99 protein-coding genes and 3 pseudogenes (1 of these 102 running past the window's edge) are annotated in these 115,343 nt (G+C 62.2%); 47 read left to right on the top strand and 55 right to left on the bottom strand.

The window, feature by feature from the left end:
• Positions 1–966, bottom strand: the 5' portion of a protein-coding gene (locus ACLFKU_RS19440) for a DHA2 family efflux MFS transporter permease subunit (RefSeq protein ID WP_410850165.1). The gene continues 675 nt to the left of window position 1, outside the view; only the first 966 of its 1,641 coding nucleotides appear in the window; the start codon lies at positions 964–966; its stop codon lies beyond the left edge, outside the window.
• Between the two features lie 203 nt (positions 967–1,169).
• On the opposite strand from ACLFKU_RS19440, the gene ACLFKU_RS19435 reads away from it, so the two are divergent.
• Positions 1,170–2,411 (top strand): cystathionine gamma-synthase family protein, encoded by a 1,242-nt coding sequence (locus ACLFKU_RS19435; protein WP_368583130.1) that lies wholly within the window; start codon positions 1,170–1,172, stop codon positions 2,409–2,411.
• 66 nt (positions 2,412–2,477) lie between these two features.
• On the opposite strand, the gene ACLFKU_RS19430 is transcribed toward ACLFKU_RS19435, so the two are convergent.
• The gene (locus ACLFKU_RS19430) at positions 2,478–2,846 is read right to left on the bottom strand and encodes an NUDIX hydrolase (protein ID WP_368583131.1); all 369 of its coding nucleotides are present in this window, start codon (positions 2,844–2,846) and stop codon (positions 2,478–2,480) included.
• Between the two features lie 241 nt (positions 2,847–3,087).
• Between ACLFKU_RS19430 and ACLFKU_RS19425 the strand changes: the two genes are divergently transcribed.
• On the top strand, positions 3,088–3,999 hold the full coding sequence (locus tag ACLFKU_RS19425; protein WP_410850164.1) for a CHAD domain-containing protein: 912 nt from the start codon (positions 3,088–3,090) through the stop codon (positions 3,997–3,999).
• A 36-nt stretch (positions 4,000–4,035) separates the two neighbouring features.
• On the opposite strand, the gene ACLFKU_RS19420 is transcribed toward ACLFKU_RS19425, so the two are convergent.
• Together ACLFKU_RS19420 and ACLFKU_RS19415 are read right to left on the bottom strand one after the other, a co-directional pair.
• Positions 4,036–4,389 carry a hypothetical protein gene (locus ACLFKU_RS19420; RefSeq protein ID WP_410850163.1) on the bottom strand — a complete coding sequence of 118 codons (354 nt, stop codon included), beginning with the start codon at positions 4,387–4,389 and terminating at the stop codon, positions 4,036–4,038.
• A 350-nt stretch (positions 4,390–4,739) separates the two neighbouring features.
• Positions 4,740–5,381, bottom strand: coding sequence for a glutathione S-transferase family protein (locus ACLFKU_RS19415; RefSeq protein ID WP_410850162.1), 642 nt, complete (start codon positions 5,379–5,381; stop codon positions 4,740–4,742).
• Positions 5,382–5,611: 230 nt separating this feature from the next.
• Here ACLFKU_RS19415 and ACLFKU_RS19410 point away from each other — a divergent pair, with 230 nt between their 5' ends.
• On the top strand, positions 5,612–5,878 hold the full coding sequence (locus ACLFKU_RS19410) for a hypothetical protein (RefSeq protein ID WP_410850161.1): 267 nt from the start codon (positions 5,612–5,614) through the stop codon (positions 5,876–5,878).
• A gap of 218 nt (positions 5,879–6,096) precedes the next feature.
• Here the strand turns inward: ACLFKU_RS19410 and ACLFKU_RS19405 are convergent, their stop codons facing one another.
• Positions 6,097–7,701 (bottom strand): hypothetical protein, encoded by a 1,605-nt coding sequence (locus ACLFKU_RS19405; RefSeq protein ID WP_410850160.1) that lies wholly within the window; start codon positions 7,699–7,701, stop codon positions 6,097–6,099.
• An 843-nt stretch (positions 7,702–8,544) separates the two neighbouring features.
• Between ACLFKU_RS19405 and ACLFKU_RS19400 the strand changes: the two genes are divergently transcribed.
• Complete coding sequence (locus ACLFKU_RS19400) at positions 8,545–9,963, top strand: UbiA family prenyltransferase (RefSeq protein ID WP_410850159.1); 1,419 nt, start codon at positions 8,545–8,547, stop codon at positions 9,961–9,963.
• A gap of 120 nt (positions 9,964–10,083) precedes the next feature.
• Here the strand turns inward: ACLFKU_RS19400 and ACLFKU_RS19395 are convergent, their stop codons facing one another.
• The 5 genes from ACLFKU_RS19395 to ACLFKU_RS19375 all read right to left on the bottom strand — a co-directional run bounded on the left by ACLFKU_RS19395 (position 10,084) and on the right by ACLFKU_RS19375 (position 12,725).
• A complete protein-coding gene (locus ACLFKU_RS19395) occupies positions 10,084–10,500 on the bottom strand; it encodes a plastocyanin/azurin family copper-binding protein (RefSeq protein ID WP_410850158.1) in 417 nt (138 codons plus the stop codon).
• 284 nt (positions 10,501–10,784) lie between these two features.
• Positions 10,785–11,501, bottom strand: coding sequence for an O-methyltransferase (locus ACLFKU_RS19390; protein WP_410850157.1), 717 nt, complete (start codon positions 11,499–11,501; stop codon positions 10,785–10,787).
• Positions 11,502–11,523: 22 nt separating this feature from the next.
• Positions 11,524–11,820: a 4Fe-4S dicluster domain-containing protein gene (locus ACLFKU_RS19385; RefSeq protein WP_410850156.1), complete on the bottom strand. Its 297-nt coding sequence runs from the start codon at positions 11,818–11,820 to the stop codon at positions 11,524–11,526.
• 2 nt (positions 11,821–11,822) lie between these two features.
• Entirely contained in the window at positions 11,823–12,131 is a 309-nt protein-coding gene (locus ACLFKU_RS19380) for a hypothetical protein (protein ID WP_176120997.1), read from the bottom strand.
• Between the two features lie 12 nt (positions 12,132–12,143).
• Complete coding sequence (locus ACLFKU_RS19375; protein ID WP_410850155.1) at positions 12,144–12,725, bottom strand: RNA polymerase sigma factor; 582 nt, start codon at positions 12,723–12,725, stop codon at positions 12,144–12,146.
• A 138-nt stretch (positions 12,726–12,863) separates the two neighbouring features.
• On the opposite strand from ACLFKU_RS19375, the gene ACLFKU_RS19370 reads away from it, so the two are divergent.
• Complete coding sequence (locus ACLFKU_RS19370; protein ID WP_410850154.1) at positions 12,864–13,601, top strand: transporter substrate-binding domain-containing protein; 738 nt, start codon at positions 12,864–12,866, stop codon at positions 13,599–13,601.
• A 54-nt stretch (positions 13,602–13,655) separates the two neighbouring features.
• Here ACLFKU_RS19370 and ACLFKU_RS19365 read toward each other — a convergent pair whose 3' ends face one another.
• The gene (locus tag ACLFKU_RS19365) at positions 13,656–14,843 is read right to left on the bottom strand and encodes a TIGR03118 family protein (RefSeq protein ID WP_410850153.1); all 1,188 of its coding nucleotides are present in this window, start codon (positions 14,841–14,843) and stop codon (positions 13,656–13,658) included.
• 40 nt (positions 14,844–14,883) lie between these two features.
• Between ACLFKU_RS19365 and ACLFKU_RS19360 the strand changes: the two genes are divergently transcribed.
• Both ACLFKU_RS19360 and ACLFKU_RS19355 read left to right on the top strand, forming a co-directional pair.
• A complete protein-coding gene (locus tag ACLFKU_RS19360; RefSeq protein WP_410850152.1) occupies positions 14,884–15,057 on the top strand; it encodes a hypothetical protein in 174 nt (57 codons plus the stop codon).
• Positions 15,058–15,175: 118 nt separating this feature from the next.
• Positions 15,176–15,508: a hypothetical protein gene (locus ACLFKU_RS19355; protein ID WP_368583145.1), complete on the top strand. Its 333-nt coding sequence runs from the start codon at positions 15,176–15,178 to the stop codon at positions 15,506–15,508.
• Between the two features lie 219 nt (positions 15,509–15,727).
• Here the strand turns inward: ACLFKU_RS19355 and ACLFKU_RS19350 are convergent, their stop codons facing one another.
• Positions 15,728–16,945 carry an FAD-dependent monooxygenase gene (locus ACLFKU_RS19350; protein ID WP_410850151.1) on the bottom strand — a complete coding sequence of 406 codons (1,218 nt, stop codon included), beginning with the start codon at positions 16,943–16,945 and terminating at the stop codon, positions 15,728–15,730.
• Positions 16,946–17,116: 171 nt separating this feature from the next.
• Between ACLFKU_RS19350 and ACLFKU_RS19345 the strand changes: the two genes are divergently transcribed.
• Positions 17,117–18,061 (top strand): LysR family transcriptional regulator, encoded by a 945-nt coding sequence (locus ACLFKU_RS19345; RefSeq protein WP_410850150.1) that lies wholly within the window; start codon positions 17,117–17,119, stop codon positions 18,059–18,061.
• A gap of 511 nt (positions 18,062–18,572) precedes the next feature.
• On the top strand, positions 18,573–19,577 hold the full coding sequence (locus ACLFKU_RS19340; RefSeq protein ID WP_410850201.1) for a DMT family transporter: 1,005 nt from the start codon (positions 18,573–18,575) through the stop codon (positions 19,575–19,577).
• A 31-nt stretch (positions 19,578–19,608) separates the two neighbouring features.
• Here ACLFKU_RS19340 and ACLFKU_RS19335 read toward each other — a convergent pair whose 3' ends face one another.
• The 6 genes from ACLFKU_RS19335 to murJ form a co-directional block, all read right to left on the bottom strand.
• Complete coding sequence (locus ACLFKU_RS19335) at positions 19,609–20,676, bottom strand: rhodanese-like domain-containing protein (RefSeq protein ID WP_410850149.1); 1,068 nt, start codon at positions 20,674–20,676, stop codon at positions 19,609–19,611.
• 57 nt (positions 20,677–20,733) lie between these two features.
• Entirely contained in the window at positions 20,734–21,390 is a 657-nt protein-coding gene (locus tag ACLFKU_RS19330) for a peroxiredoxin (RefSeq protein WP_410850148.1), read from the bottom strand.
• A 377-nt stretch (positions 21,391–21,767) separates the two neighbouring features.
• Positions 21,768–22,667: a UTP--glucose-1-phosphate uridylyltransferase GalU gene (gene galU / locus ACLFKU_RS19325; protein ID WP_368583150.1), complete on the bottom strand. Its 900-nt coding sequence runs from the start codon at positions 22,665–22,667 to the stop codon at positions 21,768–21,770.
• 718 nt (positions 22,668–23,385) lie between these two features.
• Complete coding sequence (locus ACLFKU_RS19320; RefSeq protein WP_410850147.1) at positions 23,386–24,564, bottom strand: glycosyltransferase family 2 protein; 1,179 nt, start codon at positions 24,562–24,564, stop codon at positions 23,386–23,388.
• A gap of 82 nt (positions 24,565–24,646) precedes the next feature.
• Positions 24,647–25,756, bottom strand: a complete 1,110-nt coding sequence (locus ACLFKU_RS19315) for a glycosyltransferase family 4 protein (protein ID WP_410850146.1) — start codon at positions 25,754–25,756, stop codon at positions 24,647–24,649.
• Between the two features lie 29 nt (positions 25,757–25,785).
• Positions 25,786–27,150, bottom strand: a complete 1,365-nt coding sequence (murJ, locus tag ACLFKU_RS19310; RefSeq protein ID WP_410850145.1) for a murein biosynthesis integral membrane protein MurJ — start codon at positions 27,148–27,150, stop codon at positions 25,786–25,788.
• Between the two features lie 353 nt (positions 27,151–27,503).
• Here murJ and ACLFKU_RS19305 point away from each other — a divergent pair, with 353 nt between their 5' ends.
• Positions 27,504–28,781: a hypothetical protein gene (locus ACLFKU_RS19305; protein WP_368583154.1), complete on the top strand. Its 1,278-nt coding sequence runs from the start codon at positions 27,504–27,506 to the stop codon at positions 28,779–28,781.
• A gap of 62 nt (positions 28,782–28,843) precedes the next feature.
• On the opposite strand, the gene ACLFKU_RS19300 is transcribed toward ACLFKU_RS19305, so the two are convergent.
• The 4 genes from ACLFKU_RS19300 to ACLFKU_RS19285 form a co-directional block, all read right to left on the bottom strand.
• Positions 28,844–30,031: a glycosyltransferase family 4 protein gene (locus ACLFKU_RS19300; protein ID WP_410850144.1), complete on the bottom strand. Its 1,188-nt coding sequence runs from the start codon at positions 30,029–30,031 to the stop codon at positions 28,844–28,846.
• Positions 30,028–31,248 (bottom strand): glycosyltransferase family 4 protein, encoded by a 1,221-nt coding sequence (locus tag ACLFKU_RS19295; RefSeq protein WP_368583156.1) that lies wholly within the window; start codon positions 31,246–31,248, stop codon positions 30,028–30,030. Before ACLFKU_RS19295 ends, ACLFKU_RS19300 begins: the two co-directional genes overlap by 4 nt.
• Positions 31,249–31,269: 21 nt before the next feature.
• Positions 31,270–32,379 (bottom strand): glycosyltransferase family 4 protein, encoded by a 1,110-nt coding sequence (locus ACLFKU_RS19290; RefSeq protein WP_368583157.1) that lies wholly within the window; start codon positions 32,377–32,379, stop codon positions 31,270–31,272.
• A 225-nt stretch (positions 32,380–32,604) separates the two neighbouring features.
• The gene (locus tag ACLFKU_RS19285) at positions 32,605–34,842 is read right to left on the bottom strand and encodes a polysaccharide biosynthesis tyrosine autokinase (RefSeq protein WP_368583158.1); all 2,238 of its coding nucleotides are present in this window, start codon (positions 34,840–34,842) and stop codon (positions 32,605–32,607) included.
• 278 nt (positions 34,843–35,120) lie between these two features.
• On the opposite strand from ACLFKU_RS19285, the gene ACLFKU_RS19280 reads away from it, so the two are divergent.
• The 5 genes from ACLFKU_RS19280 to ACLFKU_RS19260 all read left to right on the top strand — a co-directional run bounded on the left by ACLFKU_RS19280 (position 35,121) and on the right by ACLFKU_RS19260 (position 40,996).
• Positions 35,121–36,326: an MraY family glycosyltransferase gene (locus ACLFKU_RS19280; RefSeq protein ID WP_410850143.1), complete on the top strand. Its 1,206-nt coding sequence runs from the start codon at positions 35,121–35,123 to the stop codon at positions 36,324–36,326.
• A gap of 144 nt (positions 36,327–36,470) precedes the next feature.
• Complete coding sequence (locus ACLFKU_RS19275) at positions 36,471–37,673, top strand: carboxylate--amine ligase (RefSeq protein WP_410850142.1); 1,203 nt, start codon at positions 36,471–36,473, stop codon at positions 37,671–37,673.
• Positions 37,673–38,935: a SidA/IucD/PvdA family monooxygenase gene (locus ACLFKU_RS19270; protein ID WP_368583161.1), complete on the top strand. Its 1,263-nt coding sequence runs from the start codon at positions 37,673–37,675 to the stop codon at positions 38,933–38,935. The genes ACLFKU_RS19275 and ACLFKU_RS19270 overlap by 1 nt, the downstream gene beginning before the upstream one ends.
• A 75-nt stretch (positions 38,936–39,010) precedes the next feature.
• The gene (locus tag ACLFKU_RS19265) at positions 39,011–39,895 is read left to right on the top strand and encodes a polysaccharide deacetylase family protein (protein ID WP_368583212.1); all 885 of its coding nucleotides are present in this window, start codon (positions 39,011–39,013) and stop codon (positions 39,893–39,895) included.
• On the top strand, positions 39,896–40,996 hold the full coding sequence (locus ACLFKU_RS19260) for a hypothetical protein (RefSeq protein WP_410850141.1): 1,101 nt from the start codon (positions 39,896–39,898) through the stop codon (positions 40,994–40,996).
• Between the two features lie 456 nt (positions 40,997–41,452).
• Here ACLFKU_RS19260 and katG read toward each other — a convergent pair whose 3' ends face one another.
• The 5 genes from katG to ACLFKU_RS19235 all read right to left on the bottom strand — a co-directional run bounded on the left by katG (position 41,453) and on the right by ACLFKU_RS19235 (position 50,165).
• Positions 41,453–43,711 carry a catalase/peroxidase HPI gene (gene katG, locus ACLFKU_RS19255; protein ID WP_410850140.1) on the bottom strand — a complete coding sequence of 753 codons (2,259 nt, stop codon included), beginning with the start codon at positions 43,709–43,711 and terminating at the stop codon, positions 41,453–41,455.
• Between the two features lie 48 nt (positions 43,712–43,759).
• Complete coding sequence (locus ACLFKU_RS19250; RefSeq protein WP_410850139.1) at positions 43,760–44,422, bottom strand: phosphohydrolase; 663 nt, start codon at positions 44,420–44,422, stop codon at positions 43,760–43,762.
• A 44-nt stretch (positions 44,423–44,466) separates the two neighbouring features.
• The gene (locus ACLFKU_RS19245) at positions 44,467–46,353 is read right to left on the bottom strand and encodes an amidohydrolase (RefSeq protein WP_410850138.1); all 1,887 of its coding nucleotides are present in this window, start codon (positions 46,351–46,353) and stop codon (positions 44,467–44,469) included.
• 134 nt (positions 46,354–46,487) lie between these two features.
• Positions 46,488–47,123 carry a hydrolase gene (locus ACLFKU_RS19240; protein WP_013092691.1) on the bottom strand — a complete coding sequence of 212 codons (636 nt, stop codon included), beginning with the start codon at positions 47,121–47,123 and terminating at the stop codon, positions 46,488–46,490.
• A gap of 186 nt (positions 47,124–47,309) precedes the next feature.
• A complete protein-coding gene (locus tag ACLFKU_RS19235; protein ID WP_410850137.1) occupies positions 47,310–50,165 on the bottom strand; it encodes an ATP-binding protein in 2,856 nt (951 codons plus the stop codon).
• Between the two features lie 413 nt (positions 50,166–50,578).
• Here ACLFKU_RS19235 and ACLFKU_RS19230 point away from each other — a divergent pair, with 413 nt between their 5' ends.
• From ACLFKU_RS19230 to ACLFKU_RS19215, 4 genes are all read left to right on the top strand, one after another.
• The gene (locus ACLFKU_RS19230; protein WP_368583167.1) at positions 50,579–51,487 is read left to right on the top strand and encodes a helix-turn-helix domain-containing protein; all 909 of its coding nucleotides are present in this window, start codon (positions 50,579–50,581) and stop codon (positions 51,485–51,487) included.
• Positions 51,488–51,749: 262 nt separating this feature from the next.
• Complete coding sequence (locus ACLFKU_RS19225) at positions 51,750–53,180, top strand: ATP-binding protein (protein WP_368583168.1); 1,431 nt, start codon at positions 51,750–51,752, stop codon at positions 53,178–53,180.
• A 105-nt stretch (positions 53,181–53,285) separates the two neighbouring features.
• Positions 53,286–53,669 carry a response regulator transcription factor gene (locus ACLFKU_RS19220; protein WP_368583169.1) on the top strand — a complete coding sequence of 128 codons (384 nt, stop codon included), beginning with the start codon at positions 53,286–53,288 and terminating at the stop codon, positions 53,667–53,669.
• A gap of 53 nt (positions 53,670–53,722) precedes the next feature.
• Positions 53,723–54,394 carry a response regulator transcription factor gene (locus ACLFKU_RS19215; RefSeq protein WP_368583170.1) on the top strand — a complete coding sequence of 224 codons (672 nt, stop codon included), beginning with the start codon at positions 53,723–53,725 and terminating at the stop codon, positions 54,392–54,394.
• Positions 54,395–54,444: 50 nt separating this feature from the next.
• Here the strand turns inward: ACLFKU_RS19215 and ACLFKU_RS19210 are convergent, their stop codons facing one another.
• Complete coding sequence (locus ACLFKU_RS19210) at positions 54,445–59,976, bottom strand: AAA family ATPase (protein ID WP_410850136.1); 5,532 nt, start codon at positions 59,974–59,976, stop codon at positions 54,445–54,447.
• 283 nt (positions 59,977–60,259) lie between these two features.
• On the opposite strand from ACLFKU_RS19210, the gene ACLFKU_RS19205 reads away from it, so the two are divergent.
• The gene (locus ACLFKU_RS19205; RefSeq protein ID WP_410850135.1) at positions 60,260–61,303 is read left to right on the top strand and encodes an MBL fold metallo-hydrolase; all 1,044 of its coding nucleotides are present in this window, start codon (positions 60,260–60,262) and stop codon (positions 61,301–61,303) included.
• Positions 61,304–61,371: 68 nt separating this feature from the next.
• Here ACLFKU_RS19205 and ACLFKU_RS19200 read toward each other — a convergent pair whose 3' ends face one another.
• From ACLFKU_RS19200 to ACLFKU_RS19150, 11 genes are all read right to left on the bottom strand, one after another.
• Positions 61,372–61,689, bottom strand: coding sequence for a DUF3331 domain-containing protein (locus ACLFKU_RS19200; RefSeq protein WP_368583173.1), 318 nt, complete (start codon positions 61,687–61,689; stop codon positions 61,372–61,374).
• A gap of 153 nt (positions 61,690–61,842) precedes the next feature.
• A complete protein-coding gene (locus tag ACLFKU_RS19195; protein ID WP_410850134.1) occupies positions 61,843–62,667 on the bottom strand; it encodes an alpha/beta fold hydrolase in 825 nt (274 codons plus the stop codon).
• Between the two features lie 57 nt (positions 62,668–62,724).
• Positions 62,725–64,203: an alginate export family protein gene (locus tag ACLFKU_RS19190; RefSeq protein ID WP_410850133.1), complete on the bottom strand. Its 1,479-nt coding sequence runs from the start codon at positions 64,201–64,203 to the stop codon at positions 62,725–62,727.
• Between the two features lie 5 nt (positions 64,204–64,208).
• Positions 64,209–65,102 (bottom strand): VOC family protein, encoded by an 894-nt coding sequence (locus ACLFKU_RS19185; protein ID WP_410842412.1) that lies wholly within the window; start codon positions 65,100–65,102, stop codon positions 64,209–64,211.
• Positions 65,103–65,197: 95 nt separating this feature from the next.
• Positions 65,198–65,944, bottom strand: a complete 747-nt coding sequence (locus ACLFKU_RS19180; protein WP_368583177.1) for a YoaK family protein — start codon at positions 65,942–65,944, stop codon at positions 65,198–65,200.
• The gene (locus ACLFKU_RS19175; protein WP_410850132.1) at positions 65,926–66,174 is read right to left on the bottom strand and encodes a DUF1427 family protein; all 249 of its coding nucleotides are present in this window, start codon (positions 66,172–66,174) and stop codon (positions 65,926–65,928) included. Before ACLFKU_RS19175 ends, ACLFKU_RS19180 begins: the two co-directional genes overlap by 19 nt.
• A 59-nt stretch (positions 66,175–66,233) precedes the next feature.
• Positions 66,234–66,641, bottom strand: coding sequence for a BON domain-containing protein (locus ACLFKU_RS19170; RefSeq protein ID WP_410850131.1), 408 nt, complete (start codon positions 66,639–66,641; stop codon positions 66,234–66,236).
• 41 nt (positions 66,642–66,682) lie between these two features.
• Positions 66,683–67,108 (bottom strand): DoxX family protein, encoded by a 426-nt coding sequence (locus ACLFKU_RS19165; protein WP_410850130.1) that lies wholly within the window; start codon positions 67,106–67,108, stop codon positions 66,683–66,685.
• A gap of 45 nt (positions 67,109–67,153) precedes the next feature.
• Positions 67,154–67,789: a hydrolase gene (locus tag ACLFKU_RS19160; protein ID WP_013092691.1), complete on the bottom strand. Its 636-nt coding sequence runs from the start codon at positions 67,787–67,789 to the stop codon at positions 67,154–67,156.
• A 157-nt stretch (positions 67,790–67,946) separates the two neighbouring features.
• Entirely contained in the window at positions 67,947–68,954 is a 1,008-nt protein-coding gene (locus ACLFKU_RS19155; RefSeq protein ID WP_368583181.1) for an alpha/beta fold hydrolase, read from the bottom strand.
• A 290-nt stretch (positions 68,955–69,244) separates the two neighbouring features.
• A complete protein-coding gene (locus ACLFKU_RS19150; RefSeq protein WP_410850129.1) occupies positions 69,245–70,162 on the bottom strand; it encodes a LysR family transcriptional regulator in 918 nt (305 codons plus the stop codon).
• A 330-nt stretch (positions 70,163–70,492) separates the two neighbouring features.
• Here ACLFKU_RS19150 and ACLFKU_RS19145 point away from each other — a divergent pair, with 330 nt between their 5' ends.
• A complete protein-coding gene (locus ACLFKU_RS19145; protein ID WP_410850128.1) occupies positions 70,493–71,707 on the top strand; it encodes an MFS transporter in 1,215 nt (404 codons plus the stop codon).
• Here ACLFKU_RS19145 and ACLFKU_RS19140 read toward each other — a convergent pair.
• From ACLFKU_RS19140 to glnH, 6 genes are all read right to left on the bottom strand, one after another.
• The gene (locus ACLFKU_RS19140) at positions 71,704–71,952 is read right to left on the bottom strand and encodes a hypothetical protein (RefSeq protein ID WP_410850127.1); all 249 of its coding nucleotides are present in this window, start codon (positions 71,950–71,952) and stop codon (positions 71,704–71,706) included. The two genes, ACLFKU_RS19145 and ACLFKU_RS19140, sit on opposite strands and share 4 nt — an antisense overlap.
• A 111-nt stretch (positions 71,953–72,063) precedes the next feature.
• A complete protein-coding gene (locus ACLFKU_RS19135; protein ID WP_410850126.1) occupies positions 72,064–73,062 on the bottom strand; it encodes a MurR/RpiR family transcriptional regulator in 999 nt (332 codons plus the stop codon).
• Positions 72,998–74,083, bottom strand: coding sequence for a C45 family autoproteolytic acyltransferase/hydolase (locus tag ACLFKU_RS19130; RefSeq protein ID WP_410850125.1), 1,086 nt, complete (start codon positions 74,081–74,083; stop codon positions 72,998–73,000). Before ACLFKU_RS19130 ends, ACLFKU_RS19135 begins: the two co-directional genes overlap by 65 nt.
• A gap of 13 nt (positions 74,084–74,096) precedes the next feature.
• Positions 74,097–74,834 (bottom strand): glutamine ABC transporter ATP-binding protein GlnQ, encoded by a 738-nt coding sequence (gene glnQ / locus ACLFKU_RS19125; RefSeq protein WP_410850124.1) that lies wholly within the window; start codon positions 74,832–74,834, stop codon positions 74,097–74,099.
• Positions 74,831–75,487, bottom strand: a complete 657-nt coding sequence (glnP, locus tag ACLFKU_RS19120) for a glutamine ABC transporter permease GlnP (RefSeq protein WP_410850123.1) — start codon at positions 75,485–75,487, stop codon at positions 74,831–74,833. Before glnP ends, glnQ begins: the two co-directional genes overlap by 4 nt.
• Positions 75,488–75,514: 27 nt before the next feature.
• On the bottom strand, positions 75,515–76,261 hold the full coding sequence (gene glnH / locus ACLFKU_RS19115) for a glutamine ABC transporter substrate-binding protein GlnH (protein WP_368583188.1): 747 nt from the start codon (positions 76,259–76,261) through the stop codon (positions 75,515–75,517).
• Between the two features lie 443 nt (positions 76,262–76,704).
• Here glnH and ACLFKU_RS19110 point away from each other — a divergent pair, with 443 nt between their 5' ends.
• The 15 genes and pseudogenes from ACLFKU_RS19110 to ACLFKU_RS19040 all read left to right on the top strand — a co-directional run bounded on the left by ACLFKU_RS19110 (position 76,705) and on the right by ACLFKU_RS19040 (position 91,433).
• Positions 76,705–77,286, top strand: coding sequence for a cytochrome b/b6 domain-containing protein (locus tag ACLFKU_RS19110; RefSeq protein WP_410850122.1), 582 nt, complete (start codon positions 76,705–76,707; stop codon positions 77,284–77,286).
• A 3-nt stretch (positions 77,287–77,289) separates the two neighbouring features.
• Positions 77,290–78,084: a molybdopterin-dependent oxidoreductase gene (locus ACLFKU_RS19105; RefSeq protein WP_368583190.1), complete on the top strand. Its 795-nt coding sequence runs from the start codon at positions 77,290–77,292 to the stop codon at positions 78,082–78,084.
• A gap of 48 nt (positions 78,085–78,132) precedes the next feature.
• Positions 78,133–78,747 carry a hypothetical protein gene (locus ACLFKU_RS19100; protein WP_368583191.1) on the top strand — a complete coding sequence of 205 codons (615 nt, stop codon included), beginning with the start codon at positions 78,133–78,135 and terminating at the stop codon, positions 78,745–78,747.
• Positions 78,748–79,030: 283 nt separating this feature from the next.
• Positions 79,031–81,415, top strand: coding sequence for a bifunctional salicylyl-CoA 5-hydroxylase/oxidoreductase (locus ACLFKU_RS19095; RefSeq protein ID WP_410850121.1), 2,385 nt, complete (start codon positions 79,031–79,033; stop codon positions 81,413–81,415).
• Complete coding sequence (locus tag ACLFKU_RS19090) at positions 81,412–82,185, top strand: SDR family NAD(P)-dependent oxidoreductase (RefSeq protein ID WP_368583193.1); 774 nt, start codon at positions 81,412–81,414, stop codon at positions 82,183–82,185. The genes ACLFKU_RS19095 and ACLFKU_RS19090 overlap by 4 nt, the downstream gene beginning before the upstream one ends.
• Positions 82,182–82,736 carry a MarR family winged helix-turn-helix transcriptional regulator gene (locus ACLFKU_RS19085; protein ID WP_410850120.1) on the top strand — a complete coding sequence of 185 codons (555 nt, stop codon included), beginning with the start codon at positions 82,182–82,184 and terminating at the stop codon, positions 82,734–82,736. The genes ACLFKU_RS19090 and ACLFKU_RS19085 overlap by 4 nt, the downstream gene beginning before the upstream one ends.
• A gap of 19 nt (positions 82,737–82,755) precedes the next feature.
• Positions 82,756–83,607: an enoyl-CoA hydratase family protein gene (locus ACLFKU_RS19080; RefSeq protein WP_410850119.1), complete on the top strand. Its 852-nt coding sequence runs from the start codon at positions 82,756–82,758 to the stop codon at positions 83,605–83,607.
• A 1-nt stretch (position 83,608) separates the two neighbouring features.
• Positions 83,609–84,820: an acyl-CoA dehydrogenase family protein gene (locus ACLFKU_RS19075; protein ID WP_410850118.1), complete on the top strand. Its 1,212-nt coding sequence runs from the start codon at positions 83,609–83,611 to the stop codon at positions 84,818–84,820.
• Positions 84,817–85,257 (top strand): acyl-CoA thioesterase, encoded by a 441-nt coding sequence (locus tag ACLFKU_RS19070; protein ID WP_368583197.1) that lies wholly within the window; start codon positions 84,817–84,819, stop codon positions 85,255–85,257. The genes ACLFKU_RS19075 and ACLFKU_RS19070 overlap by 4 nt, the downstream gene beginning before the upstream one ends.
• On the top strand, positions 85,257–85,652 hold the full coding sequence (locus ACLFKU_RS19065) for a RidA family protein (RefSeq protein ID WP_368583198.1): 396 nt from the start codon (positions 85,257–85,259) through the stop codon (positions 85,650–85,652). The genes ACLFKU_RS19070 and ACLFKU_RS19065 overlap by 1 nt, the downstream gene beginning before the upstream one ends.
• 84 nt (positions 85,653–85,736) lie before the next feature.
• Positions 85,737–87,377, top strand: coding sequence for an AMP-binding protein (locus ACLFKU_RS19060; protein ID WP_410850117.1), 1,641 nt, complete (start codon positions 85,737–85,739; stop codon positions 87,375–87,377).
• 33 nt (positions 87,378–87,410) lie between these two features.
• Positions 87,411–88,634: a dienelactone hydrolase family protein gene (locus ACLFKU_RS19055; RefSeq protein ID WP_410850116.1), complete on the top strand. Its 1,224-nt coding sequence runs from the start codon at positions 87,411–87,413 to the stop codon at positions 88,632–88,634.
• A gap of 33 nt (positions 88,635–88,667) precedes the next feature.
• Positions 88,668–88,931 (top strand): annotated as a pseudogene (locus ACLFKU_RS19050) (glutathione binding-like protein); the annotation flags it as partial.
• A 129-nt stretch (positions 88,932–89,060) separates the two neighbouring features.
• On the top strand, positions 89,061–90,554 hold the full coding sequence (locus ACLFKU_RS19045) for a DHA2 family efflux MFS transporter permease subunit (protein WP_410850115.1): 1,494 nt from the start codon (positions 89,061–89,063) through the stop codon (positions 90,552–90,554).
• A gap of 45 nt (positions 90,555–90,599) precedes the next feature.
• Complete coding sequence (locus ACLFKU_RS19040) at positions 90,600–91,433, top strand: GyrI-like domain-containing protein (protein ID WP_410850114.1); 834 nt, start codon at positions 90,600–90,602, stop codon at positions 91,431–91,433.
• Positions 91,434–91,491: 58 nt separating this feature from the next.
• On the opposite strand, the gene ACLFKU_RS19035 is transcribed toward ACLFKU_RS19040, so the two are convergent.
• Positions 91,492–92,856 carry an MFS transporter gene (locus ACLFKU_RS19035; protein ID WP_368583203.1) on the bottom strand — a complete coding sequence of 455 codons (1,365 nt, stop codon included), beginning with the start codon at positions 92,854–92,856 and terminating at the stop codon, positions 91,492–91,494.
• A 353-nt stretch (positions 92,857–93,209) separates the two neighbouring features.
• Positions 93,210–94,082 carry a GyrI-like domain-containing protein gene (locus ACLFKU_RS19030; RefSeq protein ID WP_410850113.1) on the bottom strand — a complete coding sequence of 291 codons (873 nt, stop codon included), beginning with the start codon at positions 94,080–94,082 and terminating at the stop codon, positions 93,210–93,212.
• Between the two features lie 150 nt (positions 94,083–94,232).
• Between ACLFKU_RS19030 and ACLFKU_RS19025 the strand changes: the two genes are divergently transcribed.
• Positions 94,233–94,616, top strand: coding sequence for a hypothetical protein (locus ACLFKU_RS19025; protein ID WP_410850112.1), 384 nt, complete (start codon positions 94,233–94,235; stop codon positions 94,614–94,616).
• Between the two features lie 6 nt (positions 94,617–94,622).
• On the opposite strand, the gene thrS is transcribed toward ACLFKU_RS19025, so the two are convergent.
• Entirely contained in the window at positions 94,623–95,840 is a 1,218-nt protein-coding gene (gene thrS, locus ACLFKU_RS19020; protein ID WP_410850111.1) for a threonine--tRNA ligase, read from the bottom strand.
• A gap of 765 nt (positions 95,841–96,605) precedes the next feature.
• On the opposite strand from thrS, the gene ACLFKU_RS19015 reads away from it, so the two are divergent.
• Together ACLFKU_RS19015 and ACLFKU_RS19010 are read left to right on the top strand one after the other, a co-directional pair.
• On the top strand, positions 96,606–98,078 hold the full coding sequence (locus ACLFKU_RS19015; protein ID WP_410850110.1) for a PQQ-binding-like beta-propeller repeat protein: 1,473 nt from the start codon (positions 96,606–96,608) through the stop codon (positions 98,076–98,078).
• A gap of 137 nt (positions 98,079–98,215) precedes the next feature.
• Positions 98,216–98,713 carry a GNAT family N-acetyltransferase gene (locus ACLFKU_RS19010; protein ID WP_013092731.1) on the top strand — a complete coding sequence of 166 codons (498 nt, stop codon included), beginning with the start codon at positions 98,216–98,218 and terminating at the stop codon, positions 98,711–98,713.
• A 6-nt stretch (positions 98,714–98,719) separates the two neighbouring features.
• Here ACLFKU_RS19010 and ACLFKU_RS19005 read toward each other — a convergent pair.
• The 3 genes and pseudogenes from ACLFKU_RS19005 to ACLFKU_RS18995 all read right to left on the bottom strand — a co-directional run bounded on the left by ACLFKU_RS19005 (position 98,720) and on the right by ACLFKU_RS18995 (position 101,607).
• Positions 98,720–99,300: pseudogene (locus ACLFKU_RS19005) on the bottom strand (flavin reductase family protein).
• A gap of 173 nt (positions 99,301–99,473) precedes the next feature.
• Complete coding sequence (locus ACLFKU_RS19000) at positions 99,474–99,809, bottom strand: hypothetical protein (RefSeq protein ID WP_176106988.1); 336 nt, start codon at positions 99,807–99,809, stop codon at positions 99,474–99,476.
• Between the two features lie 202 nt (positions 99,810–100,011).
• Positions 100,012–101,607, bottom strand: coding sequence for a PLP-dependent aminotransferase family protein (locus tag ACLFKU_RS18995; RefSeq protein WP_410850109.1), 1,596 nt, complete (start codon positions 101,605–101,607; stop codon positions 100,012–100,014).
• Between the two features lie 92 nt (positions 101,608–101,699).
• Here ACLFKU_RS18995 and ACLFKU_RS18990 point away from each other — a divergent pair, with 92 nt between their 5' ends.
• Together ACLFKU_RS18990 and ACLFKU_RS18985 are read left to right on the top strand one after the other, a co-directional pair.
• Entirely contained in the window at positions 101,700–102,434 is a 735-nt protein-coding gene (locus tag ACLFKU_RS18990; RefSeq protein ID WP_410850108.1) for a GNAT family N-acetyltransferase, read from the top strand.
• 209 nt (positions 102,435–102,643) lie between these two features.
• Positions 102,644–103,306: a VC0807 family protein gene (locus ACLFKU_RS18985; protein WP_410850107.1), complete on the top strand. Its 663-nt coding sequence runs from the start codon at positions 102,644–102,646 to the stop codon at positions 103,304–103,306.
• Positions 103,307–103,327: 21 nt separating this feature from the next.
• Here ACLFKU_RS18985 and ACLFKU_RS18980 read toward each other — a convergent pair.
• Positions 103,328–103,918: pseudogene (locus ACLFKU_RS18980) on the bottom strand (LysR family substrate-binding domain-containing protein); the annotation flags it as partial.
• 443 nt (positions 103,919–104,361) lie between these two features.
• Between ACLFKU_RS18980 and ACLFKU_RS18975 the strand changes: the two are divergent.
• The 6 genes from ACLFKU_RS18975 (at position 104,362) to ACLFKU_RS18950 (ending at position 112,658) form a co-directional block, all read left to right on the top strand.
• Positions 104,362–105,879, top strand: coding sequence for an efflux transporter outer membrane subunit (locus ACLFKU_RS18975; RefSeq protein WP_368583365.1), 1,518 nt, complete (start codon positions 104,362–104,364; stop codon positions 105,877–105,879).
• A gap of 54 nt (positions 105,880–105,933) precedes the next feature.
• Entirely contained in the window at positions 105,934–107,085 is a 1,152-nt protein-coding gene (locus tag ACLFKU_RS18970; protein WP_410850106.1) for an efflux RND transporter periplasmic adaptor subunit, read from the top strand.
• A 16-nt stretch (positions 107,086–107,101) separates the two neighbouring features.
• Positions 107,102–110,179 carry an efflux RND transporter permease subunit gene (locus ACLFKU_RS18965; RefSeq protein ID WP_410850105.1) on the top strand — a complete coding sequence of 1,026 codons (3,078 nt, stop codon included), beginning with the start codon at positions 107,102–107,104 and terminating at the stop codon, positions 110,177–110,179.
• 99 nt (positions 110,180–110,278) lie between these two features.
• Positions 110,279–111,247: a quinone oxidoreductase family protein gene (locus tag ACLFKU_RS18960; protein ID WP_410850104.1), complete on the top strand. Its 969-nt coding sequence runs from the start codon at positions 110,279–110,281 to the stop codon at positions 111,245–111,247.
• 150 nt (positions 111,248–111,397) lie between these two features.
• Positions 111,398–111,985 (top strand): DUF4337 domain-containing protein, encoded by a 588-nt coding sequence (locus ACLFKU_RS18955; protein ID WP_410850103.1) that lies wholly within the window; start codon positions 111,398–111,400, stop codon positions 111,983–111,985.
• 55 nt (positions 111,986–112,040) lie between these two features.
• Positions 112,041–112,658, top strand: a complete 618-nt coding sequence (locus tag ACLFKU_RS18950) for a LysE family translocator (RefSeq protein ID WP_410850102.1) — start codon at positions 112,041–112,043, stop codon at positions 112,656–112,658.
• Between the two features lie 24 nt (positions 112,659–112,682).
• Here the strand turns inward: ACLFKU_RS18950 and ACLFKU_RS18945 are convergent, their stop codons facing one another.
• The 3 genes from ACLFKU_RS18945 to ACLFKU_RS18935 all read right to left on the bottom strand — a co-directional run bounded on the left by ACLFKU_RS18945 (position 112,683) and on the right by ACLFKU_RS18935 (position 114,921).
• A complete protein-coding gene (locus tag ACLFKU_RS18945) occupies positions 112,683–113,957 on the bottom strand; it encodes an RNA polymerase sigma factor (protein WP_410850101.1) in 1,275 nt (424 codons plus the stop codon).
• Between the two features lie 16 nt (positions 113,958–113,973).
• Positions 113,974–114,387, bottom strand: a complete 414-nt coding sequence (locus ACLFKU_RS18940) for a YciI family protein (RefSeq protein ID WP_410850100.1) — start codon at positions 114,385–114,387, stop codon at positions 113,974–113,976.
• A 180-nt stretch (positions 114,388–114,567) separates the two neighbouring features.
• Positions 114,568–114,921 (bottom strand): YciI family protein, encoded by a 354-nt coding sequence (locus ACLFKU_RS18935; RefSeq protein WP_410850099.1) that lies wholly within the window; start codon positions 114,919–114,921, stop codon positions 114,568–114,570.
• Positions 114,922–115,343: the final 422 nt, after the last annotated feature.

Here is a 115,343-nt window from a genome sequence, read left to right as displayed (position 1 = left end):
CGGCAGGAAGAAGAACGCACCGCCAAGGCCGAAGTAAAGCAGCAGGGTGACGAGGTTGGCACCGGTGAAGTCGCGCGAGCGAAACAGGTCGAGCGGAACCATCGGGTTGGGGCTGCGCGCTTCGATGATCACGAATGCGGCGAGTATCAGCACGCCGGCGCCAATCGCACCGAATACGAGCGGATGCGCGAAGCCACGCGCCGACGCCTCGGTCAGGCCGAAGGTCAGCGCGGCGAGTCCCGTGGCCGCGCTCAGTGCGCCGAGCCAGTCGAGCTGTCGAGGCGCATCGGCCCGGTGGCTGTTGGGCACAGCCAATATCGCGAGCGCGATGGTCAGCGCCGCGAGCGGGACGTTCAGGAAGAAGATCGCGCGCCACGACCACGCGTCGACGAGCCAGCCGCCCGCCACCGGCCCCACGGCCGACGTGATCGCGCCGACGCCCGCCCAGGTGCCGATCGCCCGTCCGCGCGCGGCGTCGTCGAACACCGCGCCGATAATCGCGAGACTGCTGGGCACGAGCAGTGACGCGCCGATGCCCTGAACCGCGCGCGCGGCGACCAGCGCAGACGCATTCGGTGCAAACCCGCAAGCGGCCGACGCCAGCGTGAAAAGTCCGACACCCGCAATGAACACCGTGCGCCGGCCGAGTTTGTCGCCCATCGATCCGCCGACCAGCACGAGGGAGCCGAGAAACAGCAGATACGCGTTGACGACCCACTGCATCGCCGCGACGCTCGCGCCGAGTTCGCTTTGAATGGACGGCAACGCGACGTTGACGACGGAGCCATCGATGAACGCCATGCTGGAACCAGCGATGGTCGCGGCGAGCGCGAGCCGCTTGCGCCGGCACGGGCGGTCAATCGTGAGGGGCTGCGTGCGGATGACGAGTTCGTCGCACGGACTCGCCTGTGCGGCAATGATGCGCGCCGTATTCGGCTTACTGCCTGGATGATCCGGCATGGCCACGTTTCCTCCAGTGCTGATCCATGGAGACTTAAAGCCTGTGCGTGCCACCGGGGCTAGTCAACCCCGCAGCGCAACATCGCCGAGCGCGTTTTGCCCATTCGGAGCGCCCGGCGCCGTCCGGCGGGACGCTAAAGACTTCGCCGGCGCACGGTTACAGGCGATAATCGGTCGGAAGCAATCGATCTGAAAAAGGCGGAGAAGGAATGGACAAGCAAGGTTTCACCACTGGCATCGTTCACGGCGACAGAATCGCGGGCACTGAGCACGGCGCCTTGCGCCAGCCAGTTCATACGTCCGTGCAATATGGTTTCGAGCGCGTCGAGGACCTGATCGGCGTGTTCCAGGGCACGAAGAAAGGCGGCTTCAATTACGCACGGCAGGGCACCCCCACCACCGCCGCGCTCGAGCGCAAAATCACCAGCCTCGAAGAAGGCGTCGGCACGGTGTGCTTCAGCACCGGCATGGCCGGCATCACCGCGACGTTCCTCACGCTGCTGCGCGCGGGCGATCATCTGGTGTCGAGCCGCTACGTGTTCGGCAACACCAACAGTCTGTTCGGCACATTGCGGGCGCTCGGCGTCGAAGTCACGACCGTCGACGCGTGCAACCTCGACGACGTGAAGAACGCAATCCGGCCGAATACGCGCATGGTGTTCGTCGAGACCATCGCGAATCCGGGCACCCAGATTCCGGATCTGCAAGGCATCGGTGACGTGTGCCGCGAGCGCGGCATCGCATACGTGGTCGACAACACGATTACCTCGCCCGCATTGTTCAAGCCAAAGGCGGTCGGCGCGAGCCTCGTCATCAACTCGCTGACGAAGACCATCGCGGGTCATGGCGCCGCGCTCGGTGGCGCGGTGACGGATACGGGCCTGTTCGATTGGAGTGCGTATCCGAATATCGCCGACGACTATCGGCGCTCGGCGGCGAAGGATCAGGGGCTTCTGCAGATCCGCAAGAAGGGCCTGCGGGACATGGGGGCGTCACTGTCGTCCGAGCAGGCGCACTCGATCGCGATGGGCGCGGAAACGCTCGCCTTGCGCGTGAAACAGAGCAGCGACAATGCGCTCGCGCTCGCGCAGTTTCTCGAGGGGCACGATGCGATCGGCAAAGTGTTCTATCCTGGTCTGAAGAGCCATCCGCAATACGAGATCGCTCAGACGCTGTTCAAAGGCGCGTCGTGGCTGTTGTCGTTCGAGTTGCTCAACGCGGATCGCATGATCGAAGTCGTCAACGCGCTCAAGCTGCCGGTCAAGGCGACCGGTCTCGGCGACACGCGCACGCTGATCATTCCCGTTGCGCCGACGATCTTTTTCGAAGCCGGGCCGGAAACGCGCAAGGCGATGGGCATTTCCGACGGCATGCTGCGGCTCTCGGCAGGCATCGAGGATATCGACGACCTGATTGCCGATTTTGCGCAGGCGCTGAAGTTGGCGGCGTAGTTGGCGGGACTTTGAAATTGGAGCGAGGCCGGTGCGCCGGTCTCGCTCGCCTGACTGCCGGCAGGGCTACTTCCTGCGCCGCTGATTCATCAGCTTCACGATATCGGTTGTCGGCCCGCTGGTCACGAGGCGAGGAATATCATCCAGGTGAAACCAGCGACACCTGGATATTTCGTTACTCGGGCGAGCTTTGGCGCGATTTGGAATTTCGCAGAAAAACACGTGATGGTGCTTCTGCTTGCCGCGGAAGTCGAATAGGTGCTTCGCCGACTTCCCGGAGAGTTGTGTTTCTTCCTTGAGTTCCCGAAGTGCGGCGTCGGTGCGGTGCTCGCCGCGCTTGAGAATCCCGCCCGGCAAAGCCCACTTTGATGCACTACGTGCGACCAGAAGGATTCGCTTACCTCTGCGACAGATCACGGTGGCGCGCTTCTTCAAACCGAACTCCCACTTATGCCCTGGATGCTCTCAAGACGCTCACGACGCGGCGGCGTATCGGGCGTTATCAGACATAGTTGAGCATGCTAATACAGAACCGCAGAATGCGGTGATGTTTTCGAAGCGAGGACTGTGAACGCGCGGCACGTCAAAGCCTGTCATCAGCGCGTCACAATCGCGGCGGTCGAAGCTCCCTGTGGTAAGGTCTCGGCAGTATATTTTTTTCCGACTCGAGGCTGCAATGGATATGGATGGTGACTGGTCCTTGCCACGGCCGAATGCGCTCTTCAAGGTCAACCGTCGGACGGCCGGTTCATCACTGTCCAAAACCAGTTCCATTGCCAGTACCTTCTCCTCGCTCGCGACGCCGGTGGTGGCTGAAGCCGTGCAAAGGGCAAAAGAGCTATCCACGCAGAGCGACGCAGAAGGGTTTCATCAGCTTCGCGTTGCTTTCAGAAAGCTTCGGGCTTTGTACTGGGCGTACTCCCCGTACCTCGGAGACGAATCGACCGCTCGAGCCACAGAAGAATTCAAGCGTCTTGCGGCCGTCGCAGGCGGAACGCGTGACTGGGACATAGCAGGCGATCTGTTGAAAGCCGCCCAGCAGTCCGGCGCCTCGATCGAACCGCTGGTGGCCGCGGCGCGCGAGAGGCGAGCGCAGGCGGTAGTGCATAGTCAAACGATGATCAAAAGCGACGATGTCGAAGCGTTCCTGAACGATGCCCTGCTTCGCGCGCAAACCACACTGCTGTCGCGCTGCGACGGTCTACCCATTCGGGCGTTCGCCGAAAAGCGGGTCCGTTTAGCGCAGCGCGCACTTCAAAAGCGCAGCAAACGCGCTGCACTTAGCGTGGAAACCCACGAGGAGGATCTCCACGATGTCAGAAAAGCAGGCAAAAAACTGAGGTACCTGCTGGAGTTTTTTCAACCGGTTATCAAAGGCGGACACGGTCGCACCATCAAGGAACTGACATCCGTGCAGAACAAGCTGGGGCAGTTCAACGACATTGCCGCAAGCGAAGCGCTGATTCGCAACGCGTCCTTTAATGAAGTTCCGCCCGAGGTCGTGCAGGAATCGCTGCAATGGTTGGAAAAACAGAAGTTACAACGGATGCAGGCGGCATCGCAACAGGTACGAGCTATCTCTAGCTGAGACGGGCCCAATCAGTTCGTTGACGATCGCTTTGCGTCATCTCCCGAATAGCTGCGATTTGCGCCACACTGCAAACGCGTCTTTGATGTAGGCATTGCCGGGTTTGTCGGCGAGCGCATATGCCTGCTGTTCGGTCATCCAGTACCGCTCGCTAGCGGCATCGTACTGGAGATAGTCAGAAGCGGCGAAGTCGGCCAACCACTCGCGCACGCAACAGACTTCTGTTTTGGTTATGTCTGCAAGCTCGTCTGCCGACGACGGATTTTCAGCAAGCGCTGCAAAGAGTGCCAGTCTATTGCTGGCATCTATCGTGGATGCGTAGATGACCGGTTCACGGCGATGATGAATTGCGCTATAGAACCTGGCAAACTTCCCGGTATAGATAGCCATGACGGCCTCCTCACCTTGCATAGGTGCAAAGACGGGTCGACGGGATCGTCCACTGGATCAGATCAATTGCGGCGTCGGATCGGGGACATGAAAAGTCGGATGTCGCAAGTGTGCGGGCAACGCCGGAATGAGAAAAGCTAATTTATCTAAACTCAACTAAGAAACGTTAATGTGCTGGTCTGCGTGTCGCTATGTAGCCCAACGCGCTTCCACGGACTTCCTTTCGATCCAGATGGACACTACCCGCGAAGAGCCAAACGCAATCCACCGACACGCGAGACTAAAAGGCAACAGCCCCAGCTGATGACAATACGAACATTGCGTTCGATGCCGCGGACGACAGCGTCCTGTCAAGACGACTCGACCGGGGGCAGTTCAGGCGCGTCGAGCCCGGCGAATAGATCCTTCCAGGCGGGAATCTCCATGAGCCGCGCGTGCCACGCTTCCACGCGTGAAAAATCGGCAAGCGGCAGGCCGGCGAGTTCGGCGAACGGGAGTACGCATGCGAGGCGGAAATCGGCATAGGTGACTTCATCGCCGACGAGCCAATCCCTGGCCGCCAGATGCCGCTCCAGAATCGCAGCCGACGACGCGAATTCGCTCAGCCCCGCCTCCACCACGTCGCGCCGGACCGGACCGAGGCCGTAACGATGCTTCGTCACCCGTTCGAAATGAACCTGATCGCAGGCACGCACGAAATTCCAGTAGCCCCAACTGATCCAGCGGATCAGGTCCGGCATGGCGTCGCCGGTCGGCCAGAAGTCTGACCCGGCGAGGCGCGAAAGCCGGCAGGCGATCGCGTCCGCTTCCCACAGCGTCGCCTCCCCTTCGACAAGAATGGGAACGCTCAGGTTTGGATTGAGCTTGATGAACTTTTCGCGCTCGCCGGGCGAGAACGGAAAAGCGAATTCATACTCGACCGGCGAGTTCAAATAGCGCGCCACGGCAACGGCCAGACGTGGATTGTAGTTGCGGCTGAAATAGAGCTTCATGCGCGTTTGTTCGCTTGAAGAATGCCGTAGGAGTGAATTTCTCTTGCTTTGTTGAAATGCGATTGGATTGTAGAGCCCTAGATCCGATTGGCAAAGAAGCCCCGCGGGCAGGCTGAATCGGACGGCATCGGACTCAGCCCGGCCAGGCGCGAGCGTTCGACATCTATTGCCGCTGGAATGAACTATGATCTTTGCATATCCGCAAAACGAGCATTGGAGGCCCTAACACCATGGCTCAATATCGTTCAGTAGGCGGGCTTTTTACTTTGGAGCCAGAGCAAACGATCACCTGGACCACGGCAATCGGCGGCGGCTTCGACGGAGGTGTCGTTGTGCAAGCGCCAAATATCATCGACGATGTGATTGGCAGCGACGTGCTTGTGACCGTCAATCAGGGCGTGATCGCGACTAATAGCGGTCTGAATTATACGATTACGATCACAAATCCCGGTCCGCGTCCGGTTCCGCACAATCTGAATATCCAGGACTGGAGCTGAAATGTCGAAAATCTCGGTCATCAGCCAAAAAGGCAGATTAGTAGGAACCTGGATACCGCCGCACAACGCAAGGTCCGGGGTGCCGATTTCAGTCCCCGTAGCCGGGCCCGATCAGACTCTTCACGAAATCGACATCGAGGACCCGGAATCCTTCGTGCGCCGGAAAGCTCTTCCTGAGTTGCATAAGTTAGTAAGGCAGCGTTTGGGGCTCAAATAGCCTACTTCTTCATGACCATCATCTCGTCGAAGTTAACGGGACAACCCGAATCGGCCGGATGCCTTCCCGCCGCGATAACAACTAGACGGTCGTCGCGCAAATCCGCTTCCCAATTCATCTCCGAAGATGCCAGCAATACTGGTTCTTCACCGCACATCGTGCGCACCGCAGCCACCTGGTTTTTGTAGTGCGACTCCTTCAGCAACAGGTAGCCCGTAACGCTTGCCGCAGCGAGGAGCGAGTTCGCTATGCCGAAGGCGACTACTATATGAAATGGCTTTCGAGCGGATGAAAATCCCGCAATGACCAGAAATGGGACCAAATAAAACATCGGGACGTAGCGGGCCCACCACGCTTGCGGATGTAGCAGGACGCTCGCCAACGTTGCGAGAAGAAATATCTTCACAATTTCACCGCCGCCTCTCTTCCTCCAGAACAAAGAAGCGATGCATGCAATAAACATAACTCCGAAGAAGGGCCCAAATGCTCCGAAACGTGAAGCAGTCGTATGCAGTGCGATAAACGCGTCGCGCAAGTGGGTGTATGACGGGACAAAGGTAGGCTCCGCGTTCTCACACGGTCTGCAATCCAGCGGCAGCGAGAAATACGACAGGAAAATCCTCTGCAAAGGATCCATCGCAAGAAAGTCTGCTGACACTTTTCCACCGATGATATCGACCTTGTCGCTGCCCAGCACGGGGTAGAAAATGTGTTTTCCAGCGACTATGTTCTCCACGTACGGTGAATAGCCGATCACCGCGACAGCGACAAGAGACCAGATGGCCAGCTGTCCGATAACTCCGCGGCTCTGAGTCAGAAAGCGTCTCTTTTCGCCGCCAATAAACGCCGCAGTGAAGAGAACCGCAATCGAGATGGCGGCGAAGGCGGGCCCTGTCAGCTTGGAGCCGATCAGAAGCACGAGTGCGATACCTAGTTGAACTCTGGAATAAGGCCTATGCTTGAGCGCGAAAAGCAAATGGACAGAAAAGATGACCCAGCAGAAGTAATGTGCAGCGTCGACATAGAAACTCGTCACCTGTCCGAGCACTACCGGGTTATAAACGCAGCAAGCCGAGGCAATCAGCGAAGCTCTGGCAGATATTCCCGCCGACTGGAGCAAACGCATTAGAGCAACGCAGGCAGGAACACTGAGCAATAGCGTAAATGACTTTCCACTATTGAATCGTGACGCCAGAACCTTGGCCGTGTACGCAAAATACTCAAATGCTTTGGGGTAGTGTTCGGCCCAGAAGCTTCCGCCCAATGCATCGGTATCGGCAATGCCGTTGAGGGTGTGGTCTATCGATAGCGGTGTCGCGACGTGGTAGTTCAAGCCGTCGAAACTGAATTCTCGCAGGAATCCGAACGCAAACAACACCACCGCGATGAATAGTATCGTAACGATCGTGGTGCGCCATTCGAAACGGGAAACATAGCCGTATATGACTACGGCTACAACGATGGCAAAGGCCCAGATTCCTGCCAGCACGCCGCTATTGATGTCGAAGTTGTAGAGGATAGCTGCGTATAGTGACGAGCCGAATACGAAGATGAGAATCTGGTCGCACAGCTGCGTCCAGTTCACACGTTCGAGGGCGGCTTGCATCCTCATCGATCTCCGCGTGGAGTTCACACGCTGAATGGCGTCTTTCGTCATCGTGGAAATACGGGCCTTCTCTGGTTGATGGAGACCCTCGTTCGTCGACGCATGCTCGCCCTCTACCAAGGTCACCACTCTGAGCGTCGAAGCATGCCCACGACAACACAAAAGGCCGGGGTTGGGATGAACGAAGTAGAAGAGAAACGATAGCGATGTCGAACAATGCCGATTATGGGCACTTGTATGGCGCTGCACAAGCTCGCATTGCGCGAACAGCCAAGGCACTTTCCTGCTGTCTGAGCGCCGCACAAGTAACGAAGATCGATGGTGGTCGCTCGAAGTCGAGGCGTGCACCCGCACGTGGAGTGTGTTCCACGTTATCGGCCAATATCACCACATTCCAGGCCCCTGTCACAACGCTTAGAGCCGGCGGGTCTATGCTCGCTGCAGGTTCTAACGTTTCGCTGCGGCGCAGCGAGCAGGCGATAGCCTGTGATTGGCTTCATTGTCCGCGCACGAATCTGTCGTGCTAACGCTATCGACAGGTCGATGCGATCAGACAACGGTCGAGTGCATGACGATCACGATCTTCATGCAGGGAGCATTCGCCCGCCCTTCACTGCAGCATGCCGGGTTCCAGGCGGAGTTGCGCTTCTCAAATCGAAAAATTCACTGGAATCAGTAGATCTTCGTGGCTGGCAGAGCCGACGATTTGGCCCGCGACTCCTCTACAACGCCATGAAAGTTGAGAACCCGACCGAGCGGACGACGACGCAGAAATGGGTCGCGCGGCTTTGCATTGCTCAAAATTAGGAAGGTTGATGCAGATTCAGGTCCATCGAGGTCACCATGGCTGCCATTCCACTTTGTGTTGACCTGGACGGGTCACTGACGTACAGCGATCTTCTGATCGAGTCGTTTCTCGCCCTCGTCAAACGAAATCCGCTCTATCTGCTTTATTGTTTGGAATGGATGCTGCATGGAAAGGGTTATCTGAAAGCGCAGATAGCCGAGCGGGCCGCAATCGACGTGTCACTCCTGCCATACAACCGACGCCTGATCGACTTCCTGAAGAAAGAGAGCGCGTCCGGCCGCGACCTCTATCTCTGCACTGCAGGGAATCGACGGTTTGCCGAACAGATCGCGTGTCACCTCGGATTCTTCAAAGGGGTGATGGCGAGTAACGAGTCGATCAATCTGACAGGCACGAACAAGGCGTCGGCTTTGACGGCCGAGTTTGGCGTACAAGGGTTCGACTATTGCGGAAACGCGCGAGCCGATCTGCCGGTGTGGAAGCAGGCGCGCACGGCGATCGTCGTTGGAGGAAAGAGCATTCAGTCGGCCGCGCGGAAGGTGAATCAAACCACGGTCATCTTCGATAACAAACGGTCTCTCTTCAGACTGACCGTACGGGAAATGCGCGTCTATCAGTGGGTGAAAAATCTGCTGATCTTCGTGCCGCTTCTTGCGTCGCATCGCTTCACGAACTTCGACGCACTGAAGGTTTCCGGCATCGCATTTCTTTCGTTCTGTTTATGTGCGTCTTCGGTATATATATTGAATGACATGCTCGATCTCGACGCGGACAGGCGCCATAGTCGCAAGTGCAAGCGTCCGTTTGCCTCAGGCGAGTTGCCGCTGGTTTGCGGCATTGGCATGTTGTTCGTCCTGTTGCTGGCGTCGGCGAGCCTCGCGGCGGTTTTCCTGCCGCCGTCGTTTCAGCTCGTGCTGGCGTGTTACGTCGCGATGACGCTCGCTTATTCGTTCCACCTGAAGCGGGTGATGCTCGTGGATGTCTTCACGCTGGCTGCGCTCTATACCACCCGCATCGTGGCTGGGGGCGCGGCGGTCGATGTCGTGCCGTCAGACTGGCTAATCATGTTCTCGGTGATGATATTCCTCAGTCTCGCGCTGGTGAAGCGCTATACCGAACTCGACAAAATGCAGCGGGAGGGTAAGGACTCCACGTCTGGCCGAGGCTATCTCACGGCGGACATGAGCATCGTGCGCTCGTTTGGACCCGCAGCGGGCTATGTGGCGGTGCTCGTTCTTGCGCTCTACATGAGTTCTGACGCCGTCACGGGGTTGTATCGTCATCCCCACAGGCTTTGGATCTTCTTTGTTCTCGTGCTGTACTGGATCAGCCGCGTCTGGATGGTAGCGTTCCGAGGACAGATGCATGACGACCCGATCGTGTATGCGTTCAGGAACCGTGCTAGCCTGGTCATCATGATACTTTGCGTGGCCGCAGTCCTTTTTGCGATTTGATCAAACGCTGGCTCTTTATTCTGCGCCCAGCCATATATGCACAGAACCACGGGTCCGAAGCGGCTGTCACCTAATGAAGGCGAACACGTTTGCGGTGGCTCGCTCATGAGTAAGCATGCTCTACGGCGTGACGACAAGCGCCGTGTGCATTCCCGCCGCATAGTGTCCCGCCTTATTGCAGATTAACGCGTAGTGGCCAGGCGCAAGCTTGAAGGACACGCGCTTGCTCTTGCCCGGCGCGATGTCTTCGACTTCCCCGATCTTATTCAGCCTGCGCTCCAGCACCTGTCCTTTGCTGACGGGGAGTGCATTGTCCGAGAGATCTGTCTTGAGCACGACGAGTTCGTGTTCCATGTTGTTGCCCGCAGCATTCTTGACTTCAAGCGTGATGCGACCCGCCTTGACGGTGTGCGTCCCGAGCTGGATCGAGTCCGATAGCAATGTTGCGTCAACGGTTTGCTCCGCCCAGCTTGCATGCGATGTCATCCCGAGCACGAACACACCTGCGAGGATGGTGATTCTGTAAGTGGCATACATGGCGCCCTCCTTTTCAGCGATATATCGCGCGTGCCCGACGCCGAACGATTGCCGCGGCCAATTCATCGGACAAGCAGATACCCCTGCCTGTGCGATGGCATGAGCGCTTTGTGCATTGCGCGATACGTGCAGTAAACGTGTGCGGTGGGAGGCTTATTCCGTAAGCCCGCTGGCGTGTGTTTGAGTATGGCGTCCGCGGAATACCCGGCAAAGCCCTTTCCGCGCCGGGAAAGAGCGTTTTCGCCTGCATGCCTTTTCGTTCAAGCACATGAACCGAAGTCTGCCTAAGACACGACAACGGTAAATTCGACCCCCGATTCAAAGTTCAACGTCGTGGTCGAAAAGCGCGAATCGTCGTCGAGGTAGCGCTTGTATGGCCGAACGGCGTCCTCGGCTGTGTACATATTGTCGGCGAGAACGATCGACCCCGGCCGCAGCAGGCGCTCGATCCGCTTGAACAGATTCAGATAGCTGTCGGCCCATACGTCGATGAACACCATGTCGAAAGTACCGTCCAGTCCGGCAACGGTCTCGAACACATCGCCCTCCCGCACGTCGACATAAGCGTCTACGCCCGCCATTCCGACATGGGCCCGAAGTTGTGCGCACTTGCCAGCATCGAGTTCAGTCGCGACAACCATGCCACTGCCTAACTTGCGAAGAGCCTCGGCGAAATACAGCGTGGACACGCCGCAGGAACTGCCCAGTTCGAGGATCCGAACTGGTTTGTGCGAAAGCACCATGTTGCGTAAAAACCTTCCCGTTTCCGCCGACACTGCTAACGATAAAGGCGTGCCTTGCGACGATTCGAAATCTTCGCTGGATAGTCCGAGCGTTTCGAGAAATCGTCCACGGAGTCGCGGCGCGAGGGTTTCATAATCCTCCGACAGAGTCAGAAACTCCTCACTCGATCCCCGGAATTGCGCGCGTGCGTGCGCTATCACCTCTGTCTGACTCTGTTCGTGAAGCCGTCGCAGAAGATCTGTGGTTGATGAAGCCATATGCGCTCCTTGACGTGTACCGCTATGCCGTTCTGGCGAGCTTGATTGCGCCTTCAGGGCACGCCGCCACACATAGACCGCACGACCGGCAGGCCTGTGCGTTCGGTGTATAGGCGACTTTCATTCCATGCACGCGTAGCTTGAGGCGATGCATCCAGTCGAGGCAGAGATAGTCGATGTCATCGATGCGCCGGACCTCGAATACATTCTCGGGGCAAACCTCCAGGCAATCGCCCTTGCCTTCGCAACGCTTCAGGTCGACGACCGGCGCAATCACGCCCGGCTGCTGTTTGCAGTCGACCGTCGATTCCTCGCGCATGTTCAATCTCCGTCGCGCCGGTCGCGGCCCGATCGCCAGGCCGCCTGGAAATGCTCGCGCTCTTCTGGCGTCATCGCTTCCCATTTTCGCCAGTGACGCCGTCCGCGCCAGCCGCCATGTCCGCGGAATCCGCCAAACAGGATGCGGCTCAAAACCAGCAAGCCCAACGCATGCGCGAAATCGATCGCGCGGGCGCCCACGAATAGCGCCGGCATCACCCAGTTCCATAGCGTCATGACCACCAACCCGAGCACGGCTATGGCGACCACCACGAGCAGCGCTTTACCCACGCATCTGATTCGAAACTTCATCCGTCGACTCCTCTAAATATCCAGTTCGTCGTAAATGGCCTGCAGTCGGGCGCGCAGATGCAAGACCGCGTAGCGCTTGCGCGCGAGCAGCGTGTTGAGCGCGACGCCGCTTTCCGCCACCATGTCTTTGAAGGACCGCCCCTCCAGTTCGTGCGCGATGAATACCTCACGTTGATTCGGCGGCAATTCATCGAGCGCATCCTGCAGAGCCTTGAGCAATACAGCGCGAGCGTAGAGGGCTTCGGGACCTGCATCGTGCGCCGGTAGCGCGAGGTCGAGGCGATATTCACCGCTGGCGTCGTCCTCCGCCTCCGACAACTCCGCCAGCGGTTGCTCTTTCTTCTTGCGAAAACGATCGATGATGCGATTGCGCGCCGCGCGAAAAAGCCACGCGCTCGCCTGTTCGATTGGAGCGGGAAGCCGGTAAGCCTGCACGAATTCGTGAAACACATCCTGCAGGATGTCCTCGGCATCGTCCGGGTCGCGGATCCTACGCCGGATAAAATTGACGAGCCTCGTGCGCTCACGCACCACGGTCGCGGTGATGTCGCTGTCTCGGTCGGTCATCGGGTGCGAGGTGGGTGGCGGTTCCATGCGCCTGAAGACGTTTCAGCAGCGCGAATATTGTGGCGAGCGCGAAAATTTTTTCCCTGAGAAACTGCCGATTCACGCGATGCAATGCGTAACAGGTTTGCGACCATTGCGTAACCGCAAGAAGTGGGAGACCCAGCGATGAAGGTCACGATTGCGTACATCGAAGAACCCCCGTTCGGTTGGACGGAAACAGATGGTACCGCCACAGGCGCTGACATCGCTCTTGCCGACACGGTGCTTCGGGCGATCGGTGTCACCCGGATCGAGCATCGTCCGACATCGTTTAGCGAACTCCTACCCGGCGTCGAAGCTGGCAGGTGGGATATGAACGTTCCGCTATTCGTCACGCGTGAACGCGCCGATAGGGTCGCGTTCAGCGTCCCCGTATGGGGAATCGCAGACGGTTTTCTGGTTCGGACTGGAAACCCGAAAGCGCTCGACAGCTACGCGTCACTCGCCAAACGCGCTGACGCGCGCCTTGGCGTCATAGCCGGACAGGTTCAGCACGACTCGGCGAGAGCATCTGGCGTCAGCGAGGATCAGATTACCGTCTTCGAGCATCAAGCCGGTGCTATCGAAGCGGTGCTCTCCGGCGCCATCGATGCATATGCGAGCACGGCCTTGGGGAATCGGATCGTGGCGAACCGGATCGGAGGCTCGATGCTGGAGGCCGTCGAGCACGAACCGGCAACCAAGGGCCAGCAGCAGAAGCCGCCGCTCGGGGCATTCTCGTTCAAAAGAAGTAACGTCGATCTGATCCGGGCGGTAAACCAGGCACTTCGTTCATATCTGGGCTCACCGGACCATCGGGTCCGCATGGCCGCATTCGGCCTGACACACAACGAGATCGATCCCGTTCTCGCGGGTCGAGGATAAAGAATCCCGCCGCTCCCGCATCAAGAGCGGCGCCAGTGTATTGCGCGCGTGGCACTACATTCCAACGCTCATCCCTCCGCCCGCGCTTGTGCCCGTCCCCGTGCCCCCGGTCGTGCCCGAGTTCGACGTTGTCGCATTCAGATCGATTCTTCCGTAGACGCCATCGGCTTCGTCATTCGGACCCGCCGCGAAGAAGAGGGTGCTGGAAGGCTGATTGCTGAGGTCGTTGCCGAACCCGATGCCCCACACGCCGTGTTCGACGATCGGGCTGTTGTTCGGTCCACTGATCGGTCCCATCGACTGGCCGGTCGATGCGTTGAACGCATTGATCATGCCGTCGCCGAAATTGCCGATTATGATCGCGCCGCTCATCGAGCCGAAACTCGCGGGCGCCTGCGCAATGCCCCACGGCGCATTCAACGGACCGCCTGTCGCGAAGCGTTGCTTCAGATTGCCCGCGGTGTCGTACACATCGACCATGCCGAGCCCCGCGCCCGCGACATCATCGTGTTTGGCTGCGTCTTGCATCGCGTATGTGACGAACAGATTCGAACCGATCGCCTGAATGCCGAACGGCGCGAAGCCCGCTGGCATCGCCGGGTCCGTGAAGGCGCCGGGCATCGAGACCTTCGTGAACGAGCTATCGAAGACGTCGATCTTGTTGTTATGGAAGTCCGTCGCGTAGAGAAAGTTGCCGTTGTTCATTGCGGCAAGCGCGAGGCCCTTATAGACGGCACCACCGGCGCCATCGTCGTACATGACGAACGCATTAGTCGGCCCGACGGCGGGCGCCCAAGCGGTGATGGTGCCGCCTTCGCCCGTGAAGATGAACGCAGCGACTCCGGACTTACCGTTTTCCGTGACGAGGAAGCTTTGTGTTCCGTTGAAAACGATGCCCGTCGGCGATGCCGAGCCGTTCTTGCCGTCGGGTATCGTGACGACCAGCGATTGCGGCACGCCATTACCGTCATAGAGCGTCGCGACATTGGTGCCATTGTCCGCGACCCAGGCGAAACCTTTGGGATTGAACGCGACGCCCCAAGGGTTTTTCAGATTTGCGTCGGTGTGTGCGGCCGGCACCGCGCCATCGGATACGAGCGCCGTCGCTGTGAACGACGACTGGACGGGCGGGCTCGTGCTGCTCGAATTCGAGCTACCGCCGCCCCCGCCGCCGCATGACACCAGAGTCGCGACGGCCGCGCCGCATGCAACGACGCCGAATATAGCCAGTAGAGACTTCATGACCGCACTCCTTGTTGTGCCCCAAAGGACCTAACGCTCAATGAACGGGCACGGCATGGGGTTTATTCCGGCGGAGCGGCTGATTTCGCGGCAGATCTGGTGCGATCGCAATGGTCGAATTCGTCGAGACAAAAGCGATTGGTACGCAACGAATACGGGGCGTGACTATTCCATGCGTGCGGCCAAAAACTTGGATCGAGCCGTCATTGCGTGAAATTCAAGCGTCGATTCGGCGCGTACGAAAGCACGCGGCACGCTGATTGCGACATTCCTGTAGCGCAGGCGACAACCGTCTGCGTCTATCTTCCAGTCCAATCAAGGAGGGGCGGATCATGAGCAAGGCAACCATCACACTCGTCGCGGCCGTCGCCGCACTCTCGCTGTCGGGCGGCGCTTTCGCGCAGATGGCCGGAGGTCAGAGCGGCAGCGGTTCGACCGGAAACGCAGGCAGCACCGCGAGTCCGTCGAATCAGATGAACGGCACATCGTCGGGCGGCTACGGCATGCCAGGCAACACGAACTCGGACAGCGGCATGGGCGCCAAGGCGCCGAATTCGGGCCTGCCGAGCAACGACACCGGCTCGACGTCGGCCACCCCCGCGCCCAAGAGCAACAACACGCTGGCGACCCCGAGCGTGGTATCGCCGGCCGCTACCGGCCATTAACAGCTGGCAAAAATGACCGTGAGACTAGCTGATACGACAGATCTACGCGGTCCAATGCTGTTCGGGTTTTAAGGCAACGCGTGTACGCCGGGATTTACGGCTCGCATCTGGAAGCCGCAGAGCGGATAACTTGCGCGTTGCCTGAGACTCGTTGCGGTGGATGAGCGTATGTCCGTCGCACGCGGCCACCGCGTCACTATCGAAGCCTAAAAGACAGCCTCAAAGCCACGTGCCCCCTTGCCGCTCGCTCGGCTCCTGCGCGAGCGCATCGAAGTCGTGAATCCAGTCGAGGTGATGCAGCATGCTATCGCGCGCCCCAAGCCGCGCGTTGCGCTCCTGCGCGGCGGGGCCGTCCGGCAGATGCAGCACGTCCGCGGTACTGATCGACGCGTACTGCACCTTGCGCGTGCGGCCTCGGCGCAGACGCTCGTAGCCCTCCTGCGCTTCCCGCCAGTTGCCTGGGCCTGCCTTGGCCAGTTGCGCGGCCAGCACCACCGCATCTTCGATCGACTGATTGGCGCCCTGGCCGTGATGCGGCACGAGCGCATGCGCGGCGTCGCCGATCAGCGTCACTCGACCCTTGCTCCAGCGGCCGAGCGGCGGACGGTGAAACAGGCCCCAGCGCTGACTGATCGGCACCGCCGTGATCATCTGCACGACAGCCGGATGCCAGTCCTTGAAGAGGCGCAGTTGTTCGCCTTCGGTCGACGGCATGACCCAGTCGCGCGACGGCCACGGCGACGGATGACGCTCGACTAGCAGGAAATTCTGATCACCCTTGTCGCCGATCGGATAGTGCAGCAGATGGCCGCCGGGCCCAACCCAGAACTGGATCGTTTCCGGATCGGGCAACAGGTCCATGCGCCCGGCCGGCACGATGCCACGAAAGCCCGAGCAACCGGAATACAGCGCGTCGTCGTAGCCGAGCATCCAGCGTCGCGTGATCGAGCGGGCGCCGTCGGCGCCGATCACGAGATCGGCATCGATGCGCCGCCCGTTGTCGAACGCGAGGCTCACGCGATCGGGATGCTGCACGAGATCGACCAGCCGATGGCTGAGCTCGATGTGCTCGAGACCGACCGCCTTCGACAGCACCGCCTGCAGATCGGCGCGATGAACGCCCCAGTACGAGCCGCCGAACTGCTCGCGATAGCTGGGCATGCCGCGATGATGGCCAATCACGCTGCCGCTGCGGCCGTCACGATAGATGAGCCCGGGTACTTCGGCACACACGTCGTCGAACGCGGCGCGTAGTCCCATGCGCTCGTAAAAGCGCGTCGCGTTGGCCGACAGCGCGACGGCCGCGCCCACTTCGCGCAACTCGTCGGTCTGCTCATAGAGTTGCGCATCGATGCCATGCTCGCGTAGTGCGAGCGCCAGCGTAAGGCCGCCGATGCCGGCGCCGACGATCGCGATGCTCAGGTCCATCCGGGTCATGATTGTGTCTCCGATATGCGGGTTATCGATTCGGGTCGCTCCGGCGCGCGCTCGGCGCGTCGCAATGCGGATACCGTGTCGGTATTTTCAGCACTAGACCTTCATTGCTCAATAAGATGAAATGAATCTCCTTCATCACCCAAATGAATGACCTTAAGTCATGCCGAAGCCATGGAACTGAGCGATCTCGACCTCAACCTGCTACTGCTATTCCAGCGGCTGATGCAGGAGCGCCGCGTGGTGAGCGTCGCGGAACAAATGAACATGAGCCAGCCGGGCGTGAGCAATGCGCTCGCGAAGTTGCGCCGCCTGCTGGGTGATCCGCTGTTCGTGCGCGCGCCGGGCGGTGTGGTGCCTACCCCGTTCGCGCTGCGTCTCGCGGAACCGGTCTCGCAGGCGCTTGCCACCTTGCACGCCGCGCTCAACCCGGTGACGGGCTTCGATCCGCTGCGCGCAATGCGAACGATGACGATCGGGATGACCGACATCGGCGAAGTCGTGTTTTTGCCCGCATTGCTGGAACGACTGTCGCGCGTCGCGCCGGGCGTCGCGATGAATACGGTCCGCAATACGAGCGTCAATCTGAGCAACGAAATGGCCGACGGCCGCGTCGATCTGGCGATCGGACTGTTGCCGCAGTTGAAGGGTGGCTTCTATCAGCGGCGTCTGTTCGATCAGCGCTATGTCTGTCTGTTCAGACGCGGCCACCCACTCGAGGACGCGCCGCTCACGCTTTCCGCGTGGCGCGAAGCCGAGCATCTGGTGGTGGTGTCGGCCGGCACCGGCCACGGTCAGGTGGACGAGTGGCTGAAACGGCGCGGCGTGCGGCGTCAGGTGCGCCTGACGGTGCCGCACTTCATGAGCGTGGGCTACATCCTGCAACGTACCGACCTGATCGCCACGGTGCCCGAGCGCCTCGCACTCGAGCTGGCCACACCGTTCTCGCTCAGCCTGCGCGCGCTGCCGATGACGCTGCCCGCCGCGCCGATCCATTTGCTGTGGCACGAACGGGTCCATCAGGACGAAGGCAATCGCTGGCTGCGCGAAGTCGTGATCGACCTGTTCGCGGATACGGCGACGAGTGGCAGGCGAGCGCGGGACGTGAAGAAGAAATAGGCTTCGTTCGGACGCGTTGATCGGAAGCTTCGCGCATACTCGAACGTCGATGAACCTGATCGGTTTATCTCTATGTCGAGCGACACGCACGCGTATCGATAGTCGGCGTGCGGACTGCGTGAAACCGCGCAAGCGGGCATCGCGCGATCGGCGCAGAATGAACAGACCCACGGGCGCCTGCGCCGCAGGTGTGAAGGTGCGCACCACTCGCCAGCGTATGGTCGGAAGATCGCCCGACACAGTGATGCGGACATAGCAGCCGGCGTAACGTCCGGTCGCCCGTGGCCTTTCGTGCAATGGACGATGAGTATTAGCGACCGTATTTTGTGTCGACGTGCGACGCATGGGGAGACGCGACGCAGCCGCTCCTTCCTGACATTACAATTGCATTTGCGTATAATTTCACAAAGCCTTCATCCGGTATCACTGAAAAGCAAATAAGCGATACCGCAATAAAAAAGCACTGCTGTTGCCTGCCCACACAGTGCACAAAGACAACATCACTCGAAAAATGTCCGTGCCTTCAGCCATAACAGGATCGCGCGATTCCGCGCGGTTTTTCACTCAACCGAAAGTGCTCGTCATCGTGGCGACGCTATGCTGCCTGCTTTGGGGCAGTTCATACCCGGCAATTAAAATCGGCTACGCGTTACTCGGAATCACACAAAACGATATTCCTTCGAAGCTGATTTTCGCGGGCTACCGGTTCGTGCTCGCAGGGCTGTTGTTGTTGATTCTTGCTGCCTTTTCGAAGAAGCCTGTTTTCGAATTGAATCGGCGCAATAGCGGACAGCTGATGCTATTGGGCTTCACGCAAACGGCCATTCAATATGTTTTCTTCTATATCGGTCTCGCCTACACGACCGGCGTTCGCGGTTCGATCCTGAACTCGACGACGACCTTCTTCAGCGTGCTGCTTGCCCATTTCATCTATAAGAACGATAAGGTCTCGCCACGCAAAGCGCTTGGATGCCTGCTCGGATTCGTCGGCGTGATGGTCGTCAATTTCGGCGACGGGCTGTTTGAATTTGCGTTCACCTTGCTTGGCGAAGGCTTTATCGTGATTGCCGCATTCGTGCTATCCGCTGCATCGATTTACGGAAAGCGCATTTCGCAGAGCATGGACGTCATGGTCATGACGGGTTATCAGCTCGGGTTTGGCGGCGTCGTTCTGCTTGCGGCGGGGTACGCGACCGATGGTTCCTTGCACGCGTTCACGCTGGGATCGATGGCCTTGCTGGCCTACCTCGCGTTGCTGTCCGCAGCGGCCTTCACGTTGTGGAGTCTTCTGCTCAAATATAACCAGGTCGGCAAAGTTACCGTTTTCAATTTCCTGGTGCCGGTGTTCGGTACCGTGCTGTCCGCGATTTGTCTGAACGAGAACATCATGGAATTGAAGAATCTCGTCGCGCTGGTGCTGGTATGCGGGGGGATCTGGCTGGTTACGCGCTCGGCGCAACAGGGCGCTGGCTATTCGAAGGGCGGTGTCGCAGTGGGCTCTCAGGGTCGAGGCTGAGTTTGCGGGGTTCGGTAGGGTCGGCTTCGCGTCAAACGCTGTCCGACGCAACCGGCAACCCCTCCGTCCGCCACCGCAGCATCCCACCGGCAAGATTCGCCACCTTGCCGAACCCGGCTTTCGTCAGCAACACGCTCGCCTGCGCCGAGCGCACGCCGGACCGGCACACCGCGACCACCGGCCGCTCGCGATCCAGTTCTTCGAGCCGCCCTGTCAATTGCGACAGCGGCACCAGCTTCGCGTCCGGCAGATGCCCCAAACGATCGATGAACTCGGGCGCCTCGCGTACATCGACGATCTGAAACTTCGCGCCATGCTCGAGCAGCGCCATCGGCTCGATTTCCCACACGCCGCTAAAGCGCAGCGTCAACGGCGCCCAATCCGGTGTTTCGGTCGCAACTTCGGCGCCGCCTTCCGGCTGCCCGCAACGCATGTTCGCGGGCACCGCGACCGCCATCTGCTTCGGATGCGGCAAATTCAGGTTGTTCATGTACCCGGCAAAATCGCCAACGTCGACGTCGCCGCCCAGACGCGGATTGAAGCGCCGCTCCTCGGTCACGCTCGTCACCGTGATGCCGCGATAATCGTGCGCCGGATAAAGGAGGCAGCCGTCCGGCAGCGACAGGATCTGCTCGCGCACGGACGCGAACAACTGCTGCGGACTGCCCTGCTGGAAATCGGTGCGGCCACAGCCGCGAATCAGCAGGCTGTCGCCGGTAAAGGCCATGCTCTGATCGTCGAGCACGTAGGTCAGGCAGCCATTCGTATGGCCAGGCGTCGCGCGCACGGTCAGATGACGCGTGCCGAAGTCGATCCGGTCGCCATGCGCGAGCGGCCGCGTCACGCCTTCCGCCTCGACGACCGCGGCAAGCCCGATCTCGCTGCCGCAACGCAAACGCATGCGCCATGCGCCGGTTACGTGATCGGCGTGCACGTGGGTATCGAGCGTCGTGAGCAGCCAGAGGCCCAGCTCGCGCAGCAGTGCCTGGTCGCGCGGCACCTGCTCGTAGACGGGATCGATCAGCACTGCCTCGCCGCTGTCGCCGAGCAGGTACGTGTAGGTCGACGAAACAGGATCGAACAGCTGACGGAAAATCATCTGTATCTCTTAAGAAGATCGGCGAGGCGGCCGCGAACGGCCGCCGCACCGGACCTATCAGCGCGGTTGCTTGGTGGTGCGCAGATACGGTTTGATGGTCTTGAAACCAGGGAACACCTGCTGCGCCTCTTCGTTGCTGACCGCGGACGTGATGATCACGTCTTCGCCCTGCTTCCAGTTGACCGGCGTCGCGACCCTATGTTTGGCGGTCAGTTGGATCGAATCGAGCACACGCAGGATTTCGTCGAAGTTGCGGCCGGTGCTCATCGGGTAGGTCAGCGTCAGCTTGATCTTCTTGTCGGGACCGATGATGAAAACCGAGCGCACGGTCGCGTTGGTCGCGGCGGTGCGGCCCTCGCTGGTATCGCCCGCGTCGGCCGGCAGCATGTTGTACAGCTTGGCGATCGAGAGGTCGGTGTCGCCGATCATTGGGTACTTGACGGCGGCGCCTTGCGTTTCCTCGATGTCCTTGGCCCATTTTTCGTGGTCTTCGACCGGATCGACCGACAGCCCGATCAGCTTCGCGTTGCGCTTGGTGAACTCCGGCTCGATTTTCGCCATGTAGCCCAGTTCAGTCGTGCAAACCGGCGTGAAGTCTTTCGGATGAGAGAACAGGACCGCCCATTGGTCGCCGATCCAGTCATGGAAATCGATGGTGCCCTGCGTGGTCCGCGCGGTGAAGTTGGGCGCGGTGTCATTGATACGAAGTGACATATTGCCGTCCTGTGAAGTCGTGGTTAAGCGGAAGACCCGAGCGAGGCCAGTCTGCAACGGTCCAACACGAGCCCGGTAAATCTCGGGGATTGGAAATCACCAAGGCTCACAACGATAGATGAAGCTTTTGCGGCGCATACTCGCGCGGCAAGTAGCGCACCGCCGCATCGCGCAGTGAGAATTCAAATATAGCGCGTTACGCGCAAGCCCATGCTGACACCCATCGAAACCAGTCCGGCTGGCAGCTCCGGAACGGCTGACAGGAATGACGTTCATCGGTAAATCATGGACATGCGATGCGCCGGCGTGGGTGCGATAGCGCACAGATTTACCGGGCGCTACTTTGATCAGACCGTTCGGTCGTCGAATGCGCGGCGCTAATGCTCAGTGCCCGGCGCCGCCGTCTCGCCGTCGAGCCGCTTGCGCAACCAGGCACCGAATGCATCATGCACTTCGTTATGCCGCAGCGCGAAGTCGACGGTCGCCTGCAGGTAACCGAGTTTGGTCCCGCAGTCGTAGCGTTTGCCGACAAATTCATAGGCAAGCACCTGCTCTTCCTCGAGCATCGAATGAATGGCGGGCGTCAGTTGAATCTCGCCGTGAAGGCCGGGCCGCTGCGCGCGCAAATGGTCGAACACCGCTGGCATCAACACATAGCGCCCCGCGACGCCGAAGCACGAAGGCGCTTTTTCCGGCGCGGGCTTCTCGACGATGCTCGACACATTGATCACGCGCTCATCCCAATGTCGTCCGCCGACCACGCCGTGGGAACAAGCGCCGTCCGCTTCGAATTCCTCCACCCCGATCACCGACGAATCGTAATGGCTGAAGATGTGCACCATCTGCTCGAGAACGGGCGGTTGACCCTCGAGCAGATCGTCGGCGAGAACGACCGCGAACGGGTCGTCGCCGATCAGCTTTTGCGCGCACAACACCGCATGCCCGAGTCCGAGCGGCTCGGCTTGCCGGACATAGATGCAGTTGACGTTCGGTGGTTTGATGCTTTGCACGAGTTCGGCGAGGCTTTGCAGCCCGCGCGCCCGCAGCACGTGTTCGACTTCGTAGGATTTGTCGAAATGATCTTCGATCACGCGCTTACCGCGACCGGTGACGAAGATCAGCTCGGTGATACCTGCGGCAACCGCTTCTTCGACCGCGTATTGAATCAGCGGTTTGTCGATGACCGGCAGCATCTCCTTCGGACTCGCCTTCGTGGCCGGCAGAAAGCGCGTGTCGATTCCCGCGACCGGAAACACCGCCTTGTGAACTGCGAGCATGATGACCTCCTCGTCCGGCTGGTAGACGGAGCAGCGCGGCTGTAGAGCATGGCCGGATGCCGCCGGCTGGGCATCCCGCTTTGGCTGGCCAGTGCTGCGCGTCGGAGCGTGCGGTACTGATGAAGCGCTTGCAACAAACGTGGCTTCCGTCCGCTCGCAAACATCTGCTGAATGCTCGCCATGATGGCACGGTTTGCCGCGGGTGTGGATGTTCGCCGTTGTGGCGCGTCAGTGCACAGCGGCGGGCGACTCGGGTGAACCCGGGGTCGTCAAGGGGACAGACTCGGGATAAGCGGCTTTTAAGCTTGCAGGGCGTAACTTAGTACCCACGCGGAATGCCCGAATCCCTGTTCACATGCGGACGACGCACGTCCGATCCGACTTTGATATGAAAAAACGAGTGCGCTCGATTGACTTCATTCTGTTGACCGCCGCATCGGTGGGCCTCGTCATGTTTGTCGTCTGGCGAGTGGCGACGGTAAAGGGTTGGCTTTAGGGGTTCGCCGAAGCTCGGCGACACCATCGATCTGATCGATGGCAACAGGGCGACCAAGCAGTTCACGACGATCACGGTCGACGGCCGGAAGGCGACACCCGTCTATTCGGCTATCGGAGTGTCGGTGCACATCGATTCATAAGCCGGCCGGATGCCGGGTTGGATCGCGATGCGCGTCAACCGTGAGGTACAGACCGCGCAACGCGAGACATGATCGCTAATTTACAACTCGAAAAAACAAAGCAACTTCCAAAGCAGGAAATTTCGTGTGCGGAAAGCGCAATCGAGCTCATCGCCCTTGCCGCTGCTTGTGCCAACGCTGCATTCCCTTCGCAACGCTTCCAGTTGAAGGCAGCATAGATAGAAGACGGCTCGCTTTACCTCATTGTCGAAATTGGCGAGCCTCCCGTAGAGCAGTGCGCCGAATTGACTCTTGACTTGCCCGAGGACGCGGTTGTCAGTCGGCAGGCCCAATGAACGTCTGTCCGACAGAAGCTTCAACACGATCCAATAGGCATCCAGTGTCTTTGGATCCCTGGTCAAGACAGCCGTCAGGCCGCGCGGGTTCTCGCGATAAAAGTACACCGGATGACTGAGGCTCACATAGCCATTGGCCAGCGGAAGCAGGACCAGCGCGACGACCGAATCTTCATACGCCATGCCCACCGGAAACTGCACGCTTTTGAAAAGCTCGCGCTTGATGACTTTTCCCCACGGATAACCCGACAGATCGAAGACATCCGGATCAGCGCGAGTCGCGACCGAATCGCCGAAGACCTGCGTCCTATGTATTCTGTCCGTCACGTCGACGACCCAGTAACTGCCTTGCACGATATCGACGTCGTGTCGAAGTGCGGGAACGAGTAGGGTCTCGACGCAGTCCGGCGGCAGGTAGTCGTCCGCGTCGACGAACATCACGTATTTGCCTTTTGCGTGCCTGAGACCTTCGTTGCGGGCAAGGGCCACGCCGCTGTTCGCGATGTGCACCACGGTCACGCGGGGGCGATTCGCGTAGCGATCGAGAATGGCCGAAGAATCGTCCGTTGATCCATCATCGACGGCAATCAGTTCGTAGGCGAGTGAGGTGTTCTGGGTCAGAATCGAGTCAATGCACTTCAGCAGATAGGCTTGCGCGTTGTACACGGGCACGATGATGGAAAGCCATAGGCCCTCGTCCTCGTTCGTGCAGGCCAACTGCTGAGGAACTGACGGTCGATACGGTCTCAGTTTCTGTATGCGTGCCTCCAAAGACACTTTGTCCATTGGCTTTTTTCTGCCGTCGGCTGTCAGCTTGAGGGCCATGGCGACATAGGAAAGAGCGAATCGGGAGACCACATCGAGGCTCCTGGCAACGGCGTCCGAACCGGTCGCCCTGGCGACGTGCCTATAGACCTTGCTCATCCGTCCTCCGAGTCAAGCAGTGCCTGATACAGCCGTGGAGACCGATTTCGTTCATCGGCATCCTGGTGCTCCAGAAAACTCTTCAACCGAGGCGCAGCTGACCGAACAGGCGGTCCCAGATCGCCAGAACATGGGCAACGGAATAGCGATCCCGGATCGAGCGCGCGCCCCTGACGCCGAGCTCTTCGCGCAGCGCCTGGTCCGACAGCATCCGCCGCAGCCCGGCGGCGAGCGCTGTTGCATCGCCCGGTGGAATCAGCAGACCGTCCTGCCCGTCGCGCATCAACTCGCGCGGCCCGCTCGGGCAGTCGAACGAGACCGCCGGGACACCGAGCGCCATGCTCTCCATCAGCGCCACCGGCATCCCTTCGAAGCGGGACGACAGGACGAAAGCATCCGCGGCGGCCATCTCATCCCATGCAGCCTGGGTGCTGCCGGGCAGAAATACCCGCCTGGACAGATTGAGCTCGGCTATCTTCCGGGTGAGCATCGGCCGCTCGGGTCCTTCGCCCCAGATCCACAGATCCCAATCCTCGAAGTCGTGCGCGACCTTCGCGAAGGTTTCGATCAGCAGCTCGTAGTGCTTCTGGGGTTCCAGACGGCCAACCGAAATAAGGCGCTTTCTGCCTTCGACGCGTTGCGGCCTGGTCACGCTGAAAAGCTCGTCCGGAATCGGATTCGGCATCACGGCAATGCGAGGCGTGTCTCCCGAGCGCATCTTCTCGAACGGCGTTGCCATCGACTGGGAAAGGAACGTGAGCGCGGTGGCCCGCGGGTAGGTGAGCCGGCAAAGCAGCTTCCACAGCAACGGGCGGCCATCGGCCACCGGATCATTGTGCTCGCAGGCGATCACCGGAATGCGCAGGCCCCGTGAAGCCAGGATCACGTTGATGTTCACGTTGGTCAAAAACGACACGATGACGTCGGGCTGCTCTTGCACGAATAGCTTGCGCAACTCCGCCAGTCTCGCGATGTAGTTGACCCGTCGCAGCGGGCTATGCTTGACGCGGTCAGCCAGATAGACCATCCGCACCTTCTCGTCGATCGGAAAAAAACATCCACCGTGTTTGCTGTAGGTCGGCACGAGCGTAACGGTGTGATTGCGCTGGGCCCACGCGGCCGACAGCACCGCGGCAACCCGTTCGGCGCCGCCCGGCTCACCCATTGAGTTGACAACAAGAACAATTTTCACGTTTCGTAGTCTCTTGAACGGTCGATGGCCTAGCGCATTTCGCTGTCGTGCCGCGAAGTTGAACTGCCCCGCAGCATGCAGATCGCCAACACGAATGCGGTCACGTACATCAAAGCAAGTGAAATCTGCACACCTACGACCCCGAATAGGTGAACTAGCATGAAGCTGGCCCCTGCCTTCACCGCGAACGCCAGCAACGAGATATTTGTCACCAGCCTGAAGCGTCCTTCGCTGGCAAAGAGTTGCCACACCACCATCAACGCAAAATAGAACGGCACTTGCAAAAGCCCCCAACGAAATGCGCTTGCCACCCTCACCGTGTCTTCTGGCGTGAAGGCACCTCGCTGAAACAGAACGGCGATCGCAGTCGGAGCGAGGAACCACGACACCACCGCACAAACGAGACCCGCAGCGAGCGTAGCGAGCGCCCAGAAAAGGGCCGTTCGGCGCGCACGCCGCACATCTCCCTGCCTGCGGATGTCGGAGAAGATGGGCAGGGTGGCGCGCGCGGCAGCCATCGCCCCGACACTGAGCAACAACGCGAGTACGCGGTTCGCATAGCCAAGCGTGCTATTCGACCCCGCTTCGAGATTCGCCACCAGGTATTGGTCGAGCGGTCCGGCGAAACAGACGGCGACCTGGCCGACCATGAGGGTGCGCATGGACAGCCACGCTTCGCCCAGATGCGGAGAGCGCATGGAGAGTCTGACCCGGCTCGACACGCCGTCGGTCCGTCCCGCAAGCCACCTGAGACAAAGCATCTGTAGCGCCAGGCCGACGACAGTTCCGAAGACGATCGACACGAGGCCCGCGCCGGGCGAAGCCACGAGCACGCTCACCAGAATCACCGCGGCAGGCAGCCCCTCGAGCAATGTATTCACATGCTTTTCGTTCGCCTGAAGCCGCGCGGCATAAATGCCTGCGCCGAGCGTCAGTAAACCTGTGGGCGCAAGCCAGTACATCATTTCCCGGGACAAGTCGCGCGTCGTCGACGGCGCATCCGACCCAAGGTGCTGCATCACGAACGGCCAGCAGAGGTATAGGACGATAGCAACCAGAAGACCGCTCACTAGCGCCGCCCCTTCCAGCTCGCCGACGAACTGCGCCACGTCTTCCTTCTTTTGCGCGCGCAGGTTGACGAACATCGGAACGAGCACCACACCTGCCACGGACAGCAATGTGGTTGGCAGCCAGTTCACCATCGAAAACGTGAACTGATACGCATCGACAATGCTGCTGACTCCATACTTGTACGCAATCGCCACTTCCTTCAGCGCGCCGGCACATTTCCCGATGAGCACGAACGCGGAGACGCGCGCCAGGCTTCGTGCGATGCGTGCATGGTCAGGATGCGTATTGAGTACGCGCTCGCGCCAGCGAGTCAGTTGGAACATCAGTGCGCTCACCATCGTCTGGGCCGTCCAATTGCGTGTGCGGAAAACTTCGCAGTGGCCAGTATTTCCGCTGGCGCTTGGTTGCGCGGCGCCGACGACGCCGTGGACACCTTCCTTTCGCTCATGGAGTTCCTCAGGGCGCGAAGACCGAAGCCCACATGCTTCGCACCTAGGGGTCTTCCGAATCGCAGGATTTAGACCGCCGCGGGACGCGTCCGGCCACGCAAAACGTCGGTGAAACATAGCAGTCACTGCGTCCCTATTAATGTTTGACAACGCACATTGACAGGTACCTATTTCCTCTACATTCACCCGGGTGCGCAGAAAGTACCGGAATAGCGAATAGCCATAGCATGAGTACGCAAATAACGATGCGGTCGAACGCAATTCATCGCAGCGCGTTGTTCGTCGCGCTGCTGCTGTGCTCACTGACGAGCCATGGACCATATGTCGTGATGACAGGCATTCTGCTGCTTATGGCAATGTGCATGAGCGACGCGAAGGCCCGCGAGGCATTGTTCAGTATTCGATGCGTGGCTCTTGTGTCGCTTTCCGCAACTGTCATTACCGCGTGCTATCTGTGGTTTCTCGCAGTACCACACGGGAACGCTTCGTACAATCTCGAGAAATCCGCGACGAACAACTACATTTTCTTCTTGCTTGACATCGGGTTTCTTGCGTCATTCGCTGCGTTGATTTCAACACGCATCGGCGAAGTCACGACAGCTGTCTCGAGGTTGCTAGTGCTCAATTGCTCCGTGCTGTTCCTGCAGACAGCAACGCTGCTCATCAGCGGCCAGTACATCGACTTTACCAAGCCGATTACGGGTGACGCGTCGCGGTACCAGAATTGGGAGTCCGTGCATCCCGTTTTCGCATTCCGGCCGACGGGTCTGTATATAGAACCTTCGACGTTCGCCGCGGCCGTGGGAACCATGGCTATCGGCTATATCCTGCTTTCCAGGGCGAGAGGAAAGACGCCGTCTACGCTGCCCATCGCGCTGACCGTGCTATCCATGCTCATCACGCAGTCAGCTGCGGCGGTTGTACAGGCGGTGGTGTTGATTGCAGCCTTGATGGTCACGCACTCGCGCCGCACGAGAGCGTGGGCGACGGCAATACTCGCATTGATCGCCGTGGCCTCGCCGGGATTGATTGCGGCTTACGTCAATAGCTTCATGCTCAAAATCGACGCGGATTCAGGACTGCGATTGCGGCTGCTGTCGTACGTCTACGAAGTGCGCCATGGATGGGATTTTCTGCTGGGCTACGGCCCCTTCTCCGTCGAATACGACCTGTTCGATGTCTCGGAACACACATCGACTTTTGTTGCATCGCTTAACGACGCAGGATTGCTCAATTTCTTCGTCGTGCAGCTTGGCATCGTAGGACTCGCAATTCCTATCGGCATATTCCTGGTCATGAAAAAGGACATTGCCAATCTGTGCTTTTTCGGTCTGCTGATGTCATCAAAGCTGTCGTACACCTCGCCGCTTCTCTACTTCGGGCTCCTGCCCCTTGTATTGCGACTGGGGGCATCGCAGGACAATACCCATTCGGCTGCCGGCCATCGGGATGTCGATGTTGAGGGTGGAGAACCGGATTTGCTACTTGCGCCGCGCTCGCCATAAGTTTCGATCTGCGGCCGGTACTCGATCTTCTCGCGTCCCGGCCTGCGAGGTTTGTGTTGCCCTCACGTGCGATCAAACCCGAACCCGAACGCCTGGCCGCGCGTCGAGTAGACGTGCCGGTAGCTTGCCCAGCAGCGCTCGATTGAAAAGCGTGAGGCCATTCGCGTACGCGCCTGCCTGCCGAGCTGTTCGCGTCCCTCGCGGTCGAGTGAAAGCAGGCTAACGATACCAGCGGCAAGCGCCTCCGGATCGCCGCTCGGCACCAGACGGCCGGTTTCTCCCATCAATGCCGCGGTATCGCCCACATCGGTCGCCACGCAGGGGACACCGCATGCCATCGCTTCGCCGACCACCGTCGGCAGTCCCTCGCTTCGTGACGATAGACAGAAGACGTCCAAAGCGGACATCAGCAGGTGCACGTCGTTGCTTGCGCCCGTAAGTCGACAAACGTCCCTGATGCCCGCGCGGTCGATCATCGCCGTGAGTTCCCGATTGCTCTCGTCAAGGCCCCGGCCAATCATGACGAAGCGGCAATCCGGCTCCATTGCAGACACCCTCGCTACGGCATTGATGAAAGTGCCATAGTCCTTGGCAGGATCGTAGCGGCCGACTATGCCGACAATCTTCGTCGCGGGATCCAGTCCGAGCGCCTTGCGCAACGGATCGCTGTCGCGCCGGCGCGGCTTGAACAGTTCGAGATCGAACCCGTTGAAAATCACCTGCATCCGCGTACTGCAATAGCCGCCTCGGACGTGCGAGATGCGCGCCGCTTCAGCGCAGCAGATGATCACGTCGGGCAGGCGCGTGGACAGCCACGCACAGAACTTCGCGACGATTGCCAGCTTCGTGCCCGAACGCAGCGATGGGAACTCGGTCTGATGCACCCCCCAGGCGAGCCTGAAGGTACCGCCTCGTGGTCCGCCCCGCCCCGCGACGATCCGGGCGACCCGCGCAGCGATTCCGCCAAACAGGTCCGCGTGATACATCCAGGTTTGCACAACGTCAGGACGCAGTTCGACCAGCCAGCGCACGAGGCGAAACAGCATGAGCGGATTGGGCAAACTTCGCGACATGCCGAGTATCCGCACTTCGACACCGAGCGATCGTATGCGCTCGCTCATCGTGTCGAGTGACGACATGGAGATCACCGTGTGCTGGACACCGTCTCGCTGCGACGCCTGGATCAGCCGATAGAGCATCATTTCGGCTCCGCCTACCCGCAGCCCGGAGATGACATGGACGATTCTCATGGCGATGTCCCCTCCGGCGGTGTTGCCACCAAGCCTGCAACCGGCACCGGCACCGGCGCCGGGACCGGCGAGGCGGCGCCCAACTCCTGATAGATCGACAGCAACTTGCCGAGCACGATGTTCTCGTCGAACTCGGTTTGCACCTTCGCTCTCGCCGCAAGGCCCAGCTTGACGCCGAGCGCGCGATCGTCGTCGAGCATGCGGATCGCGTCGGCAAGCGCTTTGGGGTCTCGCGCCGGAATGAGAATGCCATCGTCGCCGTTGCGGCTCACCACTTCGCGGCAGCCGGGCGCATCGGTCGTGATGAGCGGTAGTGCGCACGCTGCGCCTTCGATTAGCGTCGTCGGCAAACCTTCCCGATAGTAGCTCGGTAACACGACCACATCGACCTCCGAAAGCAAGGCGGGCATATCGCTGACGTGCCCCAGCCAGGTAAGCAGGTTGTCGCGGTGCCATTCCTCGATCTGGCTGCGCTGAATCGCGGCTGGATTGCCCTCGTCGGGAGAGCCCGCCAGCAGGAAAATCACCGAACGGCCTTCGCTCTTCAGTATCCGAGACGCTTCGACGAATTCGCCAATGCCTTTTTCCCAGATCAGCCTCGCCGCCAGCACGATGCGCAACGGCGCACCTTTTTTCGTCTCGGCCGGCTCGCGCGGCCGGTAGCGTGTCAGATTCACGCCCGCGCCCCTCACGAGCCGCACCGCCCGGTCCGCAGCGATGCGCGACTGCTTGAAGAGCGCGACGTCCGACGAATTCTGCAGAACGACGGCGGAGTGTTTCCCATTGAAGGCGAAGCGCATGAGATTGCTCACCACGGGACGCAGCATGCGGGCGCGCAGCTCATCGCTCGTGAACACGTAACCGAGGCCATCGATGCCGTTGACGCGAATCGTCACGCCGGCCAGCCGCGCCGCAAGCGAGCTATAGACTGCGCCCTTGATCGTAAAGCCGTGGACGAGCAGCGGACGCTCGCGTCTGAAAACCCGTGCGAGCCACAGAATGAGGCCGATCTCGCGCCATGGATTGAGGCTGCGCCGTTCCATCGGAATCGCCTCCCAGGTAAAGCCGAGAGCGCGAAGCTTCGGGCCATAGCTGCCGTCGGGCGATAGCAGAATTACCTCGAAGCCGCGCTCTCGCAGAGCTTGTGCGAGTGACAAGCGGAAGTTGAACAGATACCAGTCCGTGTTCGCGAGAAGAATGACTTTATTCGTCGGCACTATCGTCCTCCGGAAAAATGATTAACCCAGCCGCAACTGGGCGAACAGGCGGTCCCAGATCGTCAGAATATGGGCAACGGAATAGCGATCCCGGATCGAGCGCGCGCCCCTGACGCCGAGCTCTTCGCGCAGCGCCTGGTCCGACAGCATGCGCCGCAGCCCGGCGGCGAGCGCGGTTGCATCGCCCGGTGGAATCAGCAGACCGTCCTGCCCGTCGCGCATCAACTCGCGCGGCCCGCTCGGGCAGTCGAACGAGACCGCCGGGACACCGAGCGCCATGCTCTCCATCAGCGCCACCGGCATCCCTTCGAAGCGGGACGACAGGACGAAAGCATCCGCGGCGGCCATCTCATCCCATGCAGCCTGGGTGCTGCCGGGCAGAAATATCCGCCTGGACAGATTGAGCTCGGCTATCTTCCGGGTGAGCATCGGCCGCTCGGGGCCTTCGCCCCAGATCCACAGATCCCAATCCTCGAAGTCGTGCGCGACCTTCGCGAAGGTTTCGATCAGCAGCTCGTAGTGCTTCTGGGGTTGCAGGCGACCAACCGAAATAAGGCGCTTTCTGCCTTCGACGCGCTGCGGCCTGGTCATGCTGAAAAGCTCGTCCGGAATCGGATTCGGCATCACGGCAATGCGAGGCGTGTCTCCCGAGCGCATCTTCTCGAACGGCGTTGCCATCGACTGGGAAAGGAACGTGAGCGCGGTGGCCCGCGGGTAGGTGAGCCGGCAAAGCAGCTTCCACAGCAACGGGCGGCCATCGGCCACCGGATCGTTGTGCTCGCAGGCGATCACCGGAATGTGCAGGCCCCGTGAAGCCAGGATCACGTTGATGTTCACGTTGGTCAAAAACGACACGATGACGTCGGGCTGCTCTTGCACGAATAGCTTGCGCAACTCCGCCAGTCTCGCGATGTAGTTGACCCGTCGCAGCGGGCTATGCTTGACGCGGTCAGCCAGATAGACCATCCGCACCTTCTCGTCGATCGGAAAAAAACATCCACCGTGTTTGCTGTAGGTCGGCACGAGCGTGACGGTGTGATTGCGCTGGGCCCACGCGGCCGACAGCACCGCGGCAACCCGTTCGGCGCCGCCCGGTCCTCCCATTGAATTGACGACAAGAACAATCTTCACGTTTCGTTGTCTCCCCGGAACGGTCAAACGCTTAGCGTGTTGCGCGGTTGAAAACTGCAAACCCACTGGCCCGAATTGGCGGCCCAGCACGAAGTCGCCCGCCACCTTTACGGCGAACGCGAGTAACGAGATGTTTGTCGCACGAGCACGAGACCGGCTAAAGAGAGCAACGTCGCGAGTAGCCGGTTCACCGTCGTGAAGTCGAACTGATAGGTGTCGACGATGTCAGTTCACGCGGTCCGTGTGCTGGCTCGTCGCATATATGTGGCTGCCGTAGCGCCCCGGATGCAGGTACTTCACGCTGCGTACGGCGAAGCCGTTAAGCATCACGCCATGTATCCGGGTGCCGACCTGGGCAAAGCGCCTTGCCGTTTCCTCGATTTCCGCAAGACGGGTTTCCGAGAACCGTGCCACCAGAAAGACCGATCCTGCGTGCGGCGCGATAATGCCGGCGTCCGAGACGGCAAGCGCCGGCGCCGAATCGAGCAGTACGATGTCGTAACGCGCCGACGCATCCCGCATCAGGCTGTCGAAAGCGACGCTATTGAGCAATTCGGCCGGATTGGCGGGATAGTCGCCACACGGCAAAATGTCGAGATTCGGTAAAACCTCTCGTGTGGCACGCTCGACAGTCAGTGACGGGTCCGCGAGAACTTCCGCGAGTCCCCGGCCGGACGGAAGTCCAAAACTGCGATGCAGCGCGCCCCTGCGCAAGTCACAGTCGACGAGCAGCACGCGTTTTCCGGTCATCGCCAGGATCACCGCAAGGTTCGCGGCGACGAACGACTTTCCGACCTGTGGCATCGGACCCGCCACCATGACGATGTTGTTGCGCGCACTCGCCAACATATATTGCAGGGCGGAGCGGAACGAACGCAGGCTTTCCGCCGCCGGATCGGACGGGTGCCGGCAGGCGAGAATCAGGTCGCGCGCGTCGGTAGCATTCGCTTTGGTCTGAAGCTCGTCCTGCTTTGCGCTATGCGGCACCATTCCGTACACCATCAGACCGGTGCGAGCTTCGACTTGTTCAGGCTCGGTCACCCCAGCGAAAAGCAACTCGCGGACAAACGAGATCGCGACGCCCGCAAGCAGGCCGAGCAACAACGACGCAGCGAGTACTAGTGAACGCACGGGCCGCACCGGATGTTCGGGGATGATCGCGGGATCGATGATCTGCGCGAAGCCCGCTTTGCTGGCCTGAATGAGCCGAAGTTGCTCGACATTGTTCCGCGCCGCCGTGTAAAGGTCGGTCGTCATTCTCACGTCGCGCATCAGGGCAAGCGCGTCCTGTTGCTCCGTCGGCATGGCATTGACGCGCGCTCTCCCCGCTTCAAGGTACTGCTTCGTCATCGCGATCTGCGCATCGAGCGACGCTACGGCTGGATAGGACGGCGCGTATCGCGCTGCCAGTTCGGCACGGGTGCGCTGCAGCGTGAGCAACTGCGCCTCGGCATCGGAGACTCTCTGCAGATTTAGCCGGCCTTCTTCAGTCGCATCGACGAGACCGAGCGAATTGCGATACGCAGTGTAGCGGTGCTCGGCCGCAACCATTTGCGCTTGCATAGCGGGCAACTGGCTCTCCAGGAACCTCAGCGAATTTGCCGCGATGGTCGCATTCCGGTCGTTATTTTCACGCACGTATTGCGCGCCGAGCGCGTTCAACGTCTGGCTAAGCAGCTCCGGATCACTGCCGCGCATGGAGACGCTCACGACGTTCGACTTTTCGCCTTGCTCCGTGATCTGCAGATTCTTCTGCATATCGTCAATCACGTCCTGGCGCGACAAGCGCTTCAGATCGAACCGGATACCGGGCGCCGCCGTGATCGTGTCGATGCGCAACGTCACATCGCCTTTGGTCGTCGCGACGGTTTCGGTCTGACCCACGGTGCCGACGAAGGGCCTGTCGAGCTCACTACCGCTCAGCTCGTATCGGCCCGCGGACAGCGCGGTCAGCGTTAGCTTGCGGTCTTCCAGCTCGCGAGGAACTTTGAATGCGCCAATCTTGACCTGTTCTCTACCCCACGCGTAGCCGCCAATGGAGCCAAAGACCGATTTCGAGAGATCACTTGCATGGCTCGCGAGCCACGCGCCGATCACAGGAAAGCGACGCGGTCCTGAAACAACGTCGAGCTCGAGCTCGTCGACCACATGTGCGACGGTCTGGCGCGACTGGATCACCTGCATCTCTCCCGTCGTCTTCGACCTTGCATCGAACGCAGGCGAAACCATCGACATCAGTTCCGGACGCGAGGAGGGCTGCGCTTCAGGCAACTGATCGATCTTGACGAGAATGTTCGACTGATAAACCGGCGACGTGAGCGCTACGACGCCACCGACAAAGAGGCAGACAACCGTTGTAACTGCAATCGTCAGCCGGCGTCGCGAAATCACATCGAGTATTTGCGAAAGATTGCCGTGGCTGGATAGCGCCGACGACGGCATCGATATCTGCTTTTCGTTCATGGAGATCCCCAGGACAGACAGACACCATAAGTCACTGCTTCGCGCAGAAACACTCCGTCCGTTGTGAAGCATCAGATCAGCCGCGCAGCAGGCCTACGGTAGCCAAAATCGTTTCGGTAGAACGTACCAGTGGGCCGGTCCCGTTTGTGTATGGAAACGAACATTGATGGGTACCTTTTTCCCGTACCTTTTGTACCCGTCGGTAGCAAATGCCGGACTAATAAAAAGACTGCTCGCCACAAAATGGCTTTAATCGTCGAGGAATTCGCGTTTTGTGTGTGAGAGACAGTCATCAGGTCAACACCATCGAGGCGAGAGAGATGCCGAACTTAATATTTGGCCTATTAGTGTGCTTTCTGATTACTTTTATCGTCGTCAAAAGCGCTCGGCTAGGTGGCGGCATTGGTCTCGACAACCAACTCGATGGCGTGCAAAAGATGCACGCTACGGCGGTGCCCCGTGTGGGTGGGATCGCGGTCGCGCTCGCGGTCGCGCTAACACTAGCGCTCGGCGCATTGCTCGGCAGTAATCCGCGCATGGAGGTTTTTAAATTGCTTCTATGCGCATTGCCAGTTTTTCTCGGCGGTATCATCGAGGACTTCACCAAGCAGGTAAGTCCAGCGGCGCGATTGCTATGTGCAATCGTTTCTGCGGCAATTGGCGATCTTGCGCTAGGGGCCGTCGTCGATCGTGTGGATCTTCCACTGATAGATTCCCTTCTTGTCTATTCGCCGATCGCGCTGGGCCTCACTTTGCTCATGGTGTCCGGCTTGACCAACGCGTTTAATCTAATCGACGGCTTCAACGGATTGGCCGGTGGAGTGGCAGTTCTGATGCTGGCCTCGATTGGTTTCGTCGCACATCAGGTCGACGACTGGCTGATTCTCAGCGTGTCCCTGACGATGATCGGCGCCATCCTGGGCTTCCTCGTGTGGAACTACCCATCCGCGGCGATCTTCCTCGGCGACGGGGGTGCCTACTTCATCGGCTTTACGATTGCCGAACTCGTCGTTCTCCTTATAGCGCGTCATCCGAATGTCTCCGCCTGGTACGCTGTCGTCGTGACGATTTATCCGATCTTCGAAACCGTCTTCACGATCTACCGGCGGCGCATTGTGCGCGGCTGCGCGGCAGGCGAGCCTGACGGCATCCATTTGCACACGTTGATCTTCAGGCGGATGGTGCGCCGCGCAGCTCATCCCGAAACGACACGCCAGCGCACGAGGCGCAACGCGAGAACGTCGCCATATCTTTGGACGATTAGCCTCATCAGCATCGTGCCGGCGACGTTCCTTTGGAATAACGAAGTAGCGCTCTTTGCGACCGCGATAACCTTCATGGCGGTCTACGTCTGGCTGTATGTATCGATCGTCAAATTCAGGGCACCGCGCTGGCTCGTGATTTACATGCCGCGCGATTCGTTGCCCGCTCCAAGCGAAACACCGGCTAATCACCCCGCTGAGCAGCCATCCCAGGCAGAATAAATTCGCATATCAACTGGACAGAGCGGACCAGTCTTCCATCAAAAAATTCTCATTGCAGTCGGCTGTGCACTCCTCATCGTGCAAAGCCGAATGTGCGAATGACCTAGTCATTTTTTTCTGTAGGCAATCGTACCCGGAGCGATTATGGCGCGTATGGATTCACGCAGTGCAAACGTCAGCGCAGTTGTCGTTGGCGGCGAATTGAACGGCCTTGGCGTCGTAAGGTCGCTCGCCCGGCACGGTATTCGGACCTTGACTGTCGACATGGAAAGTAGAGCTGCCTTCTGGTCTCGCCACACGCAGGGCCGGCTAATCAGAAATCTCGAAGGAAGAGAATTCATCGACGACATGATTGAAATAGGCAGAAGAATGAGCGAGCCGCCGGTTCTGATGTTGACGGCCGAACCAGCGGTTCATGCTGTTTCAGAAAACATCGACGAAATATCGAAGTGGTTTCGTGTTCGGATTCCGACCGACGAGAAGGTAAAGCTTCTGAGCAGTAAGGCGAGTTTCCACGTGTTCGCACAAGTCAACGATTTTGAGGTTCCGCGTACCGTCGTTCTTGAAAGTGTCTCCGATATGGCACTGCTGGGTATGCTGCAATTCCCATGTGTGATGAAACCCGATGACAAGCGAAGCGCATTAAGCGGAAAAAAGGAACGCGCGCTTCGCATCGAAACGCTAAAAGAGGCCCGCGAGCAAGCAGCCGTCATGCTCGAGACTCCGGGAGGAATCGTGGTGCAGGAATGGATCGAAGGGGCGGATAGCAACATCTATTTCACGCTCTTTTATCGTGGTGCGGATGGACAGCCAATCGCAACCTTCACCGGCCGCAAGCTCTCCTGCTATCCCCGCAACGTAGGTAGCACAGCGGTATGTGTTGCCGCGCCCGACGCGCACAAAGTACTCGAGCCCATCACGTTGGCTTTCGCGGAATGCGCGAGCATGGCCGGCATGGGCAGCATGGAATACAAGTGGGACGATCATCGCCGGAAGTTCGTGATGATCGAACCCACCGTTGGAAGAACGGACTGGCAGGAAGAAATCGCTACCTTGTGCGGGACGAATATCCCAGTCGCGGCCTACCAGCACGAGCTAGGACTACCTGTGACAACGGCCACTGCAAACCGTGTGAGCGTCGCGTGGCGGGCGTCAATCGCCGACAAGCCGCCACCTCAACTGCTGACGGGCATCACGGAGATCGTGGACGGCTATTTTCGCACCGAGGACCCGTTTCCCGCTTTGAGACAGTACTGCATGGGAAATCCGTTGCGCCGACTGCGGCAGATGATGCAGAGAGATGTGATCACAAATCGACCCGAAAATCTGTTAAGTGGGAGGAACTAATGGCAACGACCGATACCGCAATCATTGGTGCAGGACCTTATGGCTTGTCTCTCGCGGCTCACCTGGATGCGGCGGGCGTGCCTCACCAGGTATTAGGCACGCCTATGGAAGGCTGGAGAAACTTCGCGCCACCGGGCATGCTGATGCGCTCCGACGGCTGGTCCACGAGTCTCTATGCACCGCAGCGCGGTTATGCGCTTCAGGACTATTGCGCGCTGAGGGGCATCCGCTACCAGCCGATCGGCATGCATCTGACACGCGAAACATTTATTGATTACGGACTGTGGTTTCAACAACAGCTCGTCGACGATTTAAAGCAGGTCGATGTCGTCGATATGCGCCGCGTGGACGGGATGTTCCGTCTGGCGCTGAGTGACGGCACTTCCATCGTCGCGCGCCGCGTGGTGCTTGCGCTGGGGCTCAAGGGTTTCGAAAAGACGCCCCCGGTTCTGCAAGGGCTGCCACGAGAATTCGTCTCCCATTCCTGCGAGTACGGAAACCTCGATTGGGTGCGAGGAAAGGATATCGTTATCGTGGGTGGCGGACAGTCGGCACTCGGCCTCGCCGCGCTCATGAACGAAAACGGTGGTCGCATCCGCGTGCTCGCGCGTGAACCTGTCGTGACGTGGAACAACAAACCACAGAACAACCGGAGCCTTATATCGAGGCTGATCAGGCCGGATGGGCGAATCGGCCCGGGTTGGCGCGCCCATATCATCGCGGAATGGCCGTTCGTGTTTCGCGCATTTGGCGCACAGCGCCGGAAGCAGGTCGTAAATTCCACGTGGGGCCCGTCTGGCGCCTGGTGGCTGCGCGATCGCGTCGTCGACCAGGTGGACGTGACGGTCGGCAGCCAGATACGTCACGCGGCCATTGATGGAAATCGCATCGTCCTGCAGGTCTCCATGAAAGACCAGCAATCGCAATTAGAGGCCGACCACGTGATCGCGGCGACCGGGTTCAAGACCGACCTCAGTCGACATGCGTTTCTTTCAACGGAAATCGTCCAGTCGATGTCCCTTCAAGACGGTGTGCCGGAGCTTACGCGCCATTTCGAGACCGGTGTTCGCGGTCTCTATGTGATTGGACCCGCATCCGCATACAGCTTTGGTCCTGTGATGCGATTCATCTACGGAGCGAAATACGCTGCGCCGCAGGTTGCACGGCATATCCTGAAGCGTTATCGGCACGATAGCCCCGCGCCGCGAACGACGCCCGCCGCAGCAACCACGGAAGCAATTCCGAATCAGGCAGACCATTAAACGCCATCCATGCGGATCGTGTCGAGCTCAGGTTCATCGATACGCCAACTGTCTACTCAGTGAGTGTGCCCAATGATGATTCCCCAGCGAAACAGCGCCGTGAAAGAAATCATGGCTCGCTGCTTGTCCTTTTCCGGTATGACGTGGCTAACGCGAACTTTGCTATGGCGTGACAGAGTCGCGATCCTGCTGTATCACGATCCGGACCCTGCAACGCTCGATGTCCATTTGACCCATTTGCGGAAGATCTGCGATGTGATTCCGCTCGCGGCTCTCAATGAGCCCAGCAAAGGCCGACCTCGTGCAGTCGTTACTTTTGACGATGGCCACGCAGGTAATGCTGATCTTCTGCCGGTTTTCATAAAACATAAGGTTCGCCCGACCATTTTCCTATGCAGTCGAATCGTCGCGCGCCGGCGCAGGCATTGGTGGTTGCATCCGTCAGCGGAACAGGCCGGTATCGAGCGGCTGAAGCGACTAGGGAATTCGCGCCGGCTGGCCGAACTCGAGGTGAGAGGATTCGCGCAGGACGGTGAAGACATGCCGTCGGGACTGACCCATGAGCAGATCCAAACGATGAAACCTTACGTGGACTTTCAGGCGCACACGCGGTTTCATCCGATATTGACGCGCTGTGAGGCATCCGAATGTGAGGAAGAAATCGCGGGTTCGCGGCACGAGGTTGGAGCTTTACTGAATAGCGAGTGCACTCACTTCGCGTATCCGAACGGCAACTACGGCGCGCGGGAGATCGAATACGTGAAGGCGGCGGGATTCAAGACCGCGCGCACCTGCGACGTTGGCTGGAACGATAGCCAAACCGACCCTTACCGTTTGCGCACGATCATCATTACCGACGACGCGTCACCCACCTGGTTCGCCGCCCAATTGACAGGCATCCCGGTTTTTCTGCGCTACTTGCGAGGTGGCTCGTGGGATGGACGCTTTCCGCAGTTCTAGTTGGCGGAGGCCGAATGTCCGTCCGGCTGTAACCTGGTTGCGGCTATTAAACGAACGCTGGAGTCAACTTTCATGAGGTTCGCTTACTGGGTCTGCGGCCTGTTGGTCACCGGGCTCATTGCAGCGCAGTCATTGCGGCTACTCGCGGATCGCGGCGATGCGGCAGTCAGCGAGCCGCCAGCCAGCGATCTGCTGGGTGCGCCCCCGGCTGCGCGCACTATCGTCACACCAGCCCTCGTTGACCCAGTGAATCCGTTTGACTTTGGTGCGAAGTGCGATGGCGTGTCGGACGATTCGTCAGCGTTTCAGGCCGCGCTGGATGCCGGCGACGTACGGGTGCCGGCTGGGACCTGCGTGATCGACCACACGGTCAAAATTACGGTCAGCCATCGGCACATGGAATGTGCGAAAGGCACGACGCTCAGGCAGACCAGGCCGGTATTCAGCATGTTTTCCGTCGTCGCACCGGACGGGAAAACGCTGACTGGCGACAGCATCGCCAATTGCGTATTCGAAGGAACCAATTCCGCTGCTCCACGTTTTATTCTCGACGACGATGCGCTGCACTACAACATTCCCGTCGAGACGCGGGACAGGGTCAGCGACTTCACGCTTGTCGGCAACACCTTCAAGCGATTTTTTGGCCAGGCGATGTTTCAGACCTACGGGGAAGTGGACGGCGGCAGCGGCGACGTCATTGCGTATAACCGTTTCGAGAGCTGCGGATACTATGGCGCCGTATTCGTCGCGCATCGGCACGGATACATTGGACATAATGTTCTGATAGATTGCGCGGTAGGTGTCGAGAACGACAATGCGCAGCAACTGGGCGGCGATAACGTGATCGAATACAACGACGTGAGGGCAATTCACGGCTATGGAGCGCCCGATATGGGCGCGTCGGTGCTGCTGACGGGTGGCACGGCCGGCGACGCAGACTACTCGACCAACATCGTGCGTTACAACACCGTAATGGGAGTTAGCAAAAAGGCGTACTATTCGTTCGCAATACGGCCAAGTATCATATGGCAAAAGGCGAGCGGCGGCGCCGCACAGTATCGGCAAAACACCTGCGTGAGAGGATGCAAAGTCGTTCAGTAACAAGCGCAACTGTGCTGCATTGAACGGAGGTGCGCGGCCGGGAGTTGGGAATCCCGACTGATGGATCGGTTTTTCAATCGAGCCAACTGAGGTCGCGTTACTTAAGTGAGGTTCAAGATGACGACTCTTATACGAATAATCGGTACGATCGCGTTTCTATTCGTGGTCTACCTTGCTCTCAGAGCCGTCGCGGACGTCCTGTTTTCGGATACGTCGAAGAATGGCCGGCTCCGCCAGCGGCGCTTGCGCTCCTCGAGTAGCGCCGATCGAGAGGCAAATATTGAAAGCCAGCAGAAAGCGGCGGATCACAACGGCCGCGGCTAGCGAGCCGCATATGCGCTGCACCTACCTCCGCACGCCAACCTGAAGTCCCCCGCTCAGCTTGATCACGACGCACGCCAACCGTGATCTACGCGCCGTGCTGCCGAACCCACAGGGTCCGACAGCGCTCCATCGTCAAACGGCCTCGAAGCGGTCCAGATTCATCACCTTGACCCACGCAGCGACGAAGTCGCGCACGAACTTCTGCTGTCCATCCTCGCTCGCATAGACCTCACTCAGCGCGCGCAGAACGGAGTTCGCGCCGAACACGAGGTCCACGCGCGTGCCGATCCATTTCGCCTTGCCGCTCTTGCGCTCACTCCCCTGGAACACGTCGCTGGCAACCGTCAGCGGCTTCCACTGCGTGTCCATGTCGAGCAGGTTGCGGAAAAAATCGGTCGTCAGTGCGCCCGGACGATCCGTGAAGACGCCGCGCGCTTCGCCGCCAGCCTGGACGCCCAGCACGCGCAGGCCGCCCACCAGTACCGTCATTTCGGGCGCCGTGAGCGTGAGCTGTTGCGCCTTGTCGACGAGCAGTACCTCAGCCGGCACACGGTAGCTGCTTTTCACGAAGTTGCGGAACCCATCGGCGAGCGGTTCGAGCATGCCGACAGATTCGACGTCAGTCTGCTCCTGCGACGCGTCCATGCGACCCACCGCGAATGGCACCGTGATTTCGTGACCCGCCTTTTTCGCGGCTTCCTCGATGCCGACACCGCCCGCGAGCACGATCAGATCAGCGAGCGAAATCTTCTTTCCGTTCGACTGTGAACGGTTGAACCCGGCCTGAATGCCTTCGAGCGTCCCGAGCACCTTCGCGAGTTTCGCGGGCTCGTTCACAGCCCAATCCTTTTGCGGAGCGAGGCGGATGCGCGCACCGTTGGCGCCGCCGCGCTTGTCCGATCCACGGAACGTCGACGCCGAAGCCCACGCGGTCTGTACGAGTTCAGCAATCGACAGCCCCGAGTCGAGAATCCTTCGCTTCAGCGAGACGACGTCCTGTTCTGCAACGAGCGGGTGATCGACGGCCGGAATCGGGTCTTGCCAGATCAATTCCTCGGCAGGCACTTCCGGACCGAGGTAGCGGGCGCGCGGCCCCATATCGCGGTGCGTCAGCTTGAACCAGGCACGCGCGAATGCATCGGCAAACTCATCGGGATGCGCCATGAGGCGCCGCGAGATCTTCTCGTAGGCCGGGTCGAAGCGAAGCGACAGATCGGTCGTCAGCATCGTCGGCTTGAGCTTCTTCGAGGCGTCGTGCGCGTGAGGAATCGTTTCCTCCGCGTTTTTTGCAACCCATTGGTGCGCGCCGGCCGGACTCTTCGTCAGTTCCCATTCGTAAGCGAAAAGGTTGTGGAAGAAGCCTGTGCCCCATTGGGTCGGCGTGCTGGTCCAGGTGACTTCGAGTCCGCTCGAGATCGCGTCGGCACCCACGCCGGTTCCGAAGCTGCTGTTCCAGCCGAGCCCCATGTTCTCCAGACCGGCGGCTTCGGGCTCGGACCCGACGTTACTGGCAGGGCCCGCGCCGTGCGTCTTGCCGAACGTATGGCCACCCGCGATCAACGCGACGGTTTCCTCGTCGTTCATGGCCATCCGAGCGAAGGTTTCCCGAATGTCGCGCGCGGCCGCGACAGGATCGGGGTTGCCATCCGGACCTTCCGGGTTCACGTAGATGAGCCCCATCTGCACCGCCGCGAGCGGATTCTCGAGATCGCGGTCGCTGTCGGTATGGCTCGTTTCCTGGTCGCGCAACGCCGTGGCGGCCACGACCACGCGTTCATCGTCATTGGCAGGCGCGCCCTTGCCATAGCGCACGTCGCCGTTCAGCCATGTCTTTTCGTTGCCCCAGTACACGTCCTGATCGGGTTCCCATGTGTCCTCGCGGCCGCCGGCGAAACCGAAGGTCTTGAAACCCATGGTCTCCAGCGCGACGTTCCCGGTAAGGATCAGCAGATCGGCCCACGAAATCTTCTGGCCGTACTTCTGCTTGACGGGCCAAAGGAGGCGCCGGGCCTTGTCGAGGTTTACGTTGTCGGGCCAGCTGTTCAGCGGCGCGAAGCGTTGCTGTCCGCGGCCGCTACCGCCGCGACCGTCGCTCGTGCGATACGTGCCTGCGCTATGCCACGCCATGCGGACGAACAGCGGTCCGTAGTGGCCGAAGTCGGCCGGCCACCAGTCCTGCGAGTCGGTCATCAGCGCGGCGAGGTCCTTCTTTAGCGCCGCGAGGTCGAGCGTCTTGAAGGCTTCGGCGTAGTTGAAGCCGGGGTCGAGAGGATTGGATTTGTGCGAATGCTGGCTCAATAGATCGAGCCGAAGCTGCTTGGGCCACCAGTCGCGGTTGGTCGTACCACCGCCAGCGGCGTGATTGAACGGACACTTGCCTTTGTTCGTCATGAATCTTCCTGCTTTGGTTGATTGGTTTTGACGGCCGCGCAGCGCCTGCTAGTCCTGCCACCGTGAGCCGAGAATCTGCCCGCAGAAATTGCTCCTGCAATATTCCGGATCGAGGCGATCGAGAATGTCAGCGCTGCGCGTACCGAAGGTCGTCTGCGGACGGTGAGCAACGCCACGCCCGATCGCACCGATGATCTCCTGCCTGAAGTGCTTGCCGCGCGGATAAGCGGCCAGCACTCCCGCGCGCTCCCCATCCGTGTGGGTTTCGAAATGCGCTGCGACGAGATCCGTACATACCGCGGCTGCCAGCACCTTCGCGAGTGGCGACACGCGCTCCGGGATGCACGGCGATGTGTGCAGCGCGATGGCGTTCCACGCATCGTCCTGTGCGTGAATGCTCGCGCCGTGATGACGCAGAAGCCGACGCGCCGCATCGGCGCCGTCCAATTCATAGCGCGCGGTCGAATGGGCATACGCCGCGCTCAGTCCCATGTTCGCGTACATCGAACTCACGTAGAGCGCATCCATATCGCACACGATGCCGACTCGACGGGCGTTCAGCGCCGCGAAGACGAACACCCGGTGCGCATGGCCGAGCAACACGGCCGGCAGCGCTGCATGAGCGCTCTCGGCAGCGACGAGCGCCACCGATGTGCGCGGAATGCGGATACCCACGATATTTGCGTCCGCTCCGGATGAGCGTGGTCGCATGTCCATTTCCTTTGCGTCGATATGAGATGTCGCGCGCGGTCCGCTCAGAACGCGAAGCAGCTACAGCCGAGCGCGCCCCAGAATGAGTTGGCGTCGCCGGCCGGCACATTGCTGCGCCATGCCCAACCGTGCGCATGGTTGTGCACGCCGCAAAGGTTCACGCACGCGTCGGTGCACGACTGCGTGAGCACGGCGTTCGTCACGACAGGCTTGTAGCGCGCATAGCCACCGAACTCCGCGACCGGCGACCAGACGGGACTCACCGGCAGCGCAGGTGGATTCAGCGAGTCGAACTCCGCGTCGGCATACACGACGCGGCCGTTCACGACCGTCAGCACCGACTCGAGATGTTTGATCGACTCTTCGTCGATCGTGAAGAAGTCGTCGCTCAGGACCGCGAAGTCGGCGTATTGGCCGGGTACCAGCGCGCCCTTCTTCGTTTCGTCGTTGGAGAACCACGCGCTGCCCACCGTGTAGCGGCGCAACGCTTCCATGCGTTCGAGACGGTCGCGCTGCGCGTACATCGGCGTGCCGCCCACGGTGCGCCCGGACACGAGCCAGTACAGCGACACGAACGGGTTGAAGCTCGCCACGCGGGTCGCGTCGGTGCCCGCGCCGACAGGCAACCCGGCTTCGAGCATCTTGCGCACGGGCGGTGTGTGCGCCGCGGCCCCGGCGCCGTAACGCGCGATGAAGTACTCGCCCTGATACGCCATCCGATGCTGGATGGCGATGCCGCCTCCGAGCGCCGCGATGCGCTCGATGTTGCGCTCCGAAATCGTCTCGCAGTGGTCGAAGAACCAGCGCAGGCCGTCGAACGGCGTGTCGGCGTTCACGCGCTCGAACACGTTCAGGAAGCGCTCGATCGACTCGTCGTAGGTCGCGTGCAGACGCCACGGCCAGCGGTTGCGCACCAGCAGGCGCACGACCTCTTCGAGTTCCTTCTCCATGCCTTCCGGCAGGTCGGGACGCGGCTCGAGAAAGTCTTCGAAGTCCGCCGCCGAGAACACCAGCATTTCGCCCGCGCCGTTGACCTTCAGGAAGTCGTCGCCGTCGCCGGGACGGGTGGCTTTCACCCACTTCGCGAAGTCCTCGATCTCGCGCTTCGCGTTCTGCGTGAACAGGTTGTAGGCGATACGCACGGTGAGCTGATCGCGCTTCGCGAGTTCCATGATGACCGCGTAGTCGTCGGGGTAGGCCTGATAGCCGCCGCCCGCGTCGATCGCGCTCGTCACGCCGAGGCGGTTGAGTTCGCGCATGAACTGGCGTGATGAATTCATCTGGTCGTCGAAGGGCAGCTTCGGCCCCTTCGCGAGCGTCGCGTAGAGCAGGCCCGCATTCGGGCGCGCGATCAGCATGCCGGTGGGATTGCCGCGCCGGTCGCGCTGGATCTCGCCGCCGGGAGGATTCGGCGTGTCGCGCGTGTAGCCGACCGCACGCAGCGCCGCCGCGTTGAGCAGCGCGCTGTCATACAGATGCAGAATGAAAACCGGCGTGTCAGGTGCGATCGCGTTGATTTCATCGAGCGTGGGACCGCGCTTTTCCGCAAACTGAAATTCGTTCCAGCCGCCGACCACGCGCACCCATTGCGGCGCCGGCGTGCGCGCGACTTGCGCGCGCAACATCTCGAGCGCGTCGGCAAGCGACGGGACTCCGTCCCAGCGCAATTCCATGTTGAAGTTCAGGCCGCCGCGAATCACGTGCAGATGCGAGTCGTTCAGACCCGGAATCACGGTGCGGCCGTTCAGATCGATACGGCGCGCATCGTCACGCGCCCATTGCATGACATCGCGCTCACTGCCGGTCGCCACGATCTTGCCGTCAGCGACGGCCAGCGCCGTGACGAACGAACGACGCTCGTCCTGGGTCGCAATCTTGCCGTTGTAGATCACCAGGTCGGCGATGCGGACAGGTTGATTGGGTGCGCTCATCGACGCCCTCCTATGTGCTCTATTCGATTTGCCCTTTGCGCCTCATGACGGCGCAAAGGGTGTGAGATGCGGGCGAGCGTGCGAAACGACGCTCGCCCCGCATCGCTTCGCTCGACTGCGGCCCAGCTTCAAGGTCAGGCTGCTTCGCTCGCGTGTTCGCCGAGGATCTGCTTCGCGTAGCGCACGCCGATGCCGTACGCGCTGTGCGCCTTGAAGATGTCCATGCAGCCTTCGTAGGTCTCGCCACGGGCCCAGTCGCGTTGCAGTTCGCACATGAACTGCAGCGAGGTCATCGGCACCGCGCCGGCCTGGATCACGCGCTGGATCGCGCGCTCGTGCGCTTCTTCCGTGATGTCGCCGCATGCGTCGGTCGGCACGTAGATCTCGAAGCCTTCCGCGAGCATCTGGACGGTCGGGAATGCCACGCACACTTCCGTCCACAGACCGGCGATCACGATCTTCTTGCGGCCCGTGGCCTTGATCGCCGCGCGAAAGCCCGCGTCTTCCCACGAGTTCATCGAGGTGCGATCGACCGGTTTGATCTGCGGGAACACCTGCTGCACTTCGGGCAGCAGGTGGCCGCTGAACGAGTCCGCGGCGATCGTCGTGAGGACCGTCGGCACCTTGAACAGCCTGGCGGCCTTCGCGAGGATCTGCACGTTGTGCAGGACGGTGGTGCGCTCGTGCGAGTGCGTGCCGAAGAACATCTGCGGCTGGTGGTCGATCAGCGCGAGTGCGCAGTTCTCGGGGGTCAGCAGTTCAAAAGCCATGGTTGCTCCAGTGAAGGACAGGTACGGACAAGCGATGCCGCGCGCAGCGGTCATCGAACGCGTGCAGCTTACGGATCGCGCGCCTTAAAGTCCTTGGGAAAACCTGAAGCGTTATGAAAGGTTCGGCTCGCCTGAAGCGAGCGCGCAAGAGTGGACGTCAGTCCGGGAGGAAGGGGAGTAGGGCGGCTACCCCTGAAGACGTTCGGCCAGACTCACGAGACGCTGAAAATCCGGCGCCTTCGATGCGACGTCGATCTGGCTGATCCGTTCACTGAGCAGATCTCTGGCAGCGGCAACTTCTCCGCGATCGAGCAGTTGTTCCGCAAGCTGATATTCGGCGCGCATTGCCCAAAGCGGGGCGCCGTCGGAATTCGCCTGCTCGATCGCCGCTCTGAGCAGACGTTCCCCTTTCTGTCGACGTTGTGCGATTTCGGCTGCGGGTGCTTCACCGAGTGCGGCACACTGCAATTCGAGCCAGCCCCGAACACGCGACAATTCAGGCACGTTAAAGCGATTGCCATTCGCCTTCGCAAACGCGAGCGCCTCATCCAGCCGTACCCGGGCCTCTTCTATGCGGCCAACCCGGCCCAGCGATTCCGCATACAGCACATAGATTGGCATGACCACCCGCTGGAATCCGCGAGCAACGAGCCGCTGCAGTACGGGCTCCAACCGTTCCAGCACGTTGTCGTCTCGCCCGGCCATCACGTCTGCCTTGACGGCAAGATACTCCGCATAGTCCCGCCAGTTATCGAGTCGGTGACTTGCCGCTTGCGAGCGCAATAACGCCAGATAATTCGACGCCGCCTGGTGCTCTCCCGATTCGAGCGCGACGGGTACGGCAATGAGTGCGAGTACGTGATTGAGCGACGGTTCGAGCATATCGCCGCGAATCCGGTCCAACGAACGTTCAACGAGCCGCATTGCGCGCTCGGGCTTGCCCTGCAGCAGGGCGATCCGTGCCAAGGTACCGGTCGCCCAGATCAGCGGGTCGATGGTCAGCCATGTTCCCGCCGAGATCGGCAGGCTCTGTCCGGCGATAGATTCGATTGCCTGCTCCAATCGCTCACCGGCCTGCTCCTGTTCGCCCAGGTAGTGCAACGAAATCGCAATCATCTGCTCCGCGAGGGACTGCCGCCACGGTGAATCACCGCCTGAGACCGCATGCTGATACCGCATTGCGTAGCGCATCGAGGTATGGATGTCGCCTGTTGTCAGCATGGTATTCCACAGCCCCCAAAGCGCATCGATGGCAAATTCGTCGTTGCCGGTCGCGCGTGCGAGCCGTAGCACGCGCTCCCACAACAAAGGCGCCCGAGCGACGTCCTCGCCGGTGTGGATCAGGGACGCCGCATACGCAGCGCATAATTTCATCTCGCACTCGGCATCGACGGCGCCGGCAGGCAGGCCATCCAGCACAGTCAATGCGCGTCGCGCCCGCTCGCAGCACTCTCTGACATGCGAAGCCCCGAGCAACCGGCCGAGAAGTGCGCTGGCAAGAGCTACGCCGAGAGCCGGGTCGCCTTCCGCGGAAAAAGCCCAGTCGTATGCGCTGCGTGCGTCATCCAGTGAAAATCGCGGGCTCGCGCCAGGCTCTTCGTCGTCGCCGCCCGCAACGAACGGCCCATTCCCTTCGATATAGCTGCGCATATAGCGCAGGTGACGCGCTGCAATGATCTGGGACTCGCCTTCGTCGCGAAGCTTCTCGAGCGCATAGGCGCGGGTACTTTCGGTGAGCCGATAAAACGCGATGGCCCCGCGAAACTCGACGTTCAGCAAAGACTTGGTAGCCAGCTCCGACAGGCTCGAGATGATCACCGCAACCGACATATCAGGTTCAGCCGCGACTGCACACACCGCCTCGAAACTGAATGTGCTGAAAAAGCAGCCGGTTCTGCGAAACAGCGCCTGCGACGCGCTGTCGAGCATCATGTAGCTCCAATCGAAGGTTGCCCGCAAGGTCTGATGGCGCGGCAACCCGGATCGCAAACCGCCGGTGAGCAGGTTCAATCGGTCGTCGAGCCGTGAGGCAACACCTTCGAGGCCGAGCGTTGCCACCCGCGCTGCGGCGAGTTCGATTGCGAGCGGCAGCCCGCCGAGACGGCGGCAAATCTCGGCGACGAGCGTAATGCTCGCCTCGTCGTGCGCACACTCGGGTGCGAGGATAAAAGCGCGGCGCAGAAACAGTACGACGGCCGAGCAACCGAGTATCGCATCGGTCATTTCTCCGCTCGCTGGGACCGCAAGCGGCTCGAGGCGCAGCACGGTTTCACCCCAGATATGCAGAGGCTCGCGACTGGTCACCACAAAACGCGCCAGAGGGTTGCGCGCTACCAGCGCATCGACGAGGCTCGCGACCACATCGATCACGTGCTCCGCGTTGTCCAGGATGACGAGGCAATTGGACGCTGCGATCGCGGCCGCGATCGCAGCCTCGTATGTATCGTCCGGGCCCATGATCACGCCAAGCGCTTCGGCCAGCGTGGCGAGCACCGTATCGCGCGATGATGCCTTCCACAGCTCGACGAAACATACGTGCCGTCCGTATCGGCTTTCCATTTCACTCGCCACGTAGCGAGCGAGGCAGGTCTTGCCGATACCGCCCGCCCCCACCAAGGTGATGACGGCCGTCGAGCCGATCTGTTCGATTATTCGTGCAACCTCGTCTTCACGTCCGATGGGAAATTCACCGCGCATTTGCGCTGCCTTCCCAGCGACTACAAGACTGTCCGTGCCGCGGGCCGGAATGCCCTCGGTCGGCCGAACAAGCACATAGCCGCGGCCGGGTACCGTTTTGATCAGATCGCGATCGGCACCCAGCAGCTTGCGCAGCGCAGCCATATGAACCTGAAGGCGATTCTCCTCGACGATGACGCCTGGCCAGACGGCGTCCATGATTTCATCCTTGGAGAGTACCGCGCCGCGGGCCCGGTACAACTCTTCGAGAATCGCAAACGCGCGTGCGCCCAGCCGTACAGGCTGCCCGTTCTGTCTGATTTCGCGCTGGTCGAAATCGACACTCAAAGTGCCGATCTCAATCATGGTCATCTCCAGGCAGTAGGGTCGTGGCTGAGCACTGGATGACTTGCATCAGGTTGAATTTCCATTCCGGGGAACAACAAACACATAGGCTTCGAAACCAGTCCGTACCCGTGCTCTCTGCATTTTCGCCAACAAATTGTAATCAATCGCCGAAGCCTACGTATTGAACAAAAATCCACTCTAAACCCTGTCTTTGAGCGCTCACATCTCGACGACTCATCTGCGCGCCATTTCGGAACGGGTACACCGGCCGCCTCCAAAACACCCGTTGACACGCCGAATCCCCCACGGCCGTCGATCGCCGGCGCTTTTGTCATGGTATAAATGTCACCCTTTTGATGGATTCGACGGAGCCCGATTCGCGTTTTCCCGGACGATCTTGCCCAGGTTTTATTGCTATCTACTCGCCTCCCATGATTTCGCGCGAATCTCCCGCCAGCGTTCCGCAACTGCCAAAGGACAATCTGGGTTGCGTCGCGGGTAAGCTCAGCAAAGACTTCGAAGCGGTCGGCAACGATATCTCCTTCTACCGCAAGTGCATGGCCGAGCCTGACTTGAGTCGCATTGCCATGCCGGCAAACGAGCGAGGCTTTCTGGTAGGGGTGTCGCTCGGCAACGGTCATCAGAGAAGGATTCTTCGAGGCGCACGCTCATTCGTCAGCCGGTTCGACCTTGACTCCATCTACATCCGGGATTTCTCCGAAGACTATCAAGCGGATATGTACGGCAATTTCGATTTTGTCCTCGTCGAATTATCCCGCTCGTTTTTTACACGACTCGAGAATGAACACCACGCACCGGGCATCTCGGGCCTAATCTGCGCCAACGGGCAGAAAGATCCCGTATTAGGGCATCTTTCGCGCGCACTCACGGCAAGTCTCGAAGCGACAGGCCCGCTCAGCCGACTTTTCGTCGAGCAGGTGGGGCTTGGCCTCGGCACGCATATCGCGAGGCGGTACGGAAACTTTGCTTCGGCTGACGTGCGCGTCAGCCGCGGATTATCCAGCGCCATCGAGGCTCGTGCCAAGGAGCTTTTGCTCGACAGCAACCGCAGCGATATCTCCATTGCCGACATTGCGCGCGAATGCAACCTGTCGCGCGGCTATTTCATCCGGGCGTTTTCCAAGTCCACCGGCCGCACGCCACATCAGTGGTTGCTGGAACAACGCGCGAAACAGGCGCGCCAACTCCTGGAAGAGACCGATATGACGCTATCGGAAATCGCCGCGATTTGCGGGTTTGCAGATCAAAGCCATCTGAGCCGCGTGTTCGTCAGGCTAATCGGCACAACGCCCGGAGCGTGGCGTAATCGCGCGATCTAGGAAGCCATCGGCGCCGCTGACCGGAGAGCCGGACGCGCGATCAGGAAGAATTCAACGGGGCTTCAGAACAACGGCGAGCGGCCGAGGCGGCTTATTGCCGGCCGTCTTCTATACCTATAGATAATGGCGTCTTTCCCGGTGCCACCCTACGATTCGGTGCGACGTTCGAGAGCAGCGTGATTTCCACGATCACGCGCAAATCTGTAGTTCACCGCGGTTTGGCGAGATGCGCCATCCGGGCCTGCTGGAGGGAGGACGCATCATGTACGTTTTTGATCGAGTTGCGGTCTCCCTCGACGGACGACAGGTGTTTCGCGACGGTCAGGCTCAGCCGATCGGCGCGCGAGCATTCGATATCCTCGAACTGCTGATCCGGTCCGGTGGAAAACTGGTCACGAAAGACGAGATCATGCGTCTCGTCTGGCCCACCACGTTCGTGGTCGAGAACAACATCCAGGTTCATATTTCGGCACTACGCAAGCTCTTTGGCGACGGTTGGATTCGCACTGTACCAGGCCGGGGCTACCAGCTTCGCACGCCGTCCCATATGGCTGCGCCTCATGCACCGAGTCAGGAGCTTGCCGCCGAAAAGGCGGTCGAGAGTGTCATCAGGCAGCGGTCGTGGCGGCTCGTTGGCCGCGATGACGACGCCAACATGCTGTACGAGATGCTACAGCGCGGATCGTTCGTGACGGTAAGCGGCCCGGGCGGCGTTGGAAAAACACGGCTCGCGTTGAGTGTCGCGAGAGCATGGGTCGACAGCAACCATTTCGAGCTATGCCACGTCGACTTCGCCGGGCACGACACCCAGCACTCGTGTCTACTCGCGGTACTCGAGAAGCTTGGCGGCGCTCTAGGCAGCCATGCGCCGACGATCGCCGATGTAGTGCAAACGGTGGGCAACCGGCAAATCGTCTTCGTATTCGACCACTGCGAAAGAGTCCTCCAGGCCGTAGCCTCGCTATGCGAATGCATCGCGGCATCGAACGGCCATGCCGTCATTCTGACGACGAGCCGTGAACCGTTGCGCGCAATGGGCGAACGGGTCTACTCGATCTCGCCATTGACACTGCCCGACGAAAACGCCGGCGGAGCGGAGATGCTCGCGAGCGGCGCTATCAGGATGTTCTTCGAACACGCGCAGGCGTCCGGAATCCGCTTTCCCGCCGACCCGGGAACGCTCAATGTGATCGCCGATATTTGCCGGCGTCTCGGCGGCTTGCCGCTCGCGATCGAACTTGCCGTCGCGCGGGCCGCGCTACTCGGCGTGCAAGGACTACTTCGCGAACTCGAGAAATCGATACTGTGGCTTTCGGGCGGACTCAGAACCGCCCATCCGCGTCAAAAGACGCTACGCGCAACGGTCGAGTGGAGCTACGCGCTGCTCAGCGAGGCTGAGTGCGCGGTGTTGCGCCGGCTCGCCGTATTCCCTCGCAGGTTCAATCTCGCGGGTGCCTGCGACGTCATTTCCTGCGCGGACATTGGACGGGACGCCGCACTTACCAGCGTCCTTAGCCTCGCGAAAAAATCATTGCTGACTTTGCATACCGAGGGTCCGGTCAAGAGTTATTCGCTGTTGCCGGTCGTGAAAGCCTACGCGATCGAGCGGCTAATGGAATCCGGCGAGTGGCCGTCCTTCCGTTTCCGCTACGTGTCCTCGAAAGACAACGCACCCGCCAATTTCGCTTCCTGAGCCCGCCGGAGCGCAAGAACACCACTGTCCATAGGATAATGGCGCCGAAGTGAAACCCGCTGTTGTTTTTTCCGCCTATTGAATGGGCTCAAACCTCTATAATTCATGGCCATTGTGTACATCGTCGACGACGATGCGTTGATCCGTAGAAGTCTGGCGGGCTTGCTGAAATCCGCCGGTCATACGGCAACGTGTTTCGAGTCAGGAGAAGCCTTCCTCGCGTCGGAGACCGTGGCGCAAGCCTGCTGCATTCTTCTCGATCTCAAGCTCGGCGGCATGAACGGCCTCGACGTGCAACGGGCGCTGATCGAGCGTGGAACGTCGATCCCTGTCATTTTTATATCGTCGCACGGCGAAGAGGAAGTGGTCGACAAAGCGCTCCGGCAAGGGGCAATCGCCTTCTTCCATAAGCCGTTTTCGGTCGACAGGATATTGGCGTTGATTGATGAAACCGGAACGCGCCAACGTTCCGCTGCGAGTCCATCGTGAGCGGATCTCTGGCGCCCTGTGATAACGGGTCCATCCTCTCGGGCAACACGACTATGCGCGTTTCCGAATCTGCCGCGCGAACTGACCATGTGAAGCAAAGCGCCGAATCCATCGTTTATGTGATCGACGACGACGCAATCCTACGACGCTCGCTGAGTTCGCTATTGCGCTCGTACGACCTTCGCGTCGAGACTTTCGCGACGTCCAGCGAGTTCCTCGCATTTCCCCGCCCCGCTGTGCAGAGCTGCCTGATCCTGGACATGCGGCTCGAAGACGAGGACGGACTGACCGTGCAGCAGAAGATCGGCAACGCGGGGCTCGGCATTCCCGTGATCTTCATGACCGGCTACGGCGACGTCGCAAGCTCGGTGACCGCGATGAAAGGCGGAGCGTTGGACTTTCTGACCAAGCCGTTCGAGGACCACGAACTGCTCGATGCGATCCAGCGCGCGTTCGCGATCGACAAACAACGCCTCGAGCGCGAGCGTTCGCTCGCCGACGTATCGCGTGCTCATCAGTCGCTTACGCCAAGAGAGCGCGAAGTGATGACTCTCGTGATTTCCGGCCTGATGAACAAGCAGATCGCCGCAACCCTGAACCTTCAGGAGATCACGGTGAAGGTTCATCGCAGCCAGGTCATGAAGAAGATGAAGGCGAGAACATTGCCCGATCTCGTTCGTATGGCCGAAGCGCTTGGCATCGAGCCCGCGGAAAAGACGTTCTGACCTTCTGACCTTCTGACGGCCGCGTGAGCGTTCAGCGCCCACCGGCCGGATCACGCCCCGGCCGTGACCGGATGGCATATCTCCGCAGGCAGAGAGAACCGGAACAATGCACCGCCTCGCTGATCGGTACTCGCCCACAACCGTCCGCGATGCGCGCCGATGATCAACCGGCAAATCGCGAGCCCCATGCCGAGACCGTCGGCCTTGCTGGTGTAAAAAGGCTCGAATACCCGCTCGCAAATCTCCGGCGACAGACCCGGTCCCGAATCCCGCACCTCGATCAGCACAGAACCGGCACTGTCGGTTCGGGATCGAATCCACAGTTGGCGCGGCGTATACATCATGTCCTTCATCGCCTCGATTCCGTTCATCAGCAGATTGATCAGCACCTGCTGCAGTTGCACGCGATCTCCGGTCACCAACGGCATCGACGGTTCGAGTTCGATACGAAGCTGAACGTGGTGGCGGACTATTTCGCCTTGAAGCAGTACCAGCGATTGCTCGATCAGATCATTCAGATCCACCAGCGTGGCGTCCGGCGAGCTCTTCTTCAGCAGCGCGCGCACGCCCGCGATCACCGCACTGGCGCGGTGACCGCCTTCGACGATCCGCTCCACCGTCTCCTTCAGTTCGCCGAGATCGGGCGGCGTGCGGGCCAGCCAGCGCAGCGCCGCCTTCGCGTCCGTGATGATCGACGCAAGCGGCTGATTGACGTCGTGCGCGATGGAGGCGGTCAGCGCATTCAGCGTGGTCACGCGCGTGACGTGCGCCAGATCCGCCTGCACCTGCTGCAAGTCTTCCTGAGCGCGCTTGCGCTCCGTCAGATCCAGCACGAAGGACACACCTTGCTCGCCGCTCTCGTCGAAATTGGCCGAGCCCAGAAGAACCGGTACATGGCTGCCATCGCGATGAAGGAACTCGGTCTCGAATGGCGGCACGGTACCGTTCAGCTTGAACGCCTCCGCGATGCGCGTGTCGCCGTTCAGCCAGCCCGGCGCGGTCAGGTCGGTCCAGCGCAGGCGCTGCGATAGCAGATCGTCGCGCTCGTAGCCCACCATGCGCAGAAACAGGTCGTTGGCTTCGAGAATCCGGCCGTCCAGATGCCAGATCCATATGCCGATGATGTTCGCCTCGACAAGGCGATGAATCCGCGCTTCGCGCTGCCCCAGATCCCGGTATAGCCGGGTATTTTCGACTGCGATCGCGGCCTGTGAAGCAAGCAGCTTCAGCACGGCCGTCCGCGCTGGTACGAAAAGCCGCGCCGCGAGATTGTTCTCGAGGTAGAGCACGCCGATCAGCTTGGCTTGCGTCAGAAGCGGCAGGCACAGCACGGATCGGGCGCCATGCCGGCGGACGTACGGATCGCCGACGAACAGGCCTTCGACCGACGCGTCGTCGAGAATGATGTTCTCATTGGTCCGCAGCACGTAGTTGAGAATCGCCACGGGTATCGTATCGGGTTCGATCGGGCCGTCGCGCAAGGATACGATCACGGCATCGCCGGCCGTGGTCGCCTCGGCCGCGACGCGCGGCTCGCCGTCGCGGATCAGGAGCAGCAGGCCGCGCTGTGCGCCGGCCTGCTCGATCGCGGTACGCATCAGCGTATTGAGCAGGTTTTCGAGGACCACCTCTTTCGATACCGCCTGCGAGACGGCAATGACCGTCGCCAGATCGAGATGTTCGACCGGCGCGCCGATCGCGCCGCCCGCGGTGCTCATCCGCCCGGTTTCCCGCAGATAGGGGTAGCGGGCTTCCAGCTGCTGGACTTTCCCCAGCGCTCCCCAGCACAGATAGCCCTGCCGGGCATCCTGCATATAGACGCGGGCGATCTTTTCGAAGCCGCGCTCCGCATAGAACAGTGCCGCCAGTTCGTTGGCAAGCGCCTGATGATGGATCAGGTCATGGTCGCGCGCGAGACCGATTGCCTCTTCGTAGAGCTGCATCGCGTCGGAAGACCGCTGTTCGAGGCGAGCGATCTCCGCGCCGACCAGCGCGGCCTGGCTGCCGAAGTTCGGCTTGCAATGTTCCGCCCACAAAGACAATTGCTGATGATGGGCCGCCAGAATCCGCAGGTTATCGGACCCGGGCTGCTGAAGTTCGGCGTGGCAAAAGGCTGCACGCGCGAGTGCCGCATAAAACTGATACTCGGCCTGCTCGTAAAACGACGGTGACGTCCAAAGCAGAGCCTCGGCGCGTTCGGCCGCGGCGCGAGCCGAAATCGCATCGCCCGCGAAGTAGCGCGCCTGCAGCTTGCGAATCCAGTACCAGCAGAACGCAAAGGACAGACTCGGATTGCTGCCGACCCGGCTCTCGAACTCCGCCTCGCTGAAACTCGCGTCGTCGAACACACCGAATGCCGGCGTGAGGCCCGCCAGCGTCCGCACCAGTTGCAGTTGCGGAATCATCCGATCGACGCCGAGACCGAAAGCCGTCTGACGCGCGAATTCGACGCTCGCCTCCGCTTCGCGTTGCACCTCTCCGAGCGGCTCGCCGCTTGCCAGCGAATGAGTCAGCAGGTTGTTGCGAATGAAGCACGCAAAGGTTCGGTCCGCGAGCTTCTCGGTCACATCGATCGCACGCTGCAGGATGTCCCGGGCGTTTCGGATCGGCTCGGTCCATTGCATCACGTGCCCGCCGAACACCTGATAGACGCGCGCCCGGATACGATCCTCGCCGTCCCGCTCAGCGAGCTGGAAACCGAGCCGGCCAAACCGGAAACCCGCCTCGCTGTGCTCGCGTTGCGGGACCAGAATCATGCTCAGCCAGGCGTACCCGAGGCATGACGCCTCGCCATTGCCGTATTCCAGACTGAGGTTGACCATCCGCCCAATGACGAGCGCGCGCAGTGAAGCGTCCGTGTACCAGGCGGGCGGCATCAGCGCGGTCAGGACCGCCATGGTGCCGGCGGCAACGGGATCGGTCATCTTCGGCAAATCGAGCAGAGACTCGATCGGCCGCTCGCCGAGCCGGCTCCAGATACTGTCGTATTCTCGTTGCACTTCGCCCGCGGACGGCTGCGAATCCCATGCAACGCCGGCACACCGCAGATATTCCAGGCCCACCTCGACCGCGCGCTCGCGCCGCCCCAACGCCATCAACAGTTCGAGTCGCAACTGCGTGACCGCGGCGAGATCGGGTAGCCCGATTGCCCTCTGGGAAAGCGCGTGAAGCCGCCCTTCCGCCGCGTCGGAAGCACCCGTCAGGAACTCGCTCTCCGCGCGCCGCAACTCGAGCATGAAGACGAGTTCAGGGCGGGTTTCCCACGCGTTTTCCCCCAACAGCGCGCTGCCGGTGGTGAAATGCGTCAACGCCGCGAGGTAAGCCGCGGATGCCATTGCGCGGCTGCCAGCGAGAAGATTCAGTTCGGCGAGCCGCTCCCGCTCGCCGGCCTCGGTAATCAATGCCGCGCCCCGGTTCAACTGGCCCACGATATCGAACACCAGCTCCCGCGCATGGCCGGGGGACAACTCCGCCACGAGGCGCCGGCCGATCGCGAGATGCGCTTCGGCGCGCGCCCATGGCGCAATCAAGGCGTAGGCCGCCTCGTGCACGCGGTCGTGCAGGAATCGATAGGACGCGTCTTTGCGCAACACGAGCCCCGCGGTAACCGCTGGTCGCAGCGCTTCATCGAGATCCGCGAGCGTCCCGTGGCGCGCGGTGACGAGAACGTCGACCGGCACTTCGTTGCCAACGCACGCCATCAGCTTCAACACGTCCTGGGTTTGCTCGGGAAGACGTCCCAGCCGGGTCAGCATCAGGTCGACGACGTTGTCGGTGAATCCCTTCGCGCGAATCTGATCGAGATCCCAGGACCAGCGGGCCGTCCGGTGGTCGAACACGAGCATGTCCTCGTCCAGCAGCGTGTTCAGAAAATGAATCGCAAAGAACGGATTACCGGCCGTCTTCTGCTGCATCAATTCCGTCAGCGCCGCGCTGCTTTGCACGTCGCAACGAAGAACATCCGCGACGATCTGGCTCATCTGATCGCTGCGAAGGCCTTCGAGCGCGATCGCGCTGACTCGGGTTCCAGCCCGGCGAATCGAGGCCAGGCATCGTGGCAATGGATGATCCGCTGCAATTTCGTGGTCGCGGTATGCGCAGACGAACAGCACGTGTCTGAGTTCCGGATGCGTCGCAAGGTGCTCGATAAGATCGAGGGTCGCCGCGTCGAGCCACTGCACATCGTCGAGAAAGAGAACCAGCGGAGACTCGGCACGCGCGAACGCGCCGATCAGGCTGCGGAACGCAAGCTGAAAACGATGGCGGGCGTCCTGCAAAGGCAGATCGTTGACGATCGGCTGTTGCCCAAGGATCAGTCCGATTTCGGGAATCAGCGTGGCCAGCAGACTCGCGTTGGGACCCAGCGCGTCGTCGAGCACGGCGCGCCACGAAGCCAGTTCGGTTTCGCTGCACGCGAGCAGCGGGCGGATCAGCGTCTGCAGCGCTAGCGCGAGCGTCGAATAGGGTATTTCACTGCGGTACTGGTCCACTTTCCCGCTGGCAAACCGCACGCGCTGCGTGGCGATCTGCCGCTGAAATTCGGTGACCACGGCGGTCTTACCGACTCCCGCATAGCCCGAAATCAGAACGAGTTCCGGCCAGCCTTCCCGCTCGACGCGATCGAAAGCCGCGAGCAGCGTTGCGATTTCCGGCTCGCGTCCATAAAGGCGCGCAGGAGCCATCAGGCGATGCGCGAAATCCTGTTGTCCGAGCGCAAAGGTTTCGATGCCTCCATCGGCGGTCTGGCTCGCGCGGCAGCGGCGCAGATCCGCTTCAAGACCCGCCGCGCTTTGATAGCGTTCATCGGGTGTTTTGGCGAGAAGCTTCAATACGATGTCCGACAGAGCGACGGGAATCGTCGGCACACGTACGACTGGCGAGGCTGGCTGCCGGGCGAGATGGCTGTGCACCCAATCCGCCGTATCGCCGGCGCTGAAGGGCAATACGCCCGTCAGCATCTCGTAGAACATCACGCCGAGCGCGTATAGATCACTGCGAGCGTCCACCGGCCGGTTCATACGTCCGGTTTGCTCCGGCGCCATGTAAGCGAGGTTGCCCGTGACCGCACTGATTTGTGAATGCGCTTCGGCACCGCGGGAAAGCCGCGACGCGACGCCAAAGCCAGTGATGGCTGTCGTTCCGGCCGCCTCGTCCGTGAAGATATGTGCGGGTTTCAGATCCCTGTGGATCAGGCCGCGCTGATGAACCTGGCTCAGCGCCGAAGCGATGCCGATCGCACGGTCCAGAAACCGGTCCGTCTCCATGGCGGTGCCCAGCAGCGCCGTGAGCGGCTCACCGCCCGGATCCCTCAGCAGCAGCACGGTGTGGCCATGTTCTCGCAGCAGCTTCAGTGGCGTGGCGGCCCAGGCGCCGGCCAGATCGTCCCTCAGTTTGTACTCGTGCGTCAGGCGCGCGGCGCTGGAAGGATCGGCGCGCGATGCGGAAATCCACACGGCCAGCACCTCTTCGCGGCGACCGTCGGGCGCGAGATGCCAGCCGCGGCCGAGCGCGCGATCGCCCTCTTCGAGCACGAACTGCAAATACACCTTGTCGCCGGAATTGAAAAAGAAGGACGGGCTCATCAACGGACTCTCGCACCTTACCGAGGAAGCTCACGCACTCGATCGGGTGCGATCGGGAAGTGGCGTGCCGAAATGGTCTTCGGGAATGTCGGCGGCATTATGCCAGCCGGCTTCAATTCCCAAGCGCAGTCCAGTCCAGAACCTGAAGAGTTCTGAACGGCAGCTTAAACGTCCTGCCCGCGGCGAAACTTTAAGAACGCTTCATTAGGCATCGAGCCGGTTCGAATTCGAGAATGAGTAAGGCGCACGTTGCGCAACCTTCAACCACCCCGAAGCAACCACTATGGATACCCAATCTTCAGTCTTCCCTGCCGCTCGACACCGCGAGCGCTGCCGCGCGGCGCCGACCGTCTTCGCATGGCTCGCCGCACTGCTGGTTGCCCTGCATGCCGCGCTCGCGCATGCGGCCGCGCCGCAGGTCGGCACGCAAGGCCCCGGCTTCTATCGCATGATGCTGGGCTCCTACGAAATCACGGCGCTGCTCGACGGCACACATCCGTTTCCCGTCGATACCGTGATGACGGACGTGCCGCGCCGCGTGATCGACCATGATCTCGCGGAAGACGATCTCGCGTTGCCGCTACAAGGTTCGATCAACGCGTTTCTGATCAACACCGGCAGCCAGCTGATCCTGATCGATACCGGCGCGGGCGTGCTTTACGGCGATTGCTGCGGCCATCTGCTCGCGAACCTGCGCGCCGCCGGCTACCAGCCTGAACAGGTGGACCAGGTGCTGCTCACGCATATGCACAAGGACCACGTTGGCGGCGTGATTCGCGACGGCCAGATGGCATTTCCCAACGCGGTTCTGCGCGTGTCGCAACGGGAGGCCGATTACTGGCTCGACGCCAGCAACAAGAAAACCGCGCCGTCGTTTCTGAGTTCGTTCTTTGATTCGGCGGCGCAATCGGTGGCCCCCTATATCGCGGCGGGACGTTTCCGGCCGTTCGACGGCAACGCCGCGATCGCGCCCGGTATCAGCGCACTCGCCACGCCGGGTCACACGCCGGCACATACGGGCTATGTCGTGAAAAGCGGGCAGCAGACGCTGATCGTGTGGGGCGACATCATCCATGTCGCGGCCATCCAGGTGCGCGACCCAAAGGCTTCCGTCGAGTACGACTCGGACGCCGCCGCGGCCAGGCAGTCCCGCCTCGCGTTGCTCGACCGTGCGGCGCGCGAACATGACGTGATCGCGGCCGCACATATTTCGTTTCCGGGTCTCGGGCATGTGCGCAAGGAGCGCGGCAGCTACGTGTGGATTCCGCTGAATTACGATGCGGACCCGGCGAGCCACGCCGCGACCGCCGTCAAGGCGGCGCCCTGAAGTCGACGCGCGAGCGCGCGTCAGAGAAAGCGCCCGGGACGCTGGCATCAGCGCCCGGCGCGCAGCGCTCAGCTATTGCGCGCCGGGTAAGCCCGCATCGCGGACGTGCGGATCATCGCGTCCGCATTGACCGCGTCGGTGCGACCACATGGTTTGAAGATTTCGTCCCCACGGCTGATCGGCTCACCGCTCAGCGCGCAAACGCCCGACTTGCGGGCGCGCACCAGACGCCACAGCTGTGCGCCGTAATAGCAATTCGTCGAATCGCGCCACTCGATCGTGGCGCTCGTCATGGTGGGCCGTTCGACCACGATGATGGTCGCGTGACCGCCCCCGGCTCGCGTGGCCGAGCGATCGGCATCGCGAAGCTTCCTTGAGAGAGACATCTGCTGTTCATCGTCGGTCCGCTCGGCTCTCGCGAGCGATCCTACGATTCGAGCCCACGTGTCCTGTACTTTCACTTCTACGAACATCGTCGTCACTCCGTCTCCGAACGTCTACCGGGGGATCAAATGCGCGGCTGAAACCGGACCGCCAGCTCAGGCGGTCGCCGCAAACGCGAGCAGATCGCGGTTCAGGCGTTCCGCGTGGGTCAGCATCAACGCATGGGGAGCGCCGTCATAGATGTCGAGCGTGGCGCCTTTGACGAGCCGCGCCGCCGCGCGCGAACTCAGATCGAGCGGCGCGGTCTGATCGTCGCCGCCGTGAACGAACCACGTGGGGATATCGATCCGCGCGAGATCGGCGTGGAAATCCGTGGCCGAAAATGCCGTCACGCAGTCGATCGTCGCCTTCAGTGAAGCCTGCATCGCCATGTTCGAGAACCAGTCGTGCACCGGCTTCGTCACCATCGAATCGGGCCGGTTGCCGCCCGTCACGAGCGGGTTGAAGGCATCGACGAAACTCGCGCGGTCGCGGCGCAGCGCGTCGCGCATGCCTTCGAACACCGCCGGGTCGACGCCCTCCGGGTTGTTCTCGCTACGCTGCAGGCCCGGCGTCACCGATCCGATGAACACCGCCCTCGAGACGCGGCGGGCCCCATGTCTTGCGATGTAACGCGCCACTTCGCCGCCGCCCATCGAAAATCCGACGAGCACCGCATCCTCGAGCGCGAGCGTCTCCAGCACCGCGTGAAGATCGTCGGCGAGCGTGTCGTAGTCGTACCCTGTCCACGGCTGATCCGAGCGGCCGAAGCCGCGGCGATCGTAAGCCACGGCACGAAACCCGTGCGCGGCGAGATGCAGCATTTGCGGGTCCCACATGTCGGCATTGAGCGGCCAGCCGTGAATGAACACCACGGGACGTCCCGCGCCCCAGTCCTTGTAGTAGAGCGACGTGCCGTCGGCCGTGTCGATAAATTTCATCTGCGTTCCCTCATTCGTTTGAACGTGCTCGCGGCAAGCTGTGCGCGAGCCGCGTGCTTACCAGCTAAACTTTGCTTCCACGCCGACGTAGTCCGCGTTGCGCGCGCCGAGCGCGCGGATCGAATCGCCGACTTCGAAGTGCACCGCTTCGAGCGCGAGCGCGACGTTGTCGTTGACGCTCCAGTCCGCTCGAACCTGCCCGTACATGCCGGTCCAGAGATTGCCCTTGCCTGCCGTGCCCGGCACCGTCGCCATGCCCTGGCCGTAGATCGCATCGGCCGTGGTGTCGCGCCACTGGAAGCCGAGCGCGGTGAGCAGCGTCACCTTCGGCGCGAGCCTGAAAGTGACCGACGGCTTCACATGAATCAGGTTGCTGTAGCCGGTGTAGCCCGCGAGCGTGAAGTAGTAGCCGTTGGGAAAGAGCGGATTGAACGTCCCGACGCGGCCGTCGCCGGGATGCCGGTCGCCCGACGCGCCGTCCACCTGCACGCCGATGCGCGGCTTGCCCGGCAGCGCGGCGAACGTGTAGCCGCCCAGCGCGCCGAATGCCCACGCGCCGATCGTGTCGGTGCCCACGTGGCCGGTTTGCAGCATCGCTTCCACGTCCCAGTCGAGCGACGCGTTTTTGCCCGTGTAACGCGCATCGAACACATCGCGCCGCTCGGTGCCGGCCGCGTCGAGAAACCGTGCGTTGTCGCGCGTATAACGCGACCAGTAAGCGGACAGATCGCCCGGCCCCACGCTCGCGCGCTCCACCCGCACGCCACTGAACGTCAGGTGACCGTTCGACACGTCGTCGAAAACCCGCTCGTCGCGATACTGGACCGGCTGCGTCAGATAACCGATGAAGCGCCACTTGCCTAGCTCGTAGTCGGCCCACAGCGCATCGAACGCCTGGCGCACGTTCGGACCGTCGCGCACCGAAACGAAACGCTGCAAGTCGAACGCCATTTCCTGACGGCCGACGCGCGCCTTGAAGGTACCGCCCCCCACGCCACCGACGAACGCGATGAACGCCTGCTCGGTGTCGAGCGGATTGCGGTCGACGGGCGTGACTGAATCCTTGCCGAACGGCCGCGCGTCGACGAACTGGAAGAAGGCCTGCACGTGCGAGCCGAAGCGCGCGTCCGCATGCACCTCGGCACGCTGGATCACCCAGCTGTCCGGCGTCTGGCTCCCGAGGCCGAACAACGGCGTGTTGTTCAGTTCGAAGCGCTCGCGCAGATTCGCGCCCAGCGACAGATACCAGCTGGGGGCGCCCGACAGCGGGATGTACTTCAACGCATCGAGCGGCTTGCGCGGCACGCACGGATTAGCGAGCGCACCCCAGTCCTCCTGCCAGCGATTGAACGATGGAACCGGCCGTTGCGCATCGCAGGCGACGGACGATGCGGCCACCGCCTGCGCGGTTTGCGCATGCGCCGCGCCCGCCTGCAACCCTGCGCACGTGCCGAGCGCGGCGAACATGACGTTCGTGCGCACCGCACGCGCGAGCGCCGTCCCGCGTTTGGCGCGTGATAACTCGCGAGTTCTCATGCCAGTCACTTCACGCGCTGATGCAGTTCCGCGACGTAGCCGCCCGGAAACTCGACCATCGCCGTGCGGCCTTCGACGTTTGGTGCCGGCGCCGCCAGCACCTTCACGTTGGCGGCCTGCGCCTTTGCGAGGGTGGCGTCGAGATCGCCCACCTCGTAGCCGGTGGTTTCGCGGCCATACGGGTACGGCAATTTGCCGTCGGTCACGAACACCAGCATGTTGCCGAAGCCCGACCGGATTCGCGCCCGGCGGATCGTCTCGCCCGGCTTGCCGATCTCCGCGCCATCCGCATGGCGGTTATCGGAAACGATCTTGCCGTGCGAGAAGCGCACGAAGCGCTTGATGAAGTCCTGCGCCTGGTACTTCGACACATAGACGCGGTTGTCCGGCACGTATTCGAGCGCCGCATACGACGGCGCCCTGGTGTGCCAGTACAGCTGCATCGTCAGACCGCCCGGCCACTGAATGATCGCGTCCTTGCCGATCGGATCGTCGAACGGTTCGACGACTACGTCCGCGCCCGCTGCGTGCGCGGCACGCACGGCCTTGTCGATATCGGTCACCAGGTAGCCCGTGCGTTCGTTGCCGAACGGGTAAGGGACCGCCGTCTGGAACGCGAATACCGACAGCATGCCGACCGGCGTCTGCACGTATTGCGAAGCGGTTTTGCTCGCCGTGGGCGTGACCGTGAACACCGCGCGCGGCGAGGCCTTGCCGCCGAAGGTCGCGACGAAGCTGCTGACGAATGCGTCGATGTCTTCGTTCGACACATAGACGTGCGTGGTGTCGTATTGCGGACCCACCGAGACGACCGGCGCAACCGCCGACGTGGGCGAAGCGAGCGGATACTGGCCGTCATCGGCGAAAGCCGGAGCACCGGGCAGCGCCGCGCCGAGCATCGCGAGCGCAATGGTTAGCGCTCTCAAGGGACGATCGAGACGAATGAGTTTCACGTGAGGTTCCTGTTGAAGAAAATGTGCGGTCGGCCGGGCGCTCAGAGCGTGCCTTTCGAATCGGCCTTGCGGCATGCGAGCGTCGCCACCAGCGCGAGCATCGCGAGCGGCAGCAACAGCGCCCAGAACGACGCGGCGAGCCATCCCGCCGCCCCTGCTCCCGCGCCGGCCGCGAATGCGAGCACCGGCGGCAGCGTGGTCGCGAGGCGGCCCCGCGCGATCGCGCGTTCCGCCTGGCTGGTGCCCGGCGCGAACAGATCGAACACGTCGATCACGGCCTGTGTGACATTGCCGGTCATCACGGTATTGGCGACCACGCTGCGCGCGGTCAGCCGGCCGTGCGCGTTCTGCACGCCCATCGAGGCCGCGCCGAGCAGGCCGCAGGCAATCGTCAGCGGCGCGTCCGCGTTGACGATCGGTACCGCAAAGAGACCCGCACCCATGAACGCCGCGAGCAAGACGATTTGCAGAAAATAAAGCGCGCCCACGCGCACGCCATGCGTGCGCTGACGCAGCCTGTCATCGAACAGGCGCGCGCCGACGATACCCGCCACGAAGGCGGGAAACGCGAGCCACTTGATCAGCAGTCCGCTGCCCGCGCCCGCGAGCCCCGAACCGATCAGAATGAAATTGCCGGTGACGTGCGCCGTGAACAGCCCGAACAGCGCGACGAATCCGAGCGTGTCGACATAACCGGCTACGAAAGCGAGCACGGCGTTTTCGCCGCGCAGCGGCTCGAGCGCCGCCTTCGCCTGCGGCGAGCCCAACTCTATGGCTGCTTGCTGCATGACGAGTCGACCTTGTTGGCGCAAGCGGCGGCGGCCTCTTGCGGCGCGCTCGAAGTTTGCGCCTGCGGTGCGCGCCATTGCGCCTGTACGAATGGAATCGCGTGTTCACCGATCACGATGCCGAGCAGGCCGGCCAGCGCGATCAGCGGCGGTGCGGGCGACTGCACGCGCGCGATGTAGTAGAGCAGACCGACCACGAGGCCCGCTCCCAGCGAGATCAGATATGTCATGTTGCGATCCTCGTGCTTCGCGTCCGCGCGAGGCGGACGCGCGCTATACAGCCGTTGGCTTAATGACCCGCGGTCGCGATGCTCAGACGGTTGGTCACGCCGGTGACGCCCGCGACCTGCTGCGCATGCTGCTGCGCGAGGTCGATCTGCGCCGCTTCGGGCACGGAACCTTCCAGCGTGATGGCGCCGGACTTCGCGACAACCGTCATGTGCGAAGCGTCCACGCCGCCTGCCTTGACGATCGCCTTGCGCACGTTGGTGGCGAGATGGCGGTCGACGGCACGCTCGGCCTTCTTTTCGGCCTTGCGCTGTGCGTTGGCCGGATCTTTCGGCGCGGCGGGATGCACCTGAACGGACGGTGCGTAAGCGACTGCCGCGTCGTCGGCGAACACGCTGCCCGCGTAGCCCGTGAACAGAACGATGGCGGCGAGTGCCGCGGCCGGCTTGAGTTTCGAATGCAGTTTCATCGAGTCGATCTCCTTGTTGTTGGGCGAACCATTGGTCGCCGTTAAAAGTTTGACGTGCGCGCGTCCGCGGGAACGTCCCGGCCCAACGTGATCCGGTAGCGCCCCGCTCCGCCGATCGCGACCGTGCCGAACAGGATCAGCAGCATCCACGCGAACTGAGCCTGCTCGAGACTCCAGTCAGGGTGCACGAGCGTGAGGGCAACCGTGGTGACGACGAGAATCGGCAGCGCGGCGAGCCGCGTGAAAACGCCGACGATCATCAGCACCGGACACACGACCTCCGCGAAAATCGCGAAAGCCAGCGTGAAAGCGCTGCCCAGGTGCAGCGGATCCTCGATCGCGCCGAGCTGCGCCCCGATGTGCAGCACCTTTGGCAAGCCATGCACGATCAGCAGAAGCACGCTCGCGCTGACGCGCAAAAACAGCAGCGCGACATCGGCGGCGTTGGAAGTATCAGGACGTTTCATCGTAGTTTTCATCGCAGGTCTGCGCGGCCCGGAACGCGAAGCAGCTCAAGCCGCTTCGCTTGCGTGTTCGCCGAGGATCTGCTTCGCGTAGCGCACGCCGATGCCGTACGCGCTGTGCGCCTTGAAGATGTCCATGCAGCCTTCGTAGGTCTCGCCACGGGCCCAGTCGCGTTGCAGTTCGCACATGAACTGCAGCGAGGTCATCGGCACCGCGCCGGCCTGGATCACGCGCTGGATCGCGCGCTCGTGCGCTTCTTCCGTGATGTCGCCGCATGCGTCGGTCGGCACGTAGATCTCGAAGCCTTCCGCGAGCATCTGAACGGTCGGGAATGCCACGCACACTTCCGTCCACAGACCGGCGATCACGATCTTCTTGCGGCCCGTGGCCTTGATCGCCGCGCGAAAGCCCGCGTCTTCCCACGAGTTCATCGAGGTGCGATCGACCGGCTTGATCTGCGGGAACACCTGCTGCACTTCGGGCAGCAGGTGGCCGCTGAACGAGTCCGCGGCGATCGTCGTGAGGACCGTCGGCACCTTGAACAGCCTGGCGGCCTTCGCGAGGATCTGCACGTTGTGCAGGACGGTGGTGCGCTCGTGCGAGTGCGTGCCGAAGAACATCTGCGGCTGGTGGTCGATCAGCGCGAGTGCGCAGTTCTCGGGGGTCAGCAGTTCAAAAGCCATGGTTGCTCCAGTGAAGGACGAGTGCGGATAAGCGATGCCGCGCGCAGCGGTCATCGAACGGGTGCAGATTACGGATCGCGCGCCTTAAAGTCCTTGGGAAAACCTGAAGCGTTATGAACGCTTCAGGTCAGCCGAGGCGAGCGCGCGAGCGTGGGCTTCAGCCCTTGAGGAAGGCGAGCAGGTCCGCGTTGACCTGGTCGACGTGCGTGCTGCACATGCCGTGCGGAGCGCCCGCATAGACCTTCAGCGTGGCGTTCTTGACGATCTTCGCGGAGAGCTTCGCGGAATCGTCGATCGGCACGATCTGGTCGTCATCGCCGTGCAGAATCAGCGTGGGCACGCTGATCTTCTTCAGGTCTTCCGTGTAGTCGACTTCCGAGAACTGCTTGATGCACTCGTACTGGCCTTTGATCGAACCGGCCATGCCCTGGCGCCAGAAGTCCTGCACGAGACCTTGCGAGACCTTTGCGTTGGGACGGTTGAAGCCGTAGAACGGCGTCGCGAGATCCAGATAGAACTGCGAGCGGTTCGCGGCCACGCCCGCGCGGATGCCGTCGAATACCGACATCGGCAGACCGTTCGGGTTGTTCGCGGACTTCACCATCTGCGGCGGCACCGCACCGATCAGCACGGCTTTGGCAACACGCTTCTCGCCATGGCGACCGATGTAGTGCGCGACTTCGCCGCCGCCCGTGGAGTGACCGACCAGCATCGCGCCCTTCACATCGAGCGCGTCGAGCACGGCGGCCAGATCATCGGCGTAGGTATCCATGTCGTTGCCCTCGGAGGGCTGGCCCGAGCGGCCATGGCCGCGACGGTCGTGCGCGATCACGCGGTAGCCCTGATTCACGAGGAACAGCATCTGTGCGTCCCACGCGTCGGCGCTCAGCGGCCAGCCGTGCGAAAACACCACCGGCGTGCCGGTGCCCCAGTCCTTGAAGTAGATCGGCGTGCCGTCCTTGGCGTTCACATAGCCGCCGCCATGATGATGGCCCGTGCCATGCGCGTGCGATGCGCCTGCCGCTCCCGCGTTGCTTGCCGCGCCGGCCGCGTTGGCGGAAAAGCTGGCCATGGCCGCCGCGGCACCCGCCATGCCGGCGCCGGCGGAAAGCAGGCGGCGGCGTGTGGTCGAAGGAATGGACTTATCGATGTTCTGCGTATTCATGGTGCTTCTCCGTCGTTGCATCGCTGTGCGTGTGGTTAGCGATGAGGTTCGCATTTGCGTGGAAAGCGACGCGGCGCGGACCTCGACTGGGTCGAGGAGCGCCGCATGCAGGACGAAGCTTAAGAACGCGACTCTTCAAAGTCCTTGTGGCGATCTGAAGAGTTCTGAAAATGCGAAAACGCGCGGTGAATGCGGCATCGAAGGTGCGACGACTCTAACTTTTGTCATCGCATGGAAATATTTTTGCGGGTGAGAGCCGACTGGCGGCCGTGAACTCACCACCGCTGCGGCTAGATCGGGTGCTGCCCGATGCGCGCTTCAAGAAACTGCAACAAGGCCCGCACTTTCGTCGAATGCCTGCGATTGGGCAGGTATGCCGCATGGACCACGACATCGCCACTCTGCGGCGTCACCTTCCAGTCAGCGAAGCATCGCATCAGGCGGCCGGAATCGATGTGTTCGTTCACCAGCCAGTCGGGCAATAGTGCGAACCCCTGCTCCGCCAGGACTGCTTGAAGGAGCATATCGAGGCTGTTCGATATCAGTCGCCCGCGCACGTTGACCTTTTCAATTTCCTCCGCGCGCGTGAACGTCCAGATCTGGCGTGCCCGATAGCTTCCGCCATAGGCGATGCGCAGACATTCGCGTTCGGCGAGCTCGGTTGGCTCCTCGGGCATTCCTGCCTTTTTCAGGTACTCGTGGGCCGCAACCACGAAGCGCGGATTGTCGGCCATCTTCCTGACGATGAGATTCGGGTCGCCGCTGGGCAGCCCAATTCGCACAGCCACGTCGATGCGATCGAGCGCGAGATCCACAAAATGATCCGCAACGACGACGTCCAGCGCAACGCGAGGATATTCACGCAGGAAAGCGGCGAGGTGCGGCGCAAGGACGATGCGGTTGTACGTGGACGGCACCGTCACGCGCAACGCGCCAACCGGCGCCGCGCCGCTGTCCAGCACGCTTTCGTCGGCCTCGGCAAGCTCGTCGAGCAGCCTGGAAATCTGCTCGACATACGTCACGCCAGCATCGGTCAGGCTGACACGCCGCGGTGTTCGCGTCAGCAGCGCGGTGCCGAGCGAGTCTTCGAGTGCGTCCATCAAACGCGTGACCGACGATGTTGCCACGCCCAGACGCTGGGCGGCTTTCGCGAAGCCGCCGGCATCAGCCACTTCGAGCAGGGTGTTGAGCGCGAGCAATTTGTCCATGCGGGGGATTATGCCAGCGGAAATCGGGCGGTTCGCACTCTGCGTGCCTTCATCAAGCGCAAGGATTAATGGCGGGCTCAGGACTTTTCAGGTGCGTGATGGCAGCCTACCGTCATCATGACCTTGGCTGTCGAGCGCCGCTCCTCGCGTTGCGTGGCGCGCAATGGGGGATTGCGCGCCGATCCTATTCCGGATCCATCGGCTCGCGCCTAACCTTGGTGCAGTCGCGAACACCAGTTTCGCCGTCGCACAACCCGACGCGAATTCGCGGACTGTATAGCAAGTCGAAACGCGCAGTCGTCAAATAATTTCTTCGCTCAAGGAGCCATCATGTCCACTCCCTCGCGCACGCTCGGCGGCAACGAGCGGCCCGTCAAGCTCACCCAGGGACTCATTGCACTATTCGCATTCAGTTGCGGCGCGATCGTTGCAAACCTGTACTACGCGCAGCCGATTACCGAGCTGATCGGTCCGGCGCTGCATATGTCGGGTGGCACGGCGAGCCTGATCGTTTCGCTCACGCAGATCGGCTACGCGCTCGGTCTGTTTTTCATCGTGCCCCTGGGCGACCTGCTCGAGAACCGCAAGCTGATGATTACGACCGCGGTCGTGTCGATCGCGAGTCTCGCCGCCGCATCGCTGATGCACACGCCCAGCTGGTTTCTGCTGATGTCGCTGCTGATCGGCTTCAGTTCCGTGGCCGTGCAGATCCTGATCCCGCTCGCGGCGCACCTTGCTCCTGATCATTCCCGAGGCCGTATCGTCGGTACGATCATGGGCGGTCTGCTTCTCGGCATCCTGCTGTCCCGACCGCTGTCGAGCATCGTCGCGGACCACTTCGGCTGGCGCGTCGTGTTTGCCGCGGCCGCAGTCGTGATGGCGCTCGTGACGACCGTGCTCGCGCTGACGATTCCGCGCCGGCAACCGGACCATAGCGCCACGTATTCCGCGCTCATCGGCTCGCTGCTGGTGCTCGTGCGAACCATGCCGGTACTGCGCCATCGTGCGCTCTATCAAGGATTGATGTTCGCGTCATTCAGCCTTTTCTGGACTGCGGTTCCGGTTGAGCTCACGCGCCAGTACGGCCTGTCACAGTCGGCGATCGCGCTGTTCTCACTGGTCGGCGCAATCGGTGCGACGTCGGCTCCCGTCGCAGGTCGACTCGCGGACGCGGGACATTCCATTCGCGCCACGTTTGTGGCGCTGATCGTGGCCGCGTTGTCTTATCTGCCGGCACTCGTCCATCCGGCGTCCGGAGTGTTCGGCCTCGTGGTTACCGGGATTGCGCTCGACTTCGCCGTGCAGATGAACATGGTGCTCGGCCAGCGGGAGATCTACGCGCTGCATGCGGCAAGCCGTAACCGCCTCAACGCGCTGTACATGACGAGCATCTTCGTTGGCGGCGCGATCGGGTCCGCGCTTGCGAGCACGCTCTTCGAGCGCGGTGGGTGGCCGTTGGTCGCTGGCGTTGCCCTTGCATTCCCGCTGCTTGCGTTCGTCCACTTTCTGGTGGTTGGACGGCCGCACGCTCTCGGCGAGCGCTAGATCCGGGCGCGTTTCGCCGAGGCCGCACCAGCAGCGCACCAATGACAAAACGCCACGAAAATCGCTTTCGTGGCGTTCTTCTTTGTACCCTGTGCGCGTCGCCCTATGGCGCGACGACGCATCGAGCCCTGCAGCTTCCTGACCCAGTCCCCGCCGTCGTCCCACAAACTATTCTCGTTTTTATCCATCGTTCCTGCGATGAAATCGACTGCACCTGCGGACGCAAGCGCTTTGTAAGCATACAAGGGCGTCTCGTCCCGGCGCCCATACTAGTGTCCTTAGTTGCGAGTAAAACTCGACGCGGCAGTCACGTCAGCGGCCACTCGCCGATCTCGACAATCACCATTGACCGGATATCAGTCCGTCTCGATCCCCAACGCGGTAATCAACCGTTCGCGCCGCGACAGCGCCTGCAAAGATCGCTTCCCCAGATGCGTCGCGACCAGATTGAGCAGGCCTTCGCAAAAGATCAGATAAGCGCCCATGCTATTGCTGAAGAAACTGCTGTCATGCGGAATCAGGAACGCGTGCCGCGCGGGCGGCACCAGTGGAGACGCGAGCGTATCCGTGATCGCGATGACTGTCATACCCGCCTCGGCGGCGGCCTTCGCAGCTTCAGCGACGCTGCGCGTATAAGGCGAGACGCTCGTGACGACCACCACATCGCCCGGGTGCAACTGCGCGAGTCCTTCAGCCACGCCGAGCCCTTGTGCATCGAGCAGCGCGACGTCGGTGCGGATCATCCCGAGCCCATAGCAAAGAAAGCTGGCGAGCGCGCTGAACTGCCGCAAGCCGTGCACGCGCACGCGCGGCGCCCCCGCCAATAGCGCGGCCGCACCGCGCAGATCGTCAGCCGATAGCCGCGCGAGGAACGTCTCCACATTGACGATCGATTCGTGCGCGAGTTGCACGACGACCTCGACCTCGGGCGAGGTTCCGCTATTGACGGGCGTGTGCGCACGCTGCTTTTTCCCTGCAACGAGCCGCTCCGCCTGATTCGTATAGAAATGCCGGTGACGCTCCGCCAGCGAATCGCGAAACACGCTCTGAAAATCCGCGAACCCTGCATAGCCGAGCTTCGTGCTGAGCCGTGTCAGCGTCGACGCATTGACGTCGAGTGCCGTCGCCAGATCGGTGATGGTCCGCACGGCCACTTCCTCCGGCCGTTCGAGCAGCCACGCGAGCACTGCGTGCGCCTTGCCGCCGAGCGACAGACCGGCCTCGTCGCGACCGATGCGCACCACCAGTTCGCGCAGCGCATCGACGCTGCGCGGCGCGTCGGCGACGGCTTCAGGCGCGCTCGCCTCGTCCTTGTTCGCCGGCTTGCGGCGCTTCGTGCGTAGGTTTGTGTCCATTGATCAATCGATATCGCGGCGGCGCCCCGGGTTGCTCATAAACGTCCCATTCTATGTGAGACGCCCTGATCACGATATCAGCGGTTGCGAGCGTGTTTTCGTCGTCGGGATCGGCAGGGTCGGCGCGGTAGATCGGCAGCGATGCGTCGTGCGTGTCGGCGAGGATCGCGAGCGGCTCAGGCGCATGCCCCGCTTCGCGTGCGTCCCGCAACAGCCGATCGCCGCGCGTCTGCCGACTACGCGATGAATCGGTCACGCGCTGGGCGAAGCCGCGCATCGGCGGATGAATCGCGTGATTCGCATGCAACGACGGCTGTGTGATCTCCTGCACGGAACAACCGTGCGCGCTGTACTCGACGCTCAGCAACGGCGCGCTCGCCTGATGCGCAAGCGTCAGATGGAAGCCGCCCGCGCGGGGATTGTCGCGTACCACGGCAACCGCCGCATCGAGATCGCGCGCATCCAGTAACGCGCGCGTGAGCACCATGCGCGGCACGCCCGCCTCGGTCTGGCGCACCCGCAGATTATTCACGGTGACGGCAAGACCCGCGTCCGTCACGGCGAACGTATGGCCCGGCAGCGAGCCCGGATACACGAACGCCGCAAAGCCCGGACTGCCGTCGATCCGACACGCGGCAATCGCGCAATGCCCGGCGAAGCCGGGGTCACCGTCTTCATTGTGAGTGATGCGCTTGCCATCAACCGATGGCAATTGCACCGTCGTGCATCCGTCGGTCGACGCAGCCCACAGGTCGCCGCGACAGTTCCACAGGAACACATCGTCGAAGGGCAGTTCGAGGCCATTGGCAAGCCCCTGCAATTCCGCCCAGATACGCGGAAAGCGCTGCTGCGTATGTGCGCAAAGCGCGGCGGCGAGCGGCGTGCCACGCCATTGCATGACGTCGCGCCAGGCGGCCGATTGCACCAGGTGGCGATGCACGGCCAACGCGCCGAAGCGCCCTAACGCCTCGCCCGCGTCGAACGGCGAGCCGGAGATTTCGATGAATCCAATTGCAGACATGAGTTCGAGATGATCATTCGACGTGTTGAAGGAAATCGCGCAGACGCTGATTCGGCGGATTGTCGAGCAACTGCGCGGGCGGCCCATCGACCGTGATGTGGCCGTGCTCCATGAAGATCAGACGCGTGCCGACCTTGCGCGCGAACGTCATTTCGTGCGTCACGACGACCATCGTCATGCCCTCTTCCGCCAGCGACTGCATCACCCGCAGCACTTCCTGCCGCAGTTCGGGATCGAGCGCCGAAGTCGGCTCGTCGAACAGCATCAGCTTCGGCTTGACGGCCAGCGCACGCGCAATCGCGACGCGTTGCTGCTGACCGCCCGACAACTCGCTTGCATAATGCCCGACGCGGCCCGCGAGGCCGACTTTCGTCAGCAACTCGTGCGCGAGCGTTTCCGCGTCGGACTTGCTCATGCCACGCACCTGACGCGGACCGAACGCGACGTTTTCGAGCGCCGTCAGTTGCGGGAACAGGTTGAACTGCTGAAACACCATGCCCGCTTCGCGGCGAATCTCGCGCACTTTCTTCGAGCCGCCGTGCACGCTGATGCCATCGACGATCAGATCGCCGCCGTCGATTTGCTCCAGCGCGGAGATACAACGCAGCAGCGTCGACTTGCCCGAACCCGACGGACCGATCAGCACCACGACTTCGCCCGCGCGAATGTTCAGGTCGACGCCGTCCAGCACGGTGGTCTGCCCGAAGCGCTTCGTGACCTGCTTGAACTGCACCATATCGAGCGCGCTCATAGTATCCGCATCCTCTTTTCCATCGTGCGCAGACAGAACGTCAGCACACCGATCATGCACAGATAGATTGCGGCCACCGCCGTCCAGATTTCAACGGCCCTAAAATTCGCCGCCATGATTTCCTGAGCCTGACGCGTGAGTTCACCGACGCCGATCACGATGAACAGCGACGTATCTTTCAGGCTCACGATGAACTGGTTGCCAAGCGCAGGCGTCATGCGGCGAATCGCAACGGGCCCGACGACGAATCCGAGCACGCGCCACATCGGCATGCCCAGCGCGAGTCCGGCTTCCTTCAATCCGCGCGGCACCGACAAAAACGAGCCGCGCACGATCTCGGCGATATACGCGCCCGAATTGACGATGATCGACACGATCGCGGCCGTCAACGCATCGACGCGCACGTTAAGCAGCACGGGCAGAGCGAAGTAGATGAACATCACCTGCACGACGATCGGCGTGCCGCGCACGAACTCGACGTACGCGAACGCGATTTTCTGCATCAATGCGTTGCCGTACGCGCGCATCAAGCCAAACAGAAAGCCGACCGCGAGGCCTCCCGCAAGGCCCGCGATGGTGATGAGCACCGTCAGCTTCGCGCCCTGCAATAGTGCCGGTAACGCATCGACGACGACTGACAGATCGAACTGCATGACTTGCCTCCCGCAGCCGTTGCGTTATCAGGACTTCGTCGGCTCGACGCCGAACCACTTCTTGTAGATCGCCGCATAGCGGCCGTCAGCCTTGATCTTCGCGAGCGCCGCATTGACCTTCGGCACGAGCGGGCTGCCCTTCGGGAAGCCGATGCCGTATTGCTGCGCCATCATCTGCGGACCGACCGCCTTCACGTTGCCCTTGCCCGCCGTATTGATGTAGTAGAGAACGTTCGGCGTGTCGTGCATCGCCGCATCGACGCGTCCTGTCTGCAACTCCAGATACGCGTTGTCGATGTTCGGGAACTGGCGCAGATCGGTGCCCGCGAAGTGTGCCTTCGCGTAATCCGCCGCCGACGTCCCCGTCTTGATCGCGAGCGACTTGCCCTTCAGGTCGTCCGGGCCCTTGATCGCGCTGGTGGCCGGCACCATCAGCGTGAAGCCGCTGTCGTAGTAGCCATCCGAGAAGTCGATCACTTTCTTGCGCTCGTCCTTGATCGTGATGCCCGCGAGTGCGACGTCGACGTTATGGGTTTGCAGCGCCGGCAGGATGCCGCTGAAATCCATCGGCTGCAGCTTGTAGTCGAGCTTCAGGTCCTTCGCGATGGCTTCCCAGAGATCGATATCGAAGCCGACGTATTTGTCGCCCTGCTTGAATTCGAACGGCACGAACGCCGTATCGCAGGCGACCAGCAAGGTCTCGGCCCGCGCGGCATGACCGAGGACGGAAACGGCGACGAGTGCAGCCGCGACGAGCTTTGCTACGAGTTTCATGACGACCTCTGCGAGGTGGGGTTGAGGAACGACAGCAAACCGATTTGCGCCGAGTATCTTACCGCAAATTTATTTGTGCAATAGCTAGGCACGCAAATCTGCTTGCAAAGCGGGTATACCCCGATGGGAGATGTCGGACGGAAGGCGCTGGGAGCGGACGCGTGTCTTTGCGCAGAAGTGCATTTGTCCGACGCAATAGGGCATGCGGGATGCTGCGATGCTCTGGGGCGGGACGGCTTTCGCGCGCGGTGTGTGTCGCTAATGAAAGTCGATTGCAAGGGAAAATCTTCACGCGCGACGGAATAACGGTCGATCAATCGCGTTAGCCCTTGTGTTGCAGGTGGCAGCCTGACGATCGGAGCGCGGTTCGGTGCCCGACCCGTCTTGCGCCCGCGCTACTGGCATGAATGCCACCGAATCTGGAGTGATTTTTGAGTCACAACATGGTTCAGCCCGGATGGGTACGGATTACGCACTGGATCAATGCTGTCGCGGTCGTGCTGATGGTCATGAGCGGCTGGCAGATTTACGATGCGTCGCCAATCTTTCCAGCCATTCAGTTTCCACCTTCGATCACACTTGGCGGCTGGCTCGCCGGCGCGCTGCTATGGCATTTCGCCGTGATGTGGCTGCTGGTCGCCAATTTCCTGGTCTATCTCGCGCTGAATCTGGCGTCCGGACGCTTTCGACGCAAACTGCTGCCCGTCAGGCCGAAACAGCTGGCCGCCGATCTGGTCGCCGCGCTGCGCGGGCGCCTGAAACACGACGATCTCGCGCAATACAACTCGGTGCAGAAGCTCGCCTATCTCGTCGTGATCGCCGACATCGTGCTGATCGTGTTGTCGGGGCTCGCCATATGGAAGTCGGTGCAGTTCCCGCTGCTGCGCACGCTGATGGGGGGATATGACAATGCGCGCGTCGTGCACTTCGTATGCATGAGCGTACTGGTGGCGTTTTTCATCGTTCACGTCGCGATGGTCGCGCTCGTGCCGCGCTCGTTACTGCTGATGATACGGGGACGGTAAATCATGACGATCCGAAAACGCACCGCACAACCAGGCACTTTTCTCGCGACGCATGGCGAATCGATCGTCCGCGACGCACAGCGCGAGCTCGAATCGCCCGCGCGCCGCCTGTTCGGCCGGCGGCTGCTGACCCTGGGCGGTATCGCGATGCTGTCCGGTTGCGATCTGACCAACGACAAATCGGTGAACACCGCGCTGCGCCGCATCTCGTTCTTCAACGACCGCGTGCAGGCGCTGCTGTTCGATCCGAACAAGCTGGCGCCCACGTATCCGGAATCGATGATCACGCGGCCGTTTCCGTTCAACGCGTTCTATGAGATCGACGATGTACCCGAGATCGATGCCGCGACCTACCGTCTGCAGGTCAACGGTCTCGCGCACGGCAAGCGCACCTGGTCGCTCGACGAATTGCACGCGCTGCCGCAGGAAAGCCAGATCACGCGTCTTGTCTGCGTCGAAGGATGGAGCGCGATCGGCCGCTGGGGCGGCGTGCGCTTTTCGGAATTCCTGCGTCGCGCGGGGGCGGACACGAGCGCGAAGTACGTGTCGCTGCATTGCGCGGACTACAACTACTGGACCAGCATCGACATGCCGACGGCGCTCCACCCGCAGACGCTGCTCACGCTGACTTACGACGGCGACGTGCTGCCGCCGAAGTATGGCTTTCCGATGAAGCTGCGCGTGCCGACCAAGCTCGGCTTCAAGAATCCCAAGCATGTCGTCGCAATCGAAATCACGAACCAGTATCCGGGAGGCTATTGGGAGAACCAGGGCTACAACTGGTTCAGCGGCTCGTGAAGCAATGCTGTCTTTCCCCGTCCTTCAACCATCCAGTTGGGAGGTTCTATGACACTCCGCATCAAACTTGGCGCAGCCTTTATGGCTGCCGCGTTCGCGAGCGCTGCTTTCGCGCAGGCGCCCGCCACGACGCCCACGCGCATCCGTGGCGAAATCGTGTCGCAAAACGGTGACACGCTCAAGGTCCATCGTCGCAGCGGCGATACCGTGTCGGTCGATGTGAAGCCGGATGTGCGTGTTTCGGCTGTGAAAACGATGCAGCTATCGGATATCAAGCCGGGTACGTTCATTGGCACGGCTGCAACCACCGGCACAGACGGCAAGCTGACGGCAACGGAAGTGGTGGTGTTCCCCGAGTCCGCGCGCGGCACGGGTGAAGGGCATTACGCGTGGGACCTGGGCCCGAAGAGCTCGATGACCAACGCGAACGTCGACTCCGTCGTGCAGAGCACCAACGGCCGCGACCTGAAGCTGTCATACAAGGGCGGCAGCAATGTGGTGACGGTGCCGCCAAACGTGCCCGTCGTCACGTTCACGCCCGCGGAGCACAGCGATCTTACCGCCGGCAAGAAGGTGTTCATCGTCGCAACGCCTGCGTCGCAGGGAAGTTATGTTGCGCAACGCGTCGTGGTCGAAAAGGACGGCGTAGTGCCGCCGATGTGAACGCTGAGCTTCGGCTCGGCGAGCGCCACGCACGGTGTCATATCCCGACGCCGCGCGTGCCGACTGCGTTCGCATACGCATCCAGAATGATCTCAATGGCGTAGCGCCAATAGGCGACGACCTTCGCCCCCCGGCGAAGACCCTAGCTCGCCTGACGCCGCCACGCGCCGGACAGCGACTGACTTCCGAATTCCTCCATGCCGGAACCCCCGAAATTTACTTGACATCTAAACTATCAAAACCTAAATTAACCGCAACGCGGCGTTCATATTGGGGAACCAGCATGCGCATAGTCTGTATCGGGGGCGGTCCGGCCGGTTTGTACTTCGGTCTGTTGATGAAAAAACGCAACCCCGGCTATGAAGTCACGGTGATCGAGCGCAACCGCCCCTACGACACCTTCGGCTGGGGCGTCGTGTTCTCCGATCAGACGCTCGGCAATCTGCGCGCCGCCGACGCCCCGAGCGCCGAGGCGATTCTCGACGCGTTCAATCACTGGGACGACATCGAGATCCACTTCCGCGGCCGCAGCGTACGTTCGTCGGGCCACGGCTTTTGCGGCATCGGTCGCAAACGCCTGCTGAATATCCTGCAGGCGCGTTGCGAAGAACTCGGCGTGAAGCTCGTGTTCGAAATCCAGGTCGTGGACGACAGCGCATACGACGCGGACCTGATCATCGCGAGCGACGGGCTGAACAGCGCCGTGCGCCAGAAATACGCGCACACCTACCAGCCGGACATCGACTTGCGCGACTGCCGCTTCGTGTGGCTCGGCACGAAGAAGCTGTTCGACGCGTTCACGTTCGCGTTCGAGCAAACCGAATTCGGCTGGTTCCAGGCGCACGCCTACCGCTTCGACGATCAAACCTCGACGTTCATCGTCGAAACACCGGAACGCGTGTGGCGCGCCGCCGGTCTCGACGAAATGAGCAAGGAAGACAGCATCGCGTTCTGCGAGAAGCTCTTCGCGAAATACCTCGACGGCAATGCGCTGATGTCGAACGCCGCGCATCTGCGCGGCTCGTCGCAATGGATCCGTTTTCCGCGCGTCGTCAACAAGGAGTGGGTGCATTGGCGCCGCAATGCGAACGGCACACGAACGCCGATCGCGCTGATGGGAGACGCCGCGCATACCGCGCACTTCTCGATCGGCTCGGGCACCAAGCTCGCGCTCGAAGACGCGATCGAACTCGCGAACAGCATCAGCGCGCATCCGGGTTCGCATCCCGACGATCTGGCCGCAGCGTTGAAGCACTACACCGAAGTACGCAGCGTCGACGTGCTGCGCATCCAGAACGCCGCGCGCAATTCGACCGAATGGTTCGAGCACGTCGATCGCTATACGTCGTTCGAGCCGGAACAGTTCGCCTATTCGCTGCTCACGCGCTCGCAGCGCATCTCGCACGAAAACCTGCGCGAGCGCGATTCGCAATATCTGTCCGGCTTCGAAGACTGGCTCGCGAGGCGCGCGGGCGTGGAGCGCGCGGCGGACAAACATTCGATTCCGCCGATGTTCACGCCCTTCAAGGTGCGCGGCGTCACGCTGAAAAATCGCGTGATGGTGTCGCCGATGGCGCAGTACTCGGCGGTCGACGGCGTGGCCGGCGACTATCACCTGATGCATCTCGGTGCGCGCGCAATGGGCGGCGCCGCGCTCGTGATGACCGAGATGACCTGCGTGTCGCCCGAAGCCCGCATCACGCCGGGATGCCCCGGCATGTATGCGCCCGAGCATCAGTCCGCGTGGAAGCGCATCGTCGATCTGGTGCATCTGCAGTCGGATGCGAAGATCGGCATCCAGCTCGGCCATTCGGGCGCGAAAGGTTCGACGCGCGTCGCGTGGGAGGGCATCGACCAGCCACTCGACGAAGGCAACTGGCCCCTCGTCTCGGCGTCGCCGCAGCAGTATCTGCGCGGTATCAGCCAGCATTCGCGCGAAGCCACGCATGACGAATTGCACGAAATCGAGCAGCAGTTCGTGAAGGCGACCCGCATGTCGATCGAAGCGGGTTTCGACTGGCTCGAATTGCACTGCGCGCACGGCTATTTCCTGTCGAGCTTCCTGTCGCCGCTGACGAATCACCGTACCGACGAATACGGCGGCTCGCTCGAAAACCGTCTGCGCTATCCGCTGCAGGTATTCAGCGCGATCCGCGCGGTGTGGCCAAAGGACAAGCCGATCTCGGTACGGATTTCCGCGCACGACTGGGTCGAAGGCGGCAACACGCCCGACGACGCCGTGAAGATCGCGCAAGCTTTCAAGGCGGCCGGCGCGGACATGATCGACGTGTCGTCGGGCCAGGTCAGCAAGGAAGAAAAGCCCGTGTTCGGCCGCATGTTCCAGACGCCGTTCGCCGATCGCGTGCGCAACGAAGCCGGCATCGCAACGATCGCGGTCGGCGCGATTTCCGAAGCGGATCACGTCAACAGCATCATCGCCGCTGGCCGCGCGGACCTGTGCGCGATCGCACGTCCGCATCTCGCGAATCCGTCGTGGACGTTGAACGAAGCGGCGAAGATCGGCTATCTCGACATCGCGTGGCCCAAGCCCTACACCGCCGCGAAAATGCAGCTCGAACGCAACCTCGAACGCGAGCGCGCGCAGGCCATCGCCAACGCCGGCCTGACGGCACAACAACGCGCGCAACGCGCCGAAGGAACCGTGTGAACACGTTTGACACCTCTCTCGCCGGACAACACGCGGTCGTCACCGGCGGCGGCAGCGGCATCGGCGCGGCCATCGCGCAGGCGCTGCTGCGCGCCGGCGCGCGCGTCACGCTGATGGGCCGCAATGCACAACGCCTCGAAGCGCAGCGCGAACAATGCGCGGCGCTCGGCGACGTCGCGTGCATCAGCGTGGACGTCACGCAGGAAGAGTCGGTGGCGCGCGCATTCGGCGAGGCGGGCGCCGTCGATATCCTCGTCAACAACGCAGGCCAGGCGCAGGCCGCGCCGTTCACGCACACCGATATCGCGCTGTGGCAGCGCATGCTCGACGTGAATCTGACCGGCGTGTTTCTCGGCACCCGCGCTGTACTGCCGGGCATGCTCGAGCGTGGCTATGGCCGTATCGTCAACGTCGCGAGCACCGCGGGGCAGATCGGCTATGCGTACGTCGCCGCGTATTGCGCCGCCAAGCACGGCGTGATCGGTCTCACGCGCTCGCTCGCGCTCGAAACCGCGACGCGCGGCATCACCGTCAACGCAGTGTGCCCCGGCTACACCGAAACCGAGCTGCTGCATGCATCGCTCGAACAGATCACGAGCAAGACCTCGCGCACTGAAGCACAGGCGCGCGAAACGCTGCTGCGTTCGAATCCGCAGCGCCGCTTCGTGAGCCCGGAGCAGGTCGCGAACGCAGTGTTGTGGCTGTGCCGCCCCGGCTCGGATGCGATCACGGGGCAATCCATTTCCATTTCGGGTGGGGAAGTAACGTGAGCAAATCAACGCAAGCAAAAAAGTCTGTATCGGATGCGAAACCGTCGCGCAAAGGCGTCGCCCAACCCGCGGAGAACGTCGTGGACCTCGAAATGAGCACCGGTGCGGACAGCCACATGGGTCTGCGTCTGTGGTTGCGCATGCTGACCACCACCAATCTCGTGCAAGCCGAATTGCGCAAACGTCTGCGCACCGAATTCGACACCACGTTGCCGCGTTTCGATCTGATGGCGCAACTCGAACGACATCCCGAAGGCCTGAGGATGACCGAGTTGTCGCGCCGTTTGATGGTGACGGGGGGCAACGTCACCGGCATCACCGATCAGCTCGAAAAAGAGGGGCTCGTCACGCGCGACACCGATCCGAACGACCGCCGCTCGATCAGCGTGTGCCTGACGCCCGCTGGCCGCAAGGCGTTCGACAAAATGGCCGTCGCGCACGAGCAATGGGTCGTCGAAATGTTCGGCGGCCTGAGCCTCGACGAAAAGATGAAGACCCATCAGGACCTCGGCAAACTCAAGCGGCATCTGCTCGACAGCCTGAAAGGCTGACTTCGCACTGGAGGCATACATGACACGATCCACCGCCGACGCACTGTTGGCCGGCAACCGCCTGAGCCTGGCTGGCTACGAGGCGAAGCACTTCGGCTGGTCGGTGACCAGCAAGGTCGCGACGATCACGCTGAGCCGCCCCGAGCGCAAGAACCCGCTGACCTTCGAATCGTATGCGGAGTTGCGCGACCTGTTCCGCGACCTCGCGTATGCGACAGACGTGAAGGCCGTCGTGTTGCACGGCGCGGGCGAAAACTTCTGCTCGGGCGGCGACGTGCACGACATCATCGCGCCGCTGATCGATCTGCCGATGCCCGAGCTGTTGCTGTTCACGCGCATGACCGGCGACCTCGTCAAGGCCATGCGCCATTGCCCGCAGCCGATCATCGCGGCCGTCGACGGTGTCTGCGCGGGCGCCGGCGCAATCCTCGCGATGGCTTCCGATCTGCGCTTCGGCACCGCGCGCAGCAAGCTCGCGTTCCTGTTCACGCGCGTCGGCCTCGCCGGTTGCGACATGGGCGCATGCGCGATGCTGCCGCGCATCATCGGCCAGGGACGCGCGGCCGAGCTGCTGTTCACCGGCCGCTCGGCAAGCGGCGACGAAGCTCACGCATGGGGCTTTTACAACCGCTTGTGCGACCCGGCCGCGCTCATCGGAGAAGCGCACAAGCTCGCCGCCGATCTCGCGTCCGGCCCGACCTTCGCGCACGGAATGACGAAGAAGATGCTGCACCAGGAATGGAGCATGAGCATCGACGAAGCGATCGAATCCGAAGCGCAGGCGCAGGCGATCTGCATGGGCACGCGCGACTTCGAGCGCGCGTACGATGCATTCGCGGCGAAGTCGCGTCCGGTGTTCGAAGGAGACTGAGTTGAGCGCCGATCATCAGAACACGCCGGTCGATTTGCATAGCCCGCTCGCGTGGCCGTTTTTCGAGCCGCGTCATCGCGAACTCGCGGCCGGCATCGACGCGTGGTGCCGCGCGAATCTCAAGCATCAAGACCATCGCGACACCGACGCGACCTGCCGCCTGCTGGTGCGTGAACTCGGTGAGGCCGGCTGGCTGAAATACGGCGTCGGTGGCGTCGCTTATGGCGGCCACGGCGACACGATCGATACGCGCGCCGTGTGTCTGCTACGCGAAACGCTCGCGCGCTACTCGGGCCTCGCCGACTTCGCACTGGCAATGCAAGGCCTCGGCTCGGGCGCGATCTCGCTCGCCGGCACGCATGAACAGAAATCGCGCTATCTGCCGCGTGTCGCGAGCGGCACGGCGATCGCCGCGTTCGCGCTGTCGGAGCCGCAAGCGGGCTCGGACGTCGCGGCGATGGCGCTGGCCGCGCGCGAACAGGGCGACCACTACGTGCTCGACGGCGAGAAGACGTGGATTTCGAACGGCGGCATCGCGGACTTCTACGTGGTGTTCGCGCGCACCGGCGAGGCGCCAGGGGCGCGCGGCATCAGCGCGTTCATCGTGGATGCAGAAACGCCGGGCCTCGACATCGCCGAGCGCATCGACGTGATCGCGCCGCATCCGCTCGCGCGTCTGCGCTTTGCGAACGCGCGGGTGCCGAAGAGCCAGATGCTCGGCGCGCCCGGCGAAGGCTTCAAGATCGCGATGCGCACGCTCGATATTTTCCGCACCTCGGTGGCGGCCGCATCGCTCGGCTTTGCGCGTTGTGCGATGGCCGAAGGTCTCGCGCGCGCGGCGTCGCGCAAGATGTTCGGCCAGACGCTCGGCGACTTCCAGTTGACGCAGGCGAAGCTCGCGCAGATGGCGCTGACGATCGACAGCAGCGCGCTGCTCGTCTATCGCGCCGCGTGGCTGCGCGACCAGGGCGAAAGCGTCACGCGCGAAGCCGCGATGGCGAAGTGGCACGCGAGCGAAGGCGCGCAGCAGGTGATCGACGCAGCCGTACAGCTATACGGCGGCATGGGCGTGCAAAGCGGCAGCGCAGTCGAGATGCTGTACCGCGAGATCCGCGCGCTGCGCATCTACGAAGGCGCGACCGAGGTGCAGCAGTTGATCGTCGGCCGCGATCTGTTGAAGGCGTATGCCGCGGCGAACGGGAGCGCGCAATGAGCACATCGTTCGAGCGGCCCGTGCGCATCCGCTTCTCGCACTGCGATCCCGCGGGCATCGTGTATTTTCCGCAGTACCTCGTGATGACCAACGCGCTCGTCGAAGACTGGTTCAACGAGGGCCTGCGCATCGACTATGCGCACATGATCGCGCGGCGCCGCATCGGCCTGCCGATCGTCAAGCTCGACTGCGAGTTCTCGCGGCCGAGCCAGATGGGCGAAACGATCCTGCTCGCGCTCGAAGTCCACACCATCGGCCGCAGTTCTCTCCGCATCGAAATTCACGGGCATTGCAACGGCGAAACGCGCTTTCGTTCGAAACAGGTGCTCGTGTTCATGTCGTTCGAAAGCGGCAAATCGATCGACATTCCCGGCGACATCGCGAGCGCGCTCGCGGCGTACGCTCCATCGCCCTCCTCCATCGAGGCTCAGCGCTGATGAAAAAAGCTCTCCTTCCCGCCGGCTGGGCCAAACCGCGCGGCTATGCGAACGGCGTCGCGGCGAGCGGCACGCAGGTGTTCATCGCCGGCCAGATCGGCTGGGACGAACAGGCGCAGTTCCAATCAGACGACTTCGCGCAGCAGTCCGAGCAGGCGCTGAAGAATCTGCTCGCCGTGCTGCGCGAAGCGGGCGGCAAGCCCGAACATCTGGTGCGCCTCACGTGGTACGTGACCGACAAGCGCGAGTACCTCGCATCGCTGAAGGACATCGGCCGTGTGTTTCGCGAGCTGATCGGCGACTACGACATCGCGATGAGCGCGGTACAGGTCGTCGCGCTGATGGAAGACCGCGCGAAGGTCGAGATCGAGGCCACCGCGGTGATTCCGCACTGAACGTCCCACAGGTACCGAACGCACAGGCAAGCCCCTCACACCGAACGAAGCGCATTTTCCGGCTCAACGCCCCGGGAGACCATGATGGAACCGTCAGCACACGTCGATACTTTCGCGCGCGACAATCTTCCGCCGCAGGATCAATGGCCCGTCTTTCTGCTCGACAATTCGGACGTCGCCTATCCGTCGCGGTTGAACTGCGCGACCGAACTGCTGGAGCGGACCATCGAGGCGGGGCATCGCGACCGGCCGGCGATCTGGTCCGACGTGGACGGCAAGCCACAAGCAACCACATACGGCGAACTGCTCGCGCTGGTCAACCGCAGCGCGCATGTGCTCGTCGATGAAATGGGCTTGCGGCCCGGCAACCGCGTGCTGCTGCGCGGACCGAACACTTTGCAGATGGCCGTCGCCACGCTCGCGGCGCTGAAGGCCGGGCTGGTCGTCGTGCCGACCATGCCGCTGCTGCGCGCGAAGGAGCTCAAGCAGATCATCGAGAAAGCACAGGTCAGCGCCGCGCTTTGCGATGCGCGGCTGACCGCGGAACTCGAGCGCTGCACGAATCCGCGCGACGAGTTCTACTGCGCGGTGCTGAAGCAGACGCGCCGCTTTCACGACGATTCCGCCGATTCGCTCGAGACGCTCGCCGCCAACAAGCCCGAGCACTTCACCGCCTGCGACACCGCCGCCGACGACGTCTGCCTGATCGCGTTCACGAGCGGCACGACCGGCGCGCCGAAAGGCTGCATGCATTTCCATCGCGACATGATCGCGATGTGCGATCTGTTCCCGCGTCATGTGCTGAAGCCTTCCGCGAGCGACATCTTCTGCGGCACGCCGCCGCTCGCGTTCACGTTCGGCCTCGGCGGGCTGCTGTGCTTTCCGCTGCGCGTCGGGGCGTCGACGGTGCTCGTCGAAAAGCTCACACCGCAGACCTTGCTCGACGTAGTCGAACGTTTTCATGCAACCGTGATGTTCACCGCACCGACGTTCTATCGGCAGATGGCGCCGCTCGTCGCGCAACATGACGTGTCATCGCTGAAGAAGACCGTGTCGGCGGGCGAGGCGTTGCCCGATTCGACGCGGAGTCTGTGGCGCGACGCGACTGGCATCGACATGATCGACGGCATCGGCGGCACCGAGCTGATCCACATCTTCGTTTCGTCGCAAGGCGCGGAGATCCGGCCGCACGCGATCGGCCGCGCGGTGCCGGGCTACGTCGTGCAAGCCGTCGACGACGACATGCAACCCGTGCCGCCCGGCACGATCGGCAAACTGGCGGTGCGCGGCCCGACCGGCTGTCGTTATCTGGCGGACGAACGGCAACTGCGCTTCGTGCGCGACGGCTGGAACCTGCCGGGCGATTCGGTCTATCTCGACGCGGACGGCTACGTGTTCTACCAGGCGCGCGCCGACGACATGATCGTGTCGGCCGGCTACAACATCTCCGGTCCTGAGGTGGAAAGCGTGCTGATGCAGCACGAGGCGGTGGCCGAATGCGGCGTGATCGGCGTGCCCGACGAAACGCGCGGGCAGATCGTGCGGGCCTTCGTCGTGGTGAACCCCGGCTATACGGCCGACGACAAACTGGTCGCGCAACTGCAGGATTTCGTTAAGAATAACGTGGCGCCGTATAAATATCCGCGCGTCATCACGTTCATCGGCGCGCTGCCGCGCACCGAAACCGGCAAGCTCAAACGTTTCGAGTTGCGCATGATGACGTAACCCGTATCTATCATAAGACTGGAGACAGACCGCATGGCCGGCTCTTTCATCGAAGTCGTCGCCCACGATGGCGGCCGTTTCAACGCTTACGTCGCGCGCCCCGCGCAGGGCTCGGGCCCGGGGCTCGTGCTCCTGCAGGAAATCTTCGGCGTCAATGACACGATGAAGGCGACCGCCGATCGCTACGCCGAAGAAGGCTACGTCGTGCTCGTGCCCGATCTGTTCTGGCGCATCAAGCCGGGCATTTCGCTTGGCTACGGCGACGCCGATATGAAACAGGCGCTCGGCTATCTGGGCCAGTTCGATGCGGATGTCGCCGTGAAGGACATCGCCGCCACGATCGCCACGTTGCGCGAACTGCCCGAGCAGGCCGGCAAGGTGGGCGTGGTCGGCTACTGCCTCGGCGGCAAGCTCGCGTTTCTGAGCGCGGCGCGCACCGACGTCGATTGCGCGGTCAGCTATTACGGCGTGGGGCTTGACGCGCATCTCGACGAAGTATCGGCAATCAACTGCCCGATGGTGTTCCACTTCCCTGAAAACGACGCGCACTGCCCGCCCGAAACGCGCGAGCGCATCAGCGCCGCACTGCGGACGCGGCCGCAGATCGAGCAATACGTGTATCCCGGCTGCGATCACGCGTTCGCCGCGCCGCAGCGCAAGCAGTACGACAAGCCGGCCGCGATGATGGCGTACTCGCGCACGCTGGCGCTGCTGCGCAAGGTGCTCGGTCCGGTCTACGATCTGAACGCGCTGTGGGAAGCGCATTGCTATCACGAGTTCGCGACACGCGACGTCGATGCGGTGATGCCGACGATGGTCGCCGAGCCCTACGTCAATCACGTGCCGACGATGACAGGCGGTGTCGGGCATGACAATCTGAAGCGCTTTTACACGCATCATTTCGTCAACTCGAATCCACCCGATACGAAGCTGATTCCGATTTCGCGCACGATCGGCTCGGATCGCGTCGTCGATGAATTCATTTTCAGCTGCACGCATAGTTGCGAGATCGACTGGCTGCTGCCGGGCGTGGCGCCGACCGGCAAGTACTTCGAGGTGCCGATGCTCGCCGTGGTGTGCTTCCGCGGTGACAAGCTTTATAACGAGCACATCTATTGGGATCAGGCTTCGGTGCTCGTGCAGGTGGGACTGCTCGATCCGAAGGGCTTGCCGGTGGCGGGGATTGAGAGTGCGAGGAAGTTGCTGGATGAGACGTTGCCGTCGAATGGGTTGATGGGGGGTAAGTCGAAGGTTTGAGAATGTGGTGCTGCCGTCGCTGTGTATCACCCGATGCAGGCGAACTTCGTCGATCCGCAATTGAAGCTGCATTTCGGCTATATCGACAACGAACTCGGCGCGACTGGCTGGTTCGCCGGCAACGACTTCACCGCCGCCAACGTGCAAATGCGCTTCCCGCTCGAAGCCGCCACCGCGCGCGGCATCACTGCGCGATTGCCCGCGATAGGCGCGTTTTTGCAGCGCATTCGCGCCCGGCCCGCATATCAGCGCGCGCTCGAACGCGGCGGCAAATACGAAATCCTCACCGGCGATTGATGCGCAACCGCGCGACGCTTAGCGCGCCGGCGCCGCCCTGGATTTCGTAGTTGGACCCGAAATGCACGGGTGTTAGACTCGAAAACCCATCGTCGGCGATCGACCGAATCCGCGTAAAGGGGCACCCGCATGACCCATTCCCTCCACGGCAAGCAACGTTGGCTCGCACTGATCGTGCTCTGCCTCGGCGTGCTGATGATCGTGCTCGACACCACCATCGTGAACGTCGCGCTGCCGTCCATCGCCGCCGATCTCGGCTTTAGCGAAACCTCGCTCGTGTGGGTCGTCAACGCCTACATGCTGACGTTCGGCGGCTGTCTGCTGCTCGGGGGACGGCTTGGCGATCTGTACGGACACCGCAAGCTGTTCCTGTGCGGCATTACGCTCTTCACGCTCGCTTCGCTCGCCTGCGGCCTCGCGAATTCGCAAGTGCTGCTGGTCGCCGCGCGCGCCGTGCAGGGGCTGGGTGGTGCAATCGTCTCGGCGGTCTCGTTGTCGCTGATCATGAATCTGTTCACCGAACCCGGCGAGCGCGCGAAAGCGATGGGCGTGTATGGCTTCGTCTGTGCGGGCGGCGGCAGCATCGGCGTGCTGCTCGGCGGACTGCTCACCAATCTGCTGAGCTGGCATTGGATCTTTCTGGTCAACCTGCCGATCGGCATTGCGGTGTACGCGCTGTGCCTCGCGCTACTGCCGGCCGCGCGCGGACACGCGCACGGCGAGCGGCTCGACGTGGCCGGTGCGCTCAGCGTGACCGCATCGCTGATGCTGGCGGTCTATGCAATCGTCAACGGCAACGAAGCAGGCTGGACTTCGGCGCAGACGCTCGGCCTGCTGTGCGTCGCGCTCGCGCTGCTTGCCGTGTTCCTCGCAATCGAGGCGAGAGTCGAACATCCGTTGATGCCGCTCGGTCTACTGCGTTTGCGCAATGTCGCGACCGCGAACGTGGTCGGCGTGTTGTGGGCAGCCGCGATGTTCGCGTGGTTCTTTATTTCGGCGCTTTATTTGCAGCGCGTGCTCGGGTATCGGCCGTTGCAGGTGGGGCTCGCGTTTCTGCCCGCGAACCTGATCATGGGACTCTTTTCGCTGGGATTGTCGGCGCGTGTGGTGATGCGCTTCGGGCTGCGCCGGCCGCTCGCGGCGGGCCTGCTGATCGCCGCATGCGGGCTCGCGTTGTTCGCGCGTGCGCCCGTCGACGGCAGCTTCGTGCCCGACGTGTTGCCCGGCATGTTGCTGCTCGGCTTCGGCGCCGGCATCGCATTCAACCCGTTGCTGCTCGCCGCGATGAGCGACGTCGATCCCGCCGATTCGGGCCTCGCGTCGGGCATCGTCAATACGTCGTTCATGATGGGCGGGGCGCTCGGGCTCGCGGTGCTCGCGAGTCTTGCCGCGGCGCGTAGCGAGGCAATGCAGGCGTCGTCGAGCGCGGCGGCCGCGCTGAACAGCGGGTATCACATCGCGTTTCTGTTTGGGGCGGTTTTTGCGGCGGCGGCCGGCGTGCTCGGTGGGCTGTTGCTGAGGCCGGGGCAAGCGGGTGGCGCTGCGGGCGCGCACAGTGACGTGGCGGAGTCGGCCCCGCCTTCCGTCGCGACTGCAAAACCGCAAGCGCGATCAAATGCCTGAGTTCGCCGCTGACTATGCTGGCTTCATGCTGACATGAGAGCTGAGATGAACCCGGTTGGAAAAGCGCTCTGGTATATCGAAAGCCACTTCGCGGGCGAATTGACGCTCGACGACATCGCCCGCGGTGGCTGCGTATCGCGCTTTCATCTCGCCCGCGCGTTCGAAGCGGCCACCGGGATGCCGGTGATGCGCTACGTTCGCGCACGGCGTTTGAGCGAGGCCGCACGACGTCTCGCCGATGGTGCGCCTGACATTCTCGCGGTCGCCCTCGACGCCGGTTACGGCTCTCACGAAGCATTCACGCGCGCGTTTCGCGACCAGTTCGGGCTTACGCCCGATGCGTTGCGCGCACGGGGTCATCTCGACAACCTGAGCATCGTGGAGCCGATCAAAATGGACGAAACCCTTCTGACTCATCTGGAACCGCCGCGCTTCGAAGACGGCAAGCCGCTTCTCATCGCTGGACTGAGCGAGCGCTATACGTGCGAGACCAGCAAGGCGATTCCCTCTCAATGGCAGCGCTTTGGCGCCTGGTACGGCAGGGTGCCGGGACAGATCGGCAAGGTGGCTTATGGCGTTGGCTATAACGCCGATGAACTGGGCAACTTCGACTATATGTGCGGCGTCGAAGTGAGCGATTTTTCCGCACTGCCGCCGGAGTTGAGTCGCGTACGCATCGCCGCGCAACGCTATGCGGTGTTCAGTCATCGCGAGCACATCTCGGGCATTCGTCGCACGATGAATACGATCTGGAATCAGTGGTTGCCCGCATCAGGGCACGTGCCTGCCGATGCACCGCATTTCGAACGGTATGGCGAGCAGTTCGATCCGGCGACGGGAATGGGTGGAGTCGAAGTCTGGTTGCCGCTGAAAAGCTGAGGCCTGATTCGGCGGACGGCCGCGGATGGCCGCTGCGACCGGCCATCCGCCTGATCGATCACGGAGTGGCGTGTCCCTGGTCATGCAATGCATGCACGTCGTCGTATTCCCGCGAAATGTCCTTATTCGTGTAATCGCCGAGTCGCATAGCGGCGGCCACGCTAATCACCGCGCACGCGAACACATACCACGCCACCGCGAATCCCGAATGGAAATAGGCATAAAGCGCGGTCGCAATCAACGGTGCAGGACCGCCAGCGATGACGGAAGCCAACTGGTAGCCCATCGACGCGCCGCTGTAGCGCAAGCGCCCCGTGAACGATTCGGCGATCAACGCGGCTTGGGGACCATACATCATCGCGTGCGGCACCAGCGAAAGCACGATTGCCGCGAAGATCCATCCGGGGTTATGAGTTCCGACCATGAAGAAGTACAGGAAGCCGAATAGCCCGACCGCAGCGGCGCCGATCACGTACATGCGTCGGCGTCCGATCAGATCGGACACGTGACCGAAGAGCGGAATCGTGAAGAATTCCAGCACCGAAGCGGCCAGCACCGCGGTGAGCAACAGATCGCGCGTAACGCCCAGACTCATCACGCCATAGGTGAAGATAAAAGCCGTGAAAATATAGAAGGGCGCCTGTTCGGCCATACGCGCAAGAGCCGATAGAACAATGTCTTTCGGCTGCCGGCGCAATACTTCACGCATCGGCGCCTTTTCGATCCTGCGCTCAGCGAGAAGCTTCGCGAAGATCGGCGTCTCGAGGATACTCAAGCGGATATAAAGGCCGATCGCGACCAGCGCAATACTGAGAAAAAACGGCACCCGCCAGCCCCACGTGAGAAATGCGCTGCCAGAGATCTGACTGGTGGCGAGCACCACCAGATTCGCGACGAACAATCCCGCCGGTACGCCGAACTGCGGCCACGACGCGATGAAACCACGATGCTTGTTGGTGCGTGCCCATTCCATCGACATCAGCACCGAACCGCCCCACTCGCCTCCCACGCCCACCCCCTGAATGAAGCGCAGCGCCGTGAGCGCAATGGCCCCCCAGATGCCGATCGACGCGTAGGTCGGAACGAAGCCGACGGCGAATGTCGCGAGTCCCATCAGCAATAGCGTCACGATCAACGTTGCTTTACGTCCGATGCGATCGCCATAGTGGCCGAAAATCGCCGCGCCCACCGGCCGCGCGATAAAGCCGACGGCGTAAATCAGAAAAGCCTGGAGTGTGCCGACGAGCGGGTCCGATTCAGGAAAAAACAGCTTCGCGAATACCAGACCAGTGACCGTGCTGTACAGGAAGAAGTCATACCATTCGATCGTGGTACCGATCGTGCTGGCGATGACAGCGCGGCGCAACTGGCGCCGTGCCTCCTCATCGGAGAGGGGCATAGCCCCAGATTGCGTGGCAGCCATTTGATATCTCCCCAAAATGGACGGGTGACATCCTTAGTTGACACTTAGGGTATTGGGTGGTTCCGGTGATTACGCGAGAAGCCGAAGGTGAAACGGCCTTTTCGGCTTCTGTCATGGGCGAGAGCCTGGAATCGATAAAAACCCCTATCTGAACCACTATTCGCAGAGATAGGGGCTTTGTTTCAAGGACACATTCCGCAATTGCATTTTTTGCCGCATCTACAATCGGCAATCATCGATTCAGTGCAATTGATACCGACGCGAAAATTGGATCGGAGCCCGAATGAAGCCCAACTTCCGGTATTTCGCGCAGAATGGGCCAGGCATTTCATATGCTCTGCGCCCTTTCCCCTTCAAACCAACGGAATGTAGATATCCGTCTGCCACTGATCCAGCGGCGTCTCAGGATAGACGCTCAGGTACTGGAAAAACAGCGGAAGATCTCGCAACTCTTCTCCACTCGAAGGCAGCCAGTCGCGATAGATCGGGTAGATCGTCTCGCCGATGTGATCGGTCGATCCCGTGTGCCGCACCACCGCGCACCGTGCACCCGGCATGACGAGTTCGCGCACGCCATAGTGATTCGGTGCGACCGGCTCGTCGATCTCTCCGCAGATATCGAAGCGGAATTCCTCCGCTGGCACCGTGTCCGGATTGCCGTGCGGAATGCCGAAGGTCCTGCTCGACGCCACCGGCGATTGTCCGCTTTGAATACGCCAATCGATGAACTTGCGCGCACTCTCGTTGACGAGTCCAGGCGAACCACAATGCTCGAGCGCGGCAACCCGGGTTACCGCAAAGTCGACGATTTTCACTTGCATGGTCAATTTCCTCGAAAGATAGGGAACAATAAAACTCGCACTCCAGAATTGCCATGCTGGATGCCGTCGAAACGCGCTCGGCGCCATGCCGAATGCACGCTTGAACGCGCGGCTGAAGGCTTCGGGACTGTCGAAGCCGGCGTCGAGCGCCGCATCGAGAACCGAGCACGACGCCTGCGACGCGAGGCGGTGAGCCGCGCGACGCAAGCGCATCAACTGCACGTAGCGTGCGACCGGCACGCCGACATACGCGACAAACTGTCGATGGAAATGGAACATCGAGAAGTTTGCGATACGGCTTAGCGCGTCGACCGACAGATCGCCCTCGAGGTTTGCGTCGATATAGGCGAGAACGGCTTCGAAGCGTTTAGCGTAAGCGGCGGTGGCGTCTGTGTGAGTTAGCATGGTCTGGATCGTGCGAGTTCCGATATGGTCGCCGAGGTTGGACACATCTTACCTAGCCGGACTTGCTCGATCTTCGATCGGCTCGCTGCCGAGCCTTGAGAATTTGCGTAAACTTATTCACTTGCCCTCGCCTCCTGAGATTTTCCGCCGATGCCCTCTTCGATCAGCAATTCGCTCCTCTGGATCTTCGACGCGTTCGAACGCGATCCGACTTATGTGCGCCGGCGGATGTTTGGCAGCGATGCCGCGTATATCGACGGCCTGTTGTGTCTGGTTGCCGCCGATCGCGATAAGCCGTGGAATGGGCTGCTCGTCTGTACATCGCAGGAACGCCATGCTGCTCTGATTACCGATCTCCCAGCATTGCGGCCTCACCCGGTACTCGGAAAGTGGCTTTATGTGCCGCAGGAGGACCCTGCGTTCGAAGACACTGTCGAGCAGTTGACGGCGCTCGTTCTGGCGCGGGACCCGCGAGTGGGGGTGGAACCGAAGCCGAAAAAGCGCCGCGGCAAGTCGGTATTGCCGGACGCTTGAAGCGGGTCAGACTCTTGCCGGCGAACCGGGCAAGCCTCCTTTGCCCTTCAGATACCCCACTCCCTCCGCGAGACCAAACTCCCGCTGGGCCCCATCCCTCGACCAACGCACACTAATCCTCCTGTCTGCCGCCTCCCTCTTCCCTACGGCAACGAGAAACGGCACCCGCTTCTCCCTCGCATCGACAATCTTCTTCTCCAGTCTCTCGGGCCGTCCATCGACCACCGCCCGGACCCCGGCATCTTCGAGCGCCTGCAAGACTTCTTGCTCGTAACCCAGACTCGCATCGCTGATCGAAGCAACGACGGCCTGCTCGGGCGCGAGCCAGCCCGGCATCCATCCTTCGTCATGTTCGAGCAGCATCGCGATGAACCGCTCCATGCTGCCGAGCACCGCGTGATGAATCATTACCGGACGCTCGCGTTCATCACGCTGATTGACGAACTCGGCATCGAGCCGCTCTGGCAACACAAAGTCGAGCTGGATCGTGCCGCACTGCCAACTCCGTGCGCGACTATCCGTCAATTGAAATTCGAGTTTGGGCCCGTAAAAAGCGCCCTCTCCAGCGAGTACAGCGAATTCGAGCCCCGCTGCGTCGGCGGCATGGGCCAACGCCTCCTCGGCCCGATCCCACGTCCCCTCGCTGCCAGCACGCAATGCGGGCCGCGACGCCAAAGCAACGCTGAACTCCGGAAATCCTAGGTCCGCGTACACGTCGCGCAGCAGCGCACAGAAGCGCCCCACCTCCGACTCGATATCCGCCGCCGCGCAGAACACATGCGCGTCGTCCTGAACGAACGCGCGCGTACGCTTCAATCCTTCGAGAGATCCCGACGGCTCATCTCGATGACATGCTCCAAACTCGCTATAGCGCAACGGCAGCTCGCGATACGAACGCACACGCTGATTGAACACCTGCACGTGGCAAGGACAGCTCATCGGCTTCAGACAAAGCGCGCGTCCTTCTTCCGCATCGGCGAGCGAATACATCGCGGCGCCGAACTTTTCCCAATGCCCGCTCTTTTCCCACAGCGAGCGCGCCAGCAATTGCGGCGTGCGAATCTCGCGAAAGCCCGCGCGACGCATGCGCGACCGCACGTAATCTTCGAGCACGCGATAAAGCGTCCAGCCGCGCGGGTGCCAGAAAACCATGCCGGCACCTTCTTCCTGCTGGTGGAAAAGATCGAGCTTATTGCCTAGTACACGATGGTCGATGTCGTTCACGGTCATGCTCCGTCGGTTCGAAATTCGCGATTACCGCGATGGATGCCGCAAACGGAGAGATCAGAAACGCCAAAGGCCCCATCCGTTTCCGGCGGGGCCTTTGGGGATTTGCCACTGCTGCTCGTACTTTCCGTACTTCCTGCTAGCGCGCGCAATCTCCAGACGACCCGCCTATGAAGGTGGTCGTCGCGGTGGTGGCGGCAAAGAGTGAAAGAGAGTCGAAGTGCATGCAGCGACAGTAAACCATTTCGATCGGAAGCGTCAATCGCTGGGAGTGCGTCGCGATTGGCGAAGTGTTCTCAATCCTCATTGCGGTACAGGCCGAAAGCTGGTTGATATCCAGGTGAAACATGCCTTATCATTAATACCTGCCTTTCATAAATCATCGAATGCCGCAATGAGCGAACTCATTTGATTCAAATAGCATAGATACTCGAAATAACTTCGCGATGTAGAAATCAGAATTTGATTCGACGTGCCTGACATGAAGCACTTGGTGCGATTCCGCACATTGCGCCAATGCGTGCTGATTGGACGTTCACTATATTTCGATTGCCCCATCTCACCGCAATAAAACTGTTTGCCTAGTCCTCTGAATAATCTTTATTCCCCGCTTCGCAAAAGCGCAAACGCAGCTTTCCAAATAATCACTGAGGAGACGACATGAGAACTAACACGTTGTATTTAACGTGTGCGTTGCTATTCGGTTTGACAACGAGCAGCATTGCCTATTCAACCGATTGGAAGACCTCGGGAAACGACTCGATGAACTCCCGAAACCAGGCTAGTGAATCAGCGATCAGTCCGAAGACAGCGGGTGCCCTTCACAAGCTCTGGTCAACTGACACGAGCGGAAACGTCACGGCGACCCCTGCCCTCGATGACAGCTATGCCTATTTCCCGGATTCCGCGGGCTATCTTTACAAAGTCGACAGGAAGACCGGTCACGTTATCTGGAAGAACCTCGTATCGTCCTACACGGACATCCCTAACGACTACGCGCGTGCAACGCCCGCTATCTCCGGAAACGTACTGATACTCGGCAATCAAAGCGGCAAACTGTCGAGTCCGCAACCGGCCCAGGTCTTTGCCGTCGACAAGAACACCGGCCAGCGGCTTTGGCACACGCAAGTCGATCCAACCACGTATTCACTGGTCACGCAGTCTGCGGTCATCGCGAACGGTACGGCTTTCGTAGGAACGACATCGAACGAAGAATTGATGGCCGCCTATATTTCCCCGCCTGCATGGCAGTGGAGTTTCCGCGGCAGCGTCGTCGCGCTCGATGTCGCGACCGGCGCAATCAAGTGGCAGACGTACACAATACCGACGGGCTATTACGGCGGCTCCGTCTGGGGAAGCACCGGCGCCGTCGACGTCGATCGCAATACGGTATTCATGGGTTCCGGCAACAACTGGGCAGTACCTCAGGCCGTACTCGACTGCATGAACAGCGGCGGCACGCCGACATCGTGCATCGACCCGAACGACCACTTCGACTCGATCCTTGCGCTGGACATGACCACGGGCGCAGTCAAATGGTCCGCGCGCGGACTGCCGTACGATACGTGGAATGTCGGCTGCGGCCTCAACGTGCCGGGCGTCTTCACTCTTCCGTCGAACGCCAACTGTCCCAATCCGCAGGGTCCGGACTGGGACTTCGCGCAAGGACCGATGCTCTTCGGCGGCAATGGCAATGCCGGCCGACTGGTCGGCGCGGGACAGAAGAGCGGGATGTTCTGGGCCTTCGATGAAGAAACAGGCGAACTGCGTTGGTCCACCCAGGTCGCCCCCGGCGGACTCACAGGCGGTCTGCAGTGGGGATCGGCCAACGACGGCCAGTTTATTTACGTTGCGGTAGCGAACAGCGGGGTGACCGGCTCGGGCACGACGCCAGGTGTATGGCAGTTGGCGAACGGCGGCGGCACTACCACGTCGGGCGGCTGGGCATCGCTCAACGCGAATTCCGGCGCGGTGAAGTGGACCACTCCGGACCCACTCGGAAGCCGCGCGGAGGCAGCGGTCAGTGTCGCGAATGGCGTGGTGTTCGGATGCAATCTCGACTACACGAAAGGCACGATGTACGCGCTCGATTCTTCCAACGGAAAAGTACTGTGGTCATTCGACAGCGGCGGCGCATGCAATGCCGGACCGGCCGTTGCGGACGGCGTGGTGTTCTGGGGCTCCGGTTCAACGAACGGACCGGGGCCGCAAAAATTATTCGCCTTCGGCCTGTAGGAAACGCCAAAGGCCTCGTCCTCTGAGGGCGGGGCCTTTGGCTCTTTGCTACGATGTGAGTCTGTTCCGAAGCCGGCGCTTTGGCGCGTATCGCCAGCCGGACCGGAATTGCCACCGAACTCACCGAGCACCAGACCTTGACGATCCACATCCGCCCCGCCACCGCCTCCGACGCCCCCCTGATCCTGCGCTTCATCACCGAACTTGCGATCTACGAGAAAGCCGAGCACGAAGTCGTCGCCGGTGTCAAAGACATCGAGAAAAGCCTGTTTTCCGAGGGCGTGCCCGCGAAAGCGCTGATCTGCGAAATGAACGGCGAGCCCGTCGGTTTTTGCGTGTACTTCTTTTCGTATTCGACGTGGCTCGGCAAGCAGGGGCTTTATCTGGAAGACCTGTACGTGTCGCCCGCATCGCGTGGCAGCGGCGCGGGCAAACAGATGCTGCGCCATCTCGCGCAAATCGCCTGCGAAACGGGCTGCGGCCGCTTCGAATGGAGCGTGCTCGACTGGAACGAGCCGGCCATCGGCTTCTACAAATCGATCGGCGCGAATCCGCAAAGCGAATGGGTGCGCTACCGTCTCGCGGGCGACGCGCTCAAGGCATTCGCCGAAGGCGAAACCGAACCGAACACCTAAGCGCGGTCACTGCGCGGAGGCCGCGACGGGCGCCACCTCGAACGCATCGCCCGTTGCGAAGAAAGTGCCGCCTGCGACGTAATGGCACGTGCGCAGGTCGGGATCGTCGCCGAAATGCCAGCGGTTGTGCGAATACACGCGGCTATCCGCATACGCGGCGACCACCTCGCCGATGATCAGATCGTGCCGCTGGCTGTCGTCCGGAATCACCTTGCATTCCATCCACGTGATGCAGCCGGCCAGCATCGGCACGTCGATTTTTGCGCGCGGAAAGTCTCGAGATCGAACGCGGAGAACTTGTCGAGTTCGACGCCCGCATGCGTGCCGACGGCAAGTGTTTGTGCGGCGAAACCGCGGCTCGGCAGTTGCAGCCCGAACACGCCGCTCGCTTCGATCAGGCTACGCGTCAGCGTGCGGCTATCGACGACCACCACCACCTTCGGCGGATCGAAGTCGAGCGGCATCGCCCACGAGGCGGCCATCACGTTCGAACGACCAGCGTGCGCGCTCGTGATCAGCGTAACGGGTCCGTGATTGAGCAGTTGAGTCGCGCGCGACAATTCCACGGGTTCTCGGGTGGCGGTCATAGCATCGTGATGGCGTCGAAAGGGTGACGCTGATTGTAGCGGGGCGGGAGAAATGAGGCGCGCGATGTGCGGAAGCCGCCGTGCGGAGCGATAGAGCGGGCGGATCGAACTGCCAGACGGCAGCCCACAAGCCGCCGCCTGACAGACTTCAAACGAAAAACTTCAATGGCCGCTCAATGATGCGGTGCCTTGCCGTTCGGCACCACATTGTGCGGCTTGTGCTGCTCTTCGCCGAGTCCCGGGAAGAACGCGTTCCAGGCGGCGCGCACACCCTGCGCCGCGGTTGCTTCGGCGCTGACCGATTCGGCCGCGCCGTCCGCGGCTTTCGACGGATCAGCGGACAGGCCGCGCCAATGCGTGAATACGAGCAACGGCTTTTCGGTCCACACGCCGTCGCCAAATTTCGCAAACGCCGTGTCCCCGCTCGCCAACTGCACCTCGTACCAGCCTTCGCGTACGGGCGTATGGATGGCCAGCTCAAACCACGGGGTCGGTTCGATTTCCTTCATAGCGTCTCCGGTCGGATAAATCGTCATCGAAAACCACACTTAACGCATTGTTCGTGCCCATCGGCGGCGCCAAACCCGCGGCGCGGCGGGCCGGGCAACCGTGGCACATGCGGGCAGACCCGGCACTTCGGAGCGAAGTCGCCGCGCATACGACACGATAGCGCGACATGGGCCGGGCGGACAAACGTAAAACTTACATGTCCTAGGTGGCAGGCGTACGGCGTTGCGGGATGAGCTTTTTGCGGGACCGGGCGGCGGGTTTTCCGGCAGGCGTTCCGGCCGGTTTTGCCGCGCGCTTCGCAGCCGGTCGCGCCTCGCTCTCTATCTCCCGCACCAGCTCCGCCAGCGCTTTCACCGCCGGCCCCAAGCGCTCCGCCCCCGTATTCCCATAGCCGATCACGAGCCCGTTGGTCTGCTCCGACGCCCCGATCGCGAACCCCGACAGCGCGCGCGGACCGAGCCCCAACGCCTGCGCCCGCGCCGTCAGCGTGCGATCGTCGAGCGACGCGGGCAGCCGCAGCGTCAGATGCATGCCGCAATCGCCGCCAAGAATCGTCGCCGCCGGAAAATATTCGGCCAGCGCGTCGCGCAGCGCCTGCTGGCGCTCGCGGTACAGCCGCCGCATCCGCCCGAGATGCCGCCCGAACTCGCCGCTTTCGAGGAAATGCGCGAGCGCCAGTTGCTCCAGCCGATGCCCGCCGCGCAGCAACTCTTGCAGCGCAACAGCGGCATGCGCGGCGATCGTCCGAGGCAGCACGACGAAGCCGATGCGCAGCGCCGGAAACATCGTCTTGCTGAACGAACCGACGTACAGCACGGGCGCCTCGTCGACGAGGCCCTGCATGCTCGCGATCGGCTCGCCGGTGTGGCGCACTTCGCCGTCGTAATCGTCCTCGATCAGCCACGCGCCGCAGCGCCGCGCCTCTGCAATCAGCTCGAGCCGCCGCGCCACCGACAACACCGCGCCGGTCGGATACTGATGCGCGGGCGACGTGTAGATCAGCTTCGGCGGATGCGTGCGCCACGCGTCGGCCGGCACGGCCATGCCTTCGGCGTCGACGGGAATCGGCAGCAAGCGCAAATCGCCCGCGTTGAAAGCGGCCTTCGCGCCGCGGTAGCCGGGGTCCTCGGTCCATGCGATATCGCCGGGATTGGTCAGCAGCCGCACGCACAGGTTCAGCGCCTCCTGCGCGCCCTCGGTGATCACGACCTGCGAGCCGTCGCAGCGCACGCCGCGCGCCATCCGCAGATGCGCGGCGATCGCGTCGCGCAACGCCGGTTCGCCGGCCGGCGTGCCGTAGCCGAGCGCGCGTGGTAAGGCGCGCTCCATCGCACGTTCGAGCGCGCGCCGCCAGGCGGCTAGCGGGAAGCGGTCTAGCGCGGGTGTGCCCGGGGTCAGCGCATAGGTGTTGTCGACGTGCTTGTGCGGCGCCGCGAACTGCTGGACGCGCCTCGCGTACACGACCTCTGGCGCCGCCGAAGCCGTCGCCCGCTCGCCGCGCGCGGCGGGACTCGACAGCGGACTCACGCGCGTGCCCTGGCGATCGGCAATGACATAACCGACCGCGGCGAGATGTTCGTAAGCGATCACGACGGTGTTGCGCGACACGCCCATTTCGGCGGCGAGCAGCCGCGACGACGGCAGCAACGACCCGGCCGGCAGACGGCCCGCGAGAATGGCCTGTTGTAGACGTTCGATCAGCTGCTTTTGCAGCGGCGCGGGCCGCTTGGCCCCGCTAGCGCCGCTCGCGGCGAAAACGTCGTCGGCATGGACGAGCGGTCCGATGATTTCGATCATGGTGGTTGGACCTATCGAATAAGCGTGTCGTGGATCTTTTGAACATACCACGTTTGCCGTATCGTTCCTGCATCGACGACAGGAGAAAGGACATGGAACCCACACGCACCGCCTACGGCCAGCCGATCGGCAAACCCGTGCCCGGCTGGCGCGGCGCGCAGCCGCCGGGCCGCGAGCCGCTGAGCGGCTGCTATTGCCGGCTCGAAGCGGTCGACGTCGAGCGCCACGCGGCCGACCTGTTCGACGCGTACCGTTCGGCCACCGACGGCCGCGACTGGACTTATCTGGCGATCGGCCCGTTCGACAGCCTCGCAGCCTATCGCGAGCACCTGACGCGGATGGCGGCATCGAAAGATCCGCTGCACTACGCGGTGATCGACCTCGCGACGGGCAAGGCGGTCGGCACGCTGTCGCTGATGCGGATCGATCCGGCCAACGGCGTGATCGAAGTCGGCCATGTCACGTATTCGCCGCGGCTCAAGCGCACGCGCATCGCGACCGATGCGATGTACCTGCTGCTTAGCGAAGTGTTCGACAAGCTCGGTTACCGCCGTTTCGAATGGAAATGCGATGCGCTGAACGAGCCGTCGCGCAAGGCCGCGCTGCGCTACGGATTCACGTTCGAGGGGATCTTCCGGCAGGCGATCGTCTACCGTGAGCGCAATCGCGACACGGCGTGGTTTTCGATCATCGACAGCGAATGGCCGGCGTTGCGCTCGTGTTATCAGCGGTGGCTCGACGCGGGCAATTTCGATGCGCAAGGGCAGCAGGTCGAGCGGCTCGCCGATCTGATCGCGCAGCGGCGAGCGGCGGACGACGCCCGGTAAAGCCAGACGCTCGCATCAGCGCGCCGCCGATGCCATCGCACGCGGCGCGCTTGCGCCAGCCCTTCGCTGCGCGCCGCCAACCCCGGCAGCCGGCGCAACTTCGCCCTAAACTGCCTCCATACGTTCGCGCGCCGCTGCCGAAGCGCGATTGCCACAGCGCGCCAGCTTGTGCCACGCGTGCCTCGTTCCATGCCGTTACAGCCCAGCCGATGAAATCCCGTCTGCGCTACCTGAGCGCATTGCTCGTCAATCTCGCGTTGCCCTTGCTTGTCTACCGGCTCGCGTTTCCGCACTGGGGGCAAACGGGCGCGCTCGCCGCGTCGGCGTTGCCGCTGATCGCATGGATGACGGTGGATCTGCTGCGTTACCGGCATTTCGACGCGCTGAGCGCACTCGTGCTCGCGGGCGTGCTGCCAGCGCTTGCCACGAGCCTCGTATTCAGCGACGCGCGTCTGCTGTTGATCGAAGACCCGATGGTGTCGGGCTTTATCGGCATCGCGTTTCTCGCGTCGCTCACGCTGCGCAAGCCGATGGTGTTCTACCTGGCGCGCTCGACGATGTCGCGCGAAGATCATCGCAGCGTGGATTTGTTCGAGCGACATTGGCGTGATCGTCCGATGCTCGCCAGCTATATTCGCCTGATGACACTCGTGTGGGGGATCGGCATGATCGGCGAGAACATCGTGCGCAGTGCGATCGTGCTGCATTGGCCGAACGACCCGCGCTCGGCGCTCGCATCCACTGCGCTGCGTTATGGCGTGTACGTGGTGCTGACGGTGTGGACGATCCTGATTCGCCGGCGTATCAAGCGGGACGCGCAGCGCTATCCGGCGGATGAGCAGGCGGCGGGGAGTTCGGCGGCAAATGTGTGAATGACCGCGCCGGCGGTCCGTTCATGCCAACTCCAAAAATCTCCCCAAACAAGGATTCCGGTTCGCCGGCGACCGGGCGAGCACCTGCTCGATCAGCGGCGCGTCGGCAAGCGGGAGGAACACCACGCCCGCCAACTGCGCCTTGCGCATCGACGACGGCACCAGCGCGACACCCACGCCTTCGTCGACGAGACTCAGCACCGTCTGTTGCAACTGCACCTCGAAGCGGATGTCCGGCTCGAAGCCGCCCGAGCGGCAGTGTTCGAGAATCGTCGCGCGCAGGCTCGGCGCGACTTCTTCCGATGCGAGCACGAACGGCTCGCCCGCCAGCTGCGCAATCTTCAACCGCCGCGCCCGCGCGCGCGGATGGCTGCGCGATAGCGCGACGCACAGCGGCTCGCTGAGCACCGTGCGCGTCGTGAGTGAGTTGTCGAGCACGGTCGGGAACATGATCGCCGCGTCGATGTGCCCGGCGAGCAGTTGCGCGGCCAAATCGTTCGACACGACCTCGCGCAATTTCAGCTCGACCTGCGGATACGCGGCGCCGAACGCTCGCGCATAGCCAGGGACGACGCTGTAAGCGGAGCACATCGTGAAGCCGATTTCGAGCTTGTGACGCTGTCGGTGCTGCTGATGGTGATGGGGCATTAAAGCTGAGGGGTCGACAGTACGCCGGCTGCGCAGCAGATTTATCACACCAGAGGTGCGAGCGAATACGCATAGATGACCGTCGCAACCGCATTCGACGAATCGTGCAAACCGTTGCAACCTCGACCGCGACCACGAGGATCAGGTACCAAGCCAACCGCGTGTCCCAATCTATGAAACTTGCATGAATGCCGCGATGGCTGCGGCAGACAGCGGGGAGCGCCGCCCGTTTTCACCGCCCTCCTACGTGATCTCGTATCCGCCTTCGGCGGTTAGCGAACGAGAGGCCAAGCGCGGCTCGCGTCGTGCGTGGTAAATTCCAGCGTCGGCAAGACAACTCCAAGAACGTTCGGGTGCCCTGAACATCTTCGTCCGGTCCACCCGCCCCTGGCGTACAAGGTAGATCGATGATCGACGTGAGTCAGCGTATTGTCTGGCGGCGCCTCTACGTTGCGCTGTGCAGTTGCGTCGCGTTGGCCGGCTGCATGGTCGGCCCCGACTACCACGCGCCGCCCGCGCCGGCTACCGACACCTTCACCGCCCGGCCGCTGCCCGACCAGACTGCCTCCGCGCCCGGCCCCGCCGGCCTGCCGCAGCGTTTCGCGCCGGCCCAGGACATTCCCGCCGCATGGTGGACGCTGTTTCACTGCGAACCGCTCGACGCGCTGATCCGCGAGGCCATCGCCAATAGTCCAAACATGACCGCGGCCCAGGCCGCGTTGCGCCAGGCGCGCGAAAATTACACCGCGCAGGCAGGCGGCACCTTGCTGCCGAGCGTCGACGCGCAACTTAACGCCACGCGCGAAAAGATCAACGGCATCGCGTTCGGCGAGCCGGGCCTCGTCGAAGAATTCAATCTTTACAACGCGTCGGTCAACGTCTCGTACAAGCTCGACGTGTTCGGCGGCGCGCGGCGCGAACTCGAAGCGCTGCATGCGCAGATCGACTATCAGCGCTTCCAGCTACAGGCCGCCTATCTGACGATATCGGCCAACATCGTGACCGCAGCGGTCAAGGAAGCGTCCGTGCGCGCGCAGATCGACGCGACCGAGCGGATCGCCACCGAGGAAGAGCAGCAGCTGAACGTGCTCGACCAGCAACTCTCGCTCGGCGGCGTGAGCCGCGCGGCCGTGCTCGCGCAGGAAACGCTGCTCGCACAGACCCGCGCGACGCTGCCGCCGCTCTACCAGCAACTCGATCAGGCGCGCCATCAGCTTGCGGTGCTCGCCGGCAAGCTGCCGAGCGACACGGGCGTGCCCGAATTCACCCTCGACATGTTCTCGCTGCCCGACACGCTGCCCGTCAGTCTGCCGTCGTCGCTGGTGCGCCAGCGCCCCGACATCCTCGCCGCCGACGCCACACTGCATCAGGCGAGCGCGCAGGTCGGCGTCGCGACCGCGGCGATGTATCCGCAGATCACGCTGTCCGCGAGCTACGGCGCCGAGGCGCTGACGCCCGCGCAAGTGCTCAGGGCCGGCAGCACCATCTGGAGCATCGGCGCGGGCTTGCTGCAACCGGTCTTTCACGGTGGCCAGTTGAGCGCACAGAAGCGCGCGGCCGAGGCCGCCTACGAGCAGGCCGGCGCGCAATACCGCGAGACGGTGCTGCTTGCGTTCCAGAACGTCGCGGACACGCTGCGCGCGCTCGAACACGATGCGACCGGCCTGAAGGCGCAGACCGACGCGTCGCGCGCCGCGAGCGATTCGCTCGAACTGACGCGCGGGCAGTATCGCGTCGGCGGCGTGAGCTACCTCGCGCTGCTCGACGCGCAACGCCAGTATCAGCAGACCGTGGTCAGCCTCGCGCAGGCGCAGGCCGCGCGTTACGCAGACACGGCAGCGCTGTTCCAGGCGCTCGGCGGCGGCTGGTGGAATGGCGCGGCGCCCGAGTCGGCCGCCGCGCCCGCCGCCGCAACGCCACATTGACCGTGCCCTGACACAACCCTCAGCCCTCGCCCCAAGCCGAGCAAGGACATCACGATGGCCGAAAGAAAACCGATGACGAAGCGGATGGTGATCATGTTGATCTGCGTCGGCCTGCTGCTCGCCGCGCTGGTCGGCTTCAACCTGTTACGCGCGCACATGTTCGCGAAGTTCATGGCGGCCAACACCACGCCGCCCGCGACGGTGTCGGCGGTGGTGGTCCACTATCAGTCGTGGCAGCCGCAGCTCGCGGCGGTCGGCAGCCTGCGCGCGGTGCGCGGCGTCGACGTGACGACCGAAGTCGCCGGCCTCGTGCGCCAGGTCGCGTTCGTGTCGGGGCAGGAAGCGAAAGCCGGACAGATCCTCGTGCGACTCAATGACGACAGCGACGTCGCGCTGCTGCAATCGCTGCAGGCCGCGGCCGACCTCGCGCAGACGGTCTACGAGCGCGACCGCGCGCAGTACGACATCAAGGCAATCGCGAAAGCGCAGCTCGACGCCGATGCGGCGGACCTCAAGGGCAAGAAGGCCCAGGTCGCGCAGCAGCAGGCGCTCGTCGACAAGAAGACGATTCGCGCGCCGTTCGCGGGGCGCCTCGGCATCACGACGATCAATCCGGGCCAATACCTGAATCCGGGCGATACGATCGTCACGCTGCAAGCCATCGATCCGATCTACGCCGACTTCTCGGTGCCGCAACAGCAGCTCGGCCAGCTCGCGATCGGCGCGACCGTCAGCGTCGATACCAACGCGTACAGCGGACAAAGCTTCACCGGCAAGATCCAGTCGATGAGCCCGAAAGTCGACAGCGCGACACGCAACGTGCAGATCGAGGCAAGCGTCGACAATCGCGAGCGCAAGCTGCTGCCCGGCATGTACGCGAACGTGAAGATCGACTCGGGCGCCGAGGAGCGCCACCTGACGCTGCCGCAAACGGCGATTACCTACAACCCGTATGGCGCGACCGTGTTCATCGTGAAGCCCGGCACGCAGCCCAACGCGCAGGGCAAGACGCTGCCCGTCGCGCAGCAGGTGTTCGTGACGCCGGGCCCGACGCGCGGCGACCAGGTGGCGATTCTGAAGGGCGTCGACGATGGCACCCAGGTCGTGACGAGCGGCCAGCTCAAGCTGAAGAACGGCACGCCGCTGATCATCGACAACCGCGTCCAGCCGTCGGACAGTCCGAATCCGACGCCGCAGGAACAATAAGCGAGGCCGCCCGATCATGTTCACGGACATCTTCATCCGCCGGCCGGTACTCGCTTCGGTCGTGAGCCTGCTGATCCTCGTGCTCGGGCTGCGTGCGCTCGCGGTGCTGAAGGTCAGCCAGTATCCGCAGACCGAGAACGCGGTCGTCACGATCACGACGGCCTACTATGGCGCGAACCCGGACACCATCGCCGGCTTCATCACGCAGCCGCTCGAAGCGGCGATCGCGCAGGCGCAGGGTATCGACTACATGTCGTCGACGAGCATCACGGGCGTGTCGACTATCGTCGCGACGCTGCGCCTGAACTACGACGCGAACCGCGCGCTGACCGAGATCAACACGCAGATCGGCTCGGTGCGCAACCAGTTGCCGCCGCAGGCGCAGCAGCCGGTGCTGACGGTGCAGACCGGGCAGACCACCGACGCGATGTACATGGGCTTCTACAGCAGCGTGCTGCCGAGCAACAACGTCACCGACTACCTGTTGCGCGTGGTCAAGCCGAAGCTCGATTCGATCCAGGGCGTGCAGACCGCCGAAGTGCTCGGCGGGCGGCAGTTCGCGATGCGCGCGTGGCTCGATTCGGCGCGGCTCGCAGCGCACGGCGTGAGCGCGAGCGACGTGTTCACCGCGCTCGGCAACAACAACTATCTCGCGACGCTCGGCACGACGAAGGGGCAGATGGTCAGCGTCGACCTCGAAGCGGGCACGGACCTGCATACCGTCGACGATTTCAAGCAACTCGTCGTCAAGCAGAAGAACGGCTCGATCGTGCGTCTCAAGGATGTCGCGAACGTCGTGCTCGGCGCCGACAGCTACGACTTCAACGTCGCGTTCAGCGGCAAGCGCTCGGTGTTCATCGGTATCAAGGTCGCGCCGGACGCGAACATTCTCGATGTGGCCAAGCGCGTGAAAACCGTGTTCCCCGATCTGCAGAGGCAGTTCCCGACCGGCATGACGGGCGACATCGTGTATGACGCGACCGACTTCGTGAACACCGCGATCAGGGAAGTGATCAAGACGCTCGTCGAAGCGCTCGTGATCGTCACGGTCGTGATCTTCCTGTTTCTCGGCAGCTTCCGCGCGGTGATCGTGCCGTTGATCGCGATGCCGCTGTCGCTGATCGGCACGTTCTTCGTGATGCAGGCGCTCGGCTATTCGATCAATCTGCTGACGCTGCTCGCGCTGGTGCTCGCGATCGGGCTCGTCGTCGACGACGCGATCATCGTCGTCGAGAACGTCGACCGGCATATGAAGCACGAAGGCAAGACGCCGTTCCACGCCGCGCTGATCGCCGCGCGCGAACTCGGCGGCCCGATCGTCGCGATGACCGTCGTGCTGATCGCCGTATATGCGCCGATAGGCTTCCAGGGCGGGCTGACGGGGGCGCTCTTCACTGAGTTCGCGTTCACGCTCGCGGGTGCGGTGACAGTATCGGGCGTGATCGCCCTCACGTTGTCACCGATGATGTGTTCGCGCTTCTTTCGCGCCGAGCAGGAGTCCGGGCGATTCGCGCGTTTCGTCGACCGTCAGTTCGAGCGCGTGCATCGCGGCTACGGCCGCCTGTTGCACGCGACGCTCGATACCTGGCCCGTGTTCGTGATCATGGGCGCGCTGCTGCTGTGCGGCACCGTATATCTGTTCATGACCTCGAAGTCGGAACTTGCGCCGCAGGAAGATCAGGGCGTCGTGCTGTCGCAGATCATCGGGCCGCCGAACGCGACGATCCAGCAGATGCAGACGTACGCGGACCAGGTGTTCGACGCCTCGAAGTCGCTGCCCGAGTACTCGCAGATGTTCCAGCTGACGGGTTCGCCGACCATCAACCAGGGCATCGGCGGGGTGCTGTTCAAGACCTGGGATCAGCGCGGCAAGAATGCGACCGAGCTGCAACAGGAGTTGCAGCAGAAGTGGAATCAGATCGCGGGCGCACGCGTCGCGGCGTTCCAGTTTCCGCCGTTGCCGGGCTCGCAGGGCTTGCCGGTGCAGTTCGTGATCAGCACGACCGAGCCGTTCCAAAACCTCAACGAGGTGTCGCAAGCGGTGCTCGAAAAAGCGCGCGAGAGCGGGATGTTCTTCTTCGTCGATACCGATCTGAAAATCGACAAGCCGGAAGCGGTGCTCGTCGTCGATCGCGATAAGGTGGCCTCGCTCGGGCTGTCGCAAAGCGACGTCGGACAGGCGCTCGGTTCGGCGCTGGGTGGCGGCTACGTGAACTACTTCTCGATCGCGGGGCGTTCGTATAAGGTGATTCCGCAGGTGCTGCAGATCGATCGGCTCAATCCGTCGCAGGTGCTCGACTACTATCTGCGCACGCCGGACGGCAGCGTGATTCCGGCGTCGACGGTCGCGCATATCAAGCACAGCGTCGTGCCCGAATCGATCAATCACTTCCAGCAGCTGAACTCGGCGACGATCTCCGGCGTGACCGTGCCGGGCGTGTCGCAAGGCCAGGTGCTCGATTTTCTGCGCCAGGCGACCGCGCAGGTCGCGCCGGCCGGCTATTCGGCCGATTACTCGGGAGCGTCGCGCCAGTTCGTGCAGGAGTCGGGCGGCTTCGTCATTACGCTGCTGCTTGCAACGATCATAGTGTTCCTCGCGCTCGCTGCGCAATTCGAGAGCTTCCGCGATCCGATCGTGATCCTGATCTCGGTACCGATGGCGCTGTTCGGCGCGCTGATCTTCATCAACATCGGCCTGACGACGCTGAACATCTACACGCAGGTCGGCCTCGTCACGCTGATGGGGCTCGTCAGCAAGCACGGCATTCTGATCGTGCAGTTCGCCAACGAATTGCAGCGCGCGGGCCGCGGCAAGCGCGAAGCGGTCGAGGAAGCCGCCGGCGTGCGGCTGCGTCCGATCCTGATGACGACCGCCGCGATGGTGCTCGGCGTGGTGCCGCTCGTGATCGCGTCGGGCGCGGGCGCGGCGGGCCGCAACGCGATGGGGCTCGTGATTTTCACGGGCATGTCGATCGGCACGCTGTTCACGCTGTTCGTGGTGCCGGCGATGTATATGTTTCTGGCCGCCGATCATCAGCGGCATGCTCAGGCGCCGAAGGCAGGCGAGGCGGGTCAGGCGGGTCAAGGGGGTTAGCGACTGGTGGTTCGCGTACCCGGTGCGCGTTCATCACCTAGACTACGGTGCATTCGCTGCGCAACGCGGCGCAAGACCAACCAATCGGAGCCACGCACGATGAAAGCGATTCAGTTCAAATCTTTTGGCAGCCCCGAAGTGCTCGAATACGTCGATCTGCCGACGCCGCAAGCCGACGCGGAGCATGCGGTCGTGCGGGTGATGGCGGCCTCGGTCAATCCGAGCGACGTGAAGAACGTGGCCGGCCGTTTCGAACATACGGTGCTGCCGCGCATACCGGGGCGCGACTTCAGCGGCGTGGTCGTGGATGGCCCGGCCGCCTGGCGCGATGCCGAGGTGTGGGGCACCGGCGGCGACATCGGCTTCACGCGCGACGGCACGCACGCCGAGTACCTCAGCATTCCGGTCGCCGCGCTGTCGCGCAAGCCCGTTGCGTTGAGCCACGTCGAGGCGGCGGCGATCGGCGTGAACTTCGTGGTCGCGTGGCTCGGCACCGTCGAATACGCAAGCTTGCAGGCCGGCGAGACCGTCGCGGTGCTTGGCGCGGGCGGCGGTGTCGGCGGCGCGGTCGCGCAGATCGCGAAGGCACGCGGCGCGCGCGTGATCGCCGTCGATCGCCGGCCGCTCGATCTGGCCACGCCTGCGGGCCGCCTGATCGACGCCTACGTGCCGTTCGACGAACACGCAGCCGAACGTGTGCGCGAGTTGACCGGCGGCGCGGGCGCGGAGGTCGTCTACGACACGGTCGGCGGTGTCGCGTTCGAGACCGCGCTGAGTCTCGCGAAACGGCGCGGCCGCGTGCTCGAAATCAGCGCGACTGGCAAGCGTCGGGTCGAGTTCGATCTGATCGATTTCTATCACAACGAGACGCAATTGCTCGGCGTCGACAGCGCCAAGCTCGGCGTCGCGCAATCGGCGCCGCTGATGACGGCGCTGGTCGAGGGCTTCGACAGCGGCAAGCTGAGCGGCCCGGCGATAGCACAGGAATTTCCGCTCGCCCGTGCGCGCGAAGCCTACGACGCGGTCGCCGCCGGTACGCGCGGGCGCGTCGTGATCCGCATGCAATAACTGGCCTCCGACACGGGTCTCCGCAACCGGCTGGCGGCGACGCTGCATTGAAGCCGCGGCCTCAGGCCGCCCGCAACACGCTAAGATTGAGGCCGCCGGGCGCCCGCGCCGCCCGGCGAGAACGATAAAAGCATTGCCTCGGAGAATCTGATGTCTGATGAATATGAAGTGCACGGTCCGCACGACCACGCCGTCGAACACGCCGGCCACGCCGGGCATCACGACGCCGATCCGTTCGCGAGCCGGATGGCCGTGATGACCGCGATCCTCGCGACGATCGGCGCGCTGTGCGCGTACCAGAGCGGCAACGCCGAAAACCTCGCGCTGTTCTTCAAGAACGAAGCCGCGATCAAGAAGACCGAAGCGTCGAACCAGTGGAGCTATTACCAGGCGAAGGGCGAGAAGGAAAACCTCGCCGAACTCGGCGCGGCGCTGTCGGCGCCCAATAGCGACGCGCACGCGAAATTCGTCGCCGACGTCGAGAAATACAAGAAGCAGAAGGAGCCGATCCGCGCGAACGCCGAAGCGATCGAAAAACAGGTCGTCGCCGCCGACACGCGCAGCGAAACGCTGCTGCATGGCCATCATCGCTGGGCTCAGGCGACGCTGCTGATTCAGGTCGCGATTGCGCTGTGCGCGATCACGCTGCTCACGCGCAAGAACTGGCTTCGTAATGTGTCGTACCTCGTCGCGGGAGCGGGCGTCCTGACCGCGGGCGCGGCGTTTTTCGGGCTGTGAGCGAGATGCATCGGTTGCCTTCTTCGAGCCAGTGCTTTTCAACAGGGAGTGTGTCGTGATCGATGGGGCCGCCGTGGTCGGCGTGTTTTCCGTGTATATCGCGGGCGTGGTGAGTCCGGGCCCGAACTTCGTCGCGGTCGCGCACAAGGCCGCTTCGGCGACGCGCATCGAAGCGCTCGCGATGGTCGCCGGCATCGTGCTCGTCAATCTGTTCTGGGCAAGCTGCGCGATTCTCGGCGTCGGCATCGTGTTCGCCGCGTTCCCGTGGCTCGCCCTCGTGGTCAGGATCGTGGGCGCCTGCTATCTGCTGTGGTTCGGCGGGCGGCTGATCTTCAACGCGTCGGCGGCAAGGCAGGCGGTGCTCGTCAAGGCACCGGCGGGCGGCTTCAGGCAGGCGTTCGCGCAGGGTTTCGCGACCAACATCGCGAATCCGAAGTCGATGGCGTTCTTTGCCGCGGTGTTTTCGTCGGCCGCGCCCGCGCATGTGAGCACCGGCACGTTTGCCGCGATGCTCGGCATGGTGTTCGTCGTCGCGAGCAGTTGGTATGGGTTCGTCGCGCTGGCGTTGTCGCACGCGCGGATCGCGTCGGCGTATCGGCGCGGCAAGAGATGGGTCGATCGCGTGTGCGGCGGGTTGATCGTTGCGTTGGGGGTACGGCAGCTGATTCGTTGAGGCGGCACTCAGAGGTGCCGAAACTCAATGCGCAAGCCCGCGCGCACGCTCCAGCAACAGCTCGCGCTCGCGCGTGTTGCGCGTCATCGCCGCGGCGCGCTCGAACTCCGCGCGCGCTTCGTCGATGCGTCCGAGCTTGACCAGCAGATCGCCGCGCACACTCGGCAACCAGTGATAATTTGCGAGCGCTGGACCAGCGGCGAGCGCATCGACGATTTCGAGTCCGGCCGCCGGCCCGAACGCCATCCCCACCGCGACCGCGCGATTCAACTCCACGACCGGCGACGGCGCGACCTGCGCCAACGCATCGTAGAGCGCGACGATCTGCGCCCAGTCGGTGTCCTCGGCGCGGCGCGCCCGCGCATGACAGGCGGCGAGCGCCGCCTGCAACGCATAGGGCCCGCTTGCGCCGCCAAGCGCGTGTGCGCTGTCCAACGCCGCGAGGCCGCGGCGAATCAGCAGCGGGTCCCAGCGGCTGCGATCCTGATCGAGCAGCAGCACCGGCCGCCCGTGCGCATCGGTGCGCGCATGGGTGCGCGACGCCTGGATCTCCATCAGCGCAACCAGACCGTGGACCTCGCTTTCGTCGGGCACGAGTCCGCTCAACACGCGCCCGAGCCGCAGCGCCTCCTCGCATAGCGCCGGGCGCATCCAGTCGTCGCCGGCGGTGGCCGAATAACCTTCGTTGAAAATCAGGTAGATCACCTGCAGCACCGACGCGAGCCGCGCCGCGCGCGCGTCCGCCTGAGGCACCTCGAACGGCACGCGCGCCGCCGACAGCGTGCGCTTCGCGCGCACGATCCGCTGCGCGATGGTCGGCTCCGGCACGAGATACGCGCGCGCGATTTCGTCGGTGGTGAGGCCGCCGAGCAGGCGCAGCGTCAGCGCGACGCGCGCATCGGTCGACAGCACCGGATGGCACGCGGTGAAGATGAGCCGCAGCAGATCGTCGCCGATGTCGTCGGCGCGTGCGGCATCGAGTGCATCGACGAAATCGGGCACCACGTGCGCTTCGATCGCGTCGAGATCGTGGCCGAGCTCCTCGCGCTTGCGCGCATGCAGCGCTTCCTGGCGCAGGCGATCGAGCGCGCGGTTTTTCGCGGCCGTCATCAGCCAGGCTCCGGGGTTGTCGGGCACGCCCGCGTCCGGCCAATGCTCGAGCGCGGCCACCAGCGCGTCCTGCGCGAGTTCCTCGGCGAGCCCCACGTCGCGCACGATCCGCGCGACGTGAGCGATGACCTTCGCGGATTCGATCCGCCAGACAGCGTCGATCGCACGATGGGTGGCCTGTATCGTCACGGCTTCAGCCTTCACCTCAGCGGTGATCTTCTTCGAGCTTGCGAAAGCGCTCGACTTCCGGCCCCGCCTCGAAGTCGTCGAGTTCGAAAAGCTGCCGCACTTCGATTTCGCCATCGGCGTGTTCACCGAACGGCGCCGGGAAACGCCGCGCCCATTCCATCGCCTCGTCGCGCGAGCGCACCTGGATCAACGTGTAGCCAGCAATCAGCTCCTTGCTCTCCGCGAACGGCCCATCCACGACGCTCCGTTTGCCGCCGCTATAGCGCACGCGCCAGCCTTTCGAGCTCGGCTGCAGGCCGGTTGCGTCGAGCAGCACGCCGGCCTTCGCGAGTTCTTCGTGGTAGGCGCCCATCGCGGCGATCAGCGACGGTTCGGGCATCTCGCCGGCTTCACTCGCGGCCGTGGCTTTTACGATGATCATGAATCGCATGTCGTTGCTCCTTGTTTTTTGTGGTTCGTCGCGAGTGGATTCGCGTGAATCGCTTGAAGGGGCCACGCCGGCTAGCCCCTTACTCACACGACGCGCAACGTACGGTCCGATCGACACCTGCGGCGGTCCCGGCATGCCAGGGAAAACACCAAAAGCGGACGACGTGAGAGCCACGCGTGGCTAGATGAAGCACGGCCCGAGCTTGCGCACTTCGACCGTGCACCACGCCGCCGCCGGACAGGTTTGCGCGATCGCCACGGCCTCTTCACGGCTGCCGCAGTTCAGCAGAAAGAAGCCGCCGATCATCTCCTTCGCCTCGGCGAACGGCCCGTCGACGAGCTTCGACTGGCCATTGCGGACCTGCACGCGCACGGCGTCCTTTTGCGAAGTCAGCGATTCGACCGCGAGCAGCTTGCCGCGCGCTTTCAGGTTCTGGGAGAACCGCACCATCTGGTCATAGAGGTCGCGACCGGCGGCTTCGCCGCGCTCCTCGCGTTGGTCCGTGGGTTCGACGATCAGCAGCATGTAGGACATGGTGTCTCCGACAGGGCTCGGTTGCATGCGCGGTTCGGCATCGCGACGACGTCAGCGACGCCTGGCCTCGGCGGCATAGCGGGTAGGCCGGCAGGTAGATAGGTGGCAATCAGGCGCAGCCAGTCTAGCAAGCGGGAATCTCAGCGGCAAACGCGCCCGACGGGACTTCTACGGACACTCGTAACGAGCCACGCGGCGCGCTGCAGCCGGCCGTGCGCGAAACGTCGATGCCGCTTTCAAGCATTCTGCGGAATCGATTTACGTCCGCGCTGAATGTGAAAAACGCCCCGAGGTGGGTAATGCCGTTCAGTTAAGGTCTTTCCGAAGATATCGAACGGTATAGCGAGCAGGACGGGACTTGACGGCCCGGTCGCATTGTCGACCGGGCCGTTTTACGTTGATGAGCAGCTTGAGGTGTTCAC

It is taken from the genome of Paraburkholderia sp. EG304, assembly GCF_046543485.1.
Taxonomy (GTDB): domain Bacteria; phylum Pseudomonadota; class Gammaproteobacteria; order Burkholderiales; family Burkholderiaceae; genus Paraburkholderia; species Paraburkholderia youngii.
Note: the sequence above shows the minus strand (reverse complement) of the source record. Positions and strands in the feature narration are given on the sequence as shown.

Bases quoted from the DNA above. Each gene is read 5' to 3' on its own strand.
- glnQ (WP_410850124.1), bottom strand. From the start codon at position 74,834: ATGAGCGCGCTCGATATGGTGCAGTTCAAGCAGGTCACGAAGCGCTTC.
- ACLFKU_RS19100 (WP_368583191.1), top strand. From the start codon at position 78,133: ATGACACTCCGCATCAAACTTGGCGCAGCCTTTATGGCTGCCGCGTTC.
- ACLFKU_RS18985 (WP_410850107.1), top strand. From the start codon at position 102,644: ATGAAATCCCGTCTGCGCTACCTGAGCGCATTGCTCGTCAATCTCGCG.
- katG (WP_410850140.1), bottom strand. From the start codon at position 43,711: ATGACGAACAAAGGCAAGTGTCCGTTCAATCACGCCGCTGGCGGTGGT.
- ACLFKU_RS19285 (WP_368583158.1), bottom strand. From the start codon at position 34,842: ATGAACGAAAAGCAGATATCGATGCCGTCGTCGGCGCTATCCAGCCAC.
- ACLFKU_RS19015 (WP_410850110.1), top strand. From the start codon at position 96,606: ATGAACTCCCGAAACCAGGCTAGTGAATCAGCGATCAGTCCGAAGACA.
- ACLFKU_RS19335 (WP_410850149.1), bottom strand. From the start codon at position 20,676: ATGATTTTCCGTCAGCTGTTCGATCCTGTTTCGTCGACCTACACGTAC.
- ACLFKU_RS18960 (WP_410850104.1), top strand. From the start codon at position 110,279: ATGAAAGCGATTCAGTTCAAATCTTTTGGCAGCCCCGAAGTGCTCGAA.
- ACLFKU_RS19205 (WP_410850135.1), top strand. From the start codon at position 60,260: ATGGATACCCAATCTTCAGTCTTCCCTGCCGCTCGACACCGCGAGCGC.
- ACLFKU_RS19025 (WP_410850112.1), top strand. From the start codon at position 94,233: ATGCCCTCTTCGATCAGCAATTCGCTCCTCTGGATCTTCGACGCGTTC.
- glnP (WP_410850123.1), bottom strand. From the start codon at position 75,487: ATGCAGTTCGATCTGTCAGTCGTCGTCGATGCGTTACCGGCACTATTG.
- ACLFKU_RS19405 (WP_410850160.1), bottom strand. From the start codon at position 7,701: ATGCAAGCCGCCCTCGAACGTGTGAACTGGACGCAGCTGTGCGACCAG.
- ACLFKU_RS19135 (WP_410850126.1), bottom strand. From the start codon at position 73,062: ATGGACACAAACCTACGCACGAAGCGCCGCAAGCCGGCGAACAAGGAC.
- ACLFKU_RS19415 (WP_410850162.1), bottom strand. From the start codon at position 5,381: ATGAAGCTCTATTTCAGCCGCAACTACAATCCACGTCTGGCCGTTGCC.
- ACLFKU_RS19235 (WP_410850137.1), bottom strand. From the start codon at position 50,165: ATGATTGAGATCGGCACTTTGAGTGTCGATTTCGACCAGCGCGAAATC.
- ACLFKU_RS19250 (WP_410850139.1), bottom strand. From the start codon at position 44,422: ATGCGACCACGCTCATCCGGAGCGGACGCAAATATCGTGGGTATCCGC.
- ACLFKU_RS19150 (WP_410850129.1), bottom strand. From the start codon at position 70,162: ATGGACAAATTGCTCGCGCTCAACACCCTGCTCGAAGTGGCTGATGCC.
- ACLFKU_RS19145 (WP_410850128.1), top strand. From the start codon at position 70,493: ATGTCCACTCCCTCGCGCACGCTCGGCGGCAACGAGCGGCCCGTCAAG.
- ACLFKU_RS19340 (WP_410850201.1), top strand. From the start codon at position 18,573: ATGTCCGTGCCTTCAGCCATAACAGGATCGCGCGATTCCGCGCGGTTT.
- ACLFKU_RS19155 (WP_368583181.1), bottom strand. From the start codon at position 68,954: ATGAATACGCAGAACATCGATAAGTCCATTCCTTCGACCACACGCCGC.
- ACLFKU_RS19045 (WP_410850115.1), top strand. From the start codon at position 89,061: ATGACCCATTCCCTCCACGGCAAGCAACGTTGGCTCGCACTGATCGTG.
- ACLFKU_RS19040 (WP_410850114.1), top strand. From the start codon at position 90,600: ATGAACCCGGTTGGAAAAGCGCTCTGGTATATCGAAAGCCACTTCGCG.
- ACLFKU_RS19390 (WP_410850157.1), bottom strand. From the start codon at position 11,501: ATGGCTTCATCAACCACAGATCTTCTGCGACGGCTTCACGAACAGAGT.
- murJ (WP_410850145.1), bottom strand. From the start codon at position 27,150: ATGTTCCAACTGACTCGCTGGCGCGAGCGCGTACTCAATACGCATCCT.
- ACLFKU_RS19345 (WP_410850150.1), top strand. From the start codon at position 17,117: ATGGAACTGAGCGATCTCGACCTCAACCTGCTACTGCTATTCCAGCGG.
- ACLFKU_RS19245 (WP_410850138.1), bottom strand. From the start codon at position 46,353: ATGAGCGCACCCAATCAACCTGTCCGCATCGCCGACCTGGTGATCTAC.
- ACLFKU_RS18955 (WP_410850103.1), top strand. From the start codon at position 111,398: ATGTCTGATGAATATGAAGTGCACGGTCCGCACGACCACGCCGTCGAA.
- ACLFKU_RS19300 (WP_410850144.1), bottom strand. From the start codon at position 30,031: ATGAGAATCGTCCATGTCATCTCCGGGCTGCGGGTAGGCGGAGCCGAA.
- ACLFKU_RS19210 (WP_410850136.1), bottom strand. From the start codon at position 59,976: ATGAGCCCGTCCTTCTTTTTCAATTCCGGCGACAAGGTGTATTTGCAG.
- ACLFKU_RS18935 (WP_410850099.1), bottom strand. From the start codon at position 114,921: ATGTCCTACATGCTGCTGATCGTCGAACCCACGGACCAACGCGAGGAG.
- ACLFKU_RS19030 (WP_410850113.1), bottom strand. From the start codon at position 94,082: ATGCTAACTCACACAGACGCCACCGCCGCTTACGCTAAACGCTTCGAA.
- ACLFKU_RS19395 (WP_410850158.1), bottom strand. From the start codon at position 10,500: ATGTATGCCACTTACAGAATCACCATCCTCGCAGGTGTGTTCGTGCTC.
- ACLFKU_RS19230 (WP_368583167.1), top strand. From the start codon at position 50,579: ATGATTTCGCGCGAATCTCCCGCCAGCGTTCCGCAACTGCCAAAGGAC.
- ACLFKU_RS19000 (WP_176106988.1), bottom strand. From the start codon at position 99,809: ATGAAGGAAATCGAACCGACCCCGTGGTTTGAGCTGGCCATCCATACG.
- galU (WP_368583150.1), bottom strand. From the start codon at position 22,667: ATGCTCGCAGTTCACAAGGCGGTGTTTCCGGTCGCGGGAATCGACACG.
- ACLFKU_RS18990 (WP_410850108.1), top strand. From the start codon at position 101,700: ATGGAACCCACACGCACCGCCTACGGCCAGCCGATCGGCAAACCCGTG.
- ACLFKU_RS19195 (WP_410850134.1), bottom strand. From the start codon at position 62,667: ATGAAATTTATCGACACGGCCGACGGCACGTCGCTCTACTACAAGGAC.
- ACLFKU_RS19175 (WP_410850132.1), bottom strand. From the start codon at position 66,174: ATGACATATCTGATCTCGCTGGGAGCGGGCCTCGTGGTCGGTCTGCTC.
- ACLFKU_RS18940 (WP_410850100.1), bottom strand. From the start codon at position 114,387: ATGCGATTCATGATCATCGTAAAAGCCACGGCCGCGAGTGAAGCCGGC.
- glnH (WP_368583188.1), bottom strand. From the start codon at position 76,261: ATGAAACTCGTAGCAAAGCTCGTCGCGGCTGCACTCGTCGCCGTTTCC.
- ACLFKU_RS18975 (WP_368583365.1), top strand. From the start codon at position 104,362: ATGATCGACGTGAGTCAGCGTATTGTCTGGCGGCGCCTCTACGTTGCG.
- ACLFKU_RS19275 (WP_410850142.1), top strand. From the start codon at position 36,471: ATGGCGCGTATGGATTCACGCAGTGCAAACGTCAGCGCAGTTGTCGTT.
- ACLFKU_RS19110 (WP_410850122.1), top strand. From the start codon at position 76,705: ATGGTTCAGCCCGGATGGGTACGGATTACGCACTGGATCAATGCTGTC.
- ACLFKU_RS18965 (WP_410850105.1), top strand. From the start codon at position 107,102: ATGTTCACGGACATCTTCATCCGCCGGCCGGTACTCGCTTCGGTCGTG.
- ACLFKU_RS19370 (WP_410850154.1), top strand. From the start codon at position 12,864: ATGAAGGTCACGATTGCGTACATCGAAGAACCCCCGTTCGGTTGGACG.
- ACLFKU_RS19060 (WP_410850117.1), top strand. From the start codon at position 85,737: ATGGAACCGTCAGCACACGTCGATACTTTCGCGCGCGACAATCTTCCG.
- ACLFKU_RS19400 (WP_410850159.1), top strand. From the start codon at position 8,545: ATGGCTGCCATTCCACTTTGTGTTGACCTGGACGGGTCACTGACGTAC.
- ACLFKU_RS19330 (WP_410850148.1), bottom strand. From the start codon at position 21,390: ATGTCACTTCGTATCAATGACACCGCGCCCAACTTCACCGCGCGGACC.
- ACLFKU_RS19240 (WP_013092691.1), bottom strand. From the start codon at position 47,123: ATGGCTTTTGAACTGCTGACCCCCGAGAACTGCGCACTCGCGCTGATC.
- ACLFKU_RS19435 (WP_368583130.1), top strand. From the start codon at position 1,170: ATGGACAAGCAAGGTTTCACCACTGGCATCGTTCACGGCGACAGAATC.
- ACLFKU_RS19080 (WP_410850119.1), top strand. From the start codon at position 82,756: ATGACACGATCCACCGCCGACGCACTGTTGGCCGGCAACCGCCTGAGC.
- ACLFKU_RS19065 (WP_368583198.1), top strand. From the start codon at position 85,257: ATGAAAAAAGCTCTCCTTCCCGCCGGCTGGGCCAAACCGCGCGGCTAT.
- ACLFKU_RS19095 (WP_410850121.1), top strand. From the start codon at position 79,031: ATGCGCATAGTCTGTATCGGGGGCGGTCCGGCCGGTTTGTACTTCGGT.
- ACLFKU_RS19265 (WP_368583212.1), top strand. From the start codon at position 39,011: ATGATTCCCCAGCGAAACAGCGCCGTGAAAGAAATCATGGCTCGCTGC.
- ACLFKU_RS19055 (WP_410850116.1), top strand. From the start codon at position 87,411: ATGGCCGGCTCTTTCATCGAAGTCGTCGCCCACGATGGCGGCCGTTTC.
- ACLFKU_RS19355 (WP_368583145.1), top strand. From the start codon at position 15,176: ATGAGCAAGGCAACCATCACACTCGTCGCGGCCGTCGCCGCACTCTCG.
- ACLFKU_RS19180 (WP_368583177.1), bottom strand. From the start codon at position 65,944: ATGCAGCAAGCAGCCATAGAGTTGGGCTCGCCGCAGGCGAAGGCGGCG.
- ACLFKU_RS19200 (WP_368583173.1), bottom strand. From the start codon at position 61,689: ATGTCTCTCTCAAGGAAGCTTCGCGATGCCGATCGCTCGGCCACGCGA.
- ACLFKU_RS19160 (WP_013092691.1), bottom strand. From the start codon at position 67,789: ATGGCTTTTGAACTGCTGACCCCCGAGAACTGCGCACTCGCGCTGATC.
- ACLFKU_RS19305 (WP_368583154.1), top strand. From the start codon at position 27,504: ATGAGTACGCAAATAACGATGCGGTCGAACGCAATTCATCGCAGCGCG.
- ACLFKU_RS19380 (WP_176120997.1), bottom strand. From the start codon at position 12,131: ATGAAGTTTCGAATCAGATGCGTGGGTAAAGCGCTGCTCGTGGTGGTC.
- ACLFKU_RS19185 (WP_410842412.1), bottom strand. From the start codon at position 65,102: ATGCTCGGCGCGGCGCTGCCCGGTGCTCCGGCTTTCGCCGATGACGGC.
- ACLFKU_RS19105 (WP_368583190.1), top strand. From the start codon at position 77,290: ATGACGATCCGAAAACGCACCGCACAACCAGGCACTTTTCTCGCGACG.
- ACLFKU_RS19035 (WP_368583203.1), bottom strand. From the start codon at position 92,856: ATGGCTGCCACGCAATCTGGGGCTATGCCCCTCTCCGATGAGGAGGCA.
- ACLFKU_RS19365 (WP_410850153.1), bottom strand. From the start codon at position 14,843: ATGAAGTCTCTACTGGCTATATTCGGCGTCGTTGCATGCGGCGCGGCC.
- ACLFKU_RS19410 (WP_410850161.1), top strand. From the start codon at position 5,612: ATGGCTCAATATCGTTCAGTAGGCGGGCTTTTTACTTTGGAGCCAGAG.
- ACLFKU_RS19350 (WP_410850151.1), bottom strand. From the start codon at position 16,945: ATGACCCGGATGGACCTGAGCATCGCGATCGTCGGCGCCGGCATCGGC.
- ACLFKU_RS19170 (WP_410850131.1), bottom strand. From the start codon at position 66,641: ATGAAACTGCATTCGAAACTCAAGCCGGCCGCGGCACTCGCCGCCATC.
- ACLFKU_RS19385 (WP_410850156.1), bottom strand. From the start codon at position 11,820: ATGCGCGAGGAATCGACGGTCGACTGCAAACAGCAGCCGGGCGTGATT.
- ACLFKU_RS19420 (WP_410850163.1), bottom strand. From the start codon at position 4,389: ATGGCTATCTATACCGGGAAGTTTGCCAGGTTCTATAGCGCAATTCAT.
- ACLFKU_RS19070 (WP_368583197.1), top strand. From the start codon at position 84,817: ATGAGCACATCGTTCGAGCGGCCCGTGCGCATCCGCTTCTCGCACTGC.
- ACLFKU_RS19215 (WP_368583170.1), top strand. From the start codon at position 53,723: ATGCGCGTTTCCGAATCTGCCGCGCGAACTGACCATGTGAAGCAAAGC.
- ACLFKU_RS19425 (WP_410850164.1), top strand. From the start codon at position 3,088: ATGGATATGGATGGTGACTGGTCCTTGCCACGGCCGAATGCGCTCTTC.
- ACLFKU_RS19360 (WP_410850152.1), top strand. From the start codon at position 14,884: ATGAACGGGCACGGCATGGGGTTTATTCCGGCGGAGCGGCTGATTTCG.
- ACLFKU_RS19225 (WP_368583168.1), top strand. From the start codon at position 51,750: ATGTACGTTTTTGATCGAGTTGCGGTCTCCCTCGACGGACGACAGGTG.
- ACLFKU_RS18970 (WP_410850106.1), top strand. From the start codon at position 105,934: ATGGCCGAAAGAAAACCGATGACGAAGCGGATGGTGATCATGTTGATC.
- ACLFKU_RS19320 (WP_410850147.1), bottom strand. From the start codon at position 24,564: ATGAGCAAGGTCTATAGGCACGTCGCCAGGGCGACCGGTTCGGACGCC.
- ACLFKU_RS19190 (WP_410850133.1), bottom strand. From the start codon at position 64,203: ATGAGAACTCGCGAGTTATCACGCGCCAAACGCGGGACGGCGCTCGCG.
- ACLFKU_RS19130 (WP_410850125.1), bottom strand. From the start codon at position 74,083: ATGTCTGCAATTGGATTCATCGAAATCTCCGGCTCGCCGTTCGACGCG.
- ACLFKU_RS19220 (WP_368583169.1), top strand. From the start codon at position 53,286: ATGGCCATTGTGTACATCGTCGACGACGATGCGTTGATCCGTAGAAGT.
- ACLFKU_RS19375 (WP_410850155.1), bottom strand. From the start codon at position 12,725: ATGGAACCGCCACCCACCTCGCACCCGATGACCGACCGAGACAGCGAC.
- ACLFKU_RS19270 (WP_368583161.1), top strand. From the start codon at position 37,673: ATGGCAACGACCGATACCGCAATCATTGGTGCAGGACCTTATGGCTTG.
- ACLFKU_RS18995 (WP_410850109.1), bottom strand. From the start codon at position 101,607: ATGATCGAAATCATCGGACCGCTCGTCCATGCCGACGACGTTTTCGCC.
- ACLFKU_RS19165 (WP_410850130.1), bottom strand. From the start codon at position 67,108: ATGAAACGTCCTGATACTTCCAACGCCGCCGATGTCGCGCTGCTGTTT.